We start from the raw sequence: 101,442 nt of genomic DNA, 5'->3' as shown, positions 1-101,442 counted from the left end.
CAAAGTGATGAAGCGGACGGCCAACCGCCCCATCCCGATGGGACTGGTTCCGGCGTGGGCGGCTTTGTGGTTCGGGTTAGCGCTTGGCGTTCTCTCCGTGGTGGTTTGCGCAGTCTGGTTAAACACCACGACGGCGGTGTTGTCGGTGGTCGGGTTCATCTACTACGCGGTCATCTACACGATGTGGCTGAAGCGCAGCACACCACAAAACATCGTGATTGGGGGCGGCGCTGGCGCAGTGCCGCCGCTCATGGGATGGGCCGCAGTCACGGGGCACGTGAGCATTGCAGCCTGGCTGATGTTCGGATTGATTTTCCTCTGGACACCGCCGCACTTCTGGTCGCTGGCGTTGTTGAAGAATGAAGATTATCGCCGGGCAGGCATCCCGATGATGCCTGTTGTACGTGGAGCCAGAAGTACCAAAGTGCAGTCCGTGTGGTACGCAGCCATCTTGTGGCTGGCCGGGATTGCGTTGTACTTTACAGCATCTTTCCACTGGATTTACCTCGTTTGCGCGATGTTGATAGGGGCTGCGTTCTTTGCGGTGACGGTCAAGATGCTGCGCGAACCGGACAACGAGAACGTCTGGGTGCGGCGGACGTTCCTGGCGTCACTCCTGTACCTACCGGTAATGTTTGCAGCGATAGTGGCGGGTGCCGTTCTCTAAGGCACCCGCACCCGCAAGGAGGTGAAGAGGATGTCTCGCGCTTCTTCCGTGGCGAAAAAGGGAAAAGTATATTGGCTCTCTGTGGCAACGCTTATTCTGTTGTTTTTGGTCAATATGATGGGGTTTGTCGATACGGACACAAACTCTTCGGAGGGGCTGGGCCGCAGCTGGCCGTTTAGTTCCACCGGCATTCTGCCCGCGCATTGGCAACAAGCTGCCGCGATTGAATTTACGCACCGGGCCCTTGTCTTCGTGTTCATGGTATCGTTGGTCACCTTGTCTGTCTGGGCTTGGCGACGCTACGGTGCCTGGATTGAAGTCAAAGTCCTGATTTCCATCGCAGTTCTGTTTGTCCTGCTGCAAGCAGCATTGGGGGCCATGGCGGTATTGTTTGTGAATCCACCGGCTGTAACGGCCACTCATATGGGGGTTTCGCTGCTCTCCTTCGGTGCTGTGCTCACGTTGACACAAATCATTGGACAGATTGACCTGGCAGGTGGCCCTGCTCAAATGGCACCGCTTCGCAGCCCGCTGTCCGATACGTCCTTCGTGAAGTGGGCCTGGTTCACGCTACTGTACTTGCTCGTGTCGATTTACTTTGGAGCCTATGTGTCCAGCACCGGCGCAGGCGGCCGCTTTCAAGGATGGCCGTTGCCTACTGAGACGTATCAGCACGCTGGCACGGCGTTCATTATTGACGTCGTCCACCGCTCTCTGGCGCTCGGGCTGATTGTGTTGTTTGTGTTGCTGACCGTCAAGTCGTACCGGATGAGAGCTCAGGTACCGAGACTGTTCAAGCAGTGTCGGATGGCGCTCATCCTGGCGTGCTTGCAGGCTGTCAGTGGCGCCTTGCTCATTTACACAGAACTGAGCCTGACGGCGTTCCTCATCCACGTCTCCATCGTTACATTCATGTTTGGCACCGTATGTTCGGTATGCGTACGGTCCCTGCCTGAATTGCAACGACACGTGGACAATGAGCGTGTCAATCGGAGAAAGTCTCGCAGAGTCGCACACGTGTAACGCTCTGCCGCATCGCAGGTGCTCCTGATGGAGCACCTGTTTTTTATGTAGTTCCGTCATTTCATCCGCCTCTGACCACACAAATCTCATGGGATCTTCGCAACTCCTCCAACGCTCGTTCATTCATATGCTGTAAAATGGAATGCGGAATGCTACCCGTCGACAGTTCATTGCGTCAATGACATCTTTGGCTCGTGGTGGCAAGCCATCGTCCTCGTAGAAAGGATGTGGATACATCGTGACCGATGACATTGTGAATCATGTAGTACTGAAACCAGTCGAGACGCTGATGATTCGGGCCGAAAATGTCGCGATTGTCAGTCCGAATCACTCGCTGGACCATGCGTTGTTGGTACTGACGAATTCCGGATACTCTGCGATTCCGGTTTTGGATAGAGACTCTGTGGTGCAAGGTACCATCAATACAAATTTAATTATGAACGCCATCGCCGGGCTGGATGGATACGACGTCGATTCACTGCATGAGCTGACTGTGGAAGCGGTGATGAGTCGCGAAGTTCCGACCATTCAGGTCGGTCAGTCCATCTTGAAAGCGTTGGAACTGACCATCAATCGCCCGTTCCTCTGCGTAGAGGATGAAAGTGGCCGTTTCACAGGCCTGCTCACTCGGAAGTCAATCCTCGGACTTTTGTACCGACAGTTTCGGGAAATGGGATTAAAGCCCTGACTTAGGATGCCTTGACCTGGTATAGCGTTGAAGTGACTCAGAGGTGTTTTGAGGAGCCATGTTCTCTTCAGAGCACCTTTTGATTTATATGAGCGATTTGCAAAATCACGACGAACAGCTCGTTCGCAACAATCAGGGCGCCCTTTATATGATACGAGCCGACTCGTGAATGAGCTCTCTTCCATACCGTAAGAGTACATCTGGTTGGGGGAGGTGACTCAGTATGTACGATGGTGGAGTATTTGGTGGTTTCACTCGATGGGCAGTCGTGTTCTTGATTATCTTCGTTCTGTTCGTCCTGCTGGTTCCGTTTACCGGCGGATATGTAGGCGCCGGCGGTGCTTGTTGAACAGGCGCAATCGGAAAGTAAATTCGTTCCGCTGAAAGGAGTGACACGAATGTACGATGGTGGATGTTTCGGTGGTTTCACCCGATGGGCAGTTGTGTTCTTGATTATCTTCGTTCTGTTTATCTTGCTAGTTCCGTTTACAGGCGGATATGCAGGCGGTGCAGGCGGTGCTTACTAAACACCTCCAAACGGATGAGAATCCATCCCGTTGAAAGGAGTTGACCTGCATGTACGATGGCGGAGTATTTGGTGGTTTTACCCGATGGGCAGTCGTGTTTTTGATTATTTTCGTCTTGTTCTTCCTGCTTGTACCTGGTGGCTTTGTGCGGACCTGTACAACAACACCGATTTGCTAATGAATGATTCGGAACACAAAATCCCTCATGCAATATGAGGGATTTTTTCACATATCAGCGAATTGCAAAATCACGCCGAACCACTCTAGAGCAATTTTGCAAATCGCTCATATCTATGTGCTGAATGCTTACGCCAGTCCAAGTTTCTGTTTGGCGAGCTGCAATTGAAACTCCACGGCAGACTTCGCAGTACCTCCACGTGCCTCACGCCGGTTGACGACCGTCTCGAGTGACACAGTCTCGAACACGTCAGCGTCAAACAGAGCGGACTGCGCTTTGTATTCATCCAGTGACAACTCCGTTAGATTCTTACCGTTCCCCAGCGCGTAGAGTACGAGTTTTCCTACAACTGCATGTGCTTCGCGAAACGGCAAGCCTTTCCGGACGAGGTAGTCTGCGACGTCCGTTGCGTTGGAAAAGTCTCGCGCCAGTGCAGCAACAATTCTATCTTCGCGGACTTTCATCGTTTTCACCATGCCGGTAAACAGCCACAGCGCGGGCAATAGCGTGTCCAAGGTGTCAAATACGCCTTCCTTGTCCTCTTGCAAGTCCTTGTTGTACGCCAGAGGGAGTCCCTTTAACACCGTCAGCAGACCCATCAGGTGGCCATACACACGGCCCGTCTTGCCGCGCACGAGTTCCGGGACGTCCGGATTTTTCTTTTGCGGCATCATGCTTGATCCCGTACAGTACCTGTCCGCCAGTTCCACAAACCCAAACTCTTCACTGCTCCAGAGAATCAATTCCTCCGAGAAACGCGACAGGTGCATCATCAACAGGCTGGCCGCAGACAAGAATTCGACCAGGTAGTCTCTGTCCGAAACGGCGTCCAAGGAGTTTTCGTACAACTCGGCAAAGCCCAGTTGTTGCTGAACCCGTTCCCGGTCAATCGGGAACGTTGTGCCCGCGAGCGCACCGGCGCCGAGCGGCATCATGTCCGTCCGCTTGAAGGCATCTCGGATGCGACCGGCATCCCGTTCCAACATCCAAAAATACGCCAGCAGGTGATGCGAGATCAAAACGGGCTGTGCCCGTTGCAAGTGCGTGTATCCCGGAATGATAACGCTCCGATGTTTTTCTGCAACTTCCACCAGCGCCGTCTGTAGCTCACGCACGGCTGCTTCGATTTGCTGCAAGGCGACTTTCATGAACAGGTGCATATCTAGTGCCACTTGGTCGTTCCGGCTGCGGCCGGTGTGCAACTTTCCAGCGACGGGGCCGACTCGCTCGTGCAGCAATCGCTCAATGTTCATGTGGATGTCTTCGTCTTCGACGCGAAACTCTACCGCGCCGTTCTGAACATCGGTGAGCAGCGACTTCAAACCATCCACGAGTATCTGCGCGTCTTGTTCAGGGATAATTCCGCACTGCCCAAGCATGGTGGCGTGTGCGATGCTACCCCGAATGTCGACTTCAGCGAGCCGCTGATCAAAGCCAATGGAGGCGGTGTACGCCTCCACGAGTTGGTCCGTGGACTCGGTAAACCGACCGCCCCAGAGCTTCATTGCGCCACCTTCTCAGATTGCGTTGTCCCCACGGCGGAAACGTCACCCGCATCGCTTTCCAGCATGGAGAACGGACTCGTCACGCCGTCGCTGGTCTTCCTGTCCACCGACTCGTGTACCCCGGCGTATACTGTCGTGGGCATGCCCCAGAGGGAGATGAATCCGACGGCGTCACCGTGGCGGAAGCTGTCGCCTGTCGAGTATGTCGCAAGATCATGTTTGTAAAGCGAATACGGCGATTTGCGGCCAACTGCCTGAAAGCTGCCTTTATACAACTTCACGCGGACAGCGCCAGTAACTGACTTTTGGGTTTCTTGAATGAACGCATCCATCGCTGTTTTCAACGGCGAGAACCAGAGACCGTTGTAGATCAGTTTGCTGTATTCCAGTTCCATCGCCGCTTTGTATTGGGCGACTTCACGCGTGAGTGTCAAGCATTCGAGTTCCTTGTGTGCGTGCACTAACACCAGGCCAGCTGGGGATTCGTACACTTCACGAGACTTGATTCCGACCAAGCGGTTTTCCACGTGGTCGATACGTCCGACGCCGTGTCTGCCCGCGATAGCGTTCAGTCTGTGAATCAGTTCAGATAATTGGAGAACTTCGCCGTTGAGAGCGACAGGGACGCCCTCGTCGAACGTGATCTCGACGTATTCTGGGTCCAATGGCGCCTGTTCCGGGCTCTGCGTCCACAGGAATGCTCCTTCCGGCGCTTCAGCCCACGGATCTTCCAGAACCCCACATTCGATGGCGCGTCCCCAGAGGTTGGCGTCGATGCTGTAGGGGCTGTCGAGTGTGACCGGAATGGGAATGTTGTGTTCTTTGGCATACGCAATTTCTTCGTCGCGCGTCCAGTTCCACTCGCGAACCGGCGCCACGACTTCCAACTTTGGATTCAACGCTTTCACGGAGACTTCAAACCGCACCTGGTCGTTGCCTTTCCCCGTGCATCCGTGCGCCACCGCCTCAGCGCCTTCGGCGTTCGCTACTTCGACGAGTAGCTGTGAGATGAGGGGGCGTGACAGGGCGGAGGCAAGCGGATATTTGCCTTCGTACAGGGCGTTCGCCTGCAGAGCGGGCAGGATGAATTCTTTAGCGAACCGTTCGACGGCGTCCACCTTGTACGATTTCACGGCGCCTACTTGAAGGGCTTTCTGTTGGACATAGTCGAGGTCCGCCCCTTCGCCGACGTCGACGCACATGGCCACAACGTCGTATCCGTACTTCTCCTTTAACCATGCAATCGCGACCGATGTATCCAGACCGCCCGAATATGCGAGTACCAGTTTTTTCGCCATGAATTATTCCTCCCCGAATGCGCCGGCGTCTGCCATCAGCGCGGATAAAATGGCTTTTTGTGCGTGCAAACGATTCTCTGCCTGGTCGAAGACAATGGAGTGCTCTCCGTCGATAATATCTGCTGTCACTTCCTCGCCGCGGTGAGCGGGGAGGCAGTGCATAAACAAGTAAGCTGGGTTCGCGTACCGGACGAGTGCGCTGTTTACCTGGTACTCGGCGAACACGAGTTTGCGGTACTCCGATTCCGCTTCGTCGCCCATGCTGGCCCAGACGTCAGTGTACAAAACATCGGTCCCTTCGACGGCCCGTTGTGGGTCAGACGTCACCAACACCTGTGAGTGATTGCGAATCGCGTCCTTCTTTGCTTGCTCAACGATGGCTGGGTCTGGCAGGTATCCCGGCGGTGAGGCAATGCGGATGTTGACGCCGAGCTTGGGTGCCAACTGCAACCAGGAGTGTGCCATGTTGTTACCGTCGCCGATGTACGTCACCGTGAGTCCCTGCAACCGCCCGGTGTGTTCGAGCAAGGTCAACATGTCCGCGAGTACCTGGCAAGGATGGTGATCATCCGTCAGACCGTTGATCACGGGTACGGACGCGAATTCGGCGAGCCGTTGGACGGACGCGTGTTCAAAGGTGCGGATCATGATGCCGTCCACATATCGAGACAACACGCGCGCAGTATCTTCGATAGGCTCCCCGCGCCCCAGTTGCGAGGTTTCACCGGGAATGAACAAGGCGTGGCCACCCAGTTGAGCCATTCCGACTTCGAAAGATATCCGTGTACGCGTTGAAGCCTTCTCAAAAATCAGGGCGAGCGTTTGACCGGCCAGGATGGCGTGCGGGAATTTCGTTTTTTGCGCTTCCTTGAGGACCATCGCCAGTTTCAGAAGCGCGTGCACGTCTTCCGTCGTGTAGTCGGAGAAGTCGACGAGGTCTCTTCCTCGCAACCGCTGGTGGGCCGCCATCAGGGCGGTTTGGAGGCGGACGGACAGGTACCCGTCACCCAGAGGTTGTATTCCGTTACCGAGTCCTAGCGGGCTCACTTCGCTCTTCCACGCGTACACATTGCATTCTCCTTCCCAACCGTGATTGCGTCTCCACAGAGACTTTATGAATCATTATACAGTTATATGAATACTTATCAATAGCGGAATGTGCCATCGGGACAAATTTATACAGACAGAATGAAATACAAACACACTCCATTGCATATTAATACGGTGAAGTGGTATAAGTATAAATATCCTTTACAACGCATGAATATAATCATACTTCGAAAGGTTCGGGCGATAGTGCCCGAGGGAGGGGCGTGTCCATGCTGATTCGACAGGCGACCGTCGACGACGTACCGGAAATGCAGCGCTTGATTGCGCACTTCGCGAGTGAAGGATTGATGCTACCGCGTACGGAAAAGTCGTTGTACGAGACGCTGCACTGTTTTGTCGTGGCTGAGAAAGATGGAGACATTGCAGGGACAGCCGGTCTTCACCTGTTGTGGAAAGATCTCGCAGAAATCCGGTCGCTTGCTGTACAACCTGATTTTCACGGGCAGGGCGTGGGCCGCAAGATTGTGAATGCGCTGGTGGAAAAAGCGGAGCGGCTGCGCGTGCCGCAGGTGCTGTCGCTTACATATCAGACCAAGTTCTTCGATAAATTAGGGTTTCAGACAGTGCAGAAGGAAACGCTACCCCACAAAATTTGGGCGGACTGCGTGCACTGTAAAAAATTCCACCACTGCGACGAGGTGGCGATGGTGTATTACACTGCCGTTCACCCCGAGAAGGTACGGGTGTTCAGCAGTGTACCCGTGGAACATTGAGTTTCACATGACAACGTGTTCTACCGTGTCAGGGAGAGCGCGTTTTTTGTTTGGCGTTCTTCGCGTATATCATTGCACAGATCCGGTGGGGGTTCGCCGGGAGCGACAAAACCCCACCGCACGTCCGTTATTCACACTGCTTTAGAATCTCCAACGCCGCATCCACATGGGCCTTCTCAATGATGAGTGGTGGGATCATGCGCACACGATTCGGCCCGGCGGTCGTCAGCAAAAGTCCGTTCTTGGCTGCCGCCGCGACAAATTGTGCTGCATCCGGTACCGTGAAGCCCCACATCAGCCCGCGTCCCGTCACCGCATCGAAGTGTTCCGCCAGCTGATGTTCCAAGTATGCGCCCACCTCTCGCACGTGTGCCAAAAAACCCGGGGCTGTCACGTGATTCAGAACTTCATTTGCCACAGCCATCGCCAACGGGTTACCTCCAAACGTAGATCCATGCGATCCAGGCCCAAACGCGGCCGCCACTTCCGCCCGCGCAAGTACAGCGCCCACCGGTATGCCGTTTCCGAGCCCCTTCGCCATGGTGACGATATCCGGCTGAATCCCGACCGCTTCGTAGCCAAAGAACGTCCCTGTTCTCCCGACCCCGGTCTGGACTTCGTCCACAATGAGCAACGCACCTGTTTCTTTGCAGCGCGCTTGAATCGCCTGTAATAACTCCGCAGACAAGGGGCGAACGCCGCCTTCCCCTTGGATGACTTCCAGGATGCAGGCCGCTGTCTTCTCCGAGATGGAGTCGACGACGCCTTCCAAGGTTTCTGGGGTGGTGCAGCCCGGCAACAGTGGACGGTATCCCTCGTGGTACGCCGGCTTTGGGGTGACAGAGAGTGCGCCCAATGTCCGGCCGTGAAATCCGTGGGGGAGTGACACCAATTCCACTCTATCTGCTTCCCCGCGGGAAGCTGCGTATTTGCGGGCCAGCTTCAGTGCAGCTTCGTTCGCCTCGGTGCCGGAATTGCAGAAAAATACCTGGTCGAGTCCAGACAGTTGGGTCAGTCGGATGGCTAACCGGGTACGCTCTGGGTGGGCGAACAAGTTGGAGATATGTAACAACGTGGCCGCCTGTTTTGAAATCACTTCCGTAATTGCCGGGTGTGCATGCCCAAGGTTACATACCGCGATACCCGCCGTGAAGTCCAGGTACTCCTTACCGTCAGAACCATACAGATACGCGCCCTGACCGCGGGTGATTTCGATGGCGGGGACTCCGTAGTTTGGCATGAGTCGGGAGATTTCGGTGACTGTGGTCATGCAGTTTTCCCTCCTGGAGTGGATGTGATGTGGGTTCCAAACGCGTCTTGCCACGGGGTGCCGGGCGTATGCTGAACGGCCAATACAGCGTTGGCAGGGTGGTCTCCTTGAATGACGTACGCTGACTGTACCCCTCCGTCCAGAGCTTCCAAGACCGCGCTGACTTTCGGAAGCATCCCGGAATGAAACAATCCGGACTCGGCCAAACTCCGCAACTCGCAAGCCGTCGTGTCGACGAGCCTGGACTTGCTTTCCCAGTCCGAGTAGATGCCGGGCACATCGGTAAAGAAGATCATCTTCTGGGCGTTCAGTGCTGCGGCCACTGCAGACGCCGCGAGGTCCGCGTTGATGTTGTAACGCCGTCCGTCTCGGTCTACACCGACGGGGGACAACACGGGCGTGTTTCCCGCCGCCAATAGAGTTTCCATCGGCTCGGTGGACACGTGGTGGACTTGTCCCGTGCGTTGCAATCCAGGTTTTGCCTCTGCCCACAAGATTCCGTCTGCGCCGGACAATCCAACGGCTGAATATCCGGAATGCTCGAGATACGTTACGATGGATGGGTTGATTTGCGACGACAACACGGCTTCCACGACGTCCATCGCTTCCGGGGTTGTCAGTCGATGGCCATCGATAAAGGGAAGGTCGAGGTTTCGTTCTTTCAAAGCGGCAGAAATGGCAGGGCCCCCGCCGTGCACCAGGACAACGGGAGTCCAAGTTTCACGGGCTGCTTTCATCGCTGCGACGGCGACGTCCAGGTGTTTTCCTTGTAGAGATCCTCCGATTTTCAATACAACAGGCCGGTTCAACCAGGTTCCTCCTCGCACTACGGGTACATTGGGCTGACGCGCAGGCCCGTGGTTTCAGGAAACCCGTATATCAAATTGAAGTTTTGGACCGCTTGGCCGGCAGCACCTTTTTGCAAATTGTCGATGACAGAAAATACCTGCAGGAGTCCGGGCGCGGTGTGCACGTGGAAGCCGATGTGACAGAGATTGCTGCCGCGCACATGCTTCAATTCCGGATATCGGCCCGGTGGATGAACGTGGATGAACGGTTCTTCTTCGTACGCGTTTTGATACAATACCATCACATCATCTGCGGAAATAGGGGTGTGGACTGGGATGTAGGCACTGATGAAGATGCCTCGGACGGTCGGCAACAGCTGTGTTGTCAAGACAATGGATGCAGGGTCGGAAAGACCTAACTGAGTCTGGATTTCCGGCGTGTGTTGATGCGCGCCTACCTTATACGCGTAAAAGTTCTCCTGCAATTCACCGAGCAAGGTGTTTTGAGCAGGCTTTCGCCCAGCGCCAGACACGCCAGATTTCGCGTCAATGACGATGGGCATCCCGGAACGTGCCAAGCCGCTTCGAACCACGGGGAGCAAAGCCAGCAAGGCGGCGGTCGCGTAGCAGCCTGGGTTGGCAATCAATCGCGCCGACTGTATCTGTGTGCGGTTCCACTCCGTGAGCCCGTAGACCGCACCGACGTCTTTCGGGTGCTGTACCAACGCTTCTTTCTTGTACCAAGACTCATACGCGCCTTTTGGCAAGCGCAGGTCGCCGGAGAGGTCAATGACGGTCTTGCCACGTTTCCAGAGCTCCAGTGCAATCGCGCCGGACGCACCGGAAGGCAGTCCCACGAATACAGCGTCGCAAAGGTCCGACGCTCGGTCTGGGTGGAACGACTCTGTGCGCAACGATGCAATGGATTCGGGGAGAAACGGGGTCGAATCACGCAGGGGTTCCGTACCATTGCGCGATCCAGCCGCATACGTCACTTCGACACCTTCGTGGTACGCCAAAATTCGCAACAACTCCAACCCGGAATAGCCGCTGGCACCGACGACACCAACCCGCACTCTGGATGAGTTCATTTGAATATCAATCCTTAAACTTGTATTTATATGCAGGTTAACATAGATGGTGCTTGTCTGACTAGATACCTTTCCGAAGACATCGGAGGCCATTGTTGCACATTCAAACTGTTGCATATTCATAAGACATGGTACCTTACGGATACGACGACAAGATGGGGGGCTTCCACATGGATGACATGCACACTGTATTTGTATACGGCACGCTGCGCCGTCATGAGCGCTATCACCATCTTTTGCAGGGAGCGGTGTTGGTGGCCGCCCAAGCGAAGACGCGCGGGGAGCTGTATGACACAGGCCTTGGTTATCCGGCCATGGTGGTACGCGACGAAGGATGGGTTTACGGCGAGGTCTACCGCGTGACGAACGAACAACTAGCACGCCTGGACGAGTTGGAGGGGTACAAACCGGGCCATCCTGACTCCGAGTACCATCGCATACAGGTGTCTGTCGAGACAGATCAGGGGCCTGTTCTGGCGTACACGTACGTCTACGACGAGCGACAAACAAGTACATTGACTCCGATTCGCCTGGGAGATTGGAAGGCACACGTCATGCGGAAACAGGAGTGGTTGCACTACTTCGCCTACGGTTCGGCAATGGATAACCACCGCCTCATCTTGCAAGGCGTACAATCACTTTTCCGCGACATCGTGGGGCGCGGCGTGCTGAGTGGATATTCGTTGCAATTCACCATCCGAAGCGCTGACGGGAGCCGTGCGGATATTGTCGAGGGCCAGGGTGTTGTGGAAGGTAAGGTCTACCGCATCGGTCAACCGGCGGTGGACTACTTGTTTGAACGCGAGGGGGTGTATAAAGGGCGGTATCGACCTGCGTTTGTCGACGTTGCCACAGGAGATGGACAGGAGGTGCAGGCGTTGACGTTTGTCGTCTGCGACAAGCAACCGGAGGTGCCGCCGCCGTACTGGTATGCGGAGGAGATTCTCCGCGGTGCCGACGGCACCGTCAGCCCACAGTATTTCCGCAAATTGCTGACAGATTTCCGGGAGAAATTTCACATGACGTTTCCCCATGTGGCAGAGGAGGAGGCATAAGAGGCCTCCTGCTTGTCACTACACGAGTTTGACGCCGCTAATCAGGATGAGTACGGACATCACGGTGCGGAGTGGTCGTGACGGGACCTTCGCAGACAGACGGCTGCCAATCAGTACACCAGGTATGGAACCCAGCAGGAGGTTCAGGGCCAGCATATAGTTGACGTTGCCCAGGCCTGCGTTCAATGCTCCGGCCGTCGTGGCCAGCAGCAATGCATGGGCTATATCCGTGCCTACCAGCTCTGCTCCTGACATACGGTAGAGGTACAAGAGCGCAATCGCAAACAGGGAACCGGAGCCGATGGAGGTCAAACCGACCAAAAAACCGAACACAGCGCCAATGGCAATGGTAAGCGCCCGCTTTTGTTCCATCGGTTTCAGCTGCCAGCGGTTTGTGCGCAGCTTTTTGTCAAAAAAGATGCGAATCAATGTGGCGATGGCCACGAGGATCAATACGACGCCCAGCCCATGCTTGATGAGTGTTTCTTCGTTGTGAAACGCTCGGCTGTAGATGTGAAGCAAGCCAATCGCAAGGGCTGCGCTCGGCAGGCTGCCGATGGCCAAGTACTTGACCACGGCCACGTTGATGGTCTTTTGCCGCCAATGCTGAATAGTGCCAAACAATTTGGTGACCGAGTTATACGCCAAATCCGTCCCTACAGCAACGGACGGATGCACGCCGACCAAGACGAGAAAGGGCGTCAACAGGGAGGCCGCACCGACTCCCGTGAGACCCACCAGAAATCCCACCAACAGGCCCATAATGACAATTCCGGGGCTCATATCTTTCCTCCTCCGCGCTGCTTTAGAGGTAGCCTATGCGGAGAGGGCAGAACACGAGCATGTTTCAATCACGGACAAGCTCGAGAGCCTTCTGTTTTGTCACGGCGCATGTACTCATGTGTGCAGATTTGGCTTGTCCGGTGAAAAGGAACCGACCTTGCGCAAAAGTTTGGACTTCGCAAGATCTCCAGGGGTCGGGAAGGGAATCCCTGGGCAAAGGTCCACGTCGACCGACCTGTACGCGTCCGCCCACAGCGTGGAGCAATCAAAGCGACCGTGCTCATGGAACGGAACGTCAACTCCGAGCAAGAAGTGTTCTGCTTCCCATGCAATCAGAAAGTAATCGTATCGTGTACCCACTTGTTTCACGGCAAACTGGACAATCTGCTTTCGCTGGTCGTCGGTGAGTATGTCACACGTGAAGAGGTCGGAATGACCTCGGTAAGTGTCAATGCCCTGGTAACCCGTCTTGCGAAATCCGAGCGATTCGATAAGCTCGTTTTCCTTGACAATGCCAGCTACGTGGCTGTACTTGCTGCGCGAGACAACTTCAATGACGCGGTCCACAAAGCTTGTTCCGTGAACCAACAACAGGTCCGCGGTCTTCATGGGAAGCATGGCCACGACCTCCTCCACATTCCATCCCGACGTATTTCTCGAACCCTCTGACATCTCTATCGAATGCAAGGTATATTCACGATATTACCATGTCTTTGAGGAGACATGACCGCCTGAACGAGCGTCGTGCGATGGGGAGCAGGAACGCATGTGCGAATAAGGGGTACGGATATCAGATCCGCACCCCTCATGCCTGTCCCAGGTCCATCCATTCTGTGAACGCTCATGTTGTCACAGAGTAAGGCAGGCATCCCTGGGAAATTTCCCATGGTGATGTGATTGCGGAGGCTGGAATCGGAATACCTTCATGCCACTGTTCGACATTTCTCGGGAAATAATGACGTGGGTCACAACTCTGCTTCCATCGCTCACTCCGGATCTGAGACGTGGACGAGTTGTTTCCCGATGTTATCCCCGCGAAATAGCCCGAGAAAGGCATCGACCGCGTTCTCCAAGCCTTCGACAATGTGTTCGGAATATTTGATTCTTCCTTCCCGTAACCACTGCGACAAGGCTTGAATGCCTTCGTTGGCTCGCTGGGCGTACTGTGTGACAATGAACCCTTTGACCATTGCACTCTTAATGAGTAATTGTGTGAATAACCGTGGGCCCACGTCCACTTTTTCGAGGTTGTACTGGGCAATCTGTCCGCACAATACAATCCGTGCGTTGGTATTGATCCGATAGATCACTGCGTCGGTGACATCCCCACCGACGTTGTCGAAGTACACGTCCACGCCGTTGGGACATGCTTCTTTCAAAGCAGCGTGTAAATTGTCCGTCTTGTAGTTCACAGCCGCATCAAAACCCAATTCGTCCACGAGGTATCGGACTTTGGTTTCCGATCCGGCAATACCGACGACGCGACATCCTTTGATCTTCGCAATCTGCCCAGCGACGGAGCCCACCGCTCCGGCAGCCCCCGATACAACAACGGTCTCGCCAGGTTGCGGTTTTCCAATGTCCAACAGGCCAAAATAAGCAGTTAGGCCAGGCATGCCGAGGACGCCGAGCGCAGTGGTGATAGGACCCGCAGTCGGGTCGATTTTCCTCACCTTTTGTCCATCGGACACAGAATATCTGGCCCAGCCCAGTTCGGCTGTGACGAGCTCGCCCACGCGAAAGTTTTCATTGTGACTTTCTACTACTTGTCCGACTACGCCTCCGGTCAACACTTCACCGACCGGGAAAGGGGCGACATACGACTTCGCATCGCTCATTCGGCCACGCATGTACGGATCTACCGAGAGGTAGAGCGTCTTGATGAGTATTTCGCCGTCTTTCGGGACCGGAACCTCTTCTTCGACGAATTGGAAGTTTTCCATCGTCGGCATCCCTGTTGGCCGACTTTTCAATAGAATTTTCAGGTTCTTCTTCATGTTTTCCGCCACGCGTATCACACCTTTCTGGCAGCAAGAATATCACATTGCACGGCCACATGTAATGTTCTCCAGCTGCAAATATACTTGGCGGTGGGATAGCTCCATGTATAGAAAAATCCCCGTTAAGAGGGGATTTCCGTGAGCTCGCTCTATGCCCGTCTGCGCACTTCATAAATCGCGAATTTGAGGTAGTGCCCTTCGTCAACCCCGGCGATTTCAGGGTGATCTTTCCCGGCAGTGGACCAGTGTACAAGGCGTAAGACTTTGTGGGCGTCCACTGCTGCAGACAAGATGGTCTCGCGAAACAGGTCCGGGAGCATGTGGTAGGAACAACTCGCCGTCACGAGGTAACCGCCGTCTCGGAGCAGCTTCATACCGCGCAGATTGATCTCTTTGTACCCGCGTACAGCCCCTTCCAGGGCACGGCGGGATTTGGCGAAAGCAGGCGGATCTAGAATGACCACGTCGTACTGTTTTCCTGCCCGTTCCGCCTCCCGCAGGAAATCGAACGCATTGGCCACCTCGAACTGTACCCTGTCTGAATAGCCGTTCAACGCGACATTTTTCCGCGCGACTTCGATGGCTGGTTCAGAGATATCGACTGCAGTCACGTGCTTCGCGCCGTAGTGGAGAGCGTGTACCGTGAAGGAACCGGTGTGGCAGAAACACTCCAGCACTTCCGCGCCATCTGCATAGGGGGTGTCCAGCGCAGATGAACCGCTGGGGTGCCAGGACTGCATGAGTGGTCGAATGGCTGCTCGATTGTCGCGTTGATCAAAAAAGTAACCGGTCTTCTGACCTTCGCGCACGTCGACCAAAAATTTGAGCCCGTTCTCTACAATCTCCACTTCTGCTGGAACTTCGCCAAACCAGACCCCGGCCTCCAAGGACAAACCCTCCAGTTTGCGCACGGGTACGTCGTTCCTCAGAAATACGCCGCGTGGCTGAAACACGTCTAGCAGGGCCTGCAGAATCCATTCCTTGCGTGTTTCCATTCCAAAAGCGAGCAATTGAACCACGAGAATGTCGTCGTACTTGTCCACAATGAGGCCTGGCAGAAAATCCGCTTCGCCGTAGATGACGCGGCAAGCGTTGGTGTTGTCAAGAAAGCGTTGGCGATACGCCCAAGCTTCGCGAATTCTCTTTTGAAAGAATGCAGCGTCAATTTCCACGTTTCGTTGATATGTCAACACGCGAGCGATGATTTGTGAATTTGGATTCGCGTATCCCCTCGCTAGAAACACGCCTTTGTGATTGAAGATATCCACTGTGGCTCCTGGTTCGAGGTGTCCTTCGATATGATCCACTTCACTTTGATATACCCAGGGGTGGCCACTTTCCAAGCGTTTCCGCCGAGAACGCTGTAAGTACATGCGAGCAGTCACGCAATCTCCTCTTTTCCACTGGACCCATAGCGGTCGAATTGAAGCAAGTTCTCCATGTATCATATCCTACATTTCGTGCGAATTCATAAAGTGTGCGAAGGCGGTAGGGAGGAGGGCAGGTGTCTCGTGCAGTGATGTCGGGGATGCGGGTCGCCGGAGGCCACACCTCTCGATGTTCCACATGCTGCGGCGCCGAGTATTCTCGATTGGCCCGAGGATCATACTACGATTACATTTGCGGAGGAGGGACACGATGGTAAATCGGACGGAGCATCACACGAAAGTGTCGGAGCTCGGCTTCACGGTCAGCGACGAAGACTTTCCAGCGGTGGTTCAATATGCAGGAGAGTGGACGCTGACTGGGGAAGGCCCTGTACCGAACAACTATTGGGCGGTGACGATTGACGGTGAAGGCATTCCATTTTCAGGGCATCCTAGTCCTCGACAAATCCTCGATGAGGCCAACGGAGAAGGATTGAACTGCGCGTACGTGGCACCGTATGGCCGCTATGTGGAGGGGAAACTGGACGGAGTCCAGCTGCACGACTGGATTCGGGAACACCGCCACTGAAACGGCATCGTCGATGATGTATGTTACAGCAACGCCCCGTGACCTGCAGCAACCAATGCACCTGCGGGGCGCGCTGTTTTACATGGTCGATATTTCCTGATGGACCCGACTTGACGGAAGGTGCAAGTTCGTGATAATGTACACTTTGTTGTCTCACCGAAAAGGGACGCGGGGGTATAGCTCAGTTGGGAGAGCACCTGCCTTGCAAGCAGGGGGTCGTCGGTTCGAATCCGTCTACCTCCACCACTCACCTTTTCATAGGTGTCCGCAAATATGCGGAATCGGGCGGTTAGCTCAGTTGGGAGAGCACCTGCCTTACAAGCAGGGGGTCAGCGGTTCGAGCCCGTTACCGCCCACCATTTTCATAACAATAGCGCGGGGTGGAGCAGTTGGCAGCTCGTCGGGCTCATAACCCGAAGGTCGCAGGTTCGAGTCCTGCCCCCGCAACCAAATGGAGCTGTGGTGTAGAGGCCTAACATGCCTGCCTGTCACGCAGGAGATCGCGGGTTCGAATCCCGTCAGCTCCGCCAAGCAAAGGACGCGAAAGCGTCCTTTTTGCGTTGGCGGGGCTTGGCGGGTACAGAGAAACCGTGTTACGCGGGGGCGCACCGCGCGCACGAGCGCTAAAAGCGCGAGGCGCGAGGAGCACGGGGCCGTCTTCACCGCTAAGGTGTTGCATCGAAGGGTATCCACCCGAAGACAATCGACTTCCTCACAAAAATTCTCCTCAGAACGCCTGACCTGGCAATCTCTTATATATTGAACTTCCGGACGGTCTAGTATACATTTTGTGTGGTAGAGCAAATAGATTGTATCTTTTCAATCATTTAAGAAGAGAACAGGGGGTCAAGCATTTTGAAAAAGACTGCTATTTTCACATCCATCCTGTTGATGGGCGCTACGCTCGTGGGATGCGGAACGGGGTCCAACTCCACAAGCAACAATGCAACAACAGGCGGATCCGGGAACCAGCAAAGCATCACCGTGGCGGCAGACACCACCTTCCCGCCGTTTGAAAGCATGCAGGGCGGAAACGTCGTTGGTTTCGACATCGACATGATTAAGGACATCGCTGCTGTCGAACACCTGAAGATCAATGAAATCAAGACGATGCCTTTTCAGGGGCTGATTCCGGCGCTTCAGGCAGGTCAGGTGGACGTGGCCGTGGCTGGCATCACCATCAAACAGAGCCGTATGAAAGCCGTAGACTTTTCGAACGCGTACTACAAGTCTGGATTGTCCATTCTGGTCAAGTCGAACTCCAATGTTAGTGGTATCAATGACTTGAAAGGCAAGACTGTGGCGACGAAGAAGGGAACCTCGTCGGTAGACTTGCTCAAGAAGGCGGGCGTCACGGACATCAAGGAGTACGACAACATCGACCAGGCGTACGCATCGCTCGAAAGCGGTGGCGCTGACGCAGTCGTGTTCGACAACCCTGTGAACATCAACTATAAGAAGACACACAGCGACGTCAAAATCGTAGGTGGCTTGTTGACTGGCGAATACTACGGCATTGCCATCAGCAAGAGTGATCCAGGCCTGGCGGCCAAGATCAACGACGGCCTGAAGAAAATCCAGGAGAATGGCGACTACCAAAAGCTGTTTGATACCTGGCTCGGCGGCGACAAAACGGGTGTTGTCGACGGCGTGAAGACTCCGGCGGACGTGGCGCTCAACAGCTAATCTGCTTTCGCGGGGAGTCTTGAACACGGACAAACGGCGTAGCGGCGTTGGCTACGCCTTTGTTCTGCCAGAGGGGGAAAACAAGTGGACACCATCACAAGTTCGCTGCCACAACTCCTGCAGGGGTTATGGCACACCATTGGATATTCGCTGTTGGCCATTGTGTTGGCCACCATCATCGGTCTCATCGCTGCTTTGATGAAACTATCGAAGTTTTGGCCGTGGAAGGCCATCAGTACCGTATATGTGGAACTCTTTCGCGGTACGCCGCTCTTGGTACAGTTGTTTTTTATCGTCTTTGGTCTGCCGGGGGCATTTCCCGTTTTGAATCAAATCTTTGGTCCTAAGTCGTATCCGTTCATCGGGGCAGCAGCAGGGTTAGCGCTCAACGAAGGGGCTTACATCACGGAGATTGTCCGTGCAGGTATCCTCGGCGTGGACAGGGGCCAGCGCGAAGCGGCAGAAAGTATTGGTATGACGCCTTTCCAAACGATGCGTTACATCATTCTCCCGCAGGCTTTTAAACGAATGATTCCGCCGCTCGTCAACCAGTTTGCGCAAACCATTAAGGATACATCTCTATTGGCGCCAATCGGTATCTTGGAATTGATGTATCAGGGACAAATTATCGTTTCCGAGAACTTTGAGGGTTTTGCAATTTACGGTACCGTTGCCATCTTGTACTTCATCATCATCTTCATCATTACACGCATGGCCGGGTATTTGGAGAGGAGGTTGCAAATTGATAAGCGTTAAGGACCTCCGTAAGTCGTTCGGATCCAATGAAGTGTTGAAAGGAATCAGCAACGAAATTAAGGAGCGCGAAGTGGTTGTTGTCATTGGCCCGTCGGGCAGTGGCAAGAGCACGTTCCTCCGCTGTTTGAACGGATTGGAGAAAGCAACCAGCGGCACCATTGTCGTCGCAGGCATGGAACTGACGAACCCGAAAACGGACATCACCAAACTGCGGCAAAGAGTCGGCATGGTGTTCCAGCGGTTCAACCTGTTTCACCACCTTACGGTGCTCGACAATATTACCATTGGGCCGCGCAAGGTGCTCGGGAAATCGCGCGAAGAGAGCGAAGCACTGGCACGTCAACTGCTGGCGAAGGTTGGGCTAAAAGACAAGGAATCGAGCTACCCGGATGAGTTGTCAGGTGGACAGCAACAACGCGTGGCCATTGCACGAGCGCTGGCCATGAAGCCGGACGTCATGCTTTTTGACGAGCCGACTTCAGCGCTGGATCCGGAAATGGTAGGCGAAGTGTTGCAGGTCATGAAAGACCTCGCGCGAGAGGGCATGACTATGGTCGTGGTGACCCACGAAATGGGGTTTGCTCGCGAAGTCGGCGACCGGGTGATTTTCATGGATGACGGCGTGATTGTAGAAGAAGGAACGCCTGAGCAGATCTTCTCCAACGCAAAGGAACCGCGCACCAAAGCATTCTTGAGCAAAATTCTTTGATGTCCGAAGCATGTCGTTAAAAACCCCCCAGCATCGGCTGGGGGATTTATTATTTTATGGCTGTAGAGGCGACCGTTGTCCTTTGACCTCGAGGATAAGGTAAGCGCCTCCGCTTATGCGCTGCCTTTTCCGCCAAACACGCCCACCAGTAGCGCGCATCCACTGACGATAGTTAATACGGTGGCCATACCTGTCGCTGGGAAGAAAAACAACGTATGAAAGAGAGTGGTGGTGAACAAAGAGTAATTCAATGCAGGGTTTAACAACAATGTCGGCAGAAATACGAAAATCAACAATGGCCAATTCGGATGCACTTTCCAGTTGCGGACAAACAGAATGCCTACATACATACCTAGAACGAATAAAATCAACCATTCCAGTCTCATCGCAGATAGAGTATTGTAAGTTTCTGCTGTGTATTGCTGTATGCGATAGCTCATTCGATTGGCCACTGCGAGCAGTGCATATGCGCCGATGGACCAAAGGAAGTACAGGACGTATCTGTTCCTTGTTTTCACAACGCTGACCCTCCCGTCACCACTCAGTATCATTCGAGGCTTTCAAATCACAAGTTCGGCAATGATTTGATTATACGTATTGTAGTCTGAAAATAGCGATGATTTCTTGCGTGTGGGCGACTAAACATCGCGCGCGTTGATTGGGCGATGCACCCTAGGCTACATAGGTTTCACCAAACGCCTGCCAACCCGATGTGATTCATGGTATTACCCTTTCCCCGGCGAAATCGGGTATAGTATCGCGGTTTTACGGACATGCTGTATTGTAGTTCCACGTCGTTCGTCTGCAAATCGCTGTGATAACAAACCTTTTGTCGGGACTTGACGAATGGAGTCGAATTATGTTAAGTTATATCCCGTTGTTCCGTTCAACGGGTCATTAGCTCAATTGGTAGAGCATCCGACTCTTAATCGGCAGGTTGAAGGTTCGAGTCCTTCATGACCCACCAGGTACATACGACGCGGGGTGGAGCAGTTGGCAGCTCGTCGGGCTCATAACCCGAAGGTCGCAGGTTCGAGTCCTGCCCCCGCAACCACGACGAAGAAACCCCTTCTCGATGTTCGAGAAGGGGTTGTTTGTTATTCAGTCGCGGCGTGATGCTGCGTTCAGGTCACATGATTTACGGTACGAGCGTGTCTTCCACCCGAAGTTTCTTCGGCGTCAGCTTACCTTGTGGTGCAGCGATGACAATGAGCAGTGCCATCAGCCCGTAAACAGCCGTCGTCAGCGTATCGTGAGCCAGTGCTGTCATGTCGTGAATGGCGATGATGTTGCGTAAGCCAGACACGCCGTACGACATCGGCAACAGCGGATGCACGGCCTGGAAGAACGAGGGTACCAGGTTCAGAGGGAACGTCCCACCGCTGGACGTCAGCTGCAACAGCAAGAGAACAATGGCGATAAAGCGCCCTGGACCGGTACCAAGCAAGGTGATGAACATGCCAATCACCGTAATATCTACAATCGACAACAAAATGTTGAACAGGTAGAACAAGGGCACGCTGGTCACCGTGAGTTTCAGTCCATACAAGAGCACGGTTGAGGCGATGAGCGCCTGCCCTACGCCAATGCACCACAACACACTAAACTTGCCAAGGGCGACGGTAGCCCGTGAGACGGGTGTTACTCGCCAGCGTCCTTCGCGCATTGGGACGAGGAAGTACAGCATCAAGGCGCCGACCCACAGGCTGAGGGGCATGAAATACGGTGCCAGGCCTTGGCCGTACTTGTTGACCGGAAACATGGGATGTGTCTCCGCGTTGACTGGATGCGACATTAACTCCGCGGTCAGGTTTGGGTTGGACAGGTTGGCAGATTGCATGGCGTCGGACACCTTGTGCGCAAAGGTGGTTTGCCCATCCGCCAATTGGGACGCACCGGTCGCTAAGTGATTGGCGCCAGATTGCAGCGCATCCATTCCGGTTGCCAGCTTGTGGCTACCTGCTGCAGACTGCGCCAAACCGGCGCTTACCTGAGCCGCACCGGCTTGTAATTGTGACTGAGCGTGCTGCACGTTCGCCACACCGCTGGACAGGCTGCCGAGGCCCGACTGCACTTGCCCGAGTGCCTGGTTGAGGGGCGCGATGCCCTGCTGAAATTGAGAGGTTCCGGCTTTGAGTTGCCCAGCACTCTGACTGAGGGTGCGCAATCCGTCGTTCAAACGCTGTGCACCGGTTTGGACCTGTGAAAGGGCAGATGCCAGCTGGTTGGCACCTTGTTGTGTCTGCGCAAGGGCAGCTGCCAACTGGTTCAAGCCTTCGTTTGTCTGTTGCAGGATGCCGATGGCCTGGACGACGCGCGGATCGGCCGATTGTCCAGCGTCTCTCTGGTAGGCTTGAAGCAATTGAAGCGACTGAGAAATGCCCGCCTGTAACTGTGTCACCGAGTCCCGCTCCGCGTTAGCACCGTCACGGATCTGATTGGCCCCGGCCGTGGCTTGACTGATTGCGGACGTCAGCTCAGCGCTCGCACTAGAAAGGCGCTGCGCCCCGTCTGCCAGTTGCGACGCGCCATTCACCAATTGACCTGTGGGACTCGCCAGCGGAGAGATTTGCTGGCGGATTTGTGTCAAGGCCTGGGTGGATTTCTGTAGGCCGGACTGCACTTGAGCGGTACCTTGTTGCACTTGACCGAGTCCCTTGGCAATTTGTGAGCTACCTGGTGCCAATTGGTGTAACGCGCTGTCCAGTTGGGTAGACCCGCTCTTGGCCGCCCCTACGGAACTGGACAAGGTCTTCGCGCCAGAAGCGACTTGCTGGCTGCCTGAGGCCAGCTTGCTGGCCGTTTGCGCAATCTGACTCATGCCTGACCTCGACCGACCAACCACATCGAGGAGGCGCTGAATATACTTTTGACTCAGGTTTTGCGCTAGCGTGGCCGCAATTTCGCTCTGCACACGGCTGGAAATCTGACCGGCGAGGTAGTTCTTTCCCTGATTTGGCGTGAACACGAGGTTCGCCTTTCGCGGGTGATTGGTTCCGACACTCAACACATCGGAGGTGAACGACTTCGGAATGTCGAGTACCATGTAGTACTGGTTGTTGCGGAGGCCATCCAGAGCAGCCTGATGATTGACGACATGCCAGTCCAGCGCTTTGTCCGTGACCAATGTCTTTTGCAGGTCTTTGCCGAAGTTCACCGTCTTCCCGTCCTGGGTGCCTCCAGTATCTTCGTTGACCAACGCGACCGGAAGTTTGTCTAAGGAGCCGTACGGATCCCAAAACGCCCACAGGTATAGGCAGCTGTACAGCAGAGGTAGCAACAGCATGGAAAACAGTCCGATGCGCCTCAGCTTATTTCGCCACAAACGCGTCCACTCGACCTGCATTACGGTCAGCATCTGCACGAATTTCCACCTCCCCTTCTGAAAGTCGTATGACCATGTCGACGTCAGTCAAGGTTGAACTGACGACGGACGTGAACAGGACGCCGACATCGTTCTCGTTCAGGCTGCGAAAGTACTGTTGCGCTTCGACGCACTGTTCTTCGGATAGGCCTTTCAATGGTTCATCCAGTAACACGAATTTGGGTCGGCCTGCTGTGGCGACTGCGAGCGAGGTGCGAAAGAGCGCGTATTGATCCAGGTCCTTGATGCGCGACTTCGCCTCTGCCGTCAGATTGTAGGTTTGCAACAGTTCCTGGGTCCTTTGGCGGGCGGCTTTTTGACGCAGCAGTTTCAATTGACTGTAAATGTGCTCACGCACTGTCAGGGTATCAAACAGCGGGCTGAATCCTTGAATGGGTCCAAGGCCTATCATTGACGCGTCAGGGCGCACGGGTGCCGCGTCCTTCGACTCGTCATGACGGATGTAGACCCGCCCGTGGGCGGGGCGAATATATCTAGCAGCCATCAACAACAACGTCGATTTTCCGCTGTGGGAAGGGCCGACGATGGCTACAGTGGAGCCCTCTCTGAGACGTATGTTCATGGTCTTCGGCGAGCTCCGTTCGCTTCCCAACCAAGGAACATCTTCAAACACCAGAAACATACAAATTCCCCCAAAATGACACGATGTCATTTTCGCTGCAATCATCATAGCACGCGCATCTAAGTTATACAATGCCTTACCTGGTCCCACTTTGTACGGTGCCCAAACCACGCATATTGGTTGCAGTCACATCATTTACTAGAAGGAAAGTGTGCGAAAATAGCGAATTTGTCAGTGAGGTTACACCGAGGGGGTTTTGCATGCTGTTCAAAATCGGAAAAGTGAAGGTCAGCCAGGCGGTACTGGAGAGCGATATCTCGGTGTCAGACCTAATTTCTGCGTTTGCAAGATACATTCGCGGCGACTGGGGAGACGGCGATACGGTAAACGAGCTGCACAACGATGTGGCAATCGCTTGCGGACTCCCTATTTTTGCCACGTATACCTCCGCTGACGGTCAAACATTTTGCATGTCGACTGCAAATGGTATCACGAATATTTGCTTGCCGGAGGAAGTACATACGGAGCATCTATCGGTGTTCAACCAAATTTCCTGAATGTACTGGTATACAGAGAGGAACGGCAGTGAGGGGGTTCGCTGTTCATTCCTGGAATTCCTATGTTCATCGTTATGTTGCAAATTGCTGAAGACGGAGCCGATGAGTTCACCAAATTCGCAAAGGCGATTCGAGGTCACAAACGGCCTCGGATCGCCTTTTTCGTGATGAGCGTGGTGAGGGCGCGAACAATTCACACATACATTTGCCTATCGTGCAGATAATGTTCTATAAAATATATGAAATCGAAACTGTCGTTCTAGGGAAGAGAACAACGGAGGGGCGTCGATGGAATTTCGGCAATTGCAGTACTTCCAAGCCGTCGCGGAACTGGAGCACGTCACGCAGGCGGCGGAGCGCTTGCATGTCGCGCAGTCGGCCATCAGCCGCCAGATTCGGCTGCTGGAAGAGGAACTGGGTGCGCCTCTGTTTTACCGCGAGGGGACAGGTATCCGTCTTTCGGCGTTTGGAAAGCGATTTTTGCCAAGAGCGTTGCGCATCCTCCGCGAAGTGGAATTCGCCAAACAAGATGCAGAGCACTTTTTGAATCCAGAGGCCGGTACTGTGAGGCTTGGGTTTCCGCACAGCGTAGGCGTGCATTATGTGCCCTCGCTCATTGCTGCATTTCGCGAGGAAGCGCCTCACGTACAGTTTGACCTTGTCCAGGCGCGTGTGCACGACTTGATGTCCGCGCTGCACGATGGCGATTTGGAGCTGGCCATCATTACACCGTGGGAAGATGTGCAGACTGTACCCCATTTGACCGGTGAGTACCTGTACCAGGAAGAGCTGCGCGCCATTCTGCCCAGTGGGCATCGGTGTGCAGAAAAGGAAGATATTCAACTGTATGAACTAAAGGACGATCCATTCATTCTCTTTAAACCAGGTTACACGTTGCGCACCCTGGTCTGGGACGCTTGCACCGCAGCCGGATTTGAACCGAACATCGCCTTTGAAGCCGAAGAGACGGACACGATTCGGGCGTTCGTCCAGGCAGGGCTGGGCGTCAGCATACTGCCGATGGTAGGGCCGAGAGATGCGCAGGGCATCGCAGCTGTTCCCATCTGCGGCAGAGGCGTTCAGCGCTCCGTTGGGATTGCGTGGCACAGTGAAGCTGGCCGTTCTGGCCCAGCGGAGCGCTTTGCTCAGTTCGTGATTCAGCGCGCTCGTTCCCATAGGAAGAGGAACTGACAACTCGAATCTGTTCGAATGCAAATGATACCGCTTGATTGTCTGAGCCCGTCGACGTAGTATCTACCGTGAAAGTCCGCAGAGGAAAGGGCGAAGATACACGTGTTTCGTACACTGATGAAATCGAAGATTCACCGGGCTACCGTTACGTTGACGAACCTGAACTATAAAGGCAGTATCACGATTGATGGGGCACTTGCAGAACAAGCAGACCTAGTGGAAAACGAACTCGTGCAGGTAGTCAACATCAACAACGGGCAGCGGTTCGAAACCTATGTGATTATCGGGGAACCGGGCTCAGGCTGCATTGAGTTGAATGGTGCGGCTGCCCGGCTTGCTGAACCTGGCGATTTGGTCATCATCATTTCATACGGCATGTACGACGAAGCGGAAGTGAAGACGCATAAGCCGACGGTGGTGATGGTGGACGAGCACAACAAACCCACGGAATTGCTCGATATCGAGCGTAACTAAGTCATCGACACGGAGGCAGCTGACCAATCGGCTGCCTCTGCTGTTCGATTGCAGAATACATTGGACCCCAACCGCCGTACAAATTACGCTTTTTGGAACGACGGGTCTTCGTACGGGTGGGCTACCCAACCGGACGGGTCGATGAACAAGCGGATGGCGACCACTTTGCGTTCGTCGGTGAGTGTGAAAAAATGCGGGTTATTTTCGGGGACGGAAATGACGTCGCCAGCTTCCAGTTCGACGTCGAAGTATCCGACCTGTTCACTTTTAATCACAAACACGCCGCTGCCCGCTGCAATGGCACGGACTTCGTCTTCCGTATGGGTGTGAACCTGTTCAAACTTTTTCAACATCTCTTCGAGATTTGGCGTCGCGTCGGAGAGAGAGATGACGTCCCACTTCACGTACCCGCGGGCTTTGGCCAGGGCTTCGATGTCCTCCTGAAACGCGTCCAAGATCTCCTGCTTCTCCTCGTCTGTTAACACAAACTTTCCATGTAGTGCCTGCGGCAGCTTGTCGACGTTCCAGTGGTCGTAGAACACGTTGTTGTTGGCCAGAAACGCCCGTACGTTCTGTTCTCCTGAAATCTGTTCGTTGGTATTGCGCACGCGAATCGTCGCCATTGTCGATGCCTCCTGTCCTTCGTTTCATCGCTGGTTTCGTTGAAGCCAGACGCCCACGCGTCGCTTTGTTCGAAATTTTATGGCATACATCTTAGGTCACCTTTCGACAAATGTCTATCTTTTTTTAACGATTCCGCATGGATGAACCCGCAATCCATTTAGAAAAGGATGTTGGGCCCAGCCAATGTTGACAAAGGATTCCTGGGCTCTTATAGTATTTCTTAGCTTTCATTTTATTCGCAATACTACCTGTCCTTGCGGCAGGTTCATAACTGAATCACCTTATCCAGAGTTGGTGGAGGGACTGGCCCGATGAAACCCGGCAACCGGCCTGTCGCGCCTCATGGTGGGAACAGGCACGGTGCTAACTCCTGCAGGGCTTTCCTGAGAGATAAGGGTCCACCACAACGACGTGTGCGCCTCTTTCCAACAGGAAAGGGGCGTTTCTTGTATCGCACCAGCGCGTGCAAATCAGGATCCGTGTTCTGCAAATCACTGAGGATGTAAGGCGAGAAGGAGGAGACTTCGATGGCTGTGGCAAGACCAGGATACGTCGTCGCAAAGTACGTCCTCGAGGACCAAGCGGCACAACTGTCAAAGCGCGCGGAGGGAATCGCTGTGGGCCTCACGGTAGGCTCTTGGACGGATTTGCCCGCGGCAAAACAGGAATCGATGAAACCATACCGCGGTGTGGTCGAAGGGATTGAAGTCATTGACGAGTTGCCGGAAGGACGCGTTCGCGCGGAGATTACGATTGGCTATCCAACCGTCAACCTGACGCCGAGCATCCCGGCTGTACTCACCACGGTCTTCGGAAAACTTTCGATGGACGGCGTGATTCGGCTTGTTGATTTGCGGTTGCCAGCGGAATTTATCGCTGCGTTCCCAGGCCCAAAATTTGGCGTGGCCGGCGTGCGTGAGCGCGTGCGAGTCCAGGGTAGACCGCTGGTGATGAGCATTTTCAAGTCGTGCATTGGCCAAAGCTTGGATGAACTGGCTGCGCACTTTGCGGAACAGGCGGAGGGTGGCGTGGACCTCATCAAGGACGACGAAATCTTCTTCAGTGAACAACATGCGACGCCAGAACAGCGGGTGGCTCGCTTTCGTGACATCGCCAGCCGCGTCGAGCAACAGACCGGGAAGCCCGTATTGTACGCGGTGAACCTGACGGGGCGCACGTTTGAACTCCGCGACAGAGCGAAGCGCCTTGCGGACCTAGGTGCCGGCGCGCTCCTGCTGAATGTGGTCGCCTACGGTTACGACGTGTTACAGGAACTCGCGTCTGACCCTGACATTCACATTCCCATCATAGCGCATCCGGCGGTGGCCGGCGCGTTGTATGGATCTGCGACGCATGGGATTTCATCGCACATTTTGCTAGGCCAGTTCCTTCGCCTGGCTGGTGCGGACATTGCCATATACCCGTCACCGTATGGGTCTGTCACATTGGCAGCCAAAGAAGGGGCTGCTTTGGTGGAGTCCCTGCGCCAACCGAATGGATTGAAACCGGTTCTGCCGGCGCCGTCCGCTGGCATCCACCCTGGGTTAGTGCCGAGGTTGGTCCGGGACTTTGGTCTCGACATCATTGTCAACGCGGGGGGCGCGATTCATGGCCATCCACAAGGTGCGACTGCAGGCGGTAAGGCGTTCGTGGACGCCGTTCACGCAGTCGCGACCGGTCACAGTCTGAAGGTGGCGGCGGAAGGTAGTGAGGCACTGCGTTTGGCACTGGATAAATGGGGGTATTCAGCATCGTGAAACACAGCCAGGTGGCGTTTTACTGTGATTTTGACGGCACCATCGCGGAACGGGACATGGTGGGCGTAATCCTCAGACGGTTTGCCCCGCCAGAGGCCGAACGCATTGTGGCGGAGGTGAACGCGAAGCGAAGGACGGTGAAGGACGGGGTTGAGGCTATGTTTGGTCTCATTCCCTCAAACGTGTTCCCGGACATGGAACAATACGCTCGCGAACAGACGAAACTGCGCCCTGGGTTTGACGCCTTCGTCGCGCTGTGTCGTGAAAAGAGATGGCGCTTGACCGTTGTCAGCGGCGGCTTTGACTTCTTTGTGTATCCAGTTGTCGCACCGTACCGCGACGTCGTCAAGGTCTACTGCAATTCACTGGATGCGACCGGTGCGTACCTCAAGGTCAAGTGGGGCGTTCCTTGCGACACGGCGTGTGACGGTGGCTGCGGCCTCTGCAAGCCGACAGTGATTCGCAAAACGCTGCAGGCTGGGGAAACGCTCGTCGTCATTGGTGACGGTGTTACGGACGTCAAACAGGCGAAGTTGGCGGATTTTGTGTTTGCACGAGACAAACTCCTCGCGGAGTGCAAGGCACTTGGTCTTCCACACGCCAAGTTCGAAACATTTTATGACATTGCCAGACATTCGTATCTGGCGGTTGAGGAGGCGTGACGTGATGTTGCGTGCATGGGAGCAGAGGCAAGCGGTTCGCCACCTGGCGGACGAATTGGCACAGCGCGGATGGCTGCCGGCGACCAGCGGGAACTTGTCAGTGAAGGTGGCGGATGATCCACTCACGATTGCGATTACGCGAAGCGGGGCAGACAAACAGAACCTGTCAGAAGACGACGTGATTCTTGTCCATGGGGACAATCAAGTGGCGGAGGACACCCCATACCGACCCTCTGCAGAAACCATTGTTCACACGAAACTGTACGCGAAGTTCAACTGCGGCGCCGTGTTGCACGTCCATACGCTCTACAACAACCTCGCGTCCGACGTTTATTTTCAAGAAGGTTCGGTAGAACTCGCAGGATACGAGTTGCTCAAAGCGTTGGGGCATTGGGAAGAGGACGCTCGCATTCGGGTACCGATTGTGGAGAACTACCACGATTTGCGCCAGCTCGGTGAGGCGGTTGGGCAAGCCGCAGAGGCGGATGTACCTGGTGTGTTGGTACGCAACCACGGCATCTACGCATGGGGACCAACGGTCGCAGAGGCCAAACGACACCTGGAGGCGTTGGAGTGGATGTTTCAGTACCATTTGCTACGCCTTCAATTTGCCGCTTCCAATCGCTCGGCAGGGGTGTCTTTGTAAGGCAAGCTTTTGGTCTGATGCATAATTTACCGTACATAGCCCTGAGGGAAGGTCCTCAGGGATTTATTGTTTCCCATCGACCTTCTTGGCGTCGTCGTGGCCCAGGTGCCCAACTTCCAAAGTTCACTTGTCATTCATCCATTCGCCGCTACACTCAGGCACATACTCTGGGAGCAGGGTATTGGCGAGGGGGGTGACTTCGATGTACTACGGAGCACTTGGCGGGTACACAAGGTGGGCAATTGTGTTCCTCATTATCTTTGTCCTGTTTGTACTGCTGGTTCCGTACGACGGGGCAGCCGCCTGCTGAGCCTGGTCACCTTGGGATACAGTCGATGTTTGCACCCTTCGGGGTGCTTCTTTATGTGGGAAGTTGGTGAAAGCCAATCACAGAAGTCAGAAGGCAACGCGGCGGGCATGGCATGAGCCGTCTCATGATGTGGTTTTTTCCATACGCTACATTACGTTTTGCCAATGGGGGGTGACTGAGTATGTATGATGGTGGATGTTTCGGTGGTTTCACTCGATGGGCAGTCGTGTTCCTGATTATCTTCGTTCTGTTTATCCTCCTGATTCCGCATCACGGCGGATATGCGACGACTTGTACAACAACGCCGGTTTGCTAATGAATAGGGTCACGAAGAAATCTCTCATTCAACATGAGGGATTTTTTCGTCAATCGACGCTTGGCGCTGAAAGGAGGTCATTCTTTGGTTCATCATGGCCATATCAACCGTTGCATGGGGCAATGGGTCATTTGCCATACAAGACAAGGCAACATTCCAGGACGCCTGTTAGGCTGTGACCGTACCCACTTGTTTTTACACGCCCGTGGCTACAGAACGGTCGTTGGAGACGCAAACGAGACTTCGCAAGTTGTTCACAGCTTCGGAAATGACTCAGGCGATACCGCCCCCGTGTCCTACTATGGATACGGGTATGGTGCTGGCGGGTACGGCAGAACAGCCGTGGCTCTCGCATCTGTTGTTGGACTTACCGCCATCGGTCTAAGTGCACTTTGGTGGTAGAGTCAGGCATGATTTGAATCGGATCAGCCTGATTTTGAATATCCGCGTGTGACGCATGGTAAATGGCTCAACCAGAGGAAAGCGAGCATGCGTATTCTAACAGCATGCAATACGAAAGGGGTGTTGGTCCGTGTACGATGGAGGCGTGTTTGGTGGTTTCACCCGATGGGCTGTCGTATTTCTGATTATCTTCGTGCTGTTCTTCCTGTTGGTACCAGGATATGCTGGTGCTGGTTACGCAGGTGGCGCCGGTTATGGAGCATGTGGTGGTATAGGAGCCTATTGAGTTAGGCAACACCGCATCAATGAAAATAGAAAAATATACCTGTTCATCTCGACCCCCAAAAGTCACTGTTGGTCAACGAATACTGTGTCATAGAAGTTGAGGCTTCTTTGAGCGTACGTTTGAAGCCTCTCTTCTCCTCCTATTTCAGCTCCGCTTCGGCGGGGCCTTTGTTTTTTTAGGCACCAGGGAACCATTGAGGGCTTTATGGAATAGTGTGTAGTACACGGCAGGAAAGCGCCCCTCGCTCTGAACAAGCAGGGAGGCGCGTGGCGATGGAACAAGTAGTGGTGATGCTGCAAATTGTTCTGATCAGCCTGCAAATCATTTTGTTCTGCCTACAAATCATAGATCAACTCATGCACCGCATTCATAAACGCGGTATCACTCATGTGTGGCGCAAACTTGAGCAAAGCTTCTGGATGAGGGGAACCCGCCGTACTCACATCCGTAGGTAATGGGGGAGGGCGCTTTCCTGTCAGCCTGGATAAAATGAATGAATAAATACCCCGCCTTCGGCGGGTTTTTTATTTGGAGCCACCCGTGCTGGGTATCATGTCGCAAAGCCAATACGCAGAGGTGGATTCATTCGTTCTGGCCGACACGGGTCCTGAGTGATGGATTTGTGCAGTGAACGCGGTTTCAGAGGAATATTTTATGTTCATTTGTTTTGTAAGTGTGATATTATGGTGATTGTGTATTTCGAGCGACGAAATAAGTGAAAGGAGAGGATGACCGTATATGCACAAGTTGTTTCCTCCTGCAGTCTGGGCAACAGCTTTTGCTACGCTGATTGCGTTCATGGGCATCGGCATCGTGGATCCCATCCTCGGCTCGCTGCTCCATGCTTGGGGAATTACCAAGTTTGAAGTGGAGTGGCTGTTCACCAGCTACATTGCCGTGATGGCGGTGGCGATGTTGTTGTCAGGGGTGCTTGCGACGAAGTTTGGGGCAAGGCGCGTCTTGGTAACGGGTCTGACGTTGGTGGTGATTTTCGCTGCACTCAGCGGTCTCGCACCGAATATCGGATTCCTGGCGGTATTCCGCGGGGGATGGGGGTTGGGAAATGCATTCTTCACATCCACCGCATTGTCCATCATTGTCGGTGCATCCGCGGGTGGCATGGCTGCGGGCATTACGCTGTATGAAGCTGCACTTGGACTTGGGCTTGCATCAGGTCCTTTGCTGGGTGGGTTTCTGGGCAGCATTCATTGGCGCTTTCCCTTCTTCGGAACGTCTACGCTAATGCTGATTGCACTGATCTTCACACTGTTTCTCGTGAAAGACCCTGGACACAAAGAGGTGTCACGCAAAGCGGTTGACGTGTTCCGTGCACTAAAACATCATGCTGTGCGTGCGAATGCGCTCATTGGATTGGTGTACAGCTTTGTTTTCTTCACCATCCTGGCGTACTCGCCGTTGACGCCAGCCTTTCAACAGCTAGGCAGTTTCCACGTGGGCTTTGCCTTTTTTGGCTGGGGTATTCTCGTCGGGGTATCTTCCGTGTTTGTCGTCAACTGGCTGCGTCCAAAATTGGGACCGATTCGGCTGCTCGAGTGGAACTTGCTCTGCCTGGTTGTGGTACTCATCTGTGCAGCCGTGGTCCGTGGTCAGGCACTGGTGTGGGTCATTGTCATATCCGGGTTCTTTTGCGGTATCGCGAACGCCATGTTCACTTCACTAGCCATGGAGGTCTCCCCGTTCTCTCGTTCCATCTCTTCCGGGGCATACAACTTCGTGCGCTGGACGGGAGCGGCCCTGTCACCGATTTTGTGCGGATTCATCGGGGATGTGTTCGGGGGACAGGTGCCATATTGGCTCGGGGCTGTTCTCCTCGTGATTGGCTGGCTCGGCCTGCGTGCATCCCGGAGGATGCTGGTCGTGGCATTGGAACAAAACGGACCGTCGGGTGCGCTGCACGGCTGAATGTATGCGCAGTCCGTGTGGTCGTATCTGTCATGAACAAAGCAGGCCGTCTCGGCGGAGTCGATGGGGCTCACCGAGACGGCCTGCTTGCGTTCAGAACCTGGTGCCAGTGCGTCGGTCTCCTTTACACAAGTGTTCACACAAGCCGAACGTGATAATCGCTCAGCCAGGCGTTCACTTCTAAGAGGTAGTGGAACAATTGAGCCGTGCCGAGGATTTGGCCAAACCACGGTCGGTGTTCCATTGGATGCTGGCTCTCTTCCGCTAGGTCGCGAATGGCCGCTGCGTTCACCAGCGGATGCAGGGGGGTGTTCGGATTGTCCAGGATGTGCAGCACCCCCGCACGCGTGGCTTGAAGATATTCTGGGTTTGGCGTGCCCGGGTATGGGCTCTTCTTTCTGTACAGGGCGTCGTGTGGAAGATACCCTTTCATGGTCCGGCGCAGGAGGCCTTTGATTTCATTGTCGCAGGCTTTGATGTGCCACGGTACGTTGAACACGTATTGGACGAGCCTGTGGTCGCAGAACGGTACGCGGGCCTCCAGGCTGGCTCCCATGCTCATTCTGTCTTTGCGGTCGAGCAACGTCGGAAGGAATCGTGTGATGCTCAGGTAGCCAATTTCGCGTACGCGCGCTTCGTGCGGATTCTCACCCGGCAACTGCGGAACCTCTGCCAGCGCCTCCCGGTAGCGGTCGGCGACGTACTCCTCGGGGCGAATGGTGGCCTTCAGGTCCTCGGACATCACCCGTATCCGCTCGCCCAAACGCAGAGACCAGGGGAAGGTATTCGCCTCCAGAGCCTCTGCTCGATGGAACCACGGATACCCACCGAACACTTCGTCCGCCGCCTCACCGCTGAGGGCGACCGTGTGGTTCTTTTTCACTTCCTGGCAGAACAAATACAGCGATGTATCAATGTCGGCCATTCCCGGAGCATCGCGGAAGCAGAGCGTCTCCAACAAGGTCTCTATCATTTCTGACATGCTGAACACCACGGAGTGGTGAACGGTTCCCAGGTAGTCCGAAACCTTGCGCGCCCACGGTGCATCAAGGCTTTTCTGGAACGCATTGGCCTTAAAGTACTTTTCCATGTCCTCGAACTCGATGGAGTAGGTGTGCAATGGCGCCGAGCCTTGTTCTTCGTAGTAACGGGCAGCAATCGCCGACACTGCACTCGAATCCAGTCCGCCAGACAAGAATGTGCATACTGGGACATCAGACACCAATTGGCGGGTGACTGTATCAAATAGTAAGTCGCGGACCTTTTCGACGGTGGCATCGAGGTCGTCCGTGTGTGGTACGCTTTCCAGCTTCCAGTACGCGTGGTCGGTGCAGCCGTCTCTTGTGGCCACCAGGGTATGGCCGGCGCGGAGTTCCTTCATTCCTTTGAAGATGCCGTGCCCTGGCGTCCGGGCGGGCCCAATGGCGAACACTTCGGCAAGGCCTTCCGCATCGACAACAGGTTCCACTTCAGGGTGGGCCAGGATGGCCTTCATTTCCGATCCGAACCACAAACTTGACCCTTTCCGCAAATAAAACAGCGGCTTCACGCCCAGCCTGTCTCTCGCCATGAACAGCCTTTGTTTGGATTCGTCCCAAATGGCAATGGCGAAAATTCCGTTGAACCGCTCGATGCACGCAGGTCCCCAGGCCATATAGGAGACCAGCACGACTTCCGTATCGGAGTACGACTGAAACGTATATCCCTCTGCGAGGAGTTCTTTGCGGACGTCTTCCGTATTGTATAGCTCACCGTTGTACACCAGTGTGTACGAAGATTCCCCGAGCTTGCGCGTCATGGGTTGTACGCCGCCAGACGGATCTACCACGATGAGGCGGCGATGCGCGAAGGCTGCGTGGGTTGTCAGGTACGTACCTTCTGTGTCCGGCCCTCTGCAGGCCAACGTGTCTCCCATCGCCTGGACGGCCGTCATTTCACGGGTCAAATCTCGTTCCCAGTCAATCCAGCCTGAAATTCCACACATGCTCTCTCAGCCCCCAGCGTCATGGTTGTGAGCGCACGGATTGGATCCTGCGCCCAAGGTGACTTATTACCTTATGCATGGAGGCGGCGACGAGTTCAGAATCGAGCGGCGACATGGTGATTTTCTTCGGTACAGCCAGTTCTGGGGGGATGCGTGTTCTGGGAAGGGAGCGGGGGCGAGGGGGCCTTGCGCCCTCTCGCGTGCCCATCTCATGATTGGGTGATGTACGACTCAGGCATGGATCCGACGTACACGGACTGTGGTCGAATCAGTCGATTGCTTTCCGCCTGTTCGAGAATGTGCGCCGTCCAGCCGACCGTGCGGCTCAAGGAGAACGTCGGCGTGTACAGGGGTTTCGGAATGTTGACCGTGCGCAGAATCGCAGCGGCCCAGTACTCTACGTTGGTGTACAAGCGTCGGCCTGGTTTATATTCGTCCAGTAGGCGGATGGCTGTGTCTTCCACGAGGACGGACAGGTCAAAGAAAGGGTCCTCGCCGCGCATGGTTTCGACCACTTCGCGAAGTGCGAGCGCGCGCGGATCGCGCGTTTTGTAAACCCGGTGTCCAAAGCCCATCAGCCGTTCCCCGCGTTCCAGGGCGCTTCGCAGCCAAGGCTCGATGTTTTCGGCGGAACCGATGTCCTCCAACATGTCCATGACTTCCGACGGGGCTCCACCGTGTAACGGCCCCTTCATGGCGCCAAGGGCTGCAGAGAGTGCGGATGCCATGTCGGACTGCGTGGATGTCACCACGCGCGCGGCAAACGTGGATGCATTCATGCCATGCTCCATGGTGATGATGAGGTACGCTTCCAGCGCTCGAACTTTGTCAGCAGAGGGTACATCGCCCGTCAGCATGTACAGGTAGTTGGCCACGTGGCCCAGGTCGGGGTGGGGCTCCACAGGGGTTCTTCCTTGCAATTTCGCGTACCGATAAGCGATGATGGTCGGCACCGCGCCGGCGAAGCGCAACGCTTCATCCACCGTCGGAGGCCAGTTTTGCGTCACACCGAGCGCCGAGACGGCCGTGCGCAATACACTCATGACATCCTGGTCTTGCGGAATCCGGTCAATGACTTCTTTCACGTATTGTGGTAGTGTGCGGTGTGACCTGAGTTTGTTTCGAATACTCTCTGTCTCTTCTGCGTTAGGAAGGTGCCCTACCCATAGCAGGTGGGCGACTTCCTCGAATGTGTATTGATTGGCAAGATCTCTGGCCCAGTATCCTCGGTAGACCAAGTAACCGTTTTCGCCGTCCACCAGACTGAGGTTGGTCTCTGCAGCGACGACGCCTTCGAGTCCCTTGGTTTGTGCCATATTGTGACACCTCCCTGATTGTCTTGTTTTCAGAGTACCAATATCCGATGATTATGTATAATGAGTATTCGTGAATATTCTGATTGTAAATTGCAATTACGGCGGGGGAGGAAACGTGTGTGGAACTGGACTGGTTGCAGACTTTTGTCGTGGCGGCGGAGACTGCCAACTTCCACAAGGCTGCAGAAATTCTTCATTTGGCACAGCCTACGGTAAGCCTGCATATTCAAAAACTCGAGCAACAACTGGGCATTGCTTTGTTTGATCGCAAAGGCCGACAAGTCCGCGTCAGTGCGGCGGGAAGGCGGTATTTGCCGCATGCCAAACGAGTACTTGACACGATAGAGACGAGCCGGGAAGACATGTTGCGATGGCGACAGGGCTACGAGGAAACCGTGAAGATTGCCGTGTCGCCATTGGTGGCGACGACCTTTTTGCCGCGTTGGATCCAACACTACAGCATGGAGTACCCCGCTACGGAGTTCGCCATCCTGGTCCGGGAATCTGCGAATTTGCTGCAGGCCGTCCTCACGGGGGAGTGTGATCTTGGGTTTTCGAGGCTCGCCGTCAACCATCCAGAGTTGGACTGTATTGCGCTGTATTCAGATCCGATTGTCTTGATTGCGCCGGCCGATGGCTCCGACTTTGAAAGTCCGCCTGTGTCCGCATCCGAACTCTTCGCGGAGTACCCAGTGTTTACTCACAATCACCCGGAGTATTGGGATGCGCTGACGGTGTCTTTGCGCCGGCTGTATCCCGACGTTCGCACCATGAGAATTAGTCAGGTGCATGTGACCATTCACTGGATTGTCGAAAAAATGGGTGTGTCGTTTCTACCAGCCAGCACGGTGCGCCGGGAGTTGTTGCGCGGCACGGTGGTTGAAGTGCCATTCCAAGACTTCGCCCTTCCAGTGGCGGCAACGTATCTGCTCATCCGCAGCGGCGTCACGCCCATGGCGGTTCGTACCTTTTCCGAGTATGTGCAGAACTACATGCATGAGCGTGCGCCCGGAACGGTGCGAAAGTAGGTTCAGAGGGCAGCGGCTGCGCAAGGCAGAGCGCGTGGATGCCGCCGCTGTCTCAGCGTTTTTGCCGACTGAAGCACGGCGACGCCCATCCTCACAAAATATTTCCCCTACTATCTTTTAAAAATATAGAATATTATTAATATGTATGTGTGGGCGTTTTCTAGAGCGCCGAATGACGAAAACGTTTACACGAGGTGACCTTGGTGGCAAACGAAACCATGTTGTCGATGATTGCGGAGAGCGAGAAATTTGCACCGCCCGCGTCGTATGTCCGCAAATCGTACGTTCAATCCTGGGACGAGTATCTGACGAAATATCGGCAGTCGGTGAAAGACCCTGAGGGGTTCTGGAGTGACATCGCTGATGAACTCCAGTGGCAACAACGAAAGGCGACGGTTGTGACCGGGAAAATGCCGGATTTTGCGTTTTTTCCGGGCAGCACCATCAATGTGTGTGAAAACTGTGTAGACAGGTACGCGAACAACCCGGCCACCAAGAACAAAGTTGCCATTTTCTTCGACAGTGAAAATGGCGATTCGAAGGCTTTGACGTACGGCCAACTACATCGGGAAGTCCAGAAATTCGCAAACGTCCTTCTGTCACTGGGATTGCAGAAGGGGGATGTGGTCAGCGTATATATGCAGAACTTGGCGGAGACCTACGTCGTTCTGCTTGCGTGCTTACGCTTGGGTATCGTCTACAACACCGTATTCGCAGGCTTTTCCCCGGAGGCCTTGCGCGAACGAATTATCAGTTCGGAGGCGAAAGCGGTCATTTGCACGAACGGCAGCTATCGCCGCGGGAAGATCTTGCGCCTCAAGGAAACGGTAGACGCGGCATTGGAAGGCGTGAACTCCGTTCAACACGTGGTGGTATACCGCCGGATTCCAGACTTGGATACCCCGATGACCCCTGGACGAGATTACGACTATGAGGAATTGATGAAGTCGGCCAGTCCCGTCTGCGCGCCAGCCGCACTGGATTGCAACGACCCTGGATTGCTCATTTTCACCAGTGGCACCAGTGGCAAGCCCAAAGGCATAGTACATGCGGGTGGCGGTTTCTTGTTAGGCACCTATGCGTACACAAAGTACCAGCTGGATCTGGGCCCGGAGGACGTGTACTGGAACACGGCCGACATCGGATGGTTGACGTCGCATATTTTCGTCTTGGTCGGTGGACTCGCGTTGGGGGTGACCACCATTCTCTACGAGGGCGCCCTCGACTTTCCGCACCAGGGGCAACTGTACGCCATCGTTGAGAAATACGGTGTGACCAAGTTGTTTTCCGCACCCACGGCCTACCGCATGATGATGAAGTTTGGTGAAGACGTCGCAAAACAATACGATTTGTCCACGCTCCAACTGCTGGCGTCCGTGGGTGAACCGTTCAATCCTCAGGCGTGGCACTGGATCCGCAGGGTTGTCGGCGGTGGCACAGCGGTCATCAACAACACGTGGGGGCAGACGGAGACCGGGGGCACCCCGTTGGCGTCCATCCCGGGAGCGGTGGATATGAAGCCAGGCAGTTGCGGAGTCCCGTTCTTCGGTCACCAACTGCAGGTCACAGACCTACAGGGCAACCCAGTTCCGGACGGTACACCGGGTTACCTTGTCATTCGGAATGTGTTCCCGTCGCTCGCGCGCGATGTGTTTGGCGACCGACAGCGCTACTTGTCTTCGTACTTCTCGCAAATTCCGGGCGCCTACTTCACGGGTGACAGTGCGGTACGGGACGAGGATGGACATTTCTGGGTTCTCGGCCGTGTAGACGATGTGATCAACGTATCCGGTCACCGCATCAGCACCATGGAGATGGAGAGTTCGCTCATTCAGCATCCTGCGGTGGTGGAAGCAGCGGTAGTGGGCCAGCCTGACCCAATCAAAGGCGCCGTACCCATCGCATTTGTGACGCTCGACAAGTCCTACTCACCTTCTGACGCGCTCGCAGAGGCGTTACGGGAACAGATTGTGCGGGACATTGGAACGTTTGCGAGACCGGATAAAGTGTACTTTGTCGAAGCCATGCCCAAGACAAGGTCCGGTAAAATCATCCGGCGCATGCTGCGCGAAATGATCCGCGACGGCGAAGTGCGCGGAGATACCACGGGGCTGGAGGACAACGACATCCTGGAGAAGTTGATGCAAGATCTGGGTTCTCCCAGCAAATGAGTGAGGTCGGCGTACGTCGCTGACGTCGCTCCACGGAGACGACACCCCTAATATTGTGTACAATAAAAGCCATACAAGTTGTCTGGCCGCCGCACAGGCGGCCTCCACTTCTTTTGGTCGCAGGAAAGGGCGGAGAACTGTGTGGCACTGTACAACGTAACGGAAGCACTGGTGCGGATGATGTTGGAAGACGCCTATTTGCACAAGGGCAGACTTGCTTGTGAGTGTGAGCAGTGCATAGACGACATCATGGCCATTGCCCTCAATCGACTCCCCTCGCGGTATGTGTCCACCGATGAAGGAATGATGTACGCCAAAGCGCAGTATTTTGACCCGCAGTTGCAGTCTGACGTGATTCGCGAGCTGGCACTCGCGTCGAGCATCGTTTCTCAGAAACCCAGACACAAGCAGTCCAGTGGGCTCACTGGGCCAGAAGGACAGAGTGGGGCTTAAACTGAGCTTGGCTGAGACGACGAAGGGGATACAACATTCAGATGGACAAGCACGAACAGTACATGCGCCGCGCACTGACACTGGCGCGAATCGCAGCAACACACGGTGAAGTACCGATTGGAGCCGTTGTGGTCAAAGGGGACGCGATTGTCGGCGAAGGGCATAATTGGCGGGAGACATGGAAAGATCCGACGGCGCACGCCGAGTTGATTGCCATTCAGGATGCCAGTAAAAGGCTGGGTGGTTGGCGGTTGGACGGCTGCGATTTGTACGTAACCCTCGAACCGTGTCCGATGTGTGCGGGCGCCATCATGCTAGCTCGCATCCGCCACGTGTACTATGGCGCACAGGATGAGAAAGGCGGCGCCATTGCGTCCAAAGTAGAATTGCTGCAACCGGGCACGTGGAATCACCATCCAGAAATCACCTCTGGCATTTTGGGCGAGGAATGTGGTATGATACTCAAGGATTTCTTCCGAGGAATCCGAGCTGGACAAAAGTCGCGGAGAGATGTCTGAGTGGTCGAAAGAGCTCGCCTCGAAAGCGAGTAGGCCCGCAAGGGTCTCGTGGGTTCGAATCCCACTCTCTCCGCCAAGCACAATTGATGGAAGGGCGGGCTAGGCGCTCGCCTTTTCTATCCAAAATCACGTGAAGGACGCACTTTGCGACCAGGAACCAAATTGGGTCCCATGCGGCGAAAACTTCCGAACCGTGTCAGGTCCTGACGGAAGCAGCACTAAGGAAGACCTTTCGGGTGACATGGGGAAACCTGGTTTGGTTCTTGGTCGGAGACTGCGTCTTTTGTTTTGTACGGCACTCTGTCAGGGTATGTCGTATTTCCAGAGGTTTTGTCGACAGGGCAGGAGTCTGCGTCTAGGTGTCCAAATCAACCTCCATCAACTCCGATGGAGGTCTTTGCTTTGACCACAATGACGCCGTTTGCGGAACCACAGTGGAGCTGGGAGGACTGGCAGGCACTCGGTTCGTTGAACTCTGGGGTGTTGTTCATTAACAAGTCTCTGGAAATGACTGTGTACAATGGCTTGGCAGCACAACTCCTGAATGTGGTGGTCCCGATTGGTCAGGCGGTGCCTCTCCAGCAATGTCTTGCACCGGAAAGAGAGGAGTATCAGGTCCTCTCCGCCATCGTGACGTTTGAACGCGAGTTTCGAAATCACGTGCTGACCTGGGCGGAGGATGGCAGCATTCGCCACGTGCTGATGGACTCATTCAAAAAGGAAAACAGCGCGGGATCCGTCGACGGGATGTATGTTGTCATGAAAGACCTGGGCAATTTCACCGTGCTGGAGCAACATATGCAGAAGACCGACAAGCTTGCTACCCTCGGTAAGATTGCTGCGGGGATTGCTCATGAAATCCGCAACCCGATGACGACCATCAAAGGATTCCTGCAAGTCATGGAGACGCGGTTCGCGTGTCAGAACATGAACGAAGAACTGCAGTACACGCAAGTCATGCTTCAGGAAATCGACCGGGTGAACGCGCTCGTAAGCGAACTCTTGTTGCTCTCGAGACCGCATCATGTGGAAAAAACAGTGTGTTCCATGGAAACCATTCTCGCCGAATTGTATCCGCTGATTGAGTCTCAAACTTTGCTGCGCAGCATCAACTTTGAATGCGCCACGGGGAAACTTCCTTCCATCGTGGCGGATTCCAACATGTTGAAGCAGGTGCTGCTGAACTTGGTCAAAAATGCGCTGGAAGCGATGGACGATGGGGGGACCTTGAAGATTTCAGCGACCGCGGATGGAGCTTGGGTTCGCGTGGATGTCTCCGACACCGGGCCAGGTATCCCGTATTACTTGATGGATAGAATTTTCGACGCGTTCTACACCACCAAAGACAAAGGAACGGGGTTGGGATTGCCCATTTGCCAACGCATTGTGGCAGACCACGGCGGTGAAATTCGGGTCTCTTCCAAAGGATTTGGAACCACGTTCAGCGTACTCCTACCGTATGACAAGGAGGCGGACCACACGCCCTCATGACGCCCTGCGGATATTGTATCTCTTGTTCACACACTGATTCGTTGTCCCTCTCCACGTCCCTGTGATACCTTAAAGGGAAGGAGGGGGCCTCTTTGTCTTATCAAGCACTGTACCGATCTTGGCGGCCACAGACGTTCCACGACATTATGGGGCAGCCGCACGTCACCCAGACCCTCAGTAATGCCATTGCTCGTGGTCAGGTTGCTCATGCGTACTTGTTCTCAGGCCCTCGTGGAACCGGGAAAACGAGTGCTGCCAAGGTGTTGGCAAAGGCAGTCAACTGCATGTCTCCACAAGGGGTGGAGCCATGTAACGCGTGCATGGCCTGCCAGAGCATCAACTCCGGAAACAGTGTGGATGTTGAAGAAATTGACGCTGCTTCCAACCGCGGCGTGGACGAAATCCGCCAGTTGCGCGACAAGGTTCAGTACGCGCCTGCTGAACTGAAACGGAAAGTGTACATCGTCGACGAAGTTCACATGTTGACGACAGAAGCGTTTAATGCGCTTTTGAAGACCCTGGAAGAGCCACCTGGTCATACGTTGTTCGTATTGGCTACGACAGAACCGCATAAAATTCCGGGGACCATCGTGTCCCGCTGCCAACGCTTCGACTTTCGCCGCATTGCGCCAGAAGTCATCGTTGCACGCTTACGGGAGGTCTGCGAGGCCGAAGCGCTGCAGTATGAAGATGAAGCGTTGTGGAAGCTGGCAGAAGCTGCGGACGGGGGCTTGCGCGATGCGCTCGGCTTGCTCGAACAGGCGGCAGCGTTCGGACAGGGCGTGTTGACTGCAGAAAACGCGGCCCATGTCATGGGGGGCGTCGCAACATCCGACTTGTTGGCACTGGTGCGCCACCTGGTGGAGCAAGACGTCCTACAAGCACTGCGCAAGTTGATGGATTGGTACGCGACGGGCAAGGATGCGCAGCGCATTGTGCATGAAATCTTGCAACTGCTTCGCGATTTGTTTATCGTCAAGGTGTCTCGCGGGGAAGGCGTTGCACCGCGGCCGGGGTACGCGGAGGTCGCCGCCATTTGTTCAGTGGAATGGCTGCTGACCGCCGTCCAAAAACTCGGTGAGACCTACGTAAGCTTGCGGTACGTCGACCAGCCGCGACTCGCGCTCGAAGCTGCGTTGATGGGATTAGCATTGCAGGTGACAGATGGGACGCAGCGGTCTCCAGCGGCAGAGGCGCCGAACCGGGGAGCATCAGCGGCCCAGGGCCGTTCTTCTGCAAGTCGGATTCAGCCCGCCTCAGAGCGCAAGTCTGTCGCAACTACATCGCAGACCGCGGTCAGGAAAAGGGCGTCATCAGCAAGTGCCAGCCGTAAAATGGAAGTTTTGCGGCAACTGTATGAAGTGTCTGACGAACAACAGCAAGAGATCATCCGCCGCCAGTGGGACGCTATACTGCAATTCGTCAAACAGCGACGCATCCAGACGCACGCTTGGCTCATCAACGGGGAAGTGGTGTTGGCGACGCCGGACACCGTTGTCCTCGCGTTCTCCAGCCCCGTTCATCGAAACGCCGTGATGAAAGCGGAGGAACGCGAGACGATTGAAGCAGCGTTTCGCCACGTGCTCGGACGGGATGTTCAAGTGTTTGCTCTGGTCCGCAACGACTGGGAGAAGTTCCAACAAGGCTTGCACACGGCGGAGGCGGCGTCGGAAGAACGCGTGCCAGAAGAAGAAAGCGACGTCGTCGAACGGGCAAGGCAGTTGTTTGGCGATGAAATGATTGAAATCCGCAGCGAGGAGTGACCCGTGACGTGAAAAATATGAATCAGTTGATGAAACAAGCGAAGAAAATGCAGGAAGAGCTGATGAAGGCGCAGGAAGCGCTCGGCGAGAAGACCGTGGAAGGTACCGCTGGCGGAGGCGCCGTGAAGGTGACGATGTCTGGGCACAAACAGGTGACAGCGGTCACCATTGACAAGGACGTTGTCAATCCGGATGACGTGGAAATGTTGCAGGATCTGATTCTGGCTGCCTTCCAGGATGCAACGGCCAAAGTAGATCAGATGACCGAGGCGGAGATGGGCAAGTATACTCGTGGTCTGAACATCCCGGGTCTGTTCTAAAGATGTGGGGCTTTCCAGAACCGATTAACCGCCTGGTCGAGCAGTTTATGAAATTGCCTGGCATCGGCCCAAAGACCGCCACGCGGCTGGCGTTTTGCGTGCTTTCCATGAGTGAAAAGGACGTGTTGGAGTTTGCTGCCGCGCTCCAGGACGTGAAACAAAAGCTCACAGAGTGCGCCATTTGTTGCAATATCACGGAGGAGAGCCCGTGTAGCATCTGCCGAGATCCCTCCCGCGACGACAAATCCTTATGCGTTGTACAGGACGCAAAAGATGTCGCTGCCATGGAAAAGACGCACGAGTTTCACGGACGATATCACGTGTTGCACGGAGCCATCTCTCCGATGGAGGGCATTGGTCCCAACGACATCCGAATCAAAGAGCTCGTTCAGCGCATTGGAACCAGCGACATCCGAGAGGTCATTGTTGCGACCAATCCAAACGTCGAGGGCGAAGCTACCGCCATGTACATCGCTCGACTGCTGAAGCCGTTTGCAGTCACCGTCACTCGCATTGCACACGGTCTTCCCGTCGGCGGCGACTTGGAATACGCCGACGAAGTCACACTCGCCAAGGCGCTGGAAGGCCGGCGACAAATGTAGTCGGCAAGCCGCGCATGGTGGCGAAATCTCAAGAAGCTTGTCATAAACGTCCTGTTCCCTGTCTATGATCTATTAACTCTGGACAGGGGGAGGACGTTTTTTGATGGACACGAACCAAAGACCGTCAGTCGCCACGTCGGTACCGTTGGCATTTTCTTCATCGGCGGAAGTGGAAAGTATGTCACAAGAGGATATCGAAGCGTTTTTGCAGACACTCCGGAAGTCCAAGCAGGAGTTGGAAATTGCCCGGCAGCAGTTTGAAGCCGTGGCCGATCCGCTCCTGATTGATCACATTGTGTTCCGCCTAGGCGCAGCAGAGCGCCACTTCAGCTACCTGTTCCAACTGGCTCGGAGGTGGAATCTCTCCCTTGATGGGATCCAGTGGTATTGGTCAGAAAACGATTGATGTGCGGAACCTGTGTTCTAGCCACGGGTCACTCTGCATAGATTCGTAGCGACAGGAGGCGGACGAGCCATGACTCAGCAACAACTGCTGATTGGAATTGGACTTTTCTTAGCGGGCGTTTACGTCGTTTCGCAATTCGTGCGCTATCCCGGACAGATGTTCTGGAAGTTGGCGAAAAGCGCCGTCCTCGGATGCCTGTTTGTACTCGCCGTCAACTGGATTGGCGGATACTTTCAGTTTCATCTCCCGTTTAATCCCATCACCGCTTTGACCGCCGGCTTCCTTGGCATACCTGGCGTTGCTGCACTCGTGGTTTTGAAGGCGTGGTTTATCTGAGCTTCAAGCGGATCTACGCCGCTGCATTCTCTGCGCCAACGGTGACAGCCGACGGCCGACGAACGGGATACGCTGCAGCTCGGACGGGGACACAGCGCGAAACCACAGGGTTGACGCGAGGTACAAGACCCCCCCAACGGCAATGCCAGAGATCACCTCAATCAGGGCCTTCACGTCAGGCGATGTGAAGTCGCCCGCGAGTGCCAGTCCCACCTTGTCGCCGATGAACAGCCCCACACTACAGACGATGGACGCCAGGATCAGTGGAGCGCTGAGTTTCCATACTGAGAAGTGCACATTGGAGTACTTGCGAACGGCCGACACGTTCAACGACGTTGACACCAGGTAGCCGAGTGTTGTGGCGATGGCAGCGCCGATGATGTGAAATGGCAGGATGAGCACCAAGTTCATGACAATCTTGACGACCACGCCAATGAACATGTTCCGGACTGGGCGATACATTTTGCCCAGTCCTTGCAGCATGTACGTGGAGATCAGCTCCAAGCTGCTGAAGATCCCCATGAAGCAGACGCTGGAAATAATCACAGCACCTTTGGTGTCTCCGGACAGTAATTGATCCAGTGGGCGTCCGAGCACCAACAAAGTGGCTGCGACAGGGAGTGTCATAAACATCATGGAGCGTATTGTTGTGCGTATCCTTATTTCCACGGCAGTCTGGTTGCGGACGGCGTTTGCCTCAGCGATGGCCGGTAGGACCGAGACGCCGAGCGCCATGGCAAACGCGAGCGGCAACTGAATGAGCTGCATGGCTTGTCGTGAGAAAATACCGTAGGCCGCATTTGCCGCTGTGTAGCTGTCACCCGCGAGCATGAGGAAGTTCGTGATGGTCAGTGAGTCGACCATGCCTGATATGGGGACCACGAGCGATCCCAGGCTCACTGGCAAAGCGTACTTCATCAGCGTACGCAGCGCTTCTCGTTGTGTGAGCTGCGCTTGTTGCTTGGCTACGCGCACCAGAAATCGCCGCCGCATCGGGATGACTGAAAAAATCAGCAATATCACACCAGCCAGCGCGCCCACAAACGCCCCCAATGTGGCGGCCGCCGCACCAGCAGCGACACTTCCGCCTGCACTCATCACCAAATCAGCGCCAATCACGATGGTTGCGACTCGGAAGAGCTGTTCAACGGCTTGCGAGTAGGCGGAAGGCTCCAACTTCTGAAAACCTTGCATGTACCCGCGCAATGCGCTCTCCAAGGGCACCACGAGAAGAGCTGGTGCCAATGCGCGAATGGACATCGTGAGGGCGTCTCGTGCCTGGTGGGACTCCTTCAAGGCAGTCAGGCTGCCGTACAATGGCGCGCCAAACCAGGTGACGAAAAACAGCACAAGGCCGAACAATATCACCGTGCGCATGGTAATCCTGTACAGCTGCTCAACGTCTGCGTATTTGCGCAATGCGAGTTTTTCGGCAATCAGTTTTCCCATGGCCGTGGGGAATCCAGCAGTAGACAGTGTCAGAACGAAGATATACAGAGAGTACGCTTGTGAGTAAATACCGATACCCTCTTCATGGATCAGGCGTGACAACGGCACAATCCAGAGCAGGCCGAGTACCTTTGCCAACGTCACCATCAATACCATGACCGACGTGCCACGCGCGAGGCTTTGCCCCTTCTTACCGGCCACGCACTTCACCCCCCAAAAACGGCAACGCAATTATAGCACACCCTACAAACTTGCGACCTAGGAAACACCAACAAGCCATACCACATAAGTTGTATGGAGTCAGGTGGGGAGGGTGCTGCATGGGGTCCATAATCATCACCATCGTCGCTATTGCTGTCGCCTCCAACCTCGATAACGCGGGCGTTGGCATTGCCTACGGCGCGCGCGGAATCACAATCTCTTGGGTGGCCAACGCACTGATTGCCGGGATATCGGGCGCTGCGACCTACCTGGCAGGTGCGGTCGGTGATACGATGACCCAATATGTAGAGCCGCGATATGCCATACTGACCGGGGGCACCGTCATGTTGCTGGTCGGCATCTGGGTGCTTCTTGAACCATGGCGTAGGCGGTGCCCGAAACGTTCGTCCGACAAGTCTCAGTCCACGCAAAATGTGGTCACGAGGATCTTGCAAGACCCAGTAGAGGCAGACTTCGACAGGTCACAGACCATCAGCATCAAGGAAGCGCTCGTCCTGGGCATCGCGCTCGCACTGAATGCCCTTGCCGGAGGCTTTGACGCGGGTGCTGTCCACATCGGTGTCCTGGAGACCGCGCTCGCGGTCGCGGTGTGCAGCTATCTATTACTTGGCATCAGTGCTTATCTTGGACGCAAATATGCTGCGAATACGCTGGGCGACAAAGCGACGTATGTTGCGGGACTGCTACTGATGTTCATCGGGTTTCATCAGATATGGTAGTATAGTTTCTCTTTGAGAAAGGCATACTGACTGGTAGACCGACATGCTTTCTCCGTTCGGCGCACCAGCGCACCCGGCTGAGTGCCGCAATAGACAAGCGTGTTTGATGGAGCGTTTCGCAAAGCGACGTCGTTCGTGCGTCTGACTTTCTAGGTTGGTGATACTGAGTGGAAGAGAAGCCGATGAACAGCTGCATCGTGTGCAACGAACATAAGCCTGCGGGTATTTTCATTTGCGGCCAGTTTCTCTGCGCTGACTGTGAGCGCGACATTGTGGCCACAGATGTTTCGGACCTTCGCTATCGTTATTACATTGACTGCATGAAGAAGATTTGGTTGGCTGCCATTTCTTAGAATGGCAGAAACGGGAAAGAGGCTGCGATTGTCCGCAGCCTCTTTCATTTATCGGTTGCACTACTGGTTGAAAGCTTCTTCCCTGATTAGATGCCAGGAAATGCGTGGGGAGATTCCCTGCGCGCCACGCCCGTGCGGTAGGCGGCTTCTGTGACCGCTCGGCTGACAGCTTTGACCACATTGGTGTTGAACGCGGTAGGAACGATGTACTGCTCGTTCAGCTGATCCTCTGGCACGCAACTTGCAATCGCATGTGCGGCTGCCAGCTTCATTTCTTCGTTGATTTCGCGCGCACGCGCCTTCAAAGCGCCCCGGAAGATACCAGGGAAGCACAGCACGTTGTTGATTTGGTTTGGATAGTCGGAGCGACCCGTGGCCAAGACTCGGACGTAAGGTTCCGCTTCTTCGGGAGCAATCTCCGGAATCGGATTCGCCATCGCGAACACGATGGGATCGCGCGCCATGGATTTCAGGTGTTCCACTTTCAGGACCCCAGGGCCGGACACGCCAAGGAACACGTCTGCTCCTTTGATGGCTGCAGCCAGGTTGCCGGTACGACCTTCTGGATTCGAGTGCTGCGCGTACCAGGCCCACATGGGGTTGTCGTACGCCTTGTTCTTCTCGATGATGCCAGCCTTATCGACGCCGATGATGTTCTGTACACCTGCTGCCTGCAAAATTCGCGTACACGCGATGCCCGCTGCGCCGATGCCACAGACGACAACGCGCAGGTCTTCCATCCGCTTTCCGACAATTTTCACGGCGTTCAGAAGGCCGGCGAGGAACACGACGGCGGTGCCGTGTTGATCGTCGTGGAACACAGGGATGTCCAACTCTTCGCGTAGTCGCTCCTCGATTTCGAAGCAGCGTGGCGACGAGATGTCTTCCAAGTTGATGCCGCCAAACGCAGGCGCAATCGCCTTGACAATGGCAACAATTTCGTCGGGGTCTTTGGTGTTCAGACAAATCGGGAAGGCGTCAACGCCTGCAAACTGTTTAAACAACATCGCCTTACCTTCCATGACGGGGAGGGCAGCTTCGGGACCGATGTCGCCAAGCCCCAGCACTGCGGTGCCGTCGCTCACCACCGCGACGGTGTTGCGCTTGATGGTCAGTTGGAACGCCTTGGACGGATCGCGGTGAATTTCTTCACAAATGCGGGCTACGCCTGGGGTATATACGCGAGACAAATCGTCCCGGTTTTTAACTGGCAATTTGGGTTGTACTTCAATCTTGCCGCCAAGGTGCATCAGGAACGTCCGGTCGGACACGTTAATGACTTGTATACCGGGGCGGCGCGACAGAGATTCGACGACGCGCTCGCGGTGCGCTTCGTTGTGGACGTTGACGGTGATGTCGCGGATCACGTGGTCCTTGCCGACGTGGATGACGTCCACTGCGATGATGTCGCCGCCGGCTTCGCCAATCGCTGAAGCGACTTCGCTAAATGCCGAGCTGGAGTGAATTTTCAAACGGAGAATGAGGCTGAGCCCGTTTGTCTGTTGAATCGACACGGTGTTTCCTCCCAATCTAGCGACATACAAGAATGCTGGACACCAGGTGCCGCACACGGTTGCCGCACTCCAGAGTCGTGCAAGACAACCACAGTGCGAACCGATGTTTGAGACTCTTGCAGAACGCTCCATGTGATGACTTCACGATAAAACACGCGGCGCTTGGTTGTCCACCACCGACGTAGATGTCATCCGTATTGTATCATAGAGGGTGATGATGCACAGTCCGTACGTATCGTGAATACGCATCGTGATGAGAGGTTATGAACGTGGCAGAGACACCGATTCTCGACGCGCTGATCCATACAGTCGAGCGGCTACGCGTACCGCTCCACGTACCCGGGCACAAACAGGGGCGGGTGCTGCCGTCGGCTTTCGCAACTTGGCTCGGACAAGCCGCCAAACTGGACTTGACGGAATTGCCTGGACTGGACAACCTGCACCAGCCTGACGGCTGCATTTTGGCTTCGCAGCAGTTAACTGCAGCGTATTACGGAAGCGACCAGTGCCTGTACAGTGTGAACGGATCTTCCGCGGGCATCATGGCCGCGATTTTGGCGTGCGCGGAAGGGCGGAAGGTTCTTTTCGCTGGCCCGTTTCACCAAAGCGCTTGGCGGGGGCTTGTGCTGGCTGATGCGGAACCGGTGTTCCTGCCCTCTCGGTTTCATGCAGAGCAGTGTCGGCATGAACCGCCGAGTCCAGAGCACCTTCGTCAGGCCCTCGCTGCGCATCCCGATACAGCAGCCGTGTTTGTGACGTCTCCCACTTACCACGGCGTTGTCGCCGACGTAGCAACTCTGGCGGAAATCTGTCACAGTGAAGGGGTGCCGCTGATTGTCGACGAGGCGCATGGCGCGCACTTCGGGCTCATTGAGGCGTTTCCCAAGCATAGTGTAGCCGCTGGGGCAGACGTCGTCATTCAAAGTGTGCACAAAATGTTGCCTGGCTTGACCCAAACTGCCTGGGTCCACGTCACGGGAGACTTGGTATCGGCAGCTACACTGGAGCGATGGCTGCTGACGCTGCAGACCACCAGTCCGTCATACCTTCTGTTGGCGTCACTCGACGTCGCGCAAGCGTGGCTTCGCGAAGAAGGGCCGCGCGTTGCAACGGAGACGATGAACGTGCTGGCGGAAGCAGGACTGCTTCCATCCGAGATGCCATTTGCAGATCCGCTTCGACATTGGCTGCCTACTGGCAGTCTGGAACTGAGTATGACCATCCGGTCTGCGCTTCAAGAGAGCGGAATTTACGTGGAACTGGCGGACGGTCTCGGCGTACTGTCGGTTTTTGGATTCGGGATTACGCGTGCGGAAGTGTCGAGATACCTTTCCGTTGTGAATCGCGTCTTGCAACAGACACCCACGTCGAGGGCAACGGGCTTCGTCCCGTACGAATTGGAGCAGATGGGCACTCTGGCCATCCGCCCACGTCGCGCATTCGGCAAGCCAGCCGAATGGGTGCCCGTCCAAAAGGCACTCGGCAGAGTTTCCGCGGGCATGGTCACACCGTATCCTCCGGGGGTACCGGTGGTGGTGCCTGGACAGCGACTGGACGAACCGTGTGTGCAGATGTTGACGGCGTTGTCCGACATGCACAGTGACATCCATGGGATGCGAGACGGGCTGATTGCCGTGCTGCAAGATGAAACGACATAAATCTGATGTGACAGGAGTGCAGAGGAGATTGTTCATTACCTTTGAGGGGTTAGATGGAGCGGGCAAGAGCACACAGATTGAACGCTTACTACATAAATTTCAAGCACAGGGGTTGCGCGTGGTGATGACGCGTGAACCTGGTGGCACGGAAATTGGCAACGCACTGAGGGAAATTCTGTTAGACCCGAAGCACACGGCGCTGTCGCCCAGGACGGAGGCGCTGCTGTACGCTGCTTCCCGCGCGCAGCTGCTGCATCAAGTGATACGACCGGCGTTGGAGCGCGGAGACGTCGTACTCTGCGACCGCTATGTCGATGCCAGTCTTGCATACCAAGGGGCGGGCTTGGGGCTCGGCAGCGAGGAAGTCGCTCGCTTGAATCGCTTCGCGACGGAAGATCTAAAGCCCAACTTGACCTTCTTGTTCGACCTCCCCGTCCAAGAAAGTCAGTCTCGCGTCCTGCATGCCCGAAGCGGATCCGCTCCAGACCGGATTGAACGCCGGGATGCCGAGTATTTTCAACGGGTTCGCCAGGAGTTTCTCCGCATTGCGGCTGCAGAGCCCGAACGGGTGGTGGTATTGGACGCGACGGCTTCACCGGAACGGCTAGAGCAGGAGATTTGGAACATCGTGGCGAATCGTTATGTAGACCTGGAATGAAACAGGGGGGTGTGTTACCCGTGAAGATGATTATTGCGGTTGTCCAGGACAAAGACAGCCCGCGCCTCGCCCAAAATCTCGTCAAGGAAGGCATTCGAGCCACCAAAATGGCGAGTACCGGCGGCTTTCTCCACGCGGGCAACACGACTTTCATGATTGGCACGACGGAAGACAAGGTTCCACAAGTGTTGGACCTCATCCAGTCCAGTTGCCGATCTCGCGAACAAGTCGTCACCCCGATGTCTCCCATGGGGAGCCAACTGGAATCGTACGTCCCGTATCCAGTCAGTGTGCAAGTCGGCGGTGCAACTGTATTTGTCATTGACGTAGAACAGTTTGAACAGTTCTAAGGAGATATCATGATATCCATTGCAGCATTTGAATCCTGGCCGATACAGACCGATGTGCTTGAACGTTTGCATCGTACCATAGAGAGTGGTCGCATCCCTCACGCCATGTTGTTTGTCGGAAAACCTGAAGACACCGAGGTATTAACTGAATATTTAGTGAGGTTGTTGCTGTGCACGGCGCCGGGGGCGCCGTGCGGCCGTTGTGCGTCGTGTTTACAGATGGACAACCATCCCGATGCGATTCGCGTGATGCCAGGTGACAACGGTTCTGTCAAGACGTCTCAAATTGAGGAAGTGCAGGAACGCCTGTCGCGGAAAAGTCATACGGGTGGCCGCCTCGTCTACACTGTACCGGGTGTGGACAACATGACTGTTGTGGCGGCTAACCGACTGTTGAAGACGCTGGAGGAGCCGAATCCATCGGTGTTTGCCCTGCTCTCTGCAAGCAACCTGCAGAAGGTGTTGCCAACCATTGTGTCCCGCTGCTTTGTGTACCCTGTGCAGTCAGCGGGCAACGTTCAGCCGTGGGAAGACATATTACCGGATATTCAAACGACGGATGCCCAGGTGTCCGATGATGGATGGTTTGCAGCAACTTCCAAGGCAGTGGTACAATGGGCGGAGACACTCCTGGTGCGAAAGGAAGAACCGCTGTTGTTGGCGGACGCTCTTGTCCAGGCAGCAGGAGATGTCGGAGTTGATGCTTTTCTGTGGTTATTAGCTGTTTATTTCCGAGACCTGGCGCACGTGAAGGCGGGCGAGCGTGAGTTCGTCAAGTTTGCTCAACATCTATCTGACCTGGAACGACAATCGCAGGTTATTCCCATACAACGACTGTTTTCTGCAGCACAAGTTGTGATTGAAGCACGGACGCGGATGAAAGCGCACGTCGCGGTTCATCTCAACTTGGAACAGATGTGCATCCGATTACGGGAGGTTTTAACAAGTGTATAGCGTGGTAGGCGTTCGCTTTAAGCCCGCCGGCAAGATTTACTACTTTGACCCGGGCAAGCTGCCGATAGAACGCAAAGACCACGTCATTGTGGAGACTGCGCGCGGCATTGAGTACGGAGAAGTCGTCGTCGGTCGGAAAGAAGTTACGGAGGACGATGTAGTTCTGCCGCTCAAGCAGGTCATTCGTATTGCTGACGAGAAAGATGCAGAGGTGGTCGCAGAAAATCGACGGCTATCCAAGGATGCAATGGTGATATTTAAGCAAAAAGTTGCAGCGCACGGTTTAGAAATGAAGTTGGTGGACGCCGAGTACACTTTTGACAAAAACAAGTTGATTTTCTACTTCACGGCGGATGGCCGCGTGGATTTTCGTGAACTCGTCAAGGATCTGGCTGCGGTCTTTCGCGTGCGGATTGAGCTTCGTCAAATTGGCGTGCGTGACGAAGCAAAGTTGCTCGGCGGCATTGGGCCGTGTGGAAGGTTGTTATGCTGCAGCACCTGGATGGGGGAGTTTGATCCAGTCTCCATCCGCATGGCGAAAGATCAAAGCTTATCTCTCAATCCGACCAAGATTTCCGGATTGTGTGGGCGTCTGATGTGTTGTCTGAAGTTTGAAAACGATACGTACCAGGATCAGGGTGTCGTTCTGTAAGCTCTGAAGCAAGCCAGTGATTTGCAAAATACGATGAAATCTGTAGGGGATTTTGCAAATCGTCGAGGCAATTACGGGTTGTGGTCCGCGGCGGTTTTGCCGTGGCTGCGACGTTCGACAGGAGCGTCATGATGGACAAACAATCGTTGTTTGTGCAAGTGGCCAATCTGGAGGAACGCATTGGCGAACTGTACGTGGAATTGGGCAGCCTGAAACAGAAGATCCAGGAACTGATTGAGGAAAATCAGAGGTTGTCCCAGGAAAATGCCCGTTGGAAGCAAGTTGCCGCTGCGGAAGGCAAAGCGGGCTCCCATACAGGCGAGGGCATTGACAACCTGTATAAGATTTACCAGGAAGGGTTTCACATTTGCAACCTAAAATACGGCAGCTTGCGCACCGAAGGTGAATGTTTGTTCTGTATGTCGTTTCTTCAAAAGTGATACGCGAATCCGTCCCGACCCTTTGGGTCGGGCTTCCTTATAAGTGGGGTGCACGGGATGTCCGTACGTATTGTGCGCAGTTTTCAGGGAGAAGGGCCGGTGCTGTACGTATGCAGCACACCCATTGGCAATCTAGGCGACACGTCACACCGGCTATTGGAGGTGCTTCGCACTGTAGACGTTGTGGCAGCGGAAGACACGCGGCAGACGCGCAAACTACTGACGCATTTCGACATTCATCCACCATTGCTCATCAGTTGCCACGAGCACAACCAACTCGCAAGGCACAAGGATTTTGTGCGATGGTGGGAGGAAGGCAAGCGCATAGCCTTAGTTTCTGACGCCGGCACCCCCTTGGTGTCGGATCCTGGCGACAGTGTCGTCCAGCTGGCGATAGACTCGGGAATTCCGGTGATTCCATTGCCGGGCGCCAGCGCCGTGTTGGCCGGTCTGGTGGGGAGCGGATTTTCACCGCAACCGTTCACGTTTATCGGGTTTCTACCGAGGGAGAAGAGACGCGCGAGGGAAGTGCTTGAACCTTACCTTGGCGTGCCGGGAACTCTGGTGTTATATGAAGCCCCACACAGACTGGTGCAGACGTTGAAGTGGATAGCCGAGGTCTGTCCGGACCGCGCGGTGACGGTGGCGAAGGAACTGACCAAGCGCCATGAGACGTTCTACTATGCAGATTCTTGTGTGGAGATGCTCGGCCATTTTGCAGAGGAGACGCCGCGTGGCGAATACGTCGTGATACTTGGCCCGAGACGCTCGACAGACGCGGACTTTGGGCAGCAGGTCGGCGTGGACGGTGTCTTGGCGGGGGAACAACGGATGGACGCTGCGGTGGAACGCGTTCAGCAGCTCATGCGAGAGGGGATCCCTCACGCCACAGCCGTGAAGGATGTGGCGTCGCAAACCGGCGTGCGCCGAAAAGAACTGTATCAGAGGACCCTGACCCCAGACACGTCGTCTGGTGGCGGGGAAGTAGACTGAAAACCAAAAGGGTTGCCGAGCATCGGCAACCCGAAGTACATGCGTTGGTCCGTCATAAAGCAATCATTCCAGCGAGTTGCAGAACAGCGACGAACAACGGGTTCAGAATCCTATCGCGCCTTTCTGGCATTCAGGAAACACCATCACAATTCGTCGTGCTGAAACACTCTGGTGGAATTTTGCAAATCATTCATTCAGGGATCAGGAACTCATTTCAGCAATGCAGGACGGGCAGATGTTCTTACCTTTGAAGTGGATGATTTCGTCCGCTTGGCCGCAGAAAATGCAAGCGGGCTCATACTTCTTGAGGATGATACGGTCACCGTCAACATAGATTTCCAGCGCATCTTTTTCGCCAATACCCAGTGTCCGGCGCAGCTCAATCGGGATGACGACGCGACCCAATTCATCGACCTTACGGACAATACCCGTGGACTTCACTGTACAGCACCCCCGAAATGTTATTCGCTTCCTTTTCTGTGAGCTCGCATGTCTCTTCTGCTGTTTGCGAGTCAGCATGCTGGAGACTTAGGGAGTCCCTATCATCACATGCAAATTCTTCAATTCGCTTTAACTATACAACATAGCGACAATTTTGCAAGCACCTATCATTGGGAATGTCCGCGTGATACCTGCGAATTGATTGGTAGACAAAGGGGTATGCTGGTATATAGAGCCGTTCATTTGGTTGACAGTGGCGGCCGGAGTTGTTATATTGAATCAAAGTTTTCATGGTGTCGGAAAGGTGAATAGGGGAGAACATCGTTCTTCTCCAATCGGTGAAGGAATGGTACCTGATGGAACTGTTCAGCGAGCCGGGGCGGGTGTGAGCCGGTAAGGGAAGTCAGGGAGTATGGTTCCGGAGATTCGTGCGTTGAGTCGGACGGCCGAGGTAGGCGCGCGCGGGTAGTTCCCGATACAGAACTGCGGCTAGTCACGGACTGGTCCGACGGAGGCACAACCGTCTTTACGCGGTCGTGCGAAGTTGGGTGGTACCGCGGGTATGTAACCCGCCCCAATGCTTGGGGCGGGTTTTATTTAGATCCAGGAACACTGAGTGGAGGGATTGCGACATGACCAAACCGACGTTTTACATCACCACACCCATTTACTACCCGAACGACACGCTACACATCGGTCACTCGTACACCACGGTGGCAGCCGACGCACTGGCGCGGTACAAACGCTTGCGTGGATACGATGTCATGTACTTGACAGGCACTGACGAGCATGGACAGAAAATCCAGAAGCGAGCTGAGGAAGCCGGAAAGGACGTCATGGAGTTCCTGGACGAAATCATCGCCTGGATTCGTGACCTGTGGGACAAACTGGACATTTCCTATGACGATTTCATCCGTACCACGGAACCGCGCCACACGAAAGTGGTCGAAGAGATCTTCGAACGACTTATTGAACAAGGTGACATTTACCTGGACGCCTATGAGGGATGGTACTGCACGCCCTGTGAGTCGTTTTGGGCGGAGCGCGAGTTGAAAGACGGCAAATGTCCCGACTGCGGTCGCGAGGTTCACTTTGTGCGCGAGCCAAGTTACTTTTTCCGCATGAGCAAATACGTGGATCGGCTGCTTCAGTTTTACGAGGAAAACCCAGACTTCATTCAACCGGAGTCTCGCAAGAACGAGATGATCAACAACTTCATCAAGCCAGGGCTTCAGGACCTGTGCGTGTCCCGTACCTCATTTGACTGGGGGGTTCGCGTCCGCAGCAACCCGAAGCACGTCGTCTACGTCTGGCTCGATGCCCTGACCAACTATATCACTGCGATTGGTTACGGTTCAGACAACCCGGCGGATAGGGAGAAATTCGAGCGGTACTGGCCGGCCAACGTGCACTTTGTAGGCAAGGAAATTGTCCGCTTCCACGTGATCTACTGGCCGATTATCCTGATGGCCCTCGGTTTGCCACTGCCGAAGAAAGTGTACGGACACGGTTTCCTTCTGATGAAGGACGGGAAAATGAGCAAGTCGAAAGGGAACGTGATTGACCCCAAGCTGTTGATTGAACGGTATGGCAGTGACGCCATTCGGTACTTCCTGTTGCGGGAAATTCCGTTCGGACAGGACGGTGTATTCACCCCGGATTCACTGGTTGAACGACTGAACTATGATTTAGCAAACGACCTGGGGAACCTCGTCCACCGCACAACGGCCATGGTGCACAAATTCAGCGGAGGCGTCATTCCAGTTCCGGCTGGGTACCAGGCGCAGGATCAAGCCCTGATTGACTTGGCGTTACAGACGGTCAAGGACGTCGAGGCGCACATGGATGAAATGCAGTTTTCACTGGCGCTGTCTGACATCTGGAAGGTGGTGCGACAGGCCAACAAATACATCGATGACACGGCCCCGTGGGCACTGTACAAGAACGGAGACACGGATAGGCTCAATACAGTCCTTTACACCATGACCGACGTCATTCGCATGGTCGCTGTGCTCATACAACCCTTTTTGCCCCGCACTGCGTCAGAAATCCTGCGGCGCTATAAGATTGACGCAGAGGCAGCGAAATGGGATGCGCTATACTCATTTGGTGCCGCGTCATCTGGACAGACGGTAGAACAAGGAAACCCACTGTTCCCACGCCTGGACATCAAGGCAGAGCTGGCGGCTTTGGCTGAGCTCACCGGGAAAAGAGCAGGCACTGAGGCGGCAGCTCAGACAGCAACAAAACAGGAGGTAAAGCAGGTGTCGGAAAAGCAAACACAAGAACAGCAAGTGGTAGAGAAGAGTAATCTGATTGGAATCGATACATTTAGTCAAGTGGAGCTGCGCGTCGGCCAAATCCAATCGGCAGAGCGCGTGGAGGGCGCCGACAAGTTGTTGAAGTTGCAAGTGGATCTCGGCAGTGAAGTGAGACAAATTGTTTCCGGCATTGCCAAGCACTTTACGACGGATGAATTGGTCGGACAAAAGGTCGTTGTGGTGGCCAACTTGAAGCCAGTGAAGTTACGTGGAGTGCAGTCCAACGGCATGATTCTGGCCGCGTCCGAAGGTGACTTGCTGAAACTGGTGACGGTGCCGGAGACGATTCCGAACGGAGCCGTGGTGAAATAATGTTGTTTGACACCCACTGTCACCTGTTTGACGAGCAATTTGCGGACGACGTGGAGGCCACTATCGACCGCGCGCGCGAGGCGGGCGTTCGATACATGGTGGTGCCTGCAGTGGACGTGGCCTCCGCACGTCGCGCCATCGCACTGGCGGAGCGGTACGAGGAAATCTACGCGGCAGTTGGTATTCACCCAGAGTCGCTAAAAGCCCTGTCAGAGTCTGCGTTTACCGAGGTGGAGGCGCTGGCCAGTCACCCGAAGGTGGTTGCGATTGGCGAGATTGGACTCGACTACTACTGGAATGTCGCGCCCCGGGAGGTGCAGAAGGAAGTATTCCTGCGCCAGATTGACATCGCTCGCAGGGTGAATCTACCCATCATCATTCACAACCGGGATGCGACCGAGGACACAGTAGAGATTATCGAGCATCACTGCAGCGGCGTCACTGGTGTCATGCACTGCTTTACAGGCAGTATAGAAACGGCAAGACGGTGTATGAAACAAGGATTCTACATTTCCTACGGCGGACCTGTGACATTCAAGAAAGCGGAAAATGTACGCAGAGCAGCACTGGAAATTCCGGATGAATTCTTACTCGTGGAGACCGATTCTCCGTATCTGTCACCTCACCCGTTCCGCGGCAAGCGAAACGAGCCAGCCCGCGTCTCACTGATGGTAGAGAAGTTAGCCGAGCTGCGCGGTCAAACATTCGAGGCAGTGGCGCAGTATACGTTGCAGAATGGGCGAAAGCTCTTCTATAAAATCGGTTGATGCGGAGTGTTCATTTCGTGCGCGTTCGGGAAATCATCGTAGTAGAAGGTATTCACGACAAACAGGCGGTTGAGCGCGTGGTTGAAGGAGACATTTGGGTCATTGGCGGCGACCGGATTGCAGAGCGGTTCCTGCGGGAGCTGGAGCGGGCGAGTGCTTCGCGGGGCGTGATTGTATTGACAGATCCAGACGGCGCTGGCGAACGCATTCGAAAGCGCATTGGAAGCCGCATCCCACATTGCAAGCACGCGTTTCTTCCGCGCAGGGAAGCGACGTCGGTGCACGGATTGGGGGTAGAACACGCCTCCGACGCAGCCATTCTCAAGGCCATCCAGCAGGTGAGACCAACGGTGCTTGCGCCTGGTGAAGCCACGTTTACGATGGACGATTTGCTGGCAAACGGCTTGGCAGGGCAACCTTTCAGCGCGTTGGCCCGCGAGCGTATCGGCGATGCACTCGGCATTGGCACTGGGAACGCAAAGGCGTTTTTACGCAAGCTCAACGCACTCGGTATCACGCGCTCCGAATGGGAATGCGCACTGACTACGGTACGAAGGGATATCGTGAATGATTGAATGGGATGTAGCCAAACCGAGCCAACTCAAAGCGCTGCTCGCGGAACACGGATTTTCCTTTAAGAAACAACTTGGGCAGAACTTTCTCATCGATGAACGCATTCTTCAGCAGATTGTCGACGCGGCGGAACTGACCTCTGAAGACGGCGCGTTTGAAGTCGGTCCTGGCGCCGGTGTGGTCACGCAGCGCTTGGCTCGCATCGCAAAACAGGTGATTGCCGTCGAGAAGGACCGGTCGCTCTCCGCCATCCTTCAGAAGTCTCTGGAGGGTGCGGGTAACGTGGATGTTATCTTTGGAGACGTCTTGGAGCTTCATCTGCCGGACATTTGGAAACAGTTTTCTACGTGTAAGCGCGTGTCCGTCGTCGCGAATCTCCCGTATTACGTCACGACGCCCATTCTGTTTCACTTGCTCGAGTCGGGCGTGTCACTCCACAACGTCATTGTCATGGTGCAAAAGGAAGTGGCAGACAGGTTAGGCGCGGGGCCGGGGACGAAAGACTATGGCGCGCTCAGCATTGCCGTCCAGTACCGAGCACGGGTGGAGAAGGTGGTCAAAGTATCTCCGGGTTCCTTTCTCCCGCCGCCGGGGGTGGACTCGATGGTCGTTCGGTTGCGTTGCCTGGACAAGCCCCCCGTGGAAGTGAGCGATGAGCGGACGTTTTTTCGCGTGGTTAAGGGCGCGTTCGCGATGCGCAGGAAAACGCTGCTCAATACGCTTTCGGGTTCATTGGGATTGAGCAAGGAGGCATGTGCACGGTTGTTGCAGAGATGCGGCATTGACAGCAACCGCAGAGGTGAGACACTCTCTCTGGAGGAGTTTGCATCCATTGCAAATCTGTTGCACAATTGTGCCTTTTCTTGACCGGGGTGGGTACTCCGCATCTTTCGCTTTGTCGAGAATTGGCATATACTGTTGCCAAGCGGTGAAAGGAGGAGATTCCCGTGAACTGGACCTTTCATAGCCCAAGTCGCGGTAACATGACGCTTGAAGAGGTCGCAGAGGATCTCTTGCTGCAGGTGAACCAGTTTCCGAAAGACGAGTTTCGGCTGATGGTGGGCTCCGACTCGCAACCAAAACAGGGCAGCAAGTCGGTCACGTTTGTTACGGCAGTCATCATTCACCATGTGGGTAAAGGCGCAAGGTACTATATTCACCGCGAAAAACAGGACCACATTTACTCCCTTCGGCAGCGGATGTTTACGGAAGCGTCCTACTCGCTCCAAGCTGGCGGTATGTTATCTGAATATTTGAACGAAAGAGGCGCCCATTGGGGCTGGGAAGTTCATCTGGATATTGGACAGAAAGGTGCAACCAAACAATTGGTCCGAGAAATCGTCTCGTGGATTACGCAAAGTGGTTACGAAGCGCGCATAAAACCAGACTCCTATGGAGCTTCGAAAGTGGCCGACCGGTATACCAAACACTGAGTCGGCCTTTTTATGTCCTCCAACGGACAACGGCGGCCACCGCCTCCAACAGGTCCGTCCTGCGACGCAGGTGAAGGCCGTCGTACCGTCTGCCGCGCCACTCCCGAGATGGGCGCTGTTCCAGCAGAATACGGCAGCCCTCCAGGGCGTCCCCAATGAGGGTGTCTGCCATGAGAGACTGGTGCAGCGCGCTGCGGACAGGATTGCCAGCAAATCTCACATCCCACAAGGCACTCGTAGAGAGGTGCAATGCGGGCTGAAGGAAGGAGGCCGCCTCGGCCATCCAGAGCCCCGGGTGGTGCAAACTGGTGGGGGAGAGGAACTGCAACAGGGAACGGCGAATGTACAGTGGAGATTGCGCGGGCGCTGCATCTACAAGATGCGGCGCCACTTGTTGCAACACGTTCTGCCACAACGCGATATCCTCCCGTAGGGGACCGGTGTGCCGCGTCCACATACAATCACAGCCTGTTTCTATGCCTTCGTCAATGAAATCCCGCAGCATCGGGCCAAAGCTACCCTTCCAGTCGCCGTCCACGTACACCAGCTGTTCTACGGTTGGATGGACGCGCAGTGCCTCGAACGTTCCTGTTGCTTTAGCCACGTCCGGTCCGAGTGCATCGGAGAACAATTGAACGTGCAGGGGTAACTGCAATCGACTTGCACAGCGCTGGGCAATGTGTAAAGTTTGGTCGCGCGTCCCGTTCACCACCAGCACGCAAGTGTCCACTCGCGCTCGGTACAACTGGTGCAAGACGTTTTCAATGGTACTTGCTTCATTGCTCGCGGAGACAATGGCACACACGAAGTTCCTTCCTTCCATCATTCCCCACACCTCCCATCGTCACGCCAGTTTGCTCCGGGCCATATGCTAGGGGTGTAACTGCCTCAGAAGAGGGGGATGTGGCCTTGTGGAAATCCGGGGACGTGGTGACTCGCAAATCGTATGGAAAAGATCTGTGCTTCGTCATTGTCGAAGTGGATACGACGTCTGAGACAGCCATCCTCAAAGGGATTGACGTCCGTTTGATGGCGGATGCTCCGTTTTCCGATTTGGAGCAGTTGACGGACGAAGAATGGCAGCGATTCGAGAAGAATCGCAAACACGTCGAGGACGAGTGCCTGCGGTTGGTGCAATCGCGCCGAGCGATAGAGTCTGAGAAAAGATCACTGCGAAAGGAGGCCAGATTTCACTCGGATCCTGATTTTTTTGAGCGGCCCGGACAGGTTCTGCACTTGGACGGAGACGGCACCTACCTACAGAAGTGTTTGAACATGTACAAGGAACTGGGCATCCGGGCGATTGGACAACAAATGCGAGAAGCCGACATGCCTACATCGGTAAAGGGGCTGTTGGAACAGTATGAGCCGGACATTTTGATTATCACAGGGCACGATGGTCTCATTCGAAAAGGGAAATCCTGGACAGATCTGTTTAACTACCGCAACTCCGGGTATTTCGTGAAGACGGTGCAGAATGCACGGAAGCACTCTCGGAACATGGACGACCTTGTGATTATTGCTGGGGCATGCCAATCCCACTTTGAGGCCATCCTGGACGCCGGCGCCAACTTCGCGAGTTCTCCACAGCGAATCATGATTCACGCGCTCGATCCGGTCTTCATCGCAGAAAAAGTGGCGTTCACCCCGATTAACGACACGGTCAATGTGTACGACGTCATTCGCTCTACGTACACGGGCACCGACGGGATTGGCGGCCTGGAATCCCGCGGAAAGTACCGACTCGGGTTACCGAAATCACTATACTGACCTTCACAGCATTCGACGAAATATGCGAATAGAAATCGACAAATGTAGTGAAGAATGCCCATTGACAACGCAAATCATGCGTTGCTATAATTATAAACCTTTATTGACACATGCCTCTTTTCTGTGTTACAATGGCTTTTGGAAAGAGGTGGTGTGTGTTGACAAGAAATGCGCTCCACGAGATTAAAAGAAGCCTCGATGGACTCATCGGGGAAAAAGTCCTTCTACGGGCAAACGGTGGTCGGAGGAAGACTGTCGAACGCACGGGGGTTCTAGAAGAGACATATCCTTCTGTGTTCGTCGTGAAACTTGACCCGCCGGACGGTACATTCAAACGTGTTTCTTACAGTTATGCGGACGTGTTGACCGAAACGGTTGAACTGATGGTTTGCCGCGATGGAGACAATGTTCGGATTACTTATACACAAGTGTAAGGAACCAGATCAAGGGATTGCTAGGAGCGACTGTTTCAGTCGCTTTTTTTTGTTGTTCAGGAACTTCGTGAGAATTTCGCGAGAGAAGAAAAATATTCCTGTGTTTCATTGCCTGTGCGGTGCAACGCTAGGTATGGCCGTCCATGCGAAGGAGGCGTTGAGTGATGGGAAGAAGACGTGGAATCATGTCCGAGGAATTCAAGTACGAGCTGGCTAAAGAACTTGGGTTCTATGACACTGTGCAACGCGAGGGATGGGGAGGTATCACCACTCGCGATGCCGGGAACATGGTGAAACGAGCCATCGAAATCGCCGAACGCGCGTTGGCAGAACAACAACGACCGAACTGAAGCAGAGTGCAACTGACGGCCAGCCGGGGGAACCCCCGGCTTTTCACGTTTTTCGACGCATACGGGTGAACGTCGCAGGACACGCTAAGCTCGATTTTTACACATCCATGTCAGCGTTTTGCAAAATTGGATAAGCCACGGGTTGAGCACAACATGGAGTCGTCTAGTGGAATTTTGCAAATCGCTCATGTCAACTCGACAGCAGATTCGAGAGAGGCTTGACAAAAAAGCGAGGTGGACACCCTTGCGAGGTGAGCCTGGCCCGTTAATTATCATTGGCGGGGCTGAGGACAAGACAGGCGAGTGCAGGATACTCCGTGAATTCTTGCGGCTTGGCGGGGGCACGGCTGCAAGAGTTCTGGTCATGACGGTCGCCACCGAACTTCCCATTGAGGTCGGAATGGATTACGTCGAGATATTTAAACGCCTCGGAGCCGAGGATGTTCGCACCTTCGATGTCTCGGACCGAAAGGCAGCAGACAGAGACAGTGCGGTTCAGTTTGTTCGCGATGCAACGTGTATTTTTTTCACAGGCGGGGATCAACTCCGAATCACCAAACTGTTGGGTGGAACCAGAATTGATTCCGCGCTTCACGACGCCCTTGGGCAAGGCATTCCACTCGGTGGAACCAGCGCAGGTGCTTCGATGATGTCCAGCACGATGATTGTAGACGGGGAGGCGGAAACCAATCCCCGCATCAGCGTTGTCCAGATGGCGCCCGGCATGGAGTTTGTGGATGGTGTTGTCATTGATCAACATTTTGCCCAACGCGGTCGGCTTGGTCGGCTTCTGTCCGCGGTGGCTCAATACCCGCACCACCTCGGTCTCGGATTGGACGAAGACACAGCGGTGGTTGTCCAAGGTGAAGCGATGCGCGTGATTGGCAGTGGCGCCGTAAGCGTCGTGGACGCAGGTGCGCTTGCACATAGTAATTTGGAGCGCGTACGAAAAGACGAATCCCTGGCACTGTGCGGTGTCAAACTGCACATTCTCCCTGAAGGGTACGGATTTCACTTGCGCAAACGGGAGCCCATCACGGACTGGGGACGCTGGGAATCGAGCTGAAGCAAGGAGCTGACAATATGAAAATCCTTTCGGTACGCCATATCGACGGCCCGAACGTGTATATCTACAAGCCTGTCATGGTTGCTCGTGTGGACTTACAGCATTTGTCAGAGCGCGAAAGTTACGAATTTCCAGGTTTTGCGGACCGCCTACTGCGCTTGTTTCCAGGACTTCGCGAGCACCACTGCGCGAAGGGAGAGCCCGGTGGTTTTGTCGAGCGGTTGTACGGCGGGACCTATTTCGGTCACATCGTGGAACACTTGGCCATTGAGCTTGCCTGCTGTGTGGGCCTTGACGTGCACTACGGAAAGACGCTGTACGCTGGCGGTATCGGCCAGTACGACATTGTGGTGGAATGCAAAGCGTATCCCGTGCAGAAATATCTGCTCGAGGCTGCTGCTGACATCGTGGAATGCCTGCTGTCCGGCAAGGCGCCTGTGGTGTCGGACGTGATGGACAACGCATCGAAACAACTCGCTAGAACTCAGCTGGGGCCAAGCACGCAAGCCATCGTTGACGTCGCACTGCAGCGCCAAATCCCGGTTCGGCGCGTCAGTGACGGCAGCTTGATTCAGCTCGGTTACGGCCGACACCGGAAGCGGGTTGAAGCGACCATTACCGAAAATACGTCCGCTGTTGCCGTTGATATCGCCTGTGACAAGGAATTAACCAAGCAAGTCCTACAGGATGCCGGGATTCCTGTGCCGGCTGGCGGTGTTGCCCATTCAGCTGAAGAGGCGGTGGAGCAGTTGGAGGCGATTGGCGCGCCTGTCGTCGTCAAGCCGTACAACGGGAATCAGGGACGTGGCGTCAGTCTGAATCTCTGTACACCTGAGGATGTCAGGGAAGCATATCAAATTGCGGCCCGGTTTTCGGAAAAGGTGATTGTGGAGCAGTACGTGCAGGGGAGGAACATCCGGCTGCTCGTGGTCGCTGGACAATTTGTCGCCGCGAGTGAACGGCTGCCAGCACGTGTCTGCGGAGACGGCCGGAGATGCATCCGCGAGCTGATTGAGGAAGTCAACCGTAATCCACTGCGTGGCGATGGCCACGAAAAGCCGTTGACCAAAATCGTCGTGGACCCGGTCGTGGAAGCTACGTTGCGCCGTCAGAATTTCACCCTGGACCACATTCCTTCTGCAGGCACGGTCGTGATGCTGCGCAACAACGCGAATTTATCCACCGGTGGTGAAGCGATTGACGTCACCGACGAAATTCATCCTACGTATCAGCGATTGGCAGAGCGTACGGCGGCGGTGGTCGGGCTGGACGTCTGCGGCATTGACATGGTCATCGCGAACCCGGTGTTACCGTACCATCCGGGGCAATCGACGGTCATTGAAGTGAACGCGGCCCCAGGCATCCGCATGCATGAACATCCTTCACACGGATTGCCGCGGCAGGCTGCAGAGGCCATTGTCCGTTCGTTGTTTCCGCAGGGAAATGGGCGGATTCCGATTGTATCCATTACTGGAACCAACGGCAAAACGACCACAACACGGCTCATTGGACATGCCTTGCAGAGCACTGGAAAAACGGTCGGAATGACCACCACTGGTGGCGTCTGGATTGCGAATGAGCAGGTTGCGGAAGGAGACACCACGGGGCCTGCCAGTGCTCGCATGGTTCTGTCCGATCCGTCGGTGGACGTGGCGGTGCTCGAGACTGCGCGGGGTGGCATCGTCCGCGGTGGGCTTGCCTACGACAAAGCAAATGTCGCCGTGCTCACCAACATCACCGTGGATCACCTCGGACAGGACTGCGTGGACACGCTGGAAGATCTGCTGCACATCAAGTCCCTCGTCGCAGAGTGTGTGTGGGAAGATGGTGTGGTTGTTCTCAACGCGGCAGATCCGCACCTGGTTGACCTCAGCCGCAAAGTGAAGGCGCGGGTGGCTTACTTCGCGCCGGCACAAGATCATCCAGTGCTGGCCAGACACCTGGCCTGCGGCGGTGTCGGCTACTACGTCGCGGATGGTTGGTTCGTGGAGGCGCGGGGAAATTTGACGTGGCAGGTTGCTGCTGTCGCCGAGGTGCCCTTGACGGGGCACGGAACGGTTCGGTTTCAGGTGGAAAACTGCCTCGCAGCCATTGCCGCGCTCCGAGCCTTGGGGTGTACTCGCCAACAGGTGGCAGAAGGGCTGACTTCGTTTATCCCTAGTGTACACAACCCCGGACGCTGTTCGGTCTACCGCATGCAGAACGGCAGCCACGTTGTGCTTGATTACGGACACAACCCAGACGGATTCAAGCAGGTTGGCTCTTGGCTTCGGAACGTGCCTCATCGTCGTTTGATGGGGGTGGTCGGTGTTCCAGGAGATCGGTCTGATGTCGTGATTCGGCAAGGGGCCGATGTGTTGGCAGAGGTGTTCGACGTGCTTGTGGTGAAGGAAGACCGCGATAAACGGGGGCGCCAACCGGGAGAAGTCGCTGCACTGATGGCAGATCAAATTCGGGCCCGGCGGCCAGAAAAAATGTGTACCTCCGTCTCCGACGAAGTCGAAGCGCTGCGCTTCGCTGTAGAACAAACGCTGCCAGGAGACGTCGTCGTCATGTTTTACGAGAAACTTGCACCAGCGCAAGATCTGCTTGCGGACATCGGGGGGGTGCGCGTCCCCCACATTGCTGTACCCGTCGCTCCCAGCACAGCCATCAAGTGAGGTTGAAGTTCCCCTTGACGGAGGGATTGTCACTTCCGTAAGCATCACTGTGTCTCTCGACTGTGTCATTCGCGGCGCCACCATTCGAAATGGCCTTGACTCCTCAGGTATGGGGTTGCGTCGCGAATGACGGTCTGGGATGATGATGTGAGTTGAGGTGGAAGCTGTGTTGGTAGAACGTGCATACGCAAAGATTAATTTAACGCTGGATATTCTCGGCAAACGACCTGACGGGTTCCACGACGTGGACATGGTGATGCAAACCGTCGATTTATCGGACTTGATTTGGTTGGAGGAAACAGACGGTCGCGACATTGTCGTCGATTCGACAGCCCCTCACATCCCGTTAGATCACCGGAACTTGGCTGTCGTTGCAGCCAAAGTGTTTCAGCAACAGAGCGGAATTCTGCGTGGCTTGCACATGAAAATTGAAAAACACATTCCAGTTGCGGCGGGGTTGGCCGGCGGGTCCGCAGACGCTGCGGCGGTTCTCAGAGGATTGAACCGCCTGTGGCGAACCGGCTACAGCTTGGATGAGCTGGCTCAGATGGGCGCATCCATCGGATCGGATGTGCCGTTCTGCGTGTACGGCGGCTGCGCCGTGGCCACCGGTCGAGGGGAGAACATTGCGCGCGTCCAGCACGAATTGCGCGCGTGGGTCGTGCTGACCCGCCCGCCTGTGTTTGTCTCTACGGCAGACGTGTATAAGGCGACGCGCCCGGAGCAATACGCGAGGACCGTCGCCAGCCCCAAGATGGTGCACGCGCTGCAACACTGCGATTTTGCAGGGGTTCGCAACGCGTATACCAATGCATTGATGGCCACCACGTTTCGGCTGTACCCCGAAGTAGAGGCACTGTACGCCCGAATGACCGCCGTCACAGGTCAACCGGTGTATATGTCTGGGAGCGGCCCCACGTTATTTACACTCTTTCCGACGCGCAGTGTTGCACAGCGAACGTATAACGCGCTGCGCGGATTCATGAAGGAAGTCTATTTGTGCCGTTTCGCCGGACTGTGATATATTCGCAATGAGTTTCGTCCCATCCTCGCTCAAGGCGGGATGGGCGAGATGGCTAGCAAAGTGGCGAAGATGTTGGCATGCCGAGGAGGGGGCCATGTGCGTCGTTCGGAACGGTTGATTCGCATTACAAAATACCTGCTGGATCGCCCGAATTGCGCGGTGTCCCTGTCCGAACTTGCCGACGGTATGGAAGCGGCGAAGTCATCCGTGAGTGAGGATGTCGCCATGGTGCGCGACGTCCTGGCAGGGGAAGAGACAGGCGTCGTGCAGACCATCGCCGGGGCAGGGGGCGGCGTAAAGTTTCAAGTCCGCGTACCCGCCGCGGTACGAGAAGCTTTCGAACAGGACATCATCCAGCGCCTTGGAGATGTGTCGCGCATTTTGCCAGGTGGATTTTTGTACATGTCGGACGTCTTGGGAGATCCGGATGTACTTGACTTCTCTGGTCGTCTCTTGGCGGAACGCTTCGCCGAAAGCGGAGTCAACGTGGTGGTGACCGTGGAAACCAAAGGGATCCCGATTGCTGTCGCTACCGCGCGGTACTTGCACGTGCCTGTGGTGGTGGTTCGGCGCGAACACCGCGTGACCGACGGCGCGGCCGTGAGTGTCCACTACGTGTCTGGATCGGCCAAGCGTATTCAGACCATGTCCGTCTCCAAGCGAGCGATGCCACAGCATGCGAAAGCCTTGATTGTCGACGACTTTATGCGAGCCGGTGCGACGGTACAGACGGTCAAGCGGTTGCTTGCAGAGTTTGATGCGGAGGTTCTGGGAACTGCCGTTTTCATGTCCACTCTGGAACCTGCTCTAAAGTTGGTTGACGACTACATATCGCTGTTTTCGGTTGGCCCACTCCAGGAAGATCAGGAGGTCCTGATTGTGCCTGGCAATGCCAAGCCTGATTGAAACCATGTTTGTGTACTGCATCAGAAGGAGGATGTTCTCATGAAGATCATTGCGACAAAGAACGCTCCAGCGGCGATTGGCCCCTACAGCCAAGCGATGGAAGTTGGAAATTTTGTATTTACCTCTGGCCAAATTCCACTTCGTCCAGACGGAACGCTGGTGGAAGGCGGGATTACGGAGCAGGTAGAGCAAGTGCTGAAGAATCTCGACGCTGTGTTGACGGAAGCGGGTGTCAGCCGCAATCAGGTGGTAAAGTCCACCATCTTTATGACGAATCTCGCGGACTTTGAGACGGTCAACCAAGCGTACGCTGCGTTCTTCGGAGACCATCGCCCGGCTCGGACCACGGTCCAGGTGGCGGCGTTGCCGAAAGGCGTACAGGTGGAAATTGAACTGATTGCGGTCAAGGGTTGAGAGGCCCGGCCTAAGTCTCGTTTCGTATCGGGTCCACTGGAAAGCAAAGAGTCTGTCAAGCAGCGAGTTTTGGTCGCTGACGAGGCAGGCTCTTTTTTGCGAGCAAATAATTTCGAAAAATTCTAAGGAAGGCAGCAGGACTTTTGCAGGGCCTGTGGAATACGAATGGTAGTATCATCCGATGGAATTATAAGGGTGGTGAAAAAGGTGCAAATTACCGATGTTCGCCTTCGTAGAGTGAACGGAGAAGGGCGTATGAAGGCTATCGCATCCATTACGATTGATGGCGAGTTTGTAGTACATGACATTCGCGTCATCGACGGAAACAACGGAATGTTTGTCGCGATGCCGAGCAAGAAGACACCAGACGGTGAATTTCGTGACATCGCCCATCCCATTTCGTCGGAGACACGGCAAAAGATTCAGGATGCCGTCCTCGAGGAGTACTACAAGGTAGAAGTGGAACAGCCGAGCGCATAATGATGAAGCAAGTGCTTACAAAAACCCTGACTTGTCAGGGTTTTTCTCGTCCTCGGTTTGCAACGTCGCGACAGGCTAGTCTGCCTGAATATACCAACCCATCTTCTGCACATCGCGCCGTTTTGCCAGCTGGCACAAGGCCCTTTCAACACACACTGCCGTGAAACTGCCTAGGTTTCGTCAAATCCATGTCCCACGCATAAATTGAAAAGGTCGATGGCCTTCGGGTACACTGAATAGGATAGTTGGCTTGGAGGCGATGATGTGGGCAGAAGTGCAATTGTTTTGGCCGCCGGTTTAGGCACGCGCATGAAGTCAAAGCGGCATAAGGTGCTGCACGAGGTCTGCGGCAAGCCCATGATTCTTCATATTCTGGACGAATTAGAGAAGCTTGAACTGAACCAAGTGATTGTGGTGGTAGGACAGCAGAAGGAAGCGGTTTCCGCAGTTGTCGCGGATAGAGCCGAGATTGCTGTCCAGGAGCAACAGTTGGGCACGGGCCATGCTGTACAAGCAGCGGCAGGCCTGCTCAATGCTGAGAATGACACAACGGTGGTCCTGTACGGGGACGCACCACTTATCCGAGCGGAAACGTTGGAGAGACTGTTGACCGAACGGGAAGCGCGAGAAGCCAGTGCGACGGTGTTGACCGCAGACGTGCGGAATCCGCATGGATTAGGGCGCGTGATTCTCGGTTCCGGAGGTTTGGTGGATCGGATTGTCGAGGAGAAAGACGCTTCACCAGAGGAACGGGAGATTCACTTAATTAACACGGGGATCTATGCGTACCAGACGTCCGATTTGCTGGATTCGCTGCAGCACCTGACGCCGGAGAACGCACAAGGCGAGTATTATCTCACGGATACACTTGAGATATTGCGGAATGCGGGGAAACCCGTGTATGCCGTTCAAGTGGATGATGAACGAGAAATTGCGAGTGTCAATGACCGGGCTCAACTGGCCGTCGTGGAGGGCATACTGCGAGAGAGAATCTGCGAGTACTGGGCACGTCAAGGTGTCACCATTATCAATCCTGCGCACACTTACATTGGTTTGGATGTGAAAATTGGGCGGGACTCCGTAATTCTTCCTGGTTCCATCCTCGAAGGCAAGACGGTCATTGGTGAAGACTGCGTCGTGGGGCCAAACTCACGACTTTCGAACGTGACGCTGCACGACCGCGTGACGGTGGAACAGTCTGTGCTCGTGGACAGCGAGGTCGGTTCGGACACGACCGTCGGTCCGTTTGCATATGTCCGACCCGGCAGCAGAATCGGTGAACACGTAAAGATTGGTGACTTTGTCGAAATTAAGAACAGCGCCATTGGAGACTGCACCAAGGTGAGCCACTTAGCGTACGTGGGAGATGCCGAGATTGGTCAACGTGTCAACATCGGATGCGGCGTGATTACAGTCAACTACGATGGCGAACACAAGCACAAGACGGTGGTTGGCGACGACAGTTTCGTGGGTTCAAACGTCAACCTGATTGCACCTGTGAAAATTGGCAAGGGTGCTTACCTGTGTGCGGGATCTACCATTACGGACGAAGTGCCGGATGACGGTTTTGCCATCGGCCGCAGCCGACAGGTGACCAAGGGCGACTACGTCAAAGCGTGGAAACTAAAGAAGGGCCAGAACGTGCGGAAAGGAAGTCGGTCGTAGTGTTTAGAGACGCGGACTTGAAACTGTTCACCGGCAACGCGAACCCGGACTTGGCACAGGAGATTGCCGACCACATCGGCATCTCCTTGGGAGAGTGCTTCGTCGGCCGATTCAAGGATGGAGAAGTTCGGATTAAACTCGGTGAAAGCGTTCGCGGGTGCAACGTGTTTGTCATTCAGCCGACGTCTGCGCCCGTGAATGAACATCTCATGGAACTCCTGATTATGATAGATGCGTTGAAGCGCGCTTCTGCACGGACCATCAACGTGGTCATACCGTACTATGGGTACGCCAGGCAGGATAGAAAGGCGCGCGCGAGAGATCCGATTACGGCAAAGCTGGTGGCCAACCTGCTCGAGAAGGCGGGAGCGAACCGGGTCATCTGCATGGACCTGCACGCGGGGCAAATTCAAGGTTTCTTCGACATACCGCTGGACCACTTGGTCGGCATGCCCATCCTGGCGAATTACTTCTTAGAGAAGAAGATTGACAATCCGGTCGTCGTATCGCCCGATATGGGAGGCGTTACGCGAGCGCGGGCACTGGCGGAACGACTGGAGGCGCCGCTCGCGATTATCGACAAGCGGCGGCCAGACGCGAATGTTGCTGAAGTTATGAACATTATTGGGGACATCCAAGGCAAGACGGCGATTTTGATTGACGACATGATTGATACAGCTGGCACCATTACGCTGGGCGCTCAGGCACTGCTAGACCGCGGAGCGAAGGATGTATATGCGTGCTGCATCCATCCTGTGTTGTCGGGCGATGGCGTGGACAAGCTGCGGAAATCTGCCATTCGCGAGATTGTCGTCACGAATACCATCGCACTTCCGCCGGAGAAAAGGATTGACAAAATCAAGGTATTGTCTGTGGCTGAGCTGATTGCGGAAGCGATTATGCGCGTGCATACGCATCGCTCCATCAGCCAACTCTTTGACTGAGTCGCCGAAGTGAAACCTCATCCCCGAGAGAAGTGATACCTAACATGAAAGTCATCATTGGCCTGGGGAACCCTGGGGCGAAATACGCCATGACCAAGCACAACGTCGGTTTCTGGGTCGTTGACGGGTTGTCCAAACGGTGGAACATTCCTGTGCAGAAGGAAAAGTTTCAGTCCGTGATTGGCGAAGGGCGCGTTGGTCAGGAAAAGGTTTTGCTCTGCAAGCCGCTGACATTTATGAACCTCAGTGGCGAAGCAGTCCGAGCTATCGTATCCTATTACAGTGAGTTGATACCGGAGGAAGATCTCATCATTGTTTACGACGACATGGATTTTCCACCGGGTGAGCTGCGGTTGCGTGTGAAAGGCAGCGCGGGCGGTCACAACGGGATGAAATCGGTGATCCAGCACCTGGGCACCGAGGAGTTTCCGCGCATCCGAGTCGGCATTGGCCGACCGCCACAGTCACAGACCGTCGTGGAGCACGTTTTGAGCTCTTTCTCGCGAGATGACCTAGCCTTGGTTCAGGATGCTGTGCAAAGGGCTGTAGAAGCGGTCGACTATGCGTTACAGGACGGGTTTCCTATGGCGATGAACCGATACAACGCCAGTCGGTGAGGCCAATTTTCGAGGATGCTCCCAATGAGACGAGGTATGCTGCCCCTCTCCACTTTCCATACTAATAACAGTGTCCGAAGAGATGGATGTCTTCCGAACACTGCGAGGAAGTGGTACAGCAAGTACCGGAGTGGAGGGATGGCATGCGAGTCGAATACTGGTGCAAGTACTGTAAGCATCTGATTGGAGAATTGGACCGACCGGACTGGAATCTGGCAGACGCAGAGCGATATTGTGGGATTCAGCATTTAACCTCGACGGAGCGGTCGGAGTGGGTGTCCGTGCATGGGAGCCCTCACGTGATGACGGTGCAGACCGTCTGTGACCATTGCCAACAAGCGGTGGAGCAGCATCCGGAACTGCTCATTGAGGGGAAACTCTTACAATAAGGTGTAGTAGGATCACTGAGGCAACGTCATAGGTTGTGGCAATCTTTGCGGGTGGATGCGGTGGGCACCACAAATCTGTGCAGAAACCGAAGGCATCGCCTTGGCCGAACCAGGCTGAGGCGACTTTCGGGCTGTTTGTGTTGATGGGATGGAGGAGGAGTACCGTGATTGACTTGGTTCGTGTGATTGCTTCGGACCCTGAATTCAAAGACATGTTGAGCAGTCTTCGCCAAAGCAACCACGACGGACTGGTGACGGGGGTCAGCGGGAGCGCGCGACATCTCTTTTATGCCGCAATCCACTGGTCGGAACAGCAGCAAAAACTGAGGGCACCTACGCTCATTGTCGCTCATTCCATGGGGCAGGCGGAGCAAATCGTCGAAGACTTACGGGAGTATTTGCCGGATGAAACTGTCTTGCTGTTCCCAGAGCAAGAGTTGTCTGTCGTAGATGTCATCGCCTACAGTCGCGACGTCACTGCTGACCGATTACGTGTGTTGCAACATTTGGCGAGCGGTGGCGCAGGGATTGTGGTGGCTACGATTTCCTCCGTCGTTCAACCTGTGATGACGAAGGCGGTCTTTTCTGCACGGCGCCTGCAATACCGCGTCGGAGATCGGATTGACTTACAAGAAAACATCCAACAGCTCGTTGGAAACGGGTATGAGCGCGTCGATCTCGTGGAGACGAAGGGCCAATTTTCGGTCCGTGGGGGTATTCTCGACATCTACCCATTGACGTGCGAGCACCCTGTTCGCATTGAATTGTTCGACACAGACATCGACTCCATCCGGACATTTGACGCTTCTACACAAAGATCCCTCGAAAAGTGCGATTCTGTGGAGGTACCTCCTGCGTTTGACTTCATCGTTCCCGCCTCTGTGATGGCTGACGCAGCCGAAGCACTGCAAGCAAATCTGGAGCAACGATTGCGTACCGTAACGGACTTGGAGGTCAAAGATCGGCTGCAAACCACGGTCGGCTCAGACGTCGCCCGGTTAGGATCTGGGATTCCGTTTTTCGGCTTGCTGCGATATACAGAATTGCTGGGTGCGCACGTACATACACTGCTGCACCATGTACCAGACAACAGCGTGGTCTGCCTGGACGAACCTTCAAGGCTGCAAGAGCGGCAGAGAGGTTTGGAAAAGGATTTCATGGAGTGGTTGTCCACAGGCCTTATGCGCGGCGAACTTCTGTCCGGTACGGTAGCTCAACCGAACTTTGATTTGCTTTGGGCGCACAAGGGCAAGCGAGGCGTGGAGTTCACTACGTTTACACGCGGTGGTGCCGGCAAGCGATACGCTACTGTATACAACGTATCGGCCAAGTCCATGCAACAGTTCCATGGCCAGATGAACGTGCTCAAGGCGGAAGTACAACGTTGGCAGCACAGCAACATGCAAGTGGTGTTTTTGGCCGCCAACGAGGAACGCGCGGAGCGTATGGAGCGCGTCTTGCGCGATTACCGCATTGATGTCCATCGGTCTGCCCAGTGGGTACCGGACAGTGGCCCCGTCATCCTGGTCGGGAACCTGGCCAACGGATTTGAACTTCCGCTGCACCGGATTGTTGTGGTTGGCGAGACCGAAGTGTTCACCCAACGGAAGAAGACGCGGCGCGTTCGTCAGGAAATGTCGGATGCAGAGCGCATTAAGAGCTACCAGGAACTGCGGCCTGGTGATTATGTTGTGCATGTCAACCACGGTATTGGCAAATACATCGGGATTCAAACCTTGGAAATCGACGGAAGACACAAGGACTATCTGCACCTTCAGTACGCTGGAAACGACAGCCTATACGTGCCGGTGGAACAGATTGACCAAGTACAGCGCTACATTGGATCCGAAGACAAAGAGCCGAAAGTCTATCACTTGGGTGGCAATGAGTGGAATCGGGTCAAGCAAAAAGTTTCGAAGTCGGTTCGGGATATTGCCGAGGACCTCGTGAAGTTATATGCCGCCAGACAGTCCGCGCCCGGCTACGCGTTTTCGCCGGACACTGCGTGGCAAAAGGACTTTGAGGCGATGTTTCCGTACGAAGAGACGCCGGACCAACTGCGGGCTATCGCTGAAATCAAGCGGGATATGGAAAAACCGCGGCCCATGGACCGGTTGCTCTGCGGCGATGTCGGGTACGGAAAGACGGAAGTCGCCATCCGGGCAGCGTTCAAAGCGGTGGTTGATGGCAAACAGGTGGCGGTTTTGGTTCCGACCACCATTTTGGCGCACCAGCACTACGAAACATTTAAGGAGCGATTTTCTGGGTTCCCGGCGACGGTGGAAGTGTTAAGCCGCTTTCGAACGAAGTCAGAAGCGCAGGCTATCCTGAAAGGGCTAAAAGACGGGAGCATTGACGTGGTGATTGGGACGCATCGCCTATTGCAAAAGTCGGTGCAGTTCAAGGACCTCGGATTGCTCATTGTCGACGAAGAGCAGCGGTTCGGCGTGACGCACAAAGAGCGGTTGAAACAACTTCGCACGAACGTAGATTGCCTGACGCTGACGGCAACACCCATTCCTAGAACACTTCATATGTCGCTGCTGGGTGTACGCGACTTGTCTGTTATCGAGACGCCGCCGGAAAATCGATTCCCGGTACAGACCTACGTGGCCGAGTTTAACGAAAGTCTCATTCGCGAGGCCCTGGAGCGGGAACTGAATCGCGAAGGGCAAGTGTATTTTCTGTACAACCAGGTGAACGGCATTCACTCGATGGCGGAGCGGGTGCAGCGGCTGGTGCCGGATGCACGCATTGCCGTTGCCCACGGACAGATGCCGGAAGACGAGTTGGAGCGTGTGATGCTGGACTTTCTCGATGGCGCCATCGATATTCTCGTGACCACCACTATCATCGAAACTGGGCTGGACATCCCGAATGTCAACACGCTCATCGTGTATGACGCGGATCGACTTGGACTCAGTCAGTTGTACCAATTGCGTGGGCGTGTGGGGCGGTCAAACCGCATCGCGTACGCGTATTTCACCTACCAGAAGGACAAGGTGTTGACGGAAGTGGCCGAGAAGCGGCTGCAGGCCATCAAGGAGTTCACGGAACTTGGCAGCGGCTTTAAGATTGCCATGCGCGATCTCGCCATTCGCGGCGCGGGCAATCTACTGGGCGCGGAACAGCATGGCTTCATCAACTCGGTCGGCTTTGACTTGTACAACGACATGCTGGCGAAAGCGGTCAAAGAAATCCGGGGCGAGCAAGTGCAGGAAGCGCCCGAACCGGTGATTGATCTGTCCATCGAAGCGTATTTACCGGACTCATTCATTCCAGATGCAGCTCAGAAAATCGCGATGTACAAGAAATTTAAGTTTGTGAAGAGCCCAGAAGCTGCGGATGACCTCGAGGAGGAACTGGAGGATAGGTACGGGGACCTGCCGGAGGCAGTGCGCAACTTGTTGGACGTAACGCGTATGAAGAGTTACGCCGCACAGTACGGTGTGGAAGGTGTCTCGACGCAAGGCGCGGAAACCGTGGTCCGGGTTGCACCGGAGTCAGTGGGGCGCATTGATCAGGCGAAGCTGTTTGGCCTGGCCAAGCAGCACGCAGGGCAATTCCTGAAGAAGAGCAACGGCAGTTTGCACGTCGTGTTCCGCACCAAGGGACTCAAGGACCGCGAGTTGTGCAAACGCCTTATTCAATTCCTGGCGGATTTTCGTTCCGTGATGAAGGATAAGAAGGAAGTTGAACAGGTCGTAAACTAGCTTGCAAGAAGGGCTGCCTGATGCGAAGGTCGGCGGCACCTCCTGGTTGCATAGCGGCTACGTGCTGGAAACATAATAAATGCACGTCAGGAATCCGCAGTCGTTAGATACACATATTGGAGTTGTTGGCACAGTCGCAGCGGCAACAGGGAAATGCTATGCAACACAGGGGTGAGGTTCGGCAAGCCACATCTACAATACAGATCAAGGGTGGGATGAACCGTTGAAAGCTACTGGCATCGTACGTAGGATTGATGACCTCGGCCGCGTCGTGATTCCGAAAGAAATTCGAAGGACACTGCGTATCCGCGAAGGGGATCCTTTGGAGATCTTCGTGGACCGAGATGGTGAGGTCATTTTAAAGAAGTACTCGCCCATCGGCGAACTCAGCGATTTTGCGAAGGAATACGCAGAGTCGCTTGCGGATTCCACCGGACACATCGCCATGATTACAGACAGAGATGTCATCATCGCGGTCTCTGGCGCTTCCAAGAAAGAATTCTTGGAAAAACCGATCAGCGATGATTTGGAACAGGCGATGGAAGATCGCAAAACATTGGTCAACGGCATGGGAGAGTACGCCGTGGTGCGGGATCGGACAGAGAAGTTCTCGTCGCGAGTGGTTGCACCCATCATCGCTGCAGGTGATCCGATTGGCAGCGTGGTTTTGCTGTCGCGCGAAGACGGCGTCAAGATGGGAGACCTGGAACGAAAACTGGCCGAAACGGCGGCAGGTTTTCTGGCTAAGCAGATGGAACAGTAAGTTGCTTCTTCCGATACGGCCCGCGCACACTGCGCGGGTCTTTTGCATGCAGTTGGTACGAAATACGCGAAAATCCCGATACGGTACGCGAATTGTTGCCTGGTTTTCCTGAAGCTCGGACTATCCCCGGTAGTCTGTCCATACGTATTACAAAGAGTGATTCCGGCGGTTGGAGGCCGCTTGGTGTGGAAGCGGGGGAGAGACGTGCCGAAACGGCAGGGATTCGTGTACGGTGCCTTATTGTTAGCTTTGGCCGCCATCATCAGCAAGTTGTTGGGGTCTGTGTATACGATAGTGCTTCAGAATGTCATCGGGGATCACGGCATGGGACTGTTTCAGATGGCGTATCCGGTATACGCCACACTGCTCGCGGTCGCGACGGCTGGATTTCCGGTAGCCATCTCGAAATTAGTGTCGGAGCGTATTGCGTTCGGTGACGAGTACGGGGTGCGGCAAATTTTCAGGGTCGCCACAGTGATGTTGGGGACGCTTGGTATTGTCGCCTGTGCTGTGCTGTACTTCTGGGCAGATTCGTGGGCGAGCATCGCCGGAGATCCAGATGCGGCTTGGGCCATTCGCGCCATCTCGCCCGCACTGTTGATGGTGCCCGTGGTGAGCGCCATCCGCGGCTATTTTCAGGGTTACCAGTGGATGCAGCCTACGGCCATTTCGCAAGTGGTGGAGCAATTTGTCCGCGTGGCGACCATTATTGGGCTTGCCATGTGGCTGACGCGCGCTGGGTTCGGAAGAGAATTCGCAGCTGCAGGGGCTGCCTTTGGGGCCGTGACTGGAGCGGCGGCTGCATTACTGCTCCTGGCGTACTACTGGGTTGCCAAGCACCCAAGTGTACTGACGGAGCGTCGGCCCCACGGGACGTCCGCGCGGGTATTGGCCAGGCAGTTGCTCTACTACGCGTTTCCCATCAGCTTGGGAGCGATGGTCGTGCCGTTGATGAACAACGTCGACGTGGTGACCGTGGTCAATTTGTTGAAGAATGCTGGAGCGTCTCAGGGAGCGGCGACGACCGACTTCGGTCTCCTCGCTGGCCGGGCATTCAAGCTCATGATGTTGCCTACCACATTGGCGTCGGGCATCGGCATCGCGGTCATGCCTGCTGTTTCAGAGGCGTTTACGCTCGGCTTTCGGAGATTGATGTCAGAGCGGATTGACACCGCCATTCGTTTGACTGTGCTGATTGCCCTCCCGGCCAGTGTCGGCCTGGCGATGCTCGCTGTACCGGTGGATATCGCCTTGTTTAAGGACGACGCCGGTGCACGTGTGATTCAAATCATGGCATGTGCCACGTTCTTCGCCAGCGTGCAGACGACGGCGGCGGCCATTTTGCAAGGTGCGGGTTGGGTCTACTTGCCGGTGCTCAACTTGGCGTTGGCTTCATTGGCCAAGCTCGTGGGCAATTTGTTTCTCGTGCCCATCTATGGTATAGAAGGGGCGGCCTTCTCCACCGTGCTGAGCTATGCAGTGGCCACGACGTTAAACTTCAGCGGGATGTACCGTTGCACTGGCGAGCGTATACACTGGCGGAGCTGGGTGGTCAAGCCCGCCGTAGCGGCGTTTATGATGGGGGCATTTGTGTACGCGGCGGCGTCTCAGTGGCGCATCTGGGGCGGACTGTCGTGGGACAGGGTTGGGATTGCCGCCGCAAGTGGTATCATAATCGTGATTGCCGTTGTCATTTACGCCGTTGCGCTGCTTCTGACGGGTGCCCTTACGGAACGGGACATCGCTGCAGTACCGCGGGTTGGACCTCGGCTGGCATTTTGGTGTCGGCGATTGGGGTGGGTTCGCTCGTAGGCAGCTCACCTACAGCGGCGGCAGACAGGAGTGACATCATTGTCGAAGATTTGGGTGGTTGGTCTCGGCCCTGGGGATGTCTCCGGGTTGCCGATGGGAACGTACAAGTTACTGAAATCGGGTCGTCCCGTCGTGTTGCGGACGACGGTTCATCCTGTGGTCGACGCTCTCCGCAGCGAGGGGATAGAGTTTGTTTCCTTTGACGAGTTGTACGAAACCGGTCAGGCGTTTGAACAAATCTACGAGGAGATGGCAAGGCGTCTGCTCGCTATGGCGGCTGCTCATGGCGAAGTGGTGTACGCAGTACCGGGGCACCCACTGATGGCGGAGCAGTCTGTGCAGAACCTCTACCGCATGGCGGGAGACGTCGAGGTGGAGGTAGGGGCTGGCCAAAGCTTCTTGGACGCGGTGTGTGCCGCATTGAGAGTCGATCCCATCGAGGGATTTCTGTTACTCGACGGTACGAGCTTCTCCTCCAGTGAACTCCAGGTGGGACTGCATACGTTTGTGGTGCAGGTTTATTCACCGTCTGTGGCTTCGGACGTGAAGCTGACGCTTATGGAAGTGTACCCGGACGACTACGAAATTGTGGTTGTGCGCGCTGCTGGGGTGGAGGGGCAAGAGCGGATTCTGCGAATCCCTCTGCACGAATTGGACCGAGTGGAGTGGATTGACCACTTGACCACCGTGTACTTGCCACCTGCGGTGAGTGAAAGGGTGCGGTATACGGACCCGTGGTTTGTCGCCGGGTTGGTTCGCAGACTTCGGGAACCTGACGGGTGCCCGTGGGACAGGAAGCAAACGCACACGTCTTTGCGCAAGTACGTCCTGGAAGAGGCTTACGAGGTTGCCCATGCCATCGATGAGGACAATCCGGACGCCCTGGCCGATGAACTCGGCGACTTGTTGTTGCAGGTGCTGTTGCACGCACAAATCGCGAGCGAATCGGGAGATTTTACCCTCCGTGACGTGTACGCGGCGCTGGCCAGCAAGCTGATCCGTCGCCACCCTCACGTCTTCGGCGAGGAAACGGCGAAGAGTGTTTCGGACGCAAATGCGTTTTGGAACCAGGCGAAGGCTGCCGAAGCGGAACCAAAGACCCGTGACGCGTCGTTGGTGGACAAGGTCAAGTGGGCGCGTCATCCGCTGACTGTGGCGCAGGACTTGCAGGAAAAGGCGGCGAGCGTTGGCTTTGACTGGAAAGACGTCCAGGGTGTCGTCGACAAGTTGAAGGAGGAAGTCGCAGAACTGGAACACGAAGTGCGTTCATCTGCCGATTCCCGGGAACGTGTGGAGGAGGAGTTTGGCGACGTCCTGTTTACGCTGGTGAACGTCGCACGCTGGTTGGACATCGATATGGACCGCGCCGCGACGCGCGCGAACAAGAAGTTTGCGGAAAGATTTCGTTTTGTAGAGGGAAAATTAAAGGAAAATACGTCCACCATAGCGAATAATGGAGCATCAGACTTGGAGAAATATTGGAATCAAGCGAAAACCCGTGGGAAATCTGCTGAAGTACCGCTTGATTAGAAGGATTTCTCCGTTCTAGGACGAATACATCTTTCGGATATTCCCATGGAGGGGGCTAAATTACGTGAATAAGAACGAACTCGTGAATAAGGTAGCAGAACAAACCGGCTTGAAGAAAAAGGACGCGGAACAAGCTGTCAACAGCGTGTTCGCTGCGATTGAAGAAGCATTGGCTGCGGGTGAAAAAGTCCAAGTGATTGGCTTTGGCACCTTTGAAACGCGCAAGCGCTCCGCTCGCTCCGGCCGCAATCCGCAAACCGGTGAAATCATCGAAATTCCAGAATCCACGGTTCCAGCTTTCAAGCCTGGCAACCGGTTGAAGGAACTCACGAAGTAATTGCGACTTGACAAGTTTTTGAAGTCTTCGCGGCTCATCAAACGGCGGACCATTGCCAAGGAAGTTTCTGAAGCAGGTCGCATTTTGATCAACGACAAGGTGGCGAAGCCCGGATCCGACGTCAAAGTCGGTGACGTACTGACCATTAAGTACGGGCAAAAAACGGTTCAAGCTCGCGTCCTTCAGTTGCTGGAGAACCCGCGGAAAGAACTTGCTGAACAGATGTTTGAAATCATCGGCGAAAGTCGGTTTGATGATGCGGAAGAAGAGGACGACTGACGGAAGTTATCCGGTCAGTCCCACGGCCTTGTGCTGTCAGTAAAGGCTGCTGAGACCCTGTCTCAGCAGCCTTTACTCATTTTGGGCGGGAGGGACATGGCCCACGACGCAGTTGCGTCTGATGTGTTCTAATCCAGTGCGAACCATGCATACATTGAACCAGATTGGATGGACGAGGTTTGGGGGTGTACGCTGTGCAGAACAAGGACGAACACGATATTCACATTCTTGGCCGCAAGTCTGTTGAAGTGACGGGCGTGTCCAGTGTGGAAAGCTTCGATACGGGCGCGTTTTCTCTCATTACGTGCGCAGGGCCACTCATCATTCAAGGATCCAACTTGCATATGAAGACCCTGGATTTGCAAACCGGAGTCGTCATCATTGAAGGAACCGTGACCAGCCTGTCTTACACCGTGCCGAAGGATAAGAAGAGAAAACTAACAGGAGCACTATTCCGTTAAGCGATGTCTGGACAGGTTTCCTATATCTTCGGTTTGCTGGCGGCTGGTTTACTGATGGGCATGGTGTTCGACATCTACAACACGGTGACAGGTGCATCGAAGTGGTTGAAATGGATTCAACCCACCTTGGATGTTGCGTTCTGGGTAGCTTCCGCGTTGGCAGTCTTTTACGTCGTGTTCACGACCGATGACGGCAAGCTTCGCATGTACACGTATGTGCTGCTGGCCATCGGATACAGCCTGTATCGGTTGACCCTTCGCCGTACGGTGGTTGCGAGTGCGTTTTTAATTGTTCGGTTCCTGCAGTCGGTGATTCGCGGTCTGTACAGATTGGTCTATACCGTGACGGTTCGGCCAATGACTGCCCTGCTTCGCGTGGCGTTCGCGCTGCTGAAAGGCGTCTATTTCGTGTTGTGCGTGTTGGAGACGTGGATTTTCCGAATTGTGCAGTTCTGGCTCAGGGTGACCTTGGTGCGCTGGATTTTACGACTCCCGTTCATTCAGCGTATTTTCGTAAGATTTCAGGCGTCGTGGGAGGAGATGTGGGCATCGGTGTCGAAGTGGCTGAGAGGAAAATGGGAACGGGTGTAACACATCCAAGCGTACAAGGAGATGGCATGAGGAGTGTCCCGAATCGCAACTTTGCCGGTGTCCCACCAGTCGTATCCCAGAGGCGCGAAATCACCTGCGCCACGCCGTCGAAAATGGTTTAGATTGCGGTACATTGCGTTACTCGCAGTGTGTGGATGGGCGACGTATTATTACTGGCACGTTCAGTATCCGCAATTGAAGATGCTATCCATGAAGCAGGCGCAGTTGCAACAAAGCCTGAATGCTGCCGCCAAACAACATGCAGAGTTAGTCAAGCAATCGAACCAACTCCAAGACGACAGTTACATTGCCCGGTATGCCAGCGAACACTACAACCTCATTCTTCCCGGTCAAGTCGCGTTTGACGTCAAACATTAAAATATTTGTGTGATTGGCCATGACGACTTGAATTGATCCTGCATAATTTCTTATATTAAGTACGGGTAGGTCTACACTCTTAAGGAGGCATTTCTTCTGTATGTCCATTGAGGTCGGCAGCAAATTGTCAGGGAAGGTCACGGGCATCACACATTTCGGAGCGTTTGTGTTGCTGCCGGGAGGTGTCACGGGTCTTGTGCATATCTCTGAGATATCACACAGTTACGTGAAAGACATTCACGAACACCTCAAAGTCAACGATGAAGTCACAGTCAAAGTCATCAACGTCGATAAAGACGGAAAGATTGGGCTGTCCATTCGGCAGACCATGGAAAACCCAAATCCTCCTGCACGGGGTGGGGACCGTCCGAATCGAGGTCGGCACGGCGGTGGCGGATTTCAACGCCAGACGTTTGAAGACAAATTGTCGCGTTTTATGAAGGATAGCGAAGACCGTTTGCAGGCGCTTCGTCGCAGTGAATCCAAGCGCGGTGGCCGCGGCGGTCGGCGTGGATAATACACGATATACCCGGGGGCACTCCAGTGCCCCCGGGATGTTTCTCCGTAAAGGATGTGAAGTGGACTGTGGGCAGTCCGGATGCGTATTACTTGGAGTATGAGTTGTCCGATGGAAGCCGAGTGATTTTGAAATTTGACAACGAGAACGACAGGGATGGCTGCCACATCTCGTTGGACATGTACAAAGTTCAGCTTGGGCCTGTGGATATGTCGGTGCTTGAAGGCATCACTCGGAAGTTCGGCGGTCAGTTGGTTGCACCGAATTCATAAATTTTTACATACAATCTGTGGATTGCTTTGACCCAAGAACCGCTTGTAACTTATAATATCGTCGTGGATGTATGGGCGACTGATGCGACTCGAGGTGAGCGCTGTGGGAGAACATTACCTTCATCCGTGGTTGATTGCCATTTTTCTGTTACTTTTCACGCTGATGTCCATTGTCGGACTCATTCGACTATTGCGTGAACGGAATTTGTTCGGAAGCGTGCTTTTGCTGATGTCCACCTTGGTCTTCGGATACAGTACTTGGATTGCAGCGACGCTCCATGCCTAGTCTTGCTCTCCAATGCGTGTCTGGAAAGGGGCAGGCATTCTTGGCCTCTTTCCAGGAACCTCGTCAAATAAAGAGGGAGAATCGGCGATTCTCCCTCTTTATTTGTGTGCGGCGGCCCGGTACCGGAAGAACGCCTGATTCAGCATTTGAATGGATTTCGCGTCTCGGTTTTGGAACGCCCTACGCAGTTGACTGCAAAGCCAATCCGGCATTCCATCAACCCCTCAAAGAAGGTCCTTACTTCATCATATGAACGTTCGCCCAATGTGCACCTATTGTTCCTGTGCTCGCAAAAAGGATTTCAGATTACTGTGCACCTGCTGAACGGGGATGCCGGCGAGGGCAAACAGTTCTTCTGCATAGGGGTCCGGTCGATACGGCTTTTCGTAATACACTCGAGCGATTCCAGCCTGAATAATGCTTTTTGTGCATTGCAGGCACGGCTGATGCGTTACATAAATGTCGGCTCCTTCCGTTGCAATGCCGAACCTCGCACACTGCAGGAGCGCATTTTGTTCCGCATGGATGGCTCGGACGCAATGGCCGTCGACGACCTTACAGCCTACGTCGATACAGTGAACGTCCCCGACGATAGAACCGTTGTAACCGCTGGCGATAATTCGTTTGTCACGGACAATGACGCACCCCACTGCGAGTCTCGTGCAGGTTGAACGCATCGCCATCACGCGACTTTGTGTGGCGAAAAACTCCTCCCAAGACATTCTTGTCGATTGCTGCGATCCACGCTCTACCATGGTTTTCCTCGCCTCTTTCGGCAGTGTCAAACTGCATCTTGTGTCTCCTGACATTATAAAGAATTCGCAGAACTGCATCGAGTTGTCTGGGATCCTGTCGACCCGTACGGTTTCTGTCGGAATATTTCTCGTCCTTGCTGACTCGGTTTGACAAACTTATCGCGCGCCCCTCCGTATAATGTCCCTACACATGAAGGAGGGGTAACGCATGGCATACTCTTTCGCGCAAAACGGTGGTGACACGCAAACCTCGTTGTTGCAAAGGCAGAGCACAAGAATGAAGGCCCACGCACGCAGGTGGGCTCGAACGGCGTTGTTGCTGGCCATGGCAGTTCTGCTCGGACACGCCGGTATAGAGCACGTGATCTCTCCATTTGCTTTGGCGTACTACGTGGTTCTCACGGAACTGACGGGAACCAAGCGCAGCTGGCCGGCGTATGCCACTCTAGCAGGCGCGTATTGGCAGGGCGGGATGAGCGCGGTCGCCATATTGGCCGTGGAAATGCTGCTTTACCGACTCTTGCGCAAGGTGGTATTTGTCCGTAAAAATCCGGATTTACACTGGATACCGTTCATCGCAGGACTTGTCGATACTGCCGGGCGCTTGGGTTCCGTTGGCACTGTATGGACTCGCTATGACATTTTGCTCTCGCTGGCGGAAGGCGCTCTGGTTATCCTGCTGTCTCTGATCTTTATTCAGTGCCTTCCGCTGTTTGCTGGTGCCCCGCAGACTCGAAAACTGAAACATGAACAGGTGGTGAGTCTGACCATTCTGCTCGGCTCCATGATCACCGGGCTGGCGGGTTTAGACGTACAAGGCGTGGCGCCGCTGCAGGTTGGCGTCGACTGGCTCGTTCTGGCGCTGGCTGCGGCTGGCGGAGCCGGGATGGGGGCAACCGTGGCGATTGTCGTCGGCGTGCTGGCGATGATGAATCACGCGCAGTCGATGTCTGCCGTCGCTGTGCTTGCGTTTGCCGGTCTGTTGGCAGGTGTGTTGAAGGATGCCCGAAGAACGTGGTCCGGTCTGGCGTTTTTGTTGAGCTTCGGTCTTTTGACGGTGGCTACGAATACGGATTGGACTGCGACAACCAGCACCATCCTGGCGGCGGCTGTGGCAACCGGGCTGTATTGGCTGACGCCGCGCAGCCTGATTCGTGAATTGGCGACCTTTGTGCCAGGAACCGCAGAACACACTCAAACGGAACAGGAACGCGCGCGTCGCATCCGTGAACTGTTATCAGAGAAAATCTACGATATGAGTGCTGTCTTCGAAGAACTGTCGGCCACATTCGCGGACACGAACGACAACGCAGTGGTGTCTGCACAACAATTGCTGGACCACACGGTGGGAAGTGCAGCGAAGGCCGTATGCAACGGCTGTCCATTGCGCGCGAAGTGTTGGGATAAGGAAGGCTACGCAACGTATCAGGCGATTGTACACACGGTTGAAAAATTGGAAGCGTCCGACAGCATACACGCTCAGCCCACGGCAGATCTGAAGCAACGCTGCGCCCGCATCGACTCCATGATGGGCGTGCTCCGTCACAATTTGGAGATGACGGACAGGGACGCGAAGTGGATAGATAAACTCAGGGAACAACGATCGTTGGTGTCCGCTCAATTGTCCGGTGTCGCTTACGTGATACGCGACGTTGTGAACGAGTTAAACCGGAGTAACGAATCCTCGATGTCAGGCGAAGAGCAGATCTTGGGGGCGCTTGAGCAGCTGGGCTTGTTTGTAGACCATGTTCACATCGTCAGCCTCGAGCCAGGTAAGGTCGAAATCGAGGTCAGTCAACCTTCTACCGGTGCGTATGAAAATTCCGTACGCATGATTGCACCGCTACTTTCCGGGGTGATTGGAGAGAACATTACGCTCAGCAAAGTGTTAGGCGACGAAGGTGGCCCCTGTACCAGCGTGTTCACGTCGGCTCGGCTGTTCAATGTGGACACAGCAGTCGCCACGGTGGCGAGAGATGGGCGAACGGTCTCTGGAGACACGTACGCTTCGGTGGACTTGGGGAACGGTCGCTACGCGGTCGCAGTCAGCGACGGCATGGGGAACGGAGAGCGTGCACGTCGCGAGTCAAAGGCCGCGATTGAGCTGTTGAAAAAGTTGTTGAAAGCAGGTTTTGACGAGCAACTCGCCATCAAAACTGTAAACTCCACGCTCCTGTTGCGGTCGCGGGACGAAATGTTCACCACGCTTGACATGGCGTTGATAGACCTGTATTCGGCTCGTGCAGAGTTCTTGAAGATTGGGTCGGCGCCGAGTTTTGTGAAGCGTGGCAATCAGGTGTTTGCCATTACCGGGGACAACGTGCCCATTGGAATTTTACAGGACATTGAAGTTCACACGATTGATGAACAACTGTACGACGGCGACATTCTCATTCTCGTCTCGGACGGGATTTACGACGCGCCGCAAAACGTCTACGACAAAGAGGATTGGTTGAAGCGGCAGATTGAGCGGTTGGAAACGACGGATCCGCAGGAAATCGCGGACACAATTGTCGAGTCAGCCGCCCGCCTGAACCACGGTGAGATTCACGACGACATGACGGTGCTCGTGGCAACCGTCACCAACTATCAGCCCGAATGGGCATCCATCAAGCTACCCGGACTTACGGGCCTGCGCAAGGAGAAGCGCAAACAGGGGGCGTAGTCTCGCCGAGGACTGGAATGACTCCTGACAAAACCGTCCATACTGGCTACTAACCAGGTACGGAGGTGAAAGAGTTGGGAGATGTGAAAGGAACCATTCGACAGATATTGGTGGTCACCGACGGCTGTTCAAACGTCGGGGACGATCCCGTCGTAGCCGCTTCCAACGCCCGCAAACAGGGCATGGTGGTGAACGTCATCGGGATTGTCGACAAAGGTGAGGTTGGGCAGCATGGCAAGATGGAAGCACTGTCGATTGCAGACGCGGGCGGTGGCATGTGTAGACTGGTACAACCGGTAGAACTCTCTGCAACGGTGCAAATGATGACGCATCAGACCATGCAATTGACCCTGCAGCAGGTCGTGAACCAGGAGTTACTCGAAGTGATGGGAAAATCTACGGAGGACCTGCCTCCGATGGAGCGCTCCAAGGTGATGCAAGTCGTCGACAAGCTGGAGGAGGAAGTGCGACTGGAAGTCGTCGTCGCAGTTGATACCAGTGCCAGCATGCGGGACAAGATTCCCACCGTGCGTGAAGCCATTCGCGATTTGTCACTGTCACTGCAGGCTCGGCAAGGCGATTCGCGGGTGGCTGTGATTACGTTTCCTGGCTCGGGAGACAGCATGGTGGAAACCGTTCAGCCGTTTCAATCTGAGGTGGACATGGCGAAACTGGACGACATTCTCGTGGCGCGTGGTGGGACTCCGACCGGACCGGCCATTGACCACGCCAGAGGATTGTTTCAGCAATTGCGCGACGTCGACGACTTTCCGACCAGCCGCTGGACGGGAGAGACACAGTCTCAGTAAATGCAGGTGGATGCAATGATGCCGCAAGGGACAAAGGTCGTCGGCAAGTGGACCAACACGGTGTTGTACGTTGAACAACACTTAGGCAGCGGGGCAAACGGACAGGTATACCTCGTACGGTCGCCAGCAGGCAGAGCCGCCATGAAAGTGTGTCCCAGTTCCAGCGACATCGCCATGGAGTGGGGATTGCTCGAAAAGCTGAGTGCACGCAGCAGTGTGTTCCCCAAACCCATGTTCATCGATGACTGTGCGCCTGACTTGTACTTTTACGTGATGGAGTGGATTGCCGGAGAACCATTTCACCGCGCGGCGAAGAATCTATCTCCCACACAGTTTCACGACGTCGTCGGAGCTCTGCTTGCGGGATTTGCAGAACTGCACGCAACGGGACATGGATTTTGCGACATCAAACCGGAGAACATCCTTGTCTCGGCAACGACGCCACCATCCATTCGGTTTGTGGACGTGGGTGGCGTGACGCAGTTCGGCCGCTCTGTACGGCAGTACACCCCGTTCTACGACCGTGGGTTCTGGGGGCTTGGTTCGCGAAAGGCAGACGCCTCCTACGACTTGTGCGGCGTCGCGTTGGCCGTTCTTTTTACATCGGTTCAGCCTCCGGACGTATTGCTTGGGAAATCACCGGAGCAGCGCAAGGAATGGCTGTGGAAGGCGCTAAGAAAATTTCCGTCCGCCTCCTACGTGCCATTGATACAACGCGTACTACGTGGAGAGGTGCTGGACGCATTGCAATTCCAGCGGGAGTGGGCCCGCGCAGGCTCGGCCACCGCGCGCTCCCGCAAGAACGTCAGGGCAGCCTCCGCGGCACATCCGCCATCCAGAAGTACTTCGGCAGCCACAGGTAAGCACCGGGCGGCGCCGTCCCGCAGGTTGCATAGACAAGTCGACTGGACAGAGTGGCTGATGTGGACGTCACTCGGGATGGCGGTCATGGTGACGATGACCGCATGGGCCTCATTTCTGGGATTGCTTTAGGCGCATGGCGGCACGTGCTTGGCACGTGCCGTTTTTTTGGCGGCGGGCGCGTGATACAATCTGCCCAGGGACAGGGGGTGAACAGGTGTCTCTCGTCAATGAGGTTCAGAACGCGGTGTTGGATTGTATTACAGGTCTCATCGCTTCCACGCGACCAGAGGAGGTTGCAACCGGGCCGCTGTTGGTAGCCGTTTCCGGCGGTGTCGACAGCATGGCGCTCCTCCATGCAGTCTGTACTGTTGCGCGTCAACGGCGCTGGGATGTACAGGCTGTTCACGTCAATCACAACTTACGTCCCACCTCTGCGCAGGACGCGGAGTGGGTGACGCAGGTCTGTGCTTCCTGGCAAATTCCCATCCGCGTGTACAGCGTACATCTCGGGGACATTCCGCACCACAAACGCAAAGGCACCGAGGCGGACGCGCGCGCTCTGCGGTACGAAGCCATGACCACCGAGGCTCGCCGTGTTGGCGCGTCGTGCGTTCTGCTTGCCCATCACGCAGACGACCAGGTGGAAACCGTGCTGTGGAGGTTGATGCGGGGGACGTCACTGACGGGATTGTCCGGTATGAGACCGTTGGTCAAACGAGAAGGGATTTACTGGTTGCGCCCGTTTCTATCCATTTCAAAAGCCGAACTCGCGGCGTATGCGAAAAACCATGGCGTGCCACACGTTGAAGATGAAACTAATGCCTCGGACGCCTATACCCGAAATTTTCTCCGCCATCACGTGATTCCGAATTTGAAGCAATGGCAACCGCGGTTGCCGCAGGCGGTCTCTCACCTGTGTACGGTGCTTCAGGACGAAGACGACTTTCTCGAGGCGGAGGCAAAAAGGGCGTTCACGCAGTTGGTTAAGAAAGAGGAGCGGGGGTACAGTATCGAGTGTAAGCGGATTTGCGCACTACACCGTTCTTTACAACGCCGCCTGATTAAAATACTATTGTATTGTTTCGCTTCTGGCGAGGATTGGACATTCAATGACGTTGAAGGTATCCTGACCTTAATTCACGGTCAAAACCCATCTGCGGAATTACACTTATCTGGTACACTTCGTGCCCGCCGCGAGTACGGCCTCCTCGTGGTGGAGACCGTTCCGGCAGAGGAGCGAACGTCTTTCTTCTATCGGTGGCAACCGGAGCACACTCGTCATCTGGAACTGTCGCTGCCGAATCAGCGATGGGTGTTCGAGAGCACGTGCTTGTCCAACGTGGACACGGTTCGCACTGAAAATCGGTATGAATTGTACCTTCCAAAAGTGGAAAACGTCATTGTCCGTACCGCGATGCCGGGTGACCGAGTGAGACCGCTCGGCCTAAACGGAAGCAAGAAAGTACACGACATTTTCGTTGATGCCAAGGTTCCACGCTTGCAACGAGCGTCTTGGCCTTTGTTTGAAGTGGATGGGAACGTCGTCTGGATTCCGGGTTTGGTTCGCAGCGAGCACTGTCTCGTGGTCAACCCGGAACAGGGTGTTTTGCGGATTCAAGCAACACCGCCCACGGACTCATCTCGGTCATTTTGACGTTCTCTTTGTGGATTTTGCAAATCGCTGGGTACATGTATCCGCGAGGACGACGTATGAATAAGATAAGCATGGCTCAGGGAGGCCCTTATGCATCCACACTTGAAAAAAATCCTCTTTTCAGAACAAGACATTCAAGGCTGTGTCGCAAAGCTGGGAAAACAACTTTCTGTAGACTACGACGGTAAGAACCCTTTGTTCATCTGCGTTTTGAAGGGTGCCGTCATGTTCATGGCGGACCTCGTCAAACACGTCGAGGTGCCCATGGAAATGGACTTTATGGCTGTCTCCAGCTATGGAGACTCTTCTAAGTCTTCGGGCGTGGTACGGATTATGAAGGACCTTGACCGGCCCGTGGAAGGACGACATGTCGTCATCGTTGAAGATATTGTGGACACAGGTCTCACCCTCGCGTATTTGAAAGATCTCCTGATACGCAGGCACGTAGCGAGCGTTCGCGTGGTCACGCTGTTCGATAAGCCGGAAGGCCGCAAGGTAGAGATTACACCCGATTACCACGGCTTTGAAGTACCGAACGAATTCATCGTTGGTTATGGCTTGGATTACGCTGAGCAGTACCGCAACTTGCCGTACGTAGGCGTCCTCAAACCGGAGATATATGTGAAGTAATCGTGAATCCACGGCCATTTCTGTTACGCGGTCAGTGCCCTATGGTACAATGATTGCGCCATGACCGAGAGGAGGTAAGGCATGAACAGATTTTACCGTAGCATCGTTTTCTACGTCCTGATATTGCTGGCGATTGTTGGAGTTGTCAACTATATAACGGGACAAGATCACACAAAGACAACCCTTACATATACGCAATTTGTCAACGATGTGAAAAACCATGAGGTCGAACCGGATGTTCTTGTCACTCCGGAGGGTTTGACCGCCACGATTGACGGTACGTTGACCAATGGGAACAAGTTTACGACGCGGGCCCTGATTATTGACAACGACATCACAAGCTTCCTTCAGGACAACAAACTGAACGCGACGTACGCTCCACAGCCGAAGGCGTCCATCTGGATTCAGTTCCTGGAATCGGTCGTGCCATTTATCTTCATTTTCATCCTGATGTTCTTCCTCTTCAATCAGGCGCAAGGTGGCGGCAGCCGCGTAATGAACTTCGGCAAGAGTCGCGCTCGCTTGTACTCAGAGGAAAAGCGGCGCGTCACATTCAGAGACGTTGCGGGCGCTGATGAAGAAAAGACAGAACTCGAGGAAATCGTGGAATTCCTGAAGGATCCAAAGCGTTTCTCCGCACTCGGAGCGCGGATCCCGAAAGGTGTTTTGCTCGTCGGTCCCCCTGGCACAGGTAAAACGTTGCTCGCGCGCGCCGTCGCTGGCGAGGCGGGGGTTCCGTTCTTCAGCATCAGTGGTTCCGACTTTGTCGAAATGTTCGTCGGTGTCGGTGCATCTCGCGTGCGCGACTTGTTTGAGACGGCAAAGAAGAATGCACCGTGTATCATCTTCATTGACGAAATTGACGCTGTGGGTCGTCACCGTGGTGCCGGACTCGGCGGCGGCCACGACGAACGCGAACAGACGTTAAATCAGTTGCTCGTAGAAATGGACGGATTTTCCGCGAACGAAGGAATTATCATTATCGCGGCAACAAACCGGCCGGACATTCTGGATCCAGCGTTGCTCCGCCCAGGCCGCATTGACCGCCAAATCATCGTCAATCGTCCGGACGTCAAAGGGCGCGAGGAAATCCTGAAAGTGCATGCTCGGAACAAGCCTTTTCATGAAGATGTCCGCTTGGACCAGATTGCCAAACGAACCCCAGGGTTTACGGGAGCGGATTTAGAGAACGTGCTCAATGAAGCGGCTTTGCTGGCCGCACGGCGCGGTGAATCGACCATCCGAAACAGTGACATCGACGAGGCCATTGACCGCGTCATGGCTGGCCCGGAAAAGCGAAGCCGTGTGATGTCGGAACGCGAGCGAAAGCTTGTCGCGTATCACGAGTCTGGACACGCGGTGGTTGGGTACTTCGTTTCGAATGCCGACACCGTGCACAAGGTGACCATCGTGCCGCGTGGAATGGCTGGCGGATACAATCTGATGCTTCCGAAGGAAGAGCGTTACTTCATGACTCGTCAGGAGATGCTGGACAAAATTTGCGGCTTCCTCGGTGGACGGGTAGCCGAAGAAATTGTGTTCGGGGAAATTTCCACCGGTGCGCACAACGACCTGCAGCAGGTGACGCAGATTGCCCGGCAGATGGTCACCGAATATGGAATGAGCGACAAACTTGGACCGATGCAATTCGGGAATCGACAGGGTTCGGGCCAAGTGTTCCTTGGCAAAGACTTGTCCGTTGAACCAAACTACAGCGACCAGGTGGCGTACCAAATTGACGAAGAGATGAAGCGCATTGTCGAAGAATGTCATGAAATCACGCGCAAGGTTTTGATGGAACACCGGGACAAACTGGACGCCTTGGCGAACATCCTGCTTGAGAAAGAAACACTGGTCGAAGAGGAAATTAAGGCAGTCATGGAAGGCTAAGCGGTCTAACTGAAAAAACTTTACCCTCGAGCGAGGACTCGAGGGTTTTTTGTCGAATCATGTACCCAACGTAGTGTACATCGGCAGCGGTGTAATGGAGGCTTATTTGTGCGTTGGGTATCACTCCGGACGATTCAACCCAATCGAGTTTTGGCGCAGAGCATCTTTGATGAGCGTGGAAGGGTGCTGTTGGCTCGTGGTATGGTACTTAGTTCTCGAATGGTTGAGCGCCTTCGTCGCATGGGGATAGGCTCCGTTTGCATTGAAGACACATCGACGGACGACTTGCAGACACAAGGGGTCGTCTCTCCTCAGACACGGCAACTCGTCTTGGATGCCACGTATCGTTCACTAAGGGAGCTCGCCAACGGCACATATTCACGCGTCGTCAAACCGAATCGGGTCAAACGACAACTCAGACCGTTGCTCTCTGACGTCATTGGTCAACTGAAAGCGATGGATGGCGCGGGAGAACATCTGGGGACTGTCTACGTATCTGGTGGAGATCTGTACCACCATTCTGTAAATGTGACATTTTTCGCACTTGGCGTCGGCATTGCTATGGGACTCACCGAAGAGCAGCTCATTGACCTTGGTATCGGTACCCTTTTACACGACGTGGGCAAGCTGAAAATCCCAGAGTCCATACTGAAAAAACCAGGGCGCCTTACAGACGAAGAGTTTCAGTATATCAAGCTCCACACCAGTTACGGATACGAGTTGTTGCGAGCCGTGCCCGACTTGTCAACGGCCTCGGCCATGGTGGCTCTTCAACACCACGAGCGCATCAACGGTTCGGGCTACCCCAAGGGGTTGCTAGGTGAGGGGATCCACTACTTCTCTCGCATTACAGCAGTGGTAGACGTTTACGAAGCCTTGACTGCAAACCGCGTCTATCGCAACGCGTATTTACCTCACCACGCGTTTGAATTACTGCTCGGGGGCGGTGGGACTCAGTTTGATCCGCTGGTGATTGAAGCTTTCGTCTCCACTATCGCGATTTACCCAGTGGGAATGACGTTGCTCTTGTCAACTGGCCATCGGGCAGTGGTGGTACGGTCGCCCCAGAAACAGACGCAGCGGCCGATTGTCCGCGTGATAGAGGATGCAGAAGGGAATCCAGTGCCGGTCCCTTGGGAGATGGATCTTTCGAAAGAGTTGACCATTGAAATTGTTGGGCGTGAATCGTAAAGTCCGCGATTTGCCAATCGCACACAGTGTGTGCCCGAAAACGGTCAAGGGAAGGATAAGGTTGAAACCTCGCAACATGGAACCGGTTCTTGATGGCATGTACGGGCAACCTCACAAAGGCAGGTGATTCCGCCTGTGGACAATATCCTCGTGATGGACGTCGGGAACACCAACACGGCCGTCGGCGTGTTTCAGGGGGAACGTCTCGCGCATCACTGGCGAGTGACCACCGCCAAAGACCGAACTGCCGACGAAATGGGCATTCTGATAAAGACGTTGTTTCAGGATCAGGGATTGAAATCCGAACGTGTGAACGGTGTCGTGGTGAGTTCCGTCGTGCCTCCGATGGTGTCCGTGATAGAAGACATGTGCAAGCTCTACTTCCGCTGTGCACCGTTAATCGTGGGCCCAGGCATCAAAACGGGACTTCTCGTAAAATACGAAAATCCCCGGGATGTCGGAGCGGATCGGGTAGCCAATGCTGTGGCTGCGGTCCACCGCTTCGGTTGTCCCGTCATCGTTGTGGACGTGCGGACGGCGACGACATTTACAGTGGTCAACCAGGAAGGGCACTATATTGGGGGCGTCATCGCACCCGGAGTGAAGTCTTCTGCGAATGCGCTGTTTCAACAGACGGCGAAACTCCCTAGTATTGACCTTGCCGCACCGCGGAATGTCATAGGTAAAAACACAGTGTCCAGTATGCAGTCGGGCATCGTGTACGGATTCGCTGGACTCATTGATCACCTTGTGGAACGCATCTGCCAGGAGGTCCCGGCCCCGTACCGCGTGGTCGCCACCGGACACTACGCGCGGCTCATTAGCCCGCACAGCAGCGTCATCACCGATGTAGTACCACATCTCACGCTGGAAGGTTTACGTATTTTGTGGGACCTCAACCGCTGATATGATACCGACTTGCAAGGAGGAAACCCGCTTGACACCAATAGATGTTGCCATTCGAGCGATTTCTGAAAACGGACATGTTCGTGCATTGACCTGTACTACCACACAGTTGACCAACGAGCTGCAGCGGAGACACGGAACCTGGCCCGTCGCAACCGCAGCGCTCGGACGTACAGCGTCCGTTGCCGCCATGATGGGCCTCATGCTGAAGGGGCGAGAGCGACTGACGGTGCAGGTGAAAGGGGACGGGCCGCTAGGTTCCATTCTGGTGGATGCTGACTCGGAAGGTCACGTGCGCGGGTATGTCCAGAACCCCCATGTACACCTGCCAGCGAACGCGCAGGGAAAACTTGATGTCGGCGGCGCCGTCGGGTCAGGCATGTTGTACGTGATGCGCGATCTCGGGCTGAAAGATGTCTATCGAGGGAGTGCGGAGCTGCAAACCGGAGAAATCGGCGACGACTTTACCTATTACTTCGCCATTTCCGAGCAAACGCCATCGTCCGTCGGCGCGGGTGTACTTGTGGATACTGACAACAGTGTGATTGTGTCAGGCGGGTTTATCGTGCAATTGCTCCCAGGTCATACTGAAGCAGATATTGAAGCGTTGGAACAACGGGTAGGACAGATGAAAAGTGTTACAGAGATTCTTCGCACGGGTGCCACAGCGAAAGACCTGTTGGACATGGTGTTGCCTGGCGCGGCGGTCTTGGAGGAGCGCAACATCCAGTTTCACTGCGGCTGTTCGAAGGACAGGATGAAGGTTCTGTTAAAGAGCCTCGGTGACGCGGAGATTCAATCTCTTCTGGAAGAACAAGGCGAAGCGGAAGTGGTGTGCCACTTCTGCAATGAGCGATATCATTTTGACAAGGCAGAACTGCAGTCCATATTAGACAACTGACTGGCTGGGGGTGAAAGGATGCCAACTGCATTGACCGAAACACCGCGACAGGCTTTGAAAACATCAGGTACCCTAATCATGGGGATTGTCAACGTGACGCCCGATTCCTTTTCCGACGGAGGCAAGTTTCTGGATCCCAAGGCTGCGATTGAACAAGCGTACCGCCTCGTTGAAGAAGGCGCGGACATCCTCGACATCGGGGCCGAGAGTACGAGGCCAGGTGCCGAGTACGTATCCGCCGAAGACGAGTGGCGCCGCCTGGAGCCTGTACTTCGTGAACTGTGCCAAAACAGCCCTGTCCCGATTTCTGTCGACACCTACAAATCATCCGTCGCGGCGCGCGCTATCGAGTTGGGCATCGACATCATCAACGACATCTGGGGCGGTTTGGCCGACGCCGACATGCTCAACGTCGTTGCCCAAGCGAAATGTGGGTACATATGGATGCACAATCGAGAACATCCAGTGCAAGAAAACGCCTTTGACGCACTCGTCCATGAGACGCGGGCTGGGATTGAACGGTGTCTTGCTGCCGGCATCGACAAGGCATTGCTGTGGATAGATCCGGGCATTGGGTTCGGCAAGACGTACCACCAAAATCTCAGCATTTTACGCCGTCTCTCCGAGTACTGCGCGCTGGGCTACCCGGTACTACTGGGAACGAGCCGGAAGAGTGTCATCGGCAATACGCTGAACGTGCCGCCAGCGGATCGGCTGGAAGGCTCCCTGGCAACGGCGGTACTTGGCGTTGCTGCTGGCGTGCGGTGTATCCGCGTGCACGACGTCCGAGCCACGGTTCGTGCGTGCCGAATGACCGAGGCGATTCTCCAAGCCGATGAATGAGCAGAGGACGTTTGAGACGCACACTGCCTACGTCGCTTTGGGTTCCAATTTGGGCAGGCGAGAAGCATTTCTCAAGAGCGCGGTAGAATGTCTCCGGACGATGGGTTCCATTCAATGCTCGTCCGTCTACGAGACGGAACCGGTGGGCTACACGGAGCAACCCCCATTCCTCAATATGGTGGTAGAGTTACAAACCACGTTGCCCCCACTGGAACTATTGAATCAACTGCTTGCTATCGAACGCGAGCACGGGCGGACCAGAGACATTCGGTTTGGTCCGCGCACCCTCGACCTGGATCTTCTATTGTACGACGACGAGTACATTTGCCTTCGTATGTTGCAGGTCCCGCATCCTCGGATGTGGGAGAGGGCATTTGTTCTGGTTCCGCTGGCGGAACTGGTTCCACATCGCAGGGGGCTCGGTGGATCTTCTATCAAATCGTTGGCCGAACAGATTGCTCGCGAAGGGGAGATTCGGCGTGTCGGACATCTTCGGTAGACGTTTGCGCGCATACCGTAAGTTGAAACATTGGACGCAGACGGAGCTAGCAGAGAAGATTGGTGTGAGTGTGGCCATCATCGGCGGTTTAGAACGCGGCACTCGGTATCCGACGAAGCCAATCCTGGACCAGTTGGCCGAAGTTTTGAATGTGTCCACGGCAGAACTGCTCGGTGACGCGAGTCCCCAACCGCTTGACAATGACTCGCAGCCGTCCTTTTAGTGTAGTCTGGGCGAACGTTTGGTATGCGTTGACATTCCGAAAGGGGCTCTCTATAATTGCGCATAGACGCAACTTTTCCGGGTTGAAGCGCACTGCTTAGTACATACTGTACTGGCAGTGTTTTCTACAATCTGCACACGAATACGAATACGGAAATAGACCCATAGCATATGTTGAGGTACGAGTTGCGGACAGTAAAGGAGAGACCAAAATGACCGAAAAGGAAGTTCTGCTGACGCCCGAGGGTTTACAAAAGCTCGAGGACGAACTGGAACATCTGAAGAGTGTGAAAAGACGCGAAGTCGCGGAACGTATAAAATTGGCCATCAGCTACGGAGATATTAGCGAAAACTCAGAATACGAAGACGCCAAAAACGAACAGGCGTTCGTAGAGGGGCGTATTATGACCCTCGAAAAAATGCTCCGGAACGCCCGCATCATCCATGAAGACGACGTCAATACGGATGTGGTCAGCATTGGATCGACCGTTTTGCTGAAAGATGTAGAATTTGACGAAGAGGTAGAGTACACTATTGTCGGCTCCGCAGAGGCAGATCCGGCGAGCAATAAGATTTCGAACGAATCCCCAGTTGGACGTGCGCTGCTCGGTAAGGCCATCGGTTCGATGGTGGATGTCGCTGTGCCCGCAGGCACGATTCGTTTTCAGATCCTGGAGATCAAACGGTAGTTTGCTGCTGTTACTGGCATGAAAAGGGTTTCTGAATGAGAAAGGATTCGGACGAGGAAACGTTCCTCGTCCGTTTGAATTGGAGAGGTGACGGATGGAAGAACAAGAACTGTTTCAGACGCGACTCAACAAGATGGAGTCGCTCCGCGCCAAGGGCATTGATCCATTTGGCCACCGTTACGAAGTCACACACCATGCCGCAGACATTTTGGCGTTCGGCGACGGCAAGTCGAAAGAAGAACTCGAAGAGGCCGCGTTGCACGTGCGGATTGCCGGCCGCCTGATGATTAAACGAGGTCACGGCAAGGCGTCGTTTGGTGTGGTTCAAGACGTCACTGGCACCATCCAGGTGTACGCGAAGGTGGATGTACTGGGCCAGGATACCTACGAAGTGTTTGAGCTGCTGGATCTCGGGGATTTCATTGGAGTGGAAGGTACAGTGTTCCGTACCAATCGCGGAGAGATCACCGTGCTGGTGGAACAACTCACAGTACTGTCGAAATCCCTTCGCCCGTTGCCAGAAAAATGGCACGGACTGAAAGATCTCGAGACCCGATATCGTCAGAGGTACCTCGACCTCATGGTGAATCCGGATACGCGGTCTACATTTGTGGCGCGTTCGAAGATTGTACAAGCCATCCGTCGCTATCTGGATGACCGTGGCTATTTGGAAGTGGAGACACCGACACTGCATTCCGTTGCCAGCGGCGCGAACGCAAGGCCGTTCGTTACGCATCACAATGCGCTCGATATGACACTGCATCTGCGCATTGCCCTCGAATTACACTTGAAGCGACTGATTGTGGGCGGACTGGAACGCGTGTATGAGATTGGGCGAGTCTATCGCAACGAAGGTATCTCTACACGGCACAACCCGGAGTTCACAATGTTGGAGCTGTATCAAGCGTATGCCGATTTTCACGACATCATGGACCTGACGGAAGAGATGATCAAATACGTCGCGCAGGCCGTCGTGGGCACCTTGCAAATTCCGTACGGTGAATACACGGTGGATCTGGAAAAACCTTGGGCTCGGCGTCACATGGTGGATCTGATTCGAGAGCAGACCGGTGTGAACTTCTTTGAAGTGAACAGTACCGAAGAAGCGCGGGAACTTGCAAAACAGCACGGCGTGAACGTTGAACCCAGCATGGAGTATGGGCACATTGTCAACGAGTTCTTTGAACAAAAGGTGGAGCAGACACTGATCCAACCGACTTTTGTGTACGGCCATCCGGTCGAAGTGTCGCCGCTCGCCAAGAAAAACGAAGAAGATCCGCGGTTCACGGATAGGTTTGAGTTGTTCATCGTTGCGCGTGAACACGGCAATGCCTTTAGCGAGTTGAACGATCCCATCGACCAACGCCAGCGCTTCGAACAACAAGCGGAAGAGCGTGCTAAAGGCAACGATGAGGCGCAAGAGATTGACGAAGACTTTATCACCGCGTTGGAGTACGGTATGCCGCCCACGGGTGGTCTCGGCATCGGCATTGACCGCCTCGTCATGCTGCTCACGAACCAACCCTCGATTCGCGATGTGCTTCTCTTCCCACTGATGCGGGAACGTACGGAGGGATAACCGACTCAATTCAGTCTTCACATCCCGGGTTGTTTCAGTGGAAACTGCGACAACCCGGGATGTTTGTTCTTTGCAGGACTGGCCTTCGCGTTCCCTCATTTACCCCGATTCTTCGCCGCTGCGCCTTGAACGAAAGTCGCTTGAAACATTCATTTACAAAATTGAAACATTCCTTTACAAAAAGGGTTGATCTCGTGAATGAACCGTGATATATTATTCGACGTCGCCGCTGCGGCGGTGATGAAAAATGAAGCAACAAACCGCGTCACATCAGCGTTTCTGAAGTCGACAGCGACCATGCCGGAAACAATTTCCGGTGGATCTCCAAGAGAGATTCGTGNTATATTGGTCGACGTCGCTTCGACAACGAGTGAAGCGGCAGGGCAGCAAAACCAAACATTTCCGCTTTACTTGAATGAGTGGAATGTGGTAACATAGTTGAGCTGTCTCGGGGCGGAGACTCTGGTCAAAGCTCCAACACAGAGTGGTTCCTTGAAAACTAAACACGCGCAGAGAGTGATTCAAAACACGCAAGTGTTTCGTCGGCAATCCAGATGCGAGTAATGCAAGGAACGAGACGAGCGAGGATGGG

At 54.8% G+C, this 101,442-nt stretch carries 104 protein-coding genes, 7 tRNA genes, 1 other RNA gene, 2 pseudogenes and 1 riboswitch; of the genes and pseudogenes, 92 read left to right on the top strand and 22 right to left on the bottom strand.

Features of this window, described 5'->3' with window-relative positions:
• The 6 genes from cyoE to YWK_RS22680 all read left to right on the top strand — a co-directional run.
• On the top strand, positions 1-667 hold a 667-nt coding region (cyoE, locus tag YWK_RS19920), incomplete at its 5' end, for a heme o synthase (protein ID WP_035467052.1).
• Between the two features lie 30 nt (positions 668-697).
• The gene (locus YWK_RS0113405; protein ID WP_026965206.1) at positions 698-1,690 is read left to right on the top strand and encodes a COX15/CtaA family protein; all 993 of its coding nucleotides are present in this window, start codon (positions 698-700) and stop codon (positions 1,688-1,690) included.
• Between the two features lie 238 nt (positions 1,691-1,928).
• Entirely contained in the window at positions 1,929-2,378 is a 450-nt protein-coding gene (gene cbpB / locus YWK_RS0113400) for a cyclic-di-AMP-binding protein CbpB (protein WP_035467010.1), read from the top strand.
• 223 nt (positions 2,379-2,601) lie between these two features.
• Entirely contained in the window at positions 2,602-2,727 is a 126-nt protein-coding gene (locus YWK_RS22690; RefSeq protein ID WP_281172253.1) for a hypothetical protein, read from the top strand.
• Between the two features lie 49 nt (positions 2,728-2,776).
• Positions 2,777-2,905, top strand: a complete 129-nt coding sequence (locus tag YWK_RS22685) for a hypothetical protein (RefSeq protein WP_281172252.1) — start codon at positions 2,777-2,779, stop codon at positions 2,903-2,905.
• A gap of 49 nt (positions 2,906-2,954) precedes the next feature.
• Positions 2,955-3,083: a hypothetical protein gene (locus tag YWK_RS22680; protein ID WP_281172251.1), complete on the top strand. Its 129-nt coding sequence runs from the start codon at positions 2,955-2,957 to the stop codon at positions 3,081-3,083.
• Between the two features lie 128 nt (positions 3,084-3,211).
• Here YWK_RS22680 and argH read toward each other — a convergent pair whose 3' ends face one another.
• The 3 genes from argH to argF are packed head-to-tail and all read right to left on the bottom strand — an operon-like array spanning position 3,212 to position 6,954.
• Entirely contained in the window at positions 3,212-4,588 is a 1,377-nt protein-coding gene (gene argH / locus YWK_RS0113380; protein ID WP_026965204.1) for an argininosuccinate lyase, read from the bottom strand.
• Positions 4,585-5,886, bottom strand: coding sequence for an argininosuccinate synthase (locus YWK_RS19915; protein WP_051375583.1), 1,302 nt, complete (start codon positions 5,884-5,886; stop codon positions 4,585-4,587). The genes argH and YWK_RS19915 overlap by 4 nt, the downstream gene beginning before the upstream one ends.
• 3 nt (positions 5,887-5,889) lie before the next feature.
• Positions 5,890-6,954, bottom strand: coding sequence for an ornithine carbamoyltransferase (gene argF, locus YWK_RS0113370; RefSeq protein ID WP_026965203.1), 1,065 nt, complete (start codon positions 6,952-6,954; stop codon positions 5,890-5,892).
• A 251-nt stretch (positions 6,955-7,205) separates the two neighbouring features.
• Between argF and YWK_RS0113365 the strand changes: the two genes are divergently transcribed.
• Positions 7,206-7,709, top strand: coding sequence for an N-acetyltransferase (locus YWK_RS0113365; protein ID WP_026965202.1), 504 nt, complete (start codon positions 7,206-7,208; stop codon positions 7,707-7,709).
• A 127-nt stretch (positions 7,710-7,836) separates the two neighbouring features.
• On the opposite strand, the gene YWK_RS0113360 is transcribed toward YWK_RS0113365, so the two are convergent.
• Genes YWK_RS0113360 through argC form a run of 3 tightly spaced genes read right to left on the bottom strand, consistent with a single transcriptional unit; the run spans position 7,837 to position 10,858 of the window.
• A complete protein-coding gene (locus tag YWK_RS0113360; protein ID WP_026965201.1) occupies positions 7,837-8,979 on the bottom strand; it encodes an aspartate aminotransferase family protein in 1,143 nt (380 codons plus the stop codon).
• Positions 8,976-9,788 (bottom strand): acetylglutamate kinase, encoded by an 813-nt coding sequence (gene argB, locus YWK_RS19910; protein WP_035467008.1) that lies wholly within the window; start codon positions 9,786-9,788, stop codon positions 8,976-8,978. The genes YWK_RS0113360 and argB overlap by 4 nt, the downstream gene beginning before the upstream one ends.
• Before the next feature lie 17 nt (positions 9,789-9,805).
• Positions 9,806-10,858, bottom strand: a complete 1,053-nt coding sequence (gene argC, locus YWK_RS0113350; protein WP_035467007.1) for an N-acetyl-gamma-glutamyl-phosphate reductase — start codon at positions 10,856-10,858, stop codon at positions 9,806-9,808.
• A gap of 170 nt (positions 10,859-11,028) precedes the next feature.
• Here argC and YWK_RS0113345 point away from each other — a divergent pair, with 170 nt between their 5' ends.
• Positions 11,029-11,913: a gamma-glutamylcyclotransferase family protein gene (locus tag YWK_RS0113345; RefSeq protein ID WP_051375582.1), complete on the top strand. Its 885-nt coding sequence runs from the start codon at positions 11,029-11,031 to the stop codon at positions 11,911-11,913.
• A gap of 18 nt (positions 11,914-11,931) precedes the next feature.
• On the opposite strand, the gene YWK_RS0113340 is transcribed toward YWK_RS0113345, so the two are convergent.
• From YWK_RS0113340 to YWK_RS0113325, 4 genes are all read right to left on the bottom strand, one after another.
• Complete coding sequence (locus tag YWK_RS0113340) at positions 11,932-12,696, bottom strand: sulfite exporter TauE/SafE family protein (protein ID WP_026965198.1); 765 nt, start codon at positions 12,694-12,696, stop codon at positions 11,932-11,934.
• A gap of 114 nt (positions 12,697-12,810) precedes the next feature.
• Positions 12,811-13,314 (bottom strand): C40 family peptidase, encoded by a 504-nt coding sequence (locus YWK_RS0113335; RefSeq protein WP_026965197.1) that lies wholly within the window; start codon positions 13,312-13,314, stop codon positions 12,811-12,813.
• A gap of 368 nt (positions 13,315-13,682) precedes the next feature.
• A complete protein-coding gene (locus YWK_RS0113330) occupies positions 13,683-14,693 on the bottom strand; it encodes an NADP-dependent oxidoreductase (protein ID WP_026965196.1) in 1,011 nt (336 codons plus the stop codon).
• 152 nt (positions 14,694-14,845) lie between these two features.
• Positions 14,846-16,069 (bottom strand): class I SAM-dependent rRNA methyltransferase, encoded by a 1,224-nt coding sequence (locus YWK_RS0113325; protein WP_035467048.1) that lies wholly within the window; start codon positions 16,067-16,069, stop codon positions 14,846-14,848.
• 265 nt (positions 16,070-16,334) lie between these two features.
• Here YWK_RS0113325 and YWK_RS0113320 point away from each other — a divergent pair, with 265 nt between their 5' ends.
• The 8 genes from YWK_RS0113320 to YWK_RS0113285 all read left to right on the top strand — a co-directional run bounded on the left by YWK_RS0113320 (position 16,335) and on the right by YWK_RS0113285 (position 19,803).
• Positions 16,335-16,652 carry a hypothetical protein gene (locus YWK_RS0113320; protein WP_026965194.1) on the top strand — a complete coding sequence of 106 codons (318 nt, stop codon included), beginning with the start codon at positions 16,335-16,337 and terminating at the stop codon, positions 16,650-16,652.
• 170 nt (positions 16,653-16,822) lie between these two features.
• Positions 16,823-16,898: transfer RNA gene (locus YWK_RS0113315), tRNA-Ala, on the top strand.
• A 37-nt stretch (positions 16,899-16,935) separates the two neighbouring features.
• Positions 16,936-17,011, top strand: a tRNA-Val gene (locus YWK_RS0113310).
• A gap of 15 nt (positions 17,012-17,026) precedes the next feature.
• A tRNA-Met gene (locus YWK_RS0113305) sits at positions 17,027-17,102 on the top strand.
• Between the two features lie 3 nt (positions 17,103-17,105).
• A tRNA-Asp gene (locus YWK_RS0113300) sits at positions 17,106-17,182 on the top strand.
• A 325-nt stretch (positions 17,183-17,507) separates the two neighbouring features.
• Positions 17,508-18,338, top strand: a complete 831-nt coding sequence (locus YWK_RS19905; RefSeq protein WP_051375581.1) for a transporter substrate-binding domain-containing protein — start codon at positions 17,508-17,510, stop codon at positions 18,336-18,338.
• 84 nt (positions 18,339-18,422) lie between these two features.
• Positions 18,423-19,094, top strand: a complete 672-nt coding sequence (locus YWK_RS0113290) for an amino acid ABC transporter permease (RefSeq protein WP_026965193.1) — start codon at positions 18,423-18,425, stop codon at positions 19,092-19,094.
• Positions 19,081-19,803, top strand: a complete 723-nt coding sequence (locus YWK_RS0113285; protein WP_026965192.1) for an amino acid ABC transporter ATP-binding protein — start codon at positions 19,081-19,083, stop codon at positions 19,801-19,803. The genes YWK_RS0113290 and YWK_RS0113285 overlap by 14 nt, the downstream gene beginning before the upstream one ends.
• A 113-nt stretch (positions 19,804-19,916) precedes the next feature.
• On the opposite strand, the gene YWK_RS0113280 is transcribed toward YWK_RS0113285, so the two are convergent.
• Positions 19,917-20,321 carry a hypothetical protein gene (locus YWK_RS0113280; RefSeq protein ID WP_026965191.1) on the bottom strand — a complete coding sequence of 135 codons (405 nt, stop codon included), beginning with the start codon at positions 20,319-20,321 and terminating at the stop codon, positions 19,917-19,919.
• Between the two features lie 373 nt (positions 20,322-20,694).
• Here YWK_RS0113280 and YWK_RS0113275 point away from each other — a divergent pair.
• Together YWK_RS0113275 and YWK_RS0113270 are read left to right on the top strand one after the other, a co-directional pair.
• A tRNA-Lys gene (locus YWK_RS0113275) sits at positions 20,695-20,770 on the top strand.
• Positions 20,771-20,781: 11 nt separating this feature from the next.
• A tRNA-Met gene (locus YWK_RS0113270) sits at positions 20,782-20,857 on the top strand.
• A gap of 84 nt (positions 20,858-20,941) precedes the next feature.
• Here YWK_RS0113270 and YWK_RS0113265 read toward each other — a convergent pair.
• On the bottom strand, positions 20,942-23,161 hold the full coding sequence (locus YWK_RS0113265; protein ID WP_245578616.1) for a YhgE/Pip domain-containing protein: 2,220 nt from the start codon (positions 23,159-23,161) through the stop codon (positions 20,942-20,944).
• A complete protein-coding gene (locus YWK_RS0113260; RefSeq protein ID WP_026965189.1) occupies positions 23,115-23,810 on the bottom strand; it encodes an ATP-binding cassette domain-containing protein in 696 nt (231 codons plus the stop codon). The genes YWK_RS0113265 and YWK_RS0113260 overlap by 47 nt, the downstream gene beginning before the upstream one ends.
• A gap of 200 nt (positions 23,811-24,010) precedes the next feature.
• Here YWK_RS0113260 and YWK_RS0113255 point away from each other — a divergent pair, with 200 nt between their 5' ends.
• From YWK_RS0113255 to panD, 3 genes are all read left to right on the top strand, one after another.
• Positions 24,011-24,307, top strand: a complete 297-nt coding sequence (locus YWK_RS0113255) for a hypothetical protein (protein WP_026965188.1) — start codon at positions 24,011-24,013, stop codon at positions 24,305-24,307.
• A 288-nt stretch (positions 24,308-24,595) separates the two neighbouring features.
• Positions 24,596-25,498 carry a LysR family transcriptional regulator gene (locus tag YWK_RS0113245; protein ID WP_026965187.1) on the top strand — a complete coding sequence of 301 codons (903 nt, stop codon included), beginning with the start codon at positions 24,596-24,598 and terminating at the stop codon, positions 25,496-25,498.
• 102 nt (positions 25,499-25,600) lie between these two features.
• A complete protein-coding gene (gene panD / locus YWK_RS0113240) occupies positions 25,601-25,972 on the top strand; it encodes an aspartate 1-decarboxylase (protein ID WP_026965186.1) in 372 nt (123 codons plus the stop codon).
• An 83-nt stretch (positions 25,973-26,055) separates the two neighbouring features.
• On the opposite strand, the gene YWK_RS0113235 is transcribed toward panD, so the two are convergent.
• The gene (locus YWK_RS0113235) at positions 26,056-26,595 is read right to left on the bottom strand and encodes a 1,2-dihydroxy-3-keto-5-methylthiopentene dioxygenase (RefSeq protein ID WP_026965185.1); all 540 of its coding nucleotides are present in this window, start codon (positions 26,593-26,595) and stop codon (positions 26,056-26,058) included.
• A 279-nt stretch (positions 26,596-26,874) separates the two neighbouring features.
• A riboswitch (SAM riboswitch) is annotated at positions 26,875-26,993 on the top strand.
• Positions 26,994-27,123: 130 nt separating this feature from the next.
• Between YWK_RS0113235 and YWK_RS0113230 the strand changes: the two genes are divergently transcribed.
• The 6 genes from YWK_RS0113230 (at position 27,124) to YWK_RS0113190 (ending at position 32,898) form a co-directional block, all read left to right on the top strand.
• Positions 27,124-28,353 carry a 2,3-diketo-5-methylthiopentyl-1-phosphate enolase gene (locus tag YWK_RS0113230; protein ID WP_026965184.1) on the top strand — a complete coding sequence of 410 codons (1,230 nt, stop codon included), beginning with the start codon at positions 27,124-27,126 and terminating at the stop codon, positions 28,351-28,353.
• Positions 28,350-29,015, top strand: coding sequence for an MtnX-like HAD-IB family phosphatase (locus YWK_RS0113225; RefSeq protein WP_245578615.1), 666 nt, complete (start codon positions 28,350-28,352; stop codon positions 29,013-29,015). The genes YWK_RS0113230 and YWK_RS0113225 overlap by 4 nt, the downstream gene beginning before the upstream one ends.
• A 4-nt stretch (positions 29,016-29,019) precedes the next feature.
• A complete protein-coding gene (gene mtnB, locus YWK_RS0113220; RefSeq protein ID WP_026965182.1) occupies positions 29,020-29,661 on the top strand; it encodes a methylthioribulose 1-phosphate dehydratase in 642 nt (213 codons plus the stop codon).
• 1,158 nt (positions 29,662-30,819) lie between these two features.
• Positions 30,820-30,975, top strand: coding sequence for a hypothetical protein (locus YWK_RS22150; RefSeq protein WP_169727183.1), 156 nt, complete (start codon positions 30,820-30,822; stop codon positions 30,973-30,975).
• 272 nt (positions 30,976-31,247) lie between these two features.
• Positions 31,248-31,430, top strand: coding sequence for a hypothetical protein (locus YWK_RS0113195; RefSeq protein ID WP_026965180.1), 183 nt, complete (start codon positions 31,248-31,250; stop codon positions 31,428-31,430).
• A 283-nt stretch (positions 31,431-31,713) separates the two neighbouring features.
• Positions 31,714-32,898, top strand: coding sequence for an MFS transporter (locus YWK_RS0113190; RefSeq protein ID WP_026965179.1), 1,185 nt, complete (start codon positions 31,714-31,716; stop codon positions 32,896-32,898).
• A 136-nt stretch (positions 32,899-33,034) separates the two neighbouring features.
• Here the strand turns inward: YWK_RS0113190 and asnB are convergent, their stop codons facing one another.
• Positions 33,035-34,882 (bottom strand): asparagine synthase (glutamine-hydrolyzing), encoded by a 1,848-nt coding sequence (gene asnB, locus YWK_RS0113185; protein WP_026965178.1) that lies wholly within the window; start codon positions 34,880-34,882, stop codon positions 33,035-33,037.
• 209 nt (positions 34,883-35,091) lie between these two features.
• Positions 35,092-36,198, bottom strand: coding sequence for a citrate synthase/methylcitrate synthase (locus YWK_RS0113180; protein WP_026965177.1), 1,107 nt, complete (start codon positions 36,196-36,198; stop codon positions 35,092-35,094).
• Between the two features lie 119 nt (positions 36,199-36,317).
• On the opposite strand from YWK_RS0113180, the gene YWK_RS0113175 reads away from it, so the two are divergent.
• From YWK_RS0113175 to YWK_RS0113125, 12 genes are all read left to right on the top strand, one after another.
• Positions 36,318-37,226 (top strand): LysR family transcriptional regulator, encoded by a 909-nt coding sequence (locus YWK_RS0113175; protein ID WP_026965176.1) that lies wholly within the window; start codon positions 36,318-36,320, stop codon positions 37,224-37,226.
• A 203-nt stretch (positions 37,227-37,429) separates the two neighbouring features.
• On the top strand, positions 37,430-39,397 hold the full coding sequence (gene acs / locus YWK_RS0113170; protein WP_026965175.1) for an acetate--CoA ligase: 1,968 nt from the start codon (positions 37,430-37,432) through the stop codon (positions 39,395-39,397).
• 141 nt (positions 39,398-39,538) lie between these two features.
• Positions 39,539-39,850, top strand: a complete 312-nt coding sequence (locus YWK_RS0113165) for a late competence development ComFB family protein (RefSeq protein ID WP_026965174.1) — start codon at positions 39,539-39,541, stop codon at positions 39,848-39,850.
• Positions 39,851-39,891: 41 nt separating this feature from the next.
• Positions 39,892-40,368 (top strand): tRNA adenosine(34) deaminase TadA, encoded by a 477-nt coding sequence (gene tadA / locus YWK_RS21110; protein ID WP_051375590.1) that lies wholly within the window; start codon positions 39,892-39,894, stop codon positions 40,366-40,368.
• A tRNA-Ser gene (locus YWK_RS0113155) sits at positions 40,355-40,444 on the top strand. Before tadA ends, YWK_RS0113155 begins: the two co-directional genes overlap by 14 nt.
• 84 nt (positions 40,445-40,528) lie before the next feature.
• Positions 40,529-40,628, top strand: an RNA gene (ffs, locus tag YWK_RS21545) — signal recognition particle sRNA small type.
• A gap of 151 nt (positions 40,629-40,779) precedes the next feature.
• Positions 40,780-41,859 (top strand): two-component system sensor histidine kinase NtrB, encoded by a 1,080-nt coding sequence (locus YWK_RS19900; RefSeq protein WP_084453714.1) that lies wholly within the window; start codon positions 40,780-40,782, stop codon positions 41,857-41,859.
• 92 nt (positions 41,860-41,951) lie between these two features.
• Positions 41,952-43,622, top strand: coding sequence for a DNA polymerase III subunit gamma/tau (gene dnaX, locus YWK_RS0113145; protein WP_026965172.1), 1,671 nt, complete (start codon positions 41,952-41,954; stop codon positions 43,620-43,622).
• 8 nt (positions 43,623-43,630) lie between these two features.
• Entirely contained in the window at positions 43,631-43,942 is a 312-nt protein-coding gene (locus YWK_RS0113140; protein ID WP_026965171.1) for a YbaB/EbfC family nucleoid-associated protein, read from the top strand.
• 2 nt (positions 43,943-43,944) lie between these two features.
• Complete coding sequence (gene recR / locus YWK_RS0113135) at positions 43,945-44,544, top strand: recombination mediator RecR (protein ID WP_026965170.1); 600 nt, start codon at positions 43,945-43,947, stop codon at positions 44,542-44,544.
• 103 nt (positions 44,545-44,647) lie between these two features.
• Positions 44,648-44,950 (top strand): DUF2508 family protein, encoded by a 303-nt coding sequence (locus YWK_RS19895; protein WP_051375579.1) that lies wholly within the window; start codon positions 44,648-44,650, stop codon positions 44,948-44,950.
• Between the two features lie 69 nt (positions 44,951-45,019).
• Positions 45,020-45,286, top strand: a complete 267-nt coding sequence (locus YWK_RS0113125; RefSeq protein WP_026965169.1) for a pro-sigmaK processing inhibitor BofA family protein — start codon at positions 45,020-45,022, stop codon at positions 45,284-45,286.
• Between the two features lie 3 nt (positions 45,287-45,289).
• Here the strand turns inward: YWK_RS0113125 and YWK_RS19890 are convergent, their stop codons facing one another.
• On the bottom strand, positions 45,290-46,936 hold the full coding sequence (locus YWK_RS19890) for a putative polysaccharide biosynthesis protein (RefSeq protein WP_084453705.1): 1,647 nt from the start codon (positions 46,934-46,936) through the stop codon (positions 45,290-45,292).
• A 119-nt stretch (positions 46,937-47,055) separates the two neighbouring features.
• On the opposite strand from YWK_RS19890, the gene ytaF reads away from it, so the two are divergent.
• Positions 47,056-47,676: a sporulation membrane protein YtaF gene (gene ytaF, locus YWK_RS0113115; protein ID WP_026965168.1), complete on the top strand. Its 621-nt coding sequence runs from the start codon at positions 47,056-47,058 to the stop codon at positions 47,674-47,676.
• Positions 47,677-47,858: 182 nt separating this feature from the next.
• A complete protein-coding gene (locus YWK_RS0113110; RefSeq protein ID WP_156909148.1) occupies positions 47,859-48,029 on the top strand; it encodes a sigma factor G inhibitor Gin in 171 nt (56 codons plus the stop codon).
• Between the two features lie 86 nt (positions 48,030-48,115).
• Here the strand turns inward: YWK_RS0113110 and YWK_RS0113105 are convergent, their stop codons facing one another.
• Complete coding sequence (locus YWK_RS0113105) at positions 48,116-49,543, bottom strand: NAD-dependent malic enzyme (RefSeq protein ID WP_026965166.1); 1,428 nt, start codon at positions 49,541-49,543, stop codon at positions 48,116-48,118.
• A 269-nt stretch (positions 49,544-49,812) separates the two neighbouring features.
• Between YWK_RS0113105 and YWK_RS0113100 the strand changes: the two genes are divergently transcribed.
• The 7 genes and pseudogenes from YWK_RS0113100 (at position 49,813) to rsmI (ending at position 55,248) form a co-directional block, all read left to right on the top strand.
• Entirely contained in the window at positions 49,813-51,201 is a 1,389-nt protein-coding gene (locus YWK_RS0113100; protein ID WP_169727182.1) for an aminotransferase class I/II-fold pyridoxal phosphate-dependent enzyme, read from the top strand.
• The gene (gene tmk, locus YWK_RS0113095; protein WP_156909147.1) at positions 51,188-51,859 is read left to right on the top strand and encodes a dTMP kinase; all 672 of its coding nucleotides are present in this window, start codon (positions 51,188-51,190) and stop codon (positions 51,857-51,859) included. Before YWK_RS0113100 ends, tmk begins: the two co-directional genes overlap by 14 nt.
• Before the next feature lie 20 nt (positions 51,860-51,879).
• Positions 51,880-52,209, top strand: a complete 330-nt coding sequence (locus tag YWK_RS0113090; protein WP_026965163.1) for a cyclic-di-AMP receptor — start codon at positions 51,880-51,882, stop codon at positions 52,207-52,209.
• 9 nt (positions 52,210-52,218) lie between these two features.
• Entirely contained in the window at positions 52,219-53,163 is a 945-nt protein-coding gene (locus YWK_RS0113085) for a hypothetical protein (protein WP_026965162.1), read from the top strand.
• Positions 53,156-53,794 (top strand): annotated as a pseudogene (locus YWK_RS0113080) (PSP1 domain-containing protein); the annotation flags it as partial. The gene YWK_RS0113085 and the pseudogene YWK_RS0113080, both read left to right, overlap by 8 nt.
• Positions 53,795-53,946: 152 nt before the next feature.
• Positions 53,947-54,255 carry an initiation-control protein YabA gene (locus YWK_RS0113075; protein WP_026965160.1) on the top strand — a complete coding sequence of 103 codons (309 nt, stop codon included), beginning with the start codon at positions 53,947-53,949 and terminating at the stop codon, positions 54,253-54,255.
• 57 nt (positions 54,256-54,312) lie between these two features.
• Positions 54,313-55,248 (top strand): 16S rRNA (cytidine(1402)-2'-O)-methyltransferase, encoded by a 936-nt coding sequence (rsmI, locus tag YWK_RS19885; protein WP_051375578.1) that lies wholly within the window; start codon positions 54,313-54,315, stop codon positions 55,246-55,248.
• 201 nt (positions 55,249-55,449) lie between these two features.
• On the opposite strand, the gene YWK_RS0113065 is transcribed toward rsmI, so the two are convergent.
• Positions 55,450-55,689, bottom strand: a complete 240-nt coding sequence (locus tag YWK_RS0113065; RefSeq protein ID WP_021294663.1) for an AbrB/MazE/SpoVT family DNA-binding domain-containing protein — start codon at positions 55,687-55,689, stop codon at positions 55,450-55,452.
• 632 nt (positions 55,690-56,321) lie between these two features.
• Between YWK_RS0113065 and metG the strand changes: the two genes are divergently transcribed.
• From metG to YWK_RS0113040, 5 genes are all read left to right on the top strand, one after another.
• Positions 56,322-58,322, top strand: a complete 2,001-nt coding sequence (metG, locus tag YWK_RS0113060) for a methionine--tRNA ligase (protein WP_026965159.1) — start codon at positions 56,322-56,324, stop codon at positions 58,320-58,322.
• Positions 58,322-59,089, top strand: coding sequence for a TatD family hydrolase (locus YWK_RS0113055; RefSeq protein ID WP_026965158.1), 768 nt, complete (start codon positions 58,322-58,324; stop codon positions 59,087-59,089). Before metG ends, YWK_RS0113055 begins: the two co-directional genes overlap by 1 nt.
• 17 nt (positions 59,090-59,106) lie before the next feature.
• Positions 59,107-59,664, top strand: coding sequence for a ribonuclease M5 (locus YWK_RS0113050; protein ID WP_245578614.1), 558 nt, complete (start codon positions 59,107-59,109; stop codon positions 59,662-59,664).
• On the top strand, positions 59,657-60,529 hold the full coding sequence (rsmA, locus tag YWK_RS0113045; protein WP_026965156.1) for a 16S rRNA (adenine(1518)-N(6)/adenine(1519)-N(6))-dimethyltransferase RsmA: 873 nt from the start codon (positions 59,657-59,659) through the stop codon (positions 60,527-60,529). The genes YWK_RS0113050 and rsmA overlap by 8 nt, the downstream gene beginning before the upstream one ends.
• An 80-nt stretch (positions 60,530-60,609) precedes the next feature.
• Positions 60,610-61,095 carry a ribonuclease H-like YkuK family protein gene (locus tag YWK_RS0113040; RefSeq protein WP_245578613.1) on the top strand — a complete coding sequence of 162 codons (486 nt, stop codon included), beginning with the start codon at positions 60,610-60,612 and terminating at the stop codon, positions 61,093-61,095.
• 10 nt (positions 61,096-61,105) lie between these two features.
• On the opposite strand, the gene YWK_RS0113035 is transcribed toward YWK_RS0113040, so the two are convergent.
• Positions 61,106-61,921, bottom strand: coding sequence for a hypothetical protein (locus YWK_RS0113035; RefSeq protein ID WP_026965154.1), 816 nt, complete (start codon positions 61,919-61,921; stop codon positions 61,106-61,108).
• 83 nt (positions 61,922-62,004) lie between these two features.
• Between YWK_RS0113035 and yabG the strand changes: the two genes are divergently transcribed.
• The 25 genes from yabG to YWK_RS0112910 all read left to right on the top strand — a co-directional run bounded on the left by yabG (position 62,005) and on the right by YWK_RS0112910 (position 84,753).
• Positions 62,005-62,865 carry a sporulation peptidase YabG gene (gene yabG, locus YWK_RS0113030; RefSeq protein ID WP_026965153.1) on the top strand — a complete coding sequence of 287 codons (861 nt, stop codon included), beginning with the start codon at positions 62,005-62,007 and terminating at the stop codon, positions 62,863-62,865.
• A gap of 158 nt (positions 62,866-63,023) precedes the next feature.
• Entirely contained in the window at positions 63,024-63,299 is a 276-nt protein-coding gene (veg, locus tag YWK_RS0113025; protein ID WP_026965152.1) for a biofilm formation stimulator Veg, read from the top strand.
• Positions 63,300-63,463: 164 nt separating this feature from the next.
• Positions 63,464-63,649, top strand: a complete 186-nt coding sequence (locus tag YWK_RS0113020; protein ID WP_026965151.1) for a small, acid-soluble spore protein, alpha/beta type — start codon at positions 63,464-63,466, stop codon at positions 63,647-63,649.
• A gap of 244 nt (positions 63,650-63,893) precedes the next feature.
• Positions 63,894-64,715 carry a cyanophycinase gene (locus YWK_RS0113015; RefSeq protein ID WP_026965150.1) on the top strand — a complete coding sequence of 274 codons (822 nt, stop codon included), beginning with the start codon at positions 63,894-63,896 and terminating at the stop codon, positions 64,713-64,715.
• Positions 64,716-64,732: 17 nt separating this feature from the next.
• Positions 64,733-67,375: a cyanophycin synthetase gene (gene cphA, locus YWK_RS0113010; RefSeq protein ID WP_026965149.1), complete on the top strand. Its 2,643-nt coding sequence runs from the start codon at positions 64,733-64,735 to the stop codon at positions 67,373-67,375.
• 166 nt (positions 67,376-67,541) lie between these two features.
• The gene (gene ispE / locus YWK_RS0113005) at positions 67,542-68,396 is read left to right on the top strand and encodes a 4-(cytidine 5'-diphospho)-2-C-methyl-D-erythritol kinase (protein ID WP_026965148.1); all 855 of its coding nucleotides are present in this window, start codon (positions 67,542-67,544) and stop codon (positions 68,394-68,396) included.
• Between the two features lie 99 nt (positions 68,397-68,495).
• On the top strand, positions 68,496-69,305 hold the full coding sequence (gene purR, locus YWK_RS0113000; protein WP_026965147.1) for a pur operon repressor: 810 nt from the start codon (positions 68,496-68,498) through the stop codon (positions 69,303-69,305).
• A gap of 39 nt (positions 69,306-69,344) precedes the next feature.
• Positions 69,345-69,719: a RidA family protein gene (locus YWK_RS0112995; RefSeq protein WP_026965146.1), complete on the top strand. Its 375-nt coding sequence runs from the start codon at positions 69,345-69,347 to the stop codon at positions 69,717-69,719.
• Positions 69,720-69,926: 207 nt separating this feature from the next.
• The gene (spoVG, locus tag YWK_RS0112990) at positions 69,927-70,199 is read left to right on the top strand and encodes a septation regulator SpoVG (RefSeq protein ID WP_026965145.1); all 273 of its coding nucleotides are present in this window, start codon (positions 69,927-69,929) and stop codon (positions 70,197-70,199) included.
• 264 nt (positions 70,200-70,463) lie between these two features.
• Positions 70,464-71,864, top strand: coding sequence for a bifunctional UDP-N-acetylglucosamine diphosphorylase/glucosamine-1-phosphate N-acetyltransferase GlmU (gene glmU, locus YWK_RS0112985; protein ID WP_026965144.1), 1,401 nt, complete (start codon positions 70,464-70,466; stop codon positions 71,862-71,864).
• Positions 71,864-72,808 (top strand): ribose-phosphate diphosphokinase, encoded by a 945-nt coding sequence (locus YWK_RS0112980; protein ID WP_026965143.1) that lies wholly within the window; start codon positions 71,864-71,866, stop codon positions 72,806-72,808. The genes glmU and YWK_RS0112980 overlap by 1 nt, the downstream gene beginning before the upstream one ends.
• A gap of 44 nt (positions 72,809-72,852) precedes the next feature.
• Positions 72,853-73,425: an aminoacyl-tRNA hydrolase gene (gene pth, locus YWK_RS0112975; RefSeq protein WP_026965142.1), complete on the top strand. Its 573-nt coding sequence runs from the start codon at positions 72,853-72,855 to the stop codon at positions 73,423-73,425.
• Positions 73,426-73,568: 143 nt separating this feature from the next.
• Positions 73,569-73,814 carry an anti-sigma-F factor Fin gene (locus tag YWK_RS0112970; RefSeq protein WP_026965141.1) on the top strand — a complete coding sequence of 82 codons (246 nt, stop codon included), beginning with the start codon at positions 73,569-73,571 and terminating at the stop codon, positions 73,812-73,814.
• A 143-nt stretch (positions 73,815-73,957) separates the two neighbouring features.
• Positions 73,958-77,527 (top strand): transcription-repair coupling factor, encoded by a 3,570-nt coding sequence (gene mfd, locus YWK_RS0112965; protein WP_035467024.1) that lies wholly within the window; start codon positions 73,958-73,960, stop codon positions 77,525-77,527.
• Between the two features lie 223 nt (positions 77,528-77,750).
• Complete coding sequence (gene spoVT / locus YWK_RS0112960; RefSeq protein WP_026965139.1) at positions 77,751-78,290, top strand: stage V sporulation protein T; 540 nt, start codon at positions 77,751-77,753, stop codon at positions 78,288-78,290.
• 183 nt (positions 78,291-78,473) lie between these two features.
• A complete protein-coding gene (locus YWK_RS0112955; protein ID WP_051375577.1) occupies positions 78,474-80,102 on the top strand; it encodes a putative polysaccharide biosynthesis protein in 1,629 nt (542 codons plus the stop codon).
• Positions 80,103-80,132: 30 nt separating this feature from the next.
• Entirely contained in the window at positions 80,133-81,632 is a 1,500-nt protein-coding gene (gene yabN, locus YWK_RS0112950; RefSeq protein WP_415782818.1) for a bifunctional methyltransferase/pyrophosphohydrolase YabN, read from the top strand.
• A gap of 64 nt (positions 81,633-81,696) precedes the next feature.
• Complete coding sequence (locus YWK_RS0112945; RefSeq protein WP_026965136.1) at positions 81,697-81,969, top strand: HU family DNA-binding protein; 273 nt, start codon at positions 81,697-81,699, stop codon at positions 81,967-81,969.
• Positions 81,970-82,248, top strand: coding sequence for an RNA-binding S4 domain-containing protein (locus YWK_RS0112940; protein WP_026965135.1), 279 nt, complete (start codon positions 81,970-81,972; stop codon positions 82,246-82,248). It abuts the gene before it with no gap.
• Between the two features lie 194 nt (positions 82,249-82,442).
• The gene (gene yabP, locus YWK_RS0112935; RefSeq protein ID WP_035467023.1) at positions 82,443-82,709 is read left to right on the top strand and encodes a sporulation protein YabP; all 267 of its coding nucleotides are present in this window, start codon (positions 82,443-82,445) and stop codon (positions 82,707-82,709) included.
• Between the two features lie 3 nt (positions 82,710-82,712).
• On the top strand, positions 82,713-83,300 hold the full coding sequence (gene yabQ, locus YWK_RS19880; protein WP_051375576.1) for a spore cortex biosynthesis protein YabQ: 588 nt from the start codon (positions 82,713-82,715) through the stop codon (positions 83,298-83,300).
• A gap of 33 nt (positions 83,301-83,333) precedes the next feature.
• Positions 83,334-83,678: an FtsB family cell division protein gene (locus YWK_RS0112925; protein ID WP_051375575.1), complete on the top strand. Its 345-nt coding sequence runs from the start codon at positions 83,334-83,336 to the stop codon at positions 83,676-83,678.
• Positions 83,679-83,778: 100 nt separating this feature from the next.
• On the top strand, positions 83,779-84,195 hold the full coding sequence (locus YWK_RS0112920; RefSeq protein ID WP_026965132.1) for a S1 domain-containing RNA-binding protein: 417 nt from the start codon (positions 83,779-83,781) through the stop codon (positions 84,193-84,195).
• Positions 84,196-84,263: 68 nt separating this feature from the next.
• The gene (locus YWK_RS0112915; RefSeq protein ID WP_035467005.1) at positions 84,264-84,467 is read left to right on the top strand and encodes a hypothetical protein; all 204 of its coding nucleotides are present in this window, start codon (positions 84,264-84,266) and stop codon (positions 84,465-84,467) included.
• A 103-nt stretch (positions 84,468-84,570) separates the two neighbouring features.
• Entirely contained in the window at positions 84,571-84,753 is a 183-nt protein-coding gene (locus YWK_RS0112910) for a DUF2759 family protein (RefSeq protein WP_169727181.1), read from the top strand.
• 98 nt (positions 84,754-84,851) lie between these two features.
• Here YWK_RS0112910 and cmpA read toward each other — a convergent pair whose 3' ends face one another.
• Positions 84,852-84,965, bottom strand: a complete 114-nt coding sequence (gene cmpA, locus YWK_RS21925; protein WP_156909146.1) for a cortex morphogenetic protein CmpA — start codon at positions 84,963-84,965, stop codon at positions 84,852-84,854.
• A gap of 102 nt (positions 84,966-85,067) precedes the next feature.
• Positions 85,068-85,508 (bottom strand): annotated as a pseudogene (locus tag YWK_RS19875) (ComE operon protein 2); the annotation flags it as partial.
• Positions 85,509-85,716: 208 nt separating this feature from the next.
• Here YWK_RS19875 and spoIIE point away from each other — a divergent pair.
• The 14 genes from spoIIE (at position 85,717) to lysS (ending at position 100,850) form a co-directional block, all read left to right on the top strand.
• Positions 85,717-88,173, top strand: coding sequence for a stage II sporulation protein E (spoIIE, locus tag YWK_RS0112900; RefSeq protein WP_245578610.1), 2,457 nt, complete (start codon positions 85,717-85,719; stop codon positions 88,171-88,173).
• Between the two features lie 83 nt (positions 88,174-88,256).
• Complete coding sequence (locus tag YWK_RS19870; RefSeq protein WP_051375586.1) at positions 88,257-88,982, top strand: vWA domain-containing protein; 726 nt, start codon at positions 88,257-88,259, stop codon at positions 88,980-88,982.
• 18 nt (positions 88,983-89,000) lie between these two features.
• On the top strand, positions 89,001-89,975 hold the full coding sequence (locus tag YWK_RS21105) for a protein kinase domain-containing protein (protein WP_051375574.1): 975 nt from the start codon (positions 89,001-89,003) through the stop codon (positions 89,973-89,975).
• Between the two features lie 85 nt (positions 89,976-90,060).
• Positions 90,061-91,500 (top strand): tRNA lysidine(34) synthetase TilS, encoded by a 1,440-nt coding sequence (gene tilS, locus YWK_RS0112885; protein WP_026965128.1) that lies wholly within the window; start codon positions 90,061-90,063, stop codon positions 91,498-91,500.
• 90 nt (positions 91,501-91,590) lie between these two features.
• Positions 91,591-92,130 (top strand): hypoxanthine phosphoribosyltransferase, encoded by a 540-nt coding sequence (hpt, locus tag YWK_RS0112880; protein ID WP_026965127.1) that lies wholly within the window; start codon positions 91,591-91,593, stop codon positions 92,128-92,130.
• Positions 92,131-92,211: 81 nt separating this feature from the next.
• Positions 92,212-94,020: an ATP-dependent zinc metalloprotease FtsH gene (gene ftsH / locus YWK_RS0112875; protein ID WP_026965126.1), complete on the top strand. Its 1,809-nt coding sequence runs from the start codon at positions 92,212-92,214 to the stop codon at positions 94,018-94,020.
• Between the two features lie 108 nt (positions 94,021-94,128).
• A complete protein-coding gene (locus YWK_RS0112870) occupies positions 94,129-95,211 on the top strand; it encodes an HD-GYP domain-containing protein (RefSeq protein ID WP_026965125.1) in 1,083 nt (360 codons plus the stop codon).
• Positions 95,212-95,364: 153 nt separating this feature from the next.
• Positions 95,365-96,117 (top strand): type III pantothenate kinase, encoded by a 753-nt coding sequence (locus YWK_RS0112865; RefSeq protein ID WP_035467014.1) that lies wholly within the window; start codon positions 95,365-95,367, stop codon positions 96,115-96,117.
• A 31-nt stretch (positions 96,118-96,148) separates the two neighbouring features.
• A complete protein-coding gene (gene hslO / locus YWK_RS0112860; protein ID WP_026965123.1) occupies positions 96,149-97,018 on the top strand; it encodes an Hsp33 family molecular chaperone HslO in 870 nt (289 codons plus the stop codon).
• A gap of 18 nt (positions 97,019-97,036) precedes the next feature.
• A complete protein-coding gene (gene folP, locus YWK_RS0112855) occupies positions 97,037-97,861 on the top strand; it encodes a dihydropteroate synthase (RefSeq protein WP_051375572.1) in 825 nt (274 codons plus the stop codon).
• On the top strand, positions 97,854-98,360 hold the full coding sequence (gene folK, locus YWK_RS0112850) for a 2-amino-4-hydroxy-6-hydroxymethyldihydropteridine diphosphokinase (RefSeq protein ID WP_026965121.1): 507 nt from the start codon (positions 97,854-97,856) through the stop codon (positions 98,358-98,360). The genes folP and folK overlap by 8 nt, the downstream gene beginning before the upstream one ends.
• Entirely contained in the window at positions 98,341-98,583 is a 243-nt protein-coding gene (locus tag YWK_RS0112845; protein ID WP_026965120.1) for a helix-turn-helix domain-containing protein, read from the top strand. The genes folK and YWK_RS0112845 overlap by 20 nt, the downstream gene beginning before the upstream one ends.
• 211 nt (positions 98,584-98,794) lie before the next feature.
• Positions 98,795-99,271 carry a transcription elongation factor GreA gene (gene greA / locus YWK_RS0112840; RefSeq protein ID WP_026965119.1) on the top strand — a complete coding sequence of 159 codons (477 nt, stop codon included), beginning with the start codon at positions 98,795-98,797 and terminating at the stop codon, positions 99,269-99,271.
• A 94-nt stretch (positions 99,272-99,365) separates the two neighbouring features.
• Positions 99,366-100,850: a lysine--tRNA ligase gene (gene lysS / locus YWK_RS0112835; RefSeq protein WP_026965118.1), complete on the top strand. Its 1,485-nt coding sequence runs from the start codon at positions 99,366-99,368 to the stop codon at positions 100,848-100,850.
• Positions 100,851-101,442: the final 592 nt, after the last annotated feature.

Source organism: Alicyclobacillus pomorum DSM 14955, assembly GCF_000472905.1.
Lineage (GTDB): Bacteria > Bacillota > Bacilli > Alicyclobacillales > Alicyclobacillaceae > Alicyclobacillus_A > Alicyclobacillus_A pomorum.
This window is presented reverse-complemented; position numbering and strand designations above follow the sequence as displayed.

Coding starts and splice junctions, on each gene's coding strand:
- YWK_RS0113405 (WP_026965206.1), top strand. CDS start 698: ATGTCTCGCGCTTCTTCCGTGGCGAAAAAGGGAAAAGTATATTGGCTC.
- YWK_RS22690 (WP_281172253.1), top strand. CDS start 2,602: ATGTACGATGGTGGAGTATTTGGTGGTTTCACTCGATGGGCAGTCGTG.
- YWK_RS22685 (WP_281172252.1), top strand. CDS start 2,777: ATGTACGATGGTGGATGTTTCGGTGGTTTCACCCGATGGGCAGTTGTG.
- YWK_RS22680 (WP_281172251.1), top strand. CDS start 2,955: ATGTACGATGGCGGAGTATTTGGTGGTTTTACCCGATGGGCAGTCGTG.
- argH (WP_026965204.1), bottom strand. CDS start 4,588: ATGAAGCTCTGGGGCGGTCGGTTTACCGAGTCCACGGACCAACTCGTG.
- YWK_RS19915 (WP_051375583.1), bottom strand. CDS start 5,886: ATGGCGAAAAAACTGGTACTCGCATATTCGGGCGGTCTGGATACATCG.
- YWK_RS0113365 (WP_026965202.1), top strand. CDS start 7,206: ATGCTGATTCGACAGGCGACCGTCGACGACGTACCGGAAATGCAGCGC.
- YWK_RS0113360 (WP_026965201.1), bottom strand. CDS start 8,979: ATGACCACAGTCACCGAAATCTCCCGACTCATGCCAAACTACGGAGTC.
- argC (WP_035467007.1), bottom strand. CDS start 10,858: ATGAACTCATCCAGAGTGCGGGTTGGTGTCGTCGGTGCCAGCGGCTAT.
- YWK_RS0113345 (WP_051375582.1), top strand. CDS start 11,029: ATGGATGACATGCACACTGTATTTGTATACGGCACGCTGCGCCGTCAT.
- YWK_RS0113340 (WP_026965198.1), bottom strand. CDS start 12,696: ATGAGCCCCGGAATTGTCATTATGGGCCTGTTGGTGGGATTTCTGGTG.
- YWK_RS0113335 (WP_026965197.1), bottom strand. CDS start 13,314: ATGCTTCCCATGAAGACCGCGGACCTGTTGTTGGTTCACGGAACAAGC.
- YWK_RS0113330 (WP_026965196.1), bottom strand. CDS start 14,693: ATGAAGAAGAACCTGAAAATTCTATTGAAAAGTCGGCCAACAGGGATG.
- YWK_RS0113325 (WP_035467048.1), bottom strand. CDS start 16,069: ATGTACTTACAGCGTTCTCGGCGGAAACGCTTGGAAAGTGGCCACCCC.
- YWK_RS0113320 (WP_026965194.1), top strand. CDS start 16,335: ATGGTAAATCGGACGGAGCATCACACGAAAGTGTCGGAGCTCGGCTTC.
- YWK_RS0113265 (WP_245578616.1), bottom strand. CDS start 23,161: ATGCTGACCGTAATGCAGGTCGAGTGGACGCGTTTGTGGCGAAATAAG.
- YWK_RS0113260 (WP_026965189.1), bottom strand. CDS start 23,810: ATGTTTCTGGTGTTTGAAGATGTTCCTTGGTTGGGAAGCGAACGGAGC.
- YWK_RS0113255 (WP_026965188.1), top strand. CDS start 24,011: ATGCTGTTCAAAATCGGAAAAGTGAAGGTCAGCCAGGCGGTACTGGAG.
- YWK_RS0113245 (WP_026965187.1), top strand. CDS start 24,596: ATGGAATTTCGGCAATTGCAGTACTTCCAAGCCGTCGCGGAACTGGAG.
- YWK_RS0113235 (WP_026965185.1), bottom strand. CDS start 26,595: ATGGCGACGATTCGCGTGCGCAATACCAACGAACAGATTTCAGGAGAA.
- YWK_RS0113230 (WP_026965184.1), top strand. CDS start 27,124: ATGGCTGTGGCAAGACCAGGATACGTCGTCGCAAAGTACGTCCTCGAG.
- mtnB (WP_026965182.1), top strand. CDS start 29,020: ATGTTGCGTGCATGGGAGCAGAGGCAAGCGGTTCGCCACCTGGCGGAC.
- YWK_RS0113195 (WP_026965180.1), top strand. CDS start 31,248: ATGGAACAAGTAGTGGTGATGCTGCAAATTGTTCTGATCAGCCTGCAA.
- YWK_RS0113190 (WP_026965179.1), top strand. CDS start 31,714: ATGCACAAGTTGTTTCCTCCTGCAGTCTGGGCAACAGCTTTTGCTACG.
- asnB (WP_026965178.1), bottom strand. CDS start 34,882: ATGTGTGGAATTTCAGGCTGGATTGACTGGGAACGAGATTTGACCCGT.
- YWK_RS0113180 (WP_026965177.1), bottom strand. CDS start 36,198: ATGGCACAAACCAAGGGACTCGAAGGCGTCGTCGCTGCAGAGACCAAC.
- tadA (WP_051375590.1), top strand. CDS start 39,892: ATGGACAAGCACGAACAGTACATGCGCCGCGCACTGACACTGGCGCGA.
- YWK_RS19900 (WP_084453714.1), top strand. CDS start 40,780: ATGACGCCGTTTGCGGAACCACAGTGGAGCTGGGAGGACTGGCAGGCA.
- recR (WP_026965170.1), top strand. CDS start 43,945: ATGTGGGGCTTTCCAGAACCGATTAACCGCCTGGTCGAGCAGTTTATG.
- YWK_RS19895 (WP_051375579.1), top strand. CDS start 44,648: ATGGACACGAACCAAAGACCGTCAGTCGCCACGTCGGTACCGTTGGCA.
- YWK_RS0113125 (WP_026965169.1), top strand. CDS start 45,020: ATGACTCAGCAACAACTGCTGATTGGAATTGGACTTTTCTTAGCGGGC.
- ytaF (WP_026965168.1), top strand. CDS start 47,056: ATGGGGTCCATAATCATCACCATCGTCGCTATTGCTGTCGCCTCCAAC.
- YWK_RS0113110 (WP_156909148.1), top strand. CDS start 47,859: ATGAACAGCTGCATCGTGTGCAACGAACATAAGCCTGCGGGTATTTTC.
- tmk (WP_156909147.1), top strand. CDS start 51,188: ATGAAACGACATAAATCTGATGTGACAGGAGTGCAGAGGAGATTGTTC.
- YWK_RS0113085 (WP_026965162.1), top strand. CDS start 52,219: ATGATATCCATTGCAGCATTTGAATCCTGGCCGATACAGACCGATGTG.
- YWK_RS0113075 (WP_026965160.1), top strand. CDS start 53,947: ATGGACAAACAATCGTTGTTTGTGCAAGTGGCCAATCTGGAGGAACGC.
- rsmI (WP_051375578.1), top strand. CDS start 54,313: ATGTCCGTACGTATTGTGCGCAGTTTTCAGGGAGAAGGGCCGGTGCTG.
- metG (WP_026965159.1), top strand. CDS start 56,322: ATGACCAAACCGACGTTTTACATCACCACACCCATTTACTACCCGAAC.
- YWK_RS0113055 (WP_026965158.1), top strand. CDS start 58,322: ATGTTGTTTGACACCCACTGTCACCTGTTTGACGAGCAATTTGCGGAC.
- rsmA (WP_026965156.1), top strand. CDS start 59,657: ATGATTGAATGGGATGTAGCCAAACCGAGCCAACTCAAAGCGCTGCTC.
- YWK_RS0113035 (WP_026965154.1), bottom strand. CDS start 61,921: ATGATGGAAGGAAGGAACTTCGTGTGTGCCATTGTCTCCGCGAGCAAT.
- YWK_RS0113020 (WP_026965151.1), top strand. CDS start 63,464: ATGGGAAGAAGACGTGGAATCATGTCCGAGGAATTCAAGTACGAGCTG.
- cphA (WP_026965149.1), top strand. CDS start 64,733: ATGAAAATCCTTTCGGTACGCCATATCGACGGCCCGAACGTGTATATC.
- YWK_RS0112995 (WP_026965146.1), top strand. CDS start 69,345: ATGAAGATCATTGCGACAAAGAACGCTCCAGCGGCGATTGGCCCCTAC.
- pth (WP_026965142.1), top strand. CDS start 72,853: ATGAAAGTCATCATTGGCCTGGGGAACCCTGGGGCGAAATACGCCATG.
- YWK_RS0112970 (WP_026965141.1), top strand. CDS start 73,569: ATGCGAGTCGAATACTGGTGCAAGTACTGTAAGCATCTGATTGGAGAA.
- mfd (WP_035467024.1), top strand. CDS start 73,958: ATGGGATGGAGGAGGAGTACCGTGATTGACTTGGTTCGTGTGATTGCT.
- yabQ (WP_051375576.1), top strand. CDS start 82,713: ATGTCTGGACAGGTTTCCTATATCTTCGGTTTGCTGGCGGCTGGTTTA.
- YWK_RS0112920 (WP_026965132.1), top strand. CDS start 83,779: ATGTCCATTGAGGTCGGCAGCAAATTGTCAGGGAAGGTCACGGGCATC.
- cmpA (WP_156909146.1), bottom strand. CDS start 84,965: ATGCCGGATTGGCTTTGCAGTCAACTGCGTAGGGCGTTCCAAAACCGA.
- spoIIE (WP_245578610.1), top strand. CDS start 85,717: ATGGCATACTCTTTCGCGCAAAACGGTGGTGACACGCAAACCTCGTTG.
- YWK_RS21105 (WP_051375574.1), top strand. CDS start 89,001: ATGCCGCAAGGGACAAAGGTCGTCGGCAAGTGGACCAACACGGTGTTG.
- hpt (WP_026965127.1), top strand. CDS start 91,591: ATGCATCCACACTTGAAAAAAATCCTCTTTTCAGAACAAGACATTCAA.
- ftsH (WP_026965126.1), top strand. CDS start 92,212: ATGAACAGATTTTACCGTAGCATCGTTTTCTACGTCCTGATATTGCTG.
- YWK_RS0112865 (WP_035467014.1), top strand. CDS start 95,365: ATGGACGTCGGGAACACCAACACGGCCGTCGGCGTGTTTCAGGGGGAA.
- folP (WP_051375572.1), top strand. CDS start 97,037: ATGCCAACTGCATTGACCGAAACACCGCGACAGGCTTTGAAAACATCA.
- folK (WP_026965121.1), top strand. CDS start 97,854: ATGAATGAGCAGAGGACGTTTGAGACGCACACTGCCTACGTCGCTTTG.
- greA (WP_026965119.1), top strand. CDS start 98,795: ATGACCGAAAAGGAAGTTCTGCTGACGCCCGAGGGTTTACAAAAGCTC.
- lysS (WP_026965118.1), top strand. CDS start 99,366: ATGGAAGAACAAGAACTGTTTCAGACGCGACTCAACAAGATGGAGTCG.